Source organism: Phenylobacterium sp., from assembly GCF_036563385.1.
Classification (GTDB): Bacteria; Pseudomonadota; Alphaproteobacteria; order Caulobacterales; family Caulobacteraceae; genus Phenylobacterium.
In genome coordinates, this window is the sequence record NZ_DATCML010000004.1 from 882,105 (window position 1) to 990,632 (window position 108,528).

Annotated in this window: 110 protein-coding genes, 1 other RNA gene, 1 pseudogene and 1 riboswitch (2 of these 113 running past the window's edge); of the genes and pseudogenes, 49 read left to right on the forward strand and 63 right to left on the reverse strand. The window is 70.8% G+C overall.

Annotated features, from left to right (window positions below; translation table 11 throughout):
- Positions 1-553 carry the 5' end (the start) of an acetyl-CoA C-acyltransferase gene (locus VIL67_RS05220; protein ID WP_332047778.1) on the reverse strand. The gene continues 653 nt to the left of window position 1, outside the view, so only the first 553 of its 1,206 coding nucleotides appear in the window; the start codon lies at positions 551-553; its stop codon lies beyond the left edge, outside the window.
- 83 nt (positions 554-636) lie between these two features.
- Positions 637-2,715, reverse strand: coding sequence for a 3-hydroxyacyl-CoA dehydrogenase NAD-binding domain-containing protein (locus VIL67_RS05225; RefSeq protein ID WP_332047779.1), 2,079 nt, complete (start codon positions 2,713-2,715; stop codon positions 637-639).
- A 143-nt stretch (positions 2,716-2,858) separates the two neighbouring features.
- Here VIL67_RS05225 and VIL67_RS05230 point away from each other — a divergent pair, with 143 nt between their 5' ends.
- The 4 genes from VIL67_RS05230 to VIL67_RS05245 all read left to right on the forward strand — a co-directional run bounded on the left by VIL67_RS05230 (position 2,859) and on the right by VIL67_RS05245 (position 7,300).
- Positions 2,859-3,635 (forward strand): SDR family oxidoreductase, encoded by a 777-nt coding sequence (locus VIL67_RS05230; RefSeq protein ID WP_332047780.1) that lies wholly within the window; start codon positions 2,859-2,861, stop codon positions 3,633-3,635.
- A 62-nt stretch (positions 3,636-3,697) separates the two neighbouring features.
- Positions 3,698-6,682 carry an intermembrane phospholipid transport protein YdbH family protein gene (locus VIL67_RS05235; protein ID WP_332047781.1) on the forward strand — a complete coding sequence of 995 codons (2,985 nt, stop codon included), beginning with the start codon at positions 3,698-3,700 and terminating at the stop codon, positions 6,680-6,682.
- Positions 6,683-6,719: 37 nt separating this feature from the next.
- Positions 6,720-6,917, forward strand: a complete 198-nt coding sequence (locus VIL67_RS05240) for a YnbE family lipoprotein (protein ID WP_332047782.1) — start codon at positions 6,720-6,722, stop codon at positions 6,915-6,917.
- Between the two features lie 20 nt (positions 6,918-6,937).
- Complete coding sequence (locus VIL67_RS05245; protein WP_332047783.1) at positions 6,938-7,300, forward strand: YdbL family probable chaperone protein; 363 nt, start codon at positions 6,938-6,940, stop codon at positions 7,298-7,300.
- Positions 7,301-7,330: 30 nt separating this feature from the next.
- Here the strand turns inward: VIL67_RS05245 and VIL67_RS05250 are convergent, their stop codons facing one another.
- From VIL67_RS05250 to VIL67_RS05260, 3 genes are all read right to left on the reverse strand, one after another.
- A complete protein-coding gene (locus VIL67_RS05250) occupies positions 7,331-8,002 on the reverse strand; it encodes a YidB family protein (RefSeq protein ID WP_332047784.1) in 672 nt (223 codons plus the stop codon).
- A 175-nt stretch (positions 8,003-8,177) separates the two neighbouring features.
- On the reverse strand, positions 8,178-9,776 hold the full coding sequence (aceB, locus tag VIL67_RS05255) for a malate synthase A (protein ID WP_332047785.1): 1,599 nt from the start codon (positions 9,774-9,776) through the stop codon (positions 8,178-8,180).
- A gap of 162 nt (positions 9,777-9,938) precedes the next feature.
- Entirely contained in the window at positions 9,939-11,537 is a 1,599-nt protein-coding gene (locus VIL67_RS05260; protein WP_332047786.1) for an isocitrate lyase, read from the reverse strand.
- Positions 11,538-11,735: 198 nt separating this feature from the next.
- On the opposite strand from VIL67_RS05260, the gene VIL67_RS05265 reads away from it, so the two are divergent.
- Positions 11,736-13,130, forward strand: coding sequence for a helix-turn-helix domain-containing protein (locus tag VIL67_RS05265; protein ID WP_332047787.1), 1,395 nt, complete (start codon positions 11,736-11,738; stop codon positions 13,128-13,130).
- Between the two features lie 66 nt (positions 13,131-13,196).
- Positions 13,197-14,426, forward strand: coding sequence for a TetR/AcrR family transcriptional regulator (locus VIL67_RS05270; protein WP_332047788.1), 1,230 nt, complete (start codon positions 13,197-13,199; stop codon positions 14,424-14,426).
- A gap of 32 nt (positions 14,427-14,458) precedes the next feature.
- Here VIL67_RS05270 and VIL67_RS05275 read toward each other — a convergent pair whose 3' ends face one another.
- The 4 genes from VIL67_RS05275 to VIL67_RS05290 form a co-directional block, all read right to left on the reverse strand.
- Positions 14,459-15,931: an MFS transporter gene (locus VIL67_RS05275; RefSeq protein ID WP_332047789.1), complete on the reverse strand. Its 1,473-nt coding sequence runs from the start codon at positions 15,929-15,931 to the stop codon at positions 14,459-14,461.
- An 84-nt stretch (positions 15,932-16,015) separates the two neighbouring features.
- On the reverse strand, positions 16,016-17,527 hold the full coding sequence (locus tag VIL67_RS05280; protein WP_332047790.1) for an MFS transporter: 1,512 nt from the start codon (positions 17,525-17,527) through the stop codon (positions 16,016-16,018).
- Between the two features lie 191 nt (positions 17,528-17,718).
- The gene (locus VIL67_RS05285) at positions 17,719-20,343 is read right to left on the reverse strand and encodes a TonB-dependent receptor (RefSeq protein WP_332047791.1); all 2,625 of its coding nucleotides are present in this window, start codon (positions 20,341-20,343) and stop codon (positions 17,719-17,721) included.
- A 181-nt stretch (positions 20,344-20,524) separates the two neighbouring features.
- A complete protein-coding gene (locus VIL67_RS05290; protein ID WP_332047792.1) occupies positions 20,525-21,514 on the reverse strand; it encodes an NAD(P)H-quinone oxidoreductase in 990 nt (329 codons plus the stop codon).
- An 89-nt stretch (positions 21,515-21,603) separates the two neighbouring features.
- Here VIL67_RS05290 and VIL67_RS05295 point away from each other — a divergent pair, with 89 nt between their 5' ends.
- Both VIL67_RS05295 and rcdA read left to right on the forward strand, forming a co-directional pair.
- Positions 21,604-21,810 (forward strand): DUF1192 domain-containing protein, encoded by a 207-nt coding sequence (locus VIL67_RS05295; RefSeq protein ID WP_332047793.1) that lies wholly within the window; start codon positions 21,604-21,606, stop codon positions 21,808-21,810.
- Between the two features lie 100 nt (positions 21,811-21,910).
- Positions 21,911-22,420 carry a protease adaptor protein RcdA gene (rcdA, locus tag VIL67_RS05300; RefSeq protein WP_332047794.1) on the forward strand — a complete coding sequence of 170 codons (510 nt, stop codon included), beginning with the start codon at positions 21,911-21,913 and terminating at the stop codon, positions 22,418-22,420.
- Between the two features lie 104 nt (positions 22,421-22,524).
- On the opposite strand, the gene rpmE is transcribed toward rcdA, so the two are convergent.
- The gene (gene rpmE / locus VIL67_RS05305; RefSeq protein WP_332047795.1) at positions 22,525-22,749 is read right to left on the reverse strand and encodes a 50S ribosomal protein L31; all 225 of its coding nucleotides are present in this window, start codon (positions 22,747-22,749) and stop codon (positions 22,525-22,527) included.
- 120 nt (positions 22,750-22,869) lie between these two features.
- Between rpmE and VIL67_RS05310 the strand changes: the two genes are divergently transcribed.
- A complete protein-coding gene (locus VIL67_RS05310; protein ID WP_332047796.1) occupies positions 22,870-24,714 on the forward strand; it encodes an ABC transporter transmembrane domain-containing protein in 1,845 nt (614 codons plus the stop codon).
- Here the strand turns inward: VIL67_RS05310 and VIL67_RS05315 are convergent.
- From VIL67_RS05315 to VIL67_RS05340, 6 genes are read right to left on the reverse strand one after another with little or no spacing between them, the layout of a single operon-like run.
- Positions 24,711-25,730: a glycerophosphodiester phosphodiesterase gene (locus tag VIL67_RS05315; RefSeq protein ID WP_332047993.1), complete on the reverse strand. Its 1,020-nt coding sequence runs from the start codon at positions 25,728-25,730 to the stop codon at positions 24,711-24,713. The genes VIL67_RS05310 and VIL67_RS05315 overlap by 4 nt on opposite strands.
- Positions 25,731-25,764: 34 nt before the next feature.
- Complete coding sequence (locus VIL67_RS05320; RefSeq protein WP_332047797.1) at positions 25,765-26,562, reverse strand: inositol monophosphatase family protein; 798 nt, start codon at positions 26,560-26,562, stop codon at positions 25,765-25,767.
- Positions 26,563-26,617: 55 nt separating this feature from the next.
- Positions 26,618-27,274 (reverse strand): thiamine phosphate synthase, encoded by a 657-nt coding sequence (gene thiE, locus VIL67_RS05325; protein ID WP_332047798.1) that lies wholly within the window; start codon positions 27,272-27,274, stop codon positions 26,618-26,620.
- A gap of 13 nt (positions 27,275-27,287) precedes the next feature.
- Positions 27,288-27,434 carry a hypothetical protein gene (locus VIL67_RS05330; protein WP_332047799.1) on the reverse strand — a complete coding sequence of 49 codons (147 nt, stop codon included), beginning with the start codon at positions 27,432-27,434 and terminating at the stop codon, positions 27,288-27,290.
- A complete protein-coding gene (cydB, locus tag VIL67_RS05335) occupies positions 27,418-28,446 on the reverse strand; it encodes a cytochrome d ubiquinol oxidase subunit II (protein WP_332047800.1) in 1,029 nt (342 codons plus the stop codon). Before cydB ends, VIL67_RS05330 begins: the two co-directional genes overlap by 17 nt.
- Positions 28,443-29,849, reverse strand: a complete 1,407-nt coding sequence (locus VIL67_RS05340) for a cytochrome ubiquinol oxidase subunit I (RefSeq protein ID WP_332047801.1) — start codon at positions 29,847-29,849, stop codon at positions 28,443-28,445. Before VIL67_RS05340 ends, cydB begins: the two co-directional genes overlap by 4 nt.
- 212 nt (positions 29,850-30,061) lie before the next feature.
- Between VIL67_RS05340 and VIL67_RS05345 the strand changes: the two genes are divergently transcribed.
- The 3 genes from VIL67_RS05345 to VIL67_RS05355 all read left to right on the forward strand — a co-directional run bounded on the left by VIL67_RS05345 (position 30,062) and on the right by VIL67_RS05355 (position 31,369).
- Positions 30,062-30,247 (forward strand): (2Fe-2S)-binding protein, encoded by a 186-nt coding sequence (locus VIL67_RS05345; protein WP_332047802.1) that lies wholly within the window; start codon positions 30,062-30,064, stop codon positions 30,245-30,247.
- A 110-nt stretch (positions 30,248-30,357) separates the two neighbouring features.
- On the forward strand, positions 30,358-30,840 hold the full coding sequence (bfr, locus tag VIL67_RS05350; protein WP_332047803.1) for a bacterioferritin: 483 nt from the start codon (positions 30,358-30,360) through the stop codon (positions 30,838-30,840).
- A 61-nt stretch (positions 30,841-30,901) separates the two neighbouring features.
- Entirely contained in the window at positions 30,902-31,369 is a 468-nt protein-coding gene (locus tag VIL67_RS05355) for a tryptophan-rich sensory protein (protein WP_332047804.1), read from the forward strand.
- A 4-nt stretch (positions 31,370-31,373) separates the two neighbouring features.
- On the opposite strand, the gene VIL67_RS05360 is transcribed toward VIL67_RS05355, so the two are convergent.
- Entirely contained in the window at positions 31,374-31,784 is a 411-nt protein-coding gene (locus VIL67_RS05360; protein ID WP_332047805.1) for a hypothetical protein, read from the reverse strand.
- A 96-nt stretch (positions 31,785-31,880) separates the two neighbouring features.
- Here VIL67_RS05360 and VIL67_RS05365 point away from each other — a divergent pair, with 96 nt between their 5' ends.
- Positions 31,881-33,548, forward strand: coding sequence for an MFS transporter (locus tag VIL67_RS05365; RefSeq protein ID WP_332047806.1), 1,668 nt, complete (start codon positions 31,881-31,883; stop codon positions 33,546-33,548).
- A gap of 4 nt (positions 33,549-33,552) precedes the next feature.
- On the opposite strand, the gene VIL67_RS05370 is transcribed toward VIL67_RS05365, so the two are convergent.
- From VIL67_RS05370 to tkt, 6 genes are all read right to left on the reverse strand, one after another.
- Positions 33,553-33,825 (reverse strand): hypothetical protein, encoded by a 273-nt coding sequence (locus VIL67_RS05370; RefSeq protein WP_332047807.1) that lies wholly within the window; start codon positions 33,823-33,825, stop codon positions 33,553-33,555.
- A gap of 39 nt (positions 33,826-33,864) precedes the next feature.
- Positions 33,865-34,950, reverse strand: coding sequence for a class II fructose-bisphosphate aldolase (gene fba / locus VIL67_RS05375; RefSeq protein WP_332047808.1), 1,086 nt, complete (start codon positions 34,948-34,950; stop codon positions 33,865-33,867).
- A gap of 19 nt (positions 34,951-34,969) precedes the next feature.
- Entirely contained in the window at positions 34,970-36,169 is a 1,200-nt protein-coding gene (locus tag VIL67_RS05380; protein ID WP_332047809.1) for a phosphoglycerate kinase, read from the reverse strand.
- Between the two features lie 8 nt (positions 36,170-36,177).
- Positions 36,178-37,188: a type I glyceraldehyde-3-phosphate dehydrogenase gene (gene gap, locus VIL67_RS05385; RefSeq protein WP_332047810.1), complete on the reverse strand. Its 1,011-nt coding sequence runs from the start codon at positions 37,186-37,188 to the stop codon at positions 36,178-36,180.
- 175 nt (positions 37,189-37,363) lie between these two features.
- Positions 37,364-38,581, reverse strand: a complete 1,218-nt coding sequence (gene purT / locus VIL67_RS05390; RefSeq protein WP_332047811.1) for a formate-dependent phosphoribosylglycinamide formyltransferase — start codon at positions 38,579-38,581, stop codon at positions 37,364-37,366.
- A 2-nt stretch (positions 38,582-38,583) separates the two neighbouring features.
- Positions 38,584-40,554 (reverse strand): transketolase, encoded by a 1,971-nt coding sequence (tkt, locus tag VIL67_RS05395; protein WP_332047812.1) that lies wholly within the window; start codon positions 40,552-40,554, stop codon positions 38,584-38,586.
- Between the two features lie 174 nt (positions 40,555-40,728).
- Between tkt and VIL67_RS05400 the strand changes: the two genes are divergently transcribed.
- Complete coding sequence (locus VIL67_RS05400; RefSeq protein ID WP_332047813.1) at positions 40,729-41,007, forward strand: DUF4164 family protein; 279 nt, start codon at positions 40,729-40,731, stop codon at positions 41,005-41,007.
- A 1-nt stretch (position 41,008) separates the two neighbouring features.
- Positions 41,009-41,347, forward strand: a complete 339-nt coding sequence (locus VIL67_RS05405) for a cell division protein ZapA (protein WP_332047814.1) — start codon at positions 41,009-41,011, stop codon at positions 41,345-41,347.
- Between the two features lie 13 nt (positions 41,348-41,360).
- On the opposite strand, the gene VIL67_RS05410 is transcribed toward VIL67_RS05405, so the two are convergent.
- A complete protein-coding gene (locus VIL67_RS05410) occupies positions 41,361-42,404 on the reverse strand; it encodes a fatty acid desaturase family protein (protein WP_332047815.1) in 1,044 nt (347 codons plus the stop codon).
- A gap of 130 nt (positions 42,405-42,534) precedes the next feature.
- On the opposite strand from VIL67_RS05410, the gene ssrS reads away from it, so the two are divergent.
- The 4 genes from ssrS to VIL67_RS05430 all read left to right on the forward strand — a co-directional run bounded on the left by ssrS (position 42,535) and on the right by VIL67_RS05430 (position 44,543).
- Positions 42,535-42,697: non-coding RNA, 6S RNA (gene ssrS / locus VIL67_RS05415), on the forward strand.
- 27 nt (positions 42,698-42,724) lie between these two features.
- Positions 42,725-43,294 (forward strand): 5-formyltetrahydrofolate cyclo-ligase, encoded by a 570-nt coding sequence (locus VIL67_RS05420; RefSeq protein ID WP_332047816.1) that lies wholly within the window; start codon positions 42,725-42,727, stop codon positions 43,292-43,294.
- A 9-nt stretch (positions 43,295-43,303) separates the two neighbouring features.
- The gene (locus tag VIL67_RS05425; protein WP_332047817.1) at positions 43,304-44,143 is read left to right on the forward strand and encodes a TIGR00282 family metallophosphoesterase; all 840 of its coding nucleotides are present in this window, start codon (positions 43,304-43,306) and stop codon (positions 44,141-44,143) included.
- A 46-nt stretch (positions 44,144-44,189) separates the two neighbouring features.
- Positions 44,190-44,543 (forward strand): phage holin family protein, encoded by a 354-nt coding sequence (locus VIL67_RS05430; protein WP_332047818.1) that lies wholly within the window; start codon positions 44,190-44,192, stop codon positions 44,541-44,543.
- Positions 44,544-44,665: 122 nt separating this feature from the next.
- On the opposite strand, the gene groL is transcribed toward VIL67_RS05430, so the two are convergent.
- Entirely contained in the window at positions 44,666-46,309 is a 1,644-nt protein-coding gene (groL, locus tag VIL67_RS05435) for a chaperonin GroEL (protein ID WP_332047819.1), read from the reverse strand.
- 39 nt (positions 46,310-46,348) lie between these two features.
- Positions 46,349-46,660, reverse strand: a complete 312-nt coding sequence (gene groES / locus VIL67_RS05440) for a co-chaperone GroES (RefSeq protein WP_332047820.1) — start codon at positions 46,658-46,660, stop codon at positions 46,349-46,351.
- Between the two features lie 242 nt (positions 46,661-46,902).
- On the opposite strand from groES, the gene VIL67_RS05445 reads away from it, so the two are divergent.
- The 4 genes from VIL67_RS05445 (at position 46,903) to VIL67_RS05460 (ending at position 50,755) form a co-directional block, all read left to right on the forward strand.
- A complete protein-coding gene (locus VIL67_RS05445; protein WP_332047821.1) occupies positions 46,903-47,313 on the forward strand; it encodes a hypothetical protein in 411 nt (136 codons plus the stop codon).
- A 399-nt stretch (positions 47,314-47,712) separates the two neighbouring features.
- Positions 47,713-49,035 (forward strand): acyl-CoA dehydrogenase family protein, encoded by a 1,323-nt coding sequence (locus VIL67_RS05450; RefSeq protein ID WP_414696185.1) that lies wholly within the window; start codon positions 47,713-47,715, stop codon positions 49,033-49,035.
- A 247-nt stretch (positions 49,036-49,282) separates the two neighbouring features.
- Positions 49,283-50,035 (forward strand): sulfite exporter TauE/SafE family protein, encoded by a 753-nt coding sequence (locus tag VIL67_RS05455; RefSeq protein ID WP_332047822.1) that lies wholly within the window; start codon positions 49,283-49,285, stop codon positions 50,033-50,035.
- 138 nt (positions 50,036-50,173) lie between these two features.
- The gene (locus tag VIL67_RS05460; protein WP_332047823.1) at positions 50,174-50,755 is read left to right on the forward strand and encodes a GNAT family N-acetyltransferase; all 582 of its coding nucleotides are present in this window, start codon (positions 50,174-50,176) and stop codon (positions 50,753-50,755) included.
- Here the strand turns inward: VIL67_RS05460 and VIL67_RS05465 are convergent.
- The 4 genes from VIL67_RS05465 to tadA form a co-directional block, all read right to left on the reverse strand.
- Complete coding sequence (locus tag VIL67_RS05465; protein ID WP_332047824.1) at positions 50,752-51,636, reverse strand: SDR family NAD(P)-dependent oxidoreductase; 885 nt, start codon at positions 51,634-51,636, stop codon at positions 50,752-50,754. The two genes, VIL67_RS05460 and VIL67_RS05465, sit on opposite strands and share 4 nt — an antisense overlap.
- A 190-nt stretch (positions 51,637-51,826) precedes the next feature.
- Positions 51,827-52,282 (reverse strand): DUF6265 family protein, encoded by a 456-nt coding sequence (locus tag VIL67_RS05470; protein ID WP_332047825.1) that lies wholly within the window; start codon positions 52,280-52,282, stop codon positions 51,827-51,829.
- 65 nt (positions 52,283-52,347) lie between these two features.
- Positions 52,348-53,163, reverse strand: coding sequence for an AraC family transcriptional regulator (locus tag VIL67_RS05475; protein WP_332047826.1), 816 nt, complete (start codon positions 53,161-53,163; stop codon positions 52,348-52,350).
- Positions 53,160-53,606 (reverse strand): tRNA adenosine(34) deaminase TadA, encoded by a 447-nt coding sequence (gene tadA, locus VIL67_RS05480; RefSeq protein ID WP_332047995.1) that lies wholly within the window; start codon positions 53,604-53,606, stop codon positions 53,160-53,162. Before tadA ends, VIL67_RS05475 begins: the two co-directional genes overlap by 4 nt.
- A 12-nt stretch (positions 53,607-53,618) precedes the next feature.
- On the opposite strand from tadA, the gene VIL67_RS05485 reads away from it, so the two are divergent.
- The gene (locus tag VIL67_RS05485) at positions 53,619-54,773 is read left to right on the forward strand and encodes a pseudouridine synthase (RefSeq protein WP_332047827.1); all 1,155 of its coding nucleotides are present in this window, start codon (positions 53,619-53,621) and stop codon (positions 54,771-54,773) included.
- Between the two features lie 7 nt (positions 54,774-54,780).
- Positions 54,781-55,347, forward strand: a complete 567-nt coding sequence (rsmD, locus tag VIL67_RS05490; RefSeq protein ID WP_332047828.1) for a 16S rRNA (guanine(966)-N(2))-methyltransferase RsmD — start codon at positions 54,781-54,783, stop codon at positions 55,345-55,347.
- Positions 55,348-55,501: 154 nt separating this feature from the next.
- Here rsmD and VIL67_RS05495 read toward each other — a convergent pair.
- Together VIL67_RS05495 and mutL are read right to left on the reverse strand one after the other, a co-directional pair.
- Positions 55,502-55,696 (reverse strand): annotated as a pseudogene (locus tag VIL67_RS05495) (VOC family protein); the annotation flags it as partial.
- 250 nt (positions 55,697-55,946) lie between these two features.
- Entirely contained in the window at positions 55,947-57,809 is a 1,863-nt protein-coding gene (mutL, locus tag VIL67_RS05500; protein WP_332047829.1) for a DNA mismatch repair endonuclease MutL, read from the reverse strand.
- A 72-nt stretch (positions 57,810-57,881) separates the two neighbouring features.
- Between mutL and VIL67_RS05505 the strand changes: the two genes are divergently transcribed.
- On the forward strand, positions 57,882-58,835 hold the full coding sequence (locus VIL67_RS05505; RefSeq protein WP_332047830.1) for a TraB/GumN family protein: 954 nt from the start codon (positions 57,882-57,884) through the stop codon (positions 58,833-58,835).
- A gap of 94 nt (positions 58,836-58,929) precedes the next feature.
- Here the strand turns inward: VIL67_RS05505 and VIL67_RS05510 are convergent, their stop codons facing one another.
- From VIL67_RS05510 to tipF, 7 genes are all read right to left on the reverse strand, one after another.
- Entirely contained in the window at positions 58,930-59,484 is a 555-nt protein-coding gene (locus tag VIL67_RS05510) for a DUF3035 domain-containing protein (protein WP_332047831.1), read from the reverse strand.
- Between the two features lie 78 nt (positions 59,485-59,562).
- Positions 59,563-60,078 (reverse strand): signal peptidase II, encoded by a 516-nt coding sequence (lspA, locus tag VIL67_RS05515; protein WP_332047832.1) that lies wholly within the window; start codon positions 60,076-60,078, stop codon positions 59,563-59,565.
- The gene (gene ileS / locus VIL67_RS05520; RefSeq protein ID WP_332047833.1) at positions 60,075-62,999 is read right to left on the reverse strand and encodes an isoleucine--tRNA ligase; all 2,925 of its coding nucleotides are present in this window, start codon (positions 62,997-62,999) and stop codon (positions 60,075-60,077) included. Before ileS ends, lspA begins: the two co-directional genes overlap by 4 nt.
- A gap of 211 nt (positions 63,000-63,210) precedes the next feature.
- Positions 63,211-64,152 (reverse strand): bifunctional riboflavin kinase/FAD synthetase, encoded by a 942-nt coding sequence (locus VIL67_RS05525; protein WP_332047834.1) that lies wholly within the window; start codon positions 64,150-64,152, stop codon positions 63,211-63,213.
- Positions 64,149-64,571, reverse strand: a complete 423-nt coding sequence (locus tag VIL67_RS05530; protein ID WP_332047835.1) for a MaoC family dehydratase — start codon at positions 64,569-64,571, stop codon at positions 64,149-64,151. Before VIL67_RS05530 ends, VIL67_RS05525 begins: the two co-directional genes overlap by 4 nt.
- A 47-nt stretch (positions 64,572-64,618) precedes the next feature.
- Positions 64,619-65,488, reverse strand: a complete 870-nt coding sequence (locus tag VIL67_RS05535) for a TIGR01459 family HAD-type hydrolase (protein WP_332047836.1) — start codon at positions 65,486-65,488, stop codon at positions 64,619-64,621.
- Between the two features lie 207 nt (positions 65,489-65,695).
- Positions 65,696-67,000 (reverse strand): flagella assembly cyclic-di-GMP phosphodiesterase TipF, encoded by a 1,305-nt coding sequence (gene tipF / locus VIL67_RS05540; RefSeq protein ID WP_332047837.1) that lies wholly within the window; start codon positions 66,998-67,000, stop codon positions 65,696-65,698.
- A gap of 161 nt (positions 67,001-67,161) precedes the next feature.
- On the opposite strand from tipF, the gene VIL67_RS05545 reads away from it, so the two are divergent.
- Positions 67,162-68,658: a flavin-containing monooxygenase gene (locus VIL67_RS05545; RefSeq protein ID WP_332047838.1), complete on the forward strand. Its 1,497-nt coding sequence runs from the start codon at positions 67,162-67,164 to the stop codon at positions 68,656-68,658.
- Positions 68,659-68,852: 194 nt separating this feature from the next.
- Here VIL67_RS05545 and VIL67_RS05550 read toward each other — a convergent pair whose 3' ends face one another.
- The 3 genes from VIL67_RS05550 to gcvA all read right to left on the reverse strand — a co-directional run bounded on the left by VIL67_RS05550 (position 68,853) and on the right by gcvA (position 71,242).
- On the reverse strand, positions 68,853-69,266 hold the full coding sequence (locus tag VIL67_RS05550; protein ID WP_332047839.1) for an endonuclease domain-containing protein: 414 nt from the start codon (positions 69,264-69,266) through the stop codon (positions 68,853-68,855).
- 61 nt (positions 69,267-69,327) lie between these two features.
- Positions 69,328-70,206 carry a 3-hydroxybutyryl-CoA dehydrogenase gene (locus VIL67_RS05555; protein WP_332047840.1) on the reverse strand — a complete coding sequence of 293 codons (879 nt, stop codon included), beginning with the start codon at positions 70,204-70,206 and terminating at the stop codon, positions 69,328-69,330.
- A gap of 133 nt (positions 70,207-70,339) precedes the next feature.
- Positions 70,340-71,242, reverse strand: coding sequence for a transcriptional regulator GcvA (gcvA, locus tag VIL67_RS05560; RefSeq protein WP_332047996.1), 903 nt, complete (start codon positions 71,240-71,242; stop codon positions 70,340-70,342).
- Between the two features lie 125 nt (positions 71,243-71,367).
- Between gcvA and VIL67_RS05565 the strand changes: the two genes are divergently transcribed.
- Positions 71,368-71,727 carry a TonB C-terminal domain-containing protein gene (locus VIL67_RS05565; RefSeq protein ID WP_332047841.1) on the forward strand — a complete coding sequence of 120 codons (360 nt, stop codon included), beginning with the start codon at positions 71,368-71,370 and terminating at the stop codon, positions 71,725-71,727.
- Positions 71,728-71,877: 150 nt separating this feature from the next.
- Positions 71,878-72,369, forward strand: a complete 492-nt coding sequence (locus tag VIL67_RS05570; RefSeq protein ID WP_332047842.1) for a flavodoxin family protein — start codon at positions 71,878-71,880, stop codon at positions 72,367-72,369.
- 31 nt (positions 72,370-72,400) lie between these two features.
- Here the strand turns inward: VIL67_RS05570 and VIL67_RS05575 are convergent, their stop codons facing one another.
- The gene (locus VIL67_RS05575; RefSeq protein WP_332047843.1) at positions 72,401-72,625 is read right to left on the reverse strand and encodes a hypothetical protein; all 225 of its coding nucleotides are present in this window, start codon (positions 72,623-72,625) and stop codon (positions 72,401-72,403) included.
- A gap of 105 nt (positions 72,626-72,730) precedes the next feature.
- Between VIL67_RS05575 and VIL67_RS05580 the strand changes: the two genes are divergently transcribed.
- Positions 72,731-74,101: a M28 family peptidase gene (locus VIL67_RS05580; protein ID WP_332047844.1), complete on the forward strand. Its 1,371-nt coding sequence runs from the start codon at positions 72,731-72,733 to the stop codon at positions 74,099-74,101.
- 70 nt (positions 74,102-74,171) lie between these two features.
- On the opposite strand, the gene VIL67_RS05585 is transcribed toward VIL67_RS05580, so the two are convergent.
- Complete coding sequence (locus VIL67_RS05585; RefSeq protein ID WP_332047845.1) at positions 74,172-74,360, reverse strand: hypothetical protein; 189 nt, start codon at positions 74,358-74,360, stop codon at positions 74,172-74,174.
- Positions 74,361-74,599: 239 nt separating this feature from the next.
- On the opposite strand from VIL67_RS05585, the gene VIL67_RS05590 reads away from it, so the two are divergent.
- A complete protein-coding gene (locus VIL67_RS05590; protein WP_332047846.1) occupies positions 74,600-75,808 on the forward strand; it encodes a hypothetical protein in 1,209 nt (402 codons plus the stop codon).
- Between the two features lie 6 nt (positions 75,809-75,814).
- Here VIL67_RS05590 and VIL67_RS05595 read toward each other — a convergent pair whose 3' ends face one another.
- Genes VIL67_RS05595 through VIL67_RS05605 form a run of 3 tightly spaced genes read right to left on the reverse strand, consistent with a single transcriptional unit; the run spans position 75,815 to position 77,441 of the window.
- The gene (locus tag VIL67_RS05595; RefSeq protein WP_332047847.1) at positions 75,815-76,813 is read right to left on the reverse strand and encodes an aspartyl protease family protein; all 999 of its coding nucleotides are present in this window, start codon (positions 76,811-76,813) and stop codon (positions 75,815-75,817) included.
- Positions 76,810-77,160 carry a hypothetical protein gene (locus tag VIL67_RS05600; RefSeq protein ID WP_332047848.1) on the reverse strand — a complete coding sequence of 117 codons (351 nt, stop codon included), beginning with the start codon at positions 77,158-77,160 and terminating at the stop codon, positions 76,810-76,812. Before VIL67_RS05600 ends, VIL67_RS05595 begins: the two co-directional genes overlap by 4 nt.
- A gap of 44 nt (positions 77,161-77,204) precedes the next feature.
- Entirely contained in the window at positions 77,205-77,441 is a 237-nt protein-coding gene (locus tag VIL67_RS05605) for a hypothetical protein (protein WP_332047849.1), read from the reverse strand.
- Between the two features lie 105 nt (positions 77,442-77,546).
- On the opposite strand from VIL67_RS05605, the gene VIL67_RS05610 reads away from it, so the two are divergent.
- Together VIL67_RS05610 and VIL67_RS05615 are read left to right on the forward strand one after the other, a co-directional pair.
- Positions 77,547-77,972: a hypothetical protein gene (locus VIL67_RS05610; protein WP_332047850.1), complete on the forward strand. Its 426-nt coding sequence runs from the start codon at positions 77,547-77,549 to the stop codon at positions 77,970-77,972.
- Between the two features lie 60 nt (positions 77,973-78,032).
- Positions 78,033-78,296 (forward strand): hypothetical protein, encoded by a 264-nt coding sequence (locus tag VIL67_RS05615; RefSeq protein ID WP_332047851.1) that lies wholly within the window; start codon positions 78,033-78,035, stop codon positions 78,294-78,296.
- Between the two features lie 198 nt (positions 78,297-78,494).
- Here VIL67_RS05615 and mtgA read toward each other — a convergent pair whose 3' ends face one another.
- Positions 78,495-79,190 (reverse strand): monofunctional biosynthetic peptidoglycan transglycosylase, encoded by a 696-nt coding sequence (gene mtgA / locus VIL67_RS05620; protein WP_332047852.1) that lies wholly within the window; start codon positions 79,188-79,190, stop codon positions 78,495-78,497.
- Between the two features lie 68 nt (positions 79,191-79,258).
- Here mtgA and VIL67_RS05625 point away from each other — a divergent pair, with 68 nt between their 5' ends.
- Entirely contained in the window at positions 79,259-79,921 is a 663-nt protein-coding gene (locus VIL67_RS05625) for a nitroreductase (RefSeq protein ID WP_332047853.1), read from the forward strand.
- 94 nt (positions 79,922-80,015) lie between these two features.
- Positions 80,016-80,435, forward strand: coding sequence for a globin family protein (locus tag VIL67_RS05630; RefSeq protein WP_332047854.1), 420 nt, complete (start codon positions 80,016-80,018; stop codon positions 80,433-80,435).
- A gap of 178 nt (positions 80,436-80,613) precedes the next feature.
- Here the strand turns inward: VIL67_RS05630 and VIL67_RS05635 are convergent, their stop codons facing one another.
- Positions 80,614-81,582, reverse strand: coding sequence for a WD40 repeat domain-containing protein (locus VIL67_RS05635; RefSeq protein WP_332047855.1), 969 nt, complete (start codon positions 81,580-81,582; stop codon positions 80,614-80,616).
- Between the two features lie 158 nt (positions 81,583-81,740).
- Here VIL67_RS05635 and VIL67_RS05640 point away from each other — a divergent pair, with 158 nt between their 5' ends.
- Both VIL67_RS05640 and VIL67_RS05645 read left to right on the forward strand, forming a co-directional pair.
- Positions 81,741-82,184, forward strand: a complete 444-nt coding sequence (locus VIL67_RS05640) for a biopolymer transporter ExbD (protein ID WP_332047856.1) — start codon at positions 81,741-81,743, stop codon at positions 82,182-82,184.
- A 230-nt stretch (positions 82,185-82,414) separates the two neighbouring features.
- The gene (locus VIL67_RS05645) at positions 82,415-82,840 is read left to right on the forward strand and encodes a biopolymer transporter ExbD (RefSeq protein ID WP_332047857.1); all 426 of its coding nucleotides are present in this window, start codon (positions 82,415-82,417) and stop codon (positions 82,838-82,840) included.
- A 310-nt stretch (positions 82,841-83,150) separates the two neighbouring features.
- On the opposite strand, the gene VIL67_RS05650 is transcribed toward VIL67_RS05645, so the two are convergent.
- The gene (locus VIL67_RS05650; RefSeq protein ID WP_332047858.1) at positions 83,151-84,230 is read right to left on the reverse strand and encodes a CobW family GTP-binding protein; all 1,080 of its coding nucleotides are present in this window, start codon (positions 84,228-84,230) and stop codon (positions 83,151-83,153) included.
- Between the two features lie 75 nt (positions 84,231-84,305).
- On the opposite strand from VIL67_RS05650, the gene dmeF reads away from it, so the two are divergent.
- From dmeF to VIL67_RS05670, 4 genes are all read left to right on the forward strand, one after another.
- On the forward strand, positions 84,306-85,253 hold the full coding sequence (gene dmeF, locus VIL67_RS05655; protein ID WP_332047859.1) for a CDF family Co(II)/Ni(II) efflux transporter DmeF: 948 nt from the start codon (positions 84,306-84,308) through the stop codon (positions 85,251-85,253).
- Between the two features lie 43 nt (positions 85,254-85,296).
- Positions 85,297-86,484 carry a class A beta-lactamase gene (bla, locus tag VIL67_RS05660; protein ID WP_332047860.1) on the forward strand — a complete coding sequence of 396 codons (1,188 nt, stop codon included), beginning with the start codon at positions 85,297-85,299 and terminating at the stop codon, positions 86,482-86,484.
- Between the two features lie 10 nt (positions 86,485-86,494).
- Positions 86,495-87,133 carry a bifunctional nicotinamidase/pyrazinamidase gene (pncA, locus tag VIL67_RS05665; protein ID WP_332047861.1) on the forward strand — a complete coding sequence of 213 codons (639 nt, stop codon included), beginning with the start codon at positions 86,495-86,497 and terminating at the stop codon, positions 87,131-87,133.
- A gap of 78 nt (positions 87,134-87,211) precedes the next feature.
- A complete protein-coding gene (locus tag VIL67_RS05670) occupies positions 87,212-89,203 on the forward strand; it encodes an HWE histidine kinase domain-containing protein (RefSeq protein ID WP_332047862.1) in 1,992 nt (663 codons plus the stop codon).
- On the opposite strand, the gene VIL67_RS05675 is transcribed toward VIL67_RS05670, so the two are convergent.
- A complete protein-coding gene (locus VIL67_RS05675; RefSeq protein ID WP_332047863.1) occupies positions 89,168-89,716 on the reverse strand; it encodes a hypothetical protein in 549 nt (182 codons plus the stop codon). The two genes, VIL67_RS05670 and VIL67_RS05675, sit on opposite strands and share 36 nt — an antisense overlap.
- A 115-nt stretch (positions 89,717-89,831) precedes the next feature.
- Here VIL67_RS05675 and VIL67_RS05680 point away from each other — a divergent pair, with 115 nt between their 5' ends.
- Entirely contained in the window at positions 89,832-90,182 is a 351-nt protein-coding gene (locus tag VIL67_RS05680) for a DUF2200 domain-containing protein (protein ID WP_332047864.1), read from the forward strand.
- A 22-nt stretch (positions 90,183-90,204) separates the two neighbouring features.
- Here the strand turns inward: VIL67_RS05680 and VIL67_RS05685 are convergent, their stop codons facing one another.
- The 7 genes from VIL67_RS05685 to VIL67_RS05715 all read right to left on the reverse strand — a co-directional run bounded on the left by VIL67_RS05685 (position 90,205) and on the right by VIL67_RS05715 (position 96,382).
- Positions 90,205-90,762 carry a DUF2087 domain-containing protein gene (locus VIL67_RS05685; RefSeq protein WP_332047865.1) on the reverse strand — a complete coding sequence of 186 codons (558 nt, stop codon included), beginning with the start codon at positions 90,760-90,762 and terminating at the stop codon, positions 90,205-90,207.
- 245 nt (positions 90,763-91,007) lie between these two features.
- Entirely contained in the window at positions 91,008-91,901 is an 894-nt protein-coding gene (locus VIL67_RS05690) for a terminase small subunit-like protein (RefSeq protein ID WP_332047866.1), read from the reverse strand.
- A gap of 171 nt (positions 91,902-92,072) precedes the next feature.
- Positions 92,073-92,924: an alpha/beta fold hydrolase gene (locus tag VIL67_RS05695; protein ID WP_332047867.1), complete on the reverse strand. Its 852-nt coding sequence runs from the start codon at positions 92,922-92,924 to the stop codon at positions 92,073-92,075.
- A 48-nt stretch (positions 92,925-92,972) separates the two neighbouring features.
- The gene (locus VIL67_RS05700; RefSeq protein ID WP_332047868.1) at positions 92,973-93,185 is read right to left on the reverse strand and encodes a DUF4287 domain-containing protein; all 213 of its coding nucleotides are present in this window, start codon (positions 93,183-93,185) and stop codon (positions 92,973-92,975) included.
- A gap of 316 nt (positions 93,186-93,501) precedes the next feature.
- On the reverse strand, positions 93,502-94,431 hold the full coding sequence (locus VIL67_RS05705) for an oxygenase MpaB family protein (protein WP_332047869.1): 930 nt from the start codon (positions 94,429-94,431) through the stop codon (positions 93,502-93,504).
- A 380-nt stretch (positions 94,432-94,811) separates the two neighbouring features.
- Entirely contained in the window at positions 94,812-95,306 is a 495-nt protein-coding gene (locus VIL67_RS05710) for a GNAT family N-acetyltransferase (RefSeq protein WP_332047870.1), read from the reverse strand.
- 461 nt (positions 95,307-95,767) lie between these two features.
- Complete coding sequence (locus VIL67_RS05715; protein WP_332047871.1) at positions 95,768-96,382, reverse strand: hypothetical protein; 615 nt, start codon at positions 96,380-96,382, stop codon at positions 95,768-95,770.
- 584 nt (positions 96,383-96,966) lie between these two features.
- Here VIL67_RS05715 and VIL67_RS05720 point away from each other — a divergent pair.
- From VIL67_RS05720 to VIL67_RS05740, 5 genes are all read left to right on the forward strand, one after another.
- Positions 96,967-97,467, forward strand: coding sequence for a hypothetical protein (locus tag VIL67_RS05720; RefSeq protein WP_332047872.1), 501 nt, complete (start codon positions 96,967-96,969; stop codon positions 97,465-97,467).
- Between the two features lie 366 nt (positions 97,468-97,833).
- The gene (gene ald, locus VIL67_RS05725) at positions 97,834-98,946 is read left to right on the forward strand and encodes an alanine dehydrogenase (protein ID WP_332047873.1); all 1,113 of its coding nucleotides are present in this window, start codon (positions 97,834-97,836) and stop codon (positions 98,944-98,946) included.
- 318 nt (positions 98,947-99,264) lie between these two features.
- The gene (locus VIL67_RS05730; protein ID WP_332047874.1) at positions 99,265-100,131 is read left to right on the forward strand and encodes a dienelactone hydrolase family protein; all 867 of its coding nucleotides are present in this window, start codon (positions 99,265-99,267) and stop codon (positions 100,129-100,131) included.
- A gap of 22 nt (positions 100,132-100,153) precedes the next feature.
- A riboswitch (cobalamin riboswitch) is annotated at positions 100,154-100,383 on the forward strand.
- 86 nt (positions 100,384-100,469) lie between these two features.
- Positions 100,470-102,272 (forward strand): TonB-dependent receptor plug domain-containing protein, encoded by a 1,803-nt coding sequence (locus tag VIL67_RS05735; RefSeq protein WP_332047875.1) that lies wholly within the window; start codon positions 100,470-100,472, stop codon positions 102,270-102,272.
- 27 nt (positions 102,273-102,299) lie between these two features.
- Positions 102,300-103,499 (forward strand): M24 family metallopeptidase, encoded by a 1,200-nt coding sequence (locus VIL67_RS05740; RefSeq protein WP_332047876.1) that lies wholly within the window; start codon positions 102,300-102,302, stop codon positions 103,497-103,499.
- Positions 103,500-103,502: 3 nt separating this feature from the next.
- Here the strand turns inward: VIL67_RS05740 and VIL67_RS05745 are convergent, their stop codons facing one another.
- Positions 103,503-104,375, reverse strand: a complete 873-nt coding sequence (locus VIL67_RS05745) for a bifunctional regulator KidO (protein ID WP_332047877.1) — start codon at positions 104,373-104,375, stop codon at positions 103,503-103,505.
- Between the two features lie 94 nt (positions 104,376-104,469).
- On the opposite strand from VIL67_RS05745, the gene VIL67_RS05750 reads away from it, so the two are divergent.
- Positions 104,470-105,468 (forward strand): XdhC family protein, encoded by a 999-nt coding sequence (locus VIL67_RS05750; RefSeq protein ID WP_332047878.1) that lies wholly within the window; start codon positions 104,470-104,472, stop codon positions 105,466-105,468.
- Here VIL67_RS05750 and VIL67_RS05755 read toward each other — a convergent pair.
- From VIL67_RS05755 to moaB, 3 genes are read right to left on the reverse strand one after another with little or no spacing between them, the layout of a single operon-like run.
- Entirely contained in the window at positions 105,402-106,592 is a 1,191-nt protein-coding gene (locus VIL67_RS05755; RefSeq protein WP_332047879.1) for a molybdopterin molybdotransferase MoeA, read from the reverse strand. The genes VIL67_RS05750 and VIL67_RS05755 overlap by 67 nt on opposite strands.
- 9 nt (positions 106,593-106,601) lie before the next feature.
- Positions 106,602-107,075, reverse strand: a complete 474-nt coding sequence (gene moaC / locus VIL67_RS05760) for a cyclic pyranopterin monophosphate synthase MoaC (RefSeq protein ID WP_332047880.1) — start codon at positions 107,073-107,075, stop codon at positions 106,602-106,604.
- Positions 107,072-107,623: a molybdenum cofactor biosynthesis protein B gene (gene moaB / locus VIL67_RS05765; protein WP_332047881.1), complete on the reverse strand. Its 552-nt coding sequence runs from the start codon at positions 107,621-107,623 to the stop codon at positions 107,072-107,074. Before moaB ends, moaC begins: the two co-directional genes overlap by 4 nt.
- A 156-nt stretch (positions 107,624-107,779) precedes the next feature.
- On the opposite strand from moaB, the gene VIL67_RS05770 reads away from it, so the two are divergent.
- Positions 107,780-108,250 carry a hypothetical protein gene (locus tag VIL67_RS05770; protein ID WP_332047882.1) on the forward strand — a complete coding sequence of 157 codons (471 nt, stop codon included), beginning with the start codon at positions 107,780-107,782 and terminating at the stop codon, positions 108,248-108,250.
- On the opposite strand, the gene VIL67_RS05775 is transcribed toward VIL67_RS05770, so the two are convergent.
- Positions 108,219-108,528, reverse strand: the 3' portion of a protein-coding gene (locus tag VIL67_RS05775) for a molybdenum cofactor biosynthesis protein MoaE (RefSeq protein ID WP_332047883.1). It continues 167 nt past the right edge of the window; the window shows 310 of its 477 coding nt (coding positions 168-477); the start codon falls outside the window, past its right edge; its stop codon occupies positions 108,219-108,221. The genes VIL67_RS05770 and VIL67_RS05775 overlap by 32 nt on opposite strands.

The window sequence follows — 108,528 nt, forward strand, 5'->3', positions numbered from 1 at the left end:
CTTCCGACTGGGCCTGGGCGGTGCGCTGCTGGGACTGCAGGGCGTACTCGTCCTGCGCCTCGCGGCTGACGTTGTAGCGGTCGGCGACGATCTCGGCGGTCTCGATCATCGAGGTCTGCAGCTCGGGGACGTGGTCGCGCAGCCAGGGGTCGCCCGCCATGAAGCGGTTGATCTTGTCGTTCTGCACCAGGCTGATCGACTCGATGCCCGCGCCGATGGCGATCGGGGCGCCGTCGTTGATGATGTACTTGGCCGCCGTGGCGACGCCCATCAGGCCCGAGCTGCACTGGCGGTCGATGGTCATGCCGGAGACGGTGTTCGGCAGGCCGGCGCGCAGCGCCGCCTGACGGGCGATATTGTTGCCCGTGGTGCCCTGCTGCAGGGCCGAGCCCATGGCGACGTCGTCGATCTCGCCGGGGTCGACGCCCGCCTGCTCGACGGCGGCGCGGATGGCGGCGGCGCCGAGCGTCGCGCCGTAGGTGTTGTTGAACGCGCCGCGGTAGGCCTTGCCGATGGGGGTCCGCTTGGCGGCGACGATGACGGCTTCACGCATGAGTGGGGTCCTGACGTAACGGTAGGTCGGGGTTGTGAAAAACGGCGGCCGCCCAAGGGGCGACCGCCGTCGAGGGGTGGGGATTAGGCCTGCTTGAAGTCCGAGAACTTCTTGCCGTCGGCCACGAGCTTTTCGAGCAGGGCGGACGGCTTGAAGTCGTCGCCCATGGAGCCCTGGAATTCCTTCATCTTGGCCAGCACCTTGTCCGCGCCGACCTGGTCTCCGTAGTACATGGGGCCGCCGCGGTAGACCGGCCAGCCGTAGCCGTTGACCCAGACCACGTCGATGTCGCTGGAGCGGATGGCCTTGCCCTCCTCCAGGATCTTCGCGCCCTCGTTGATCATCGGATAGACGCAGCGCTCGAGGATCTCCTCGTCGCTGACCTTGCGCGGGTTGCGGCCGGACTTGGTGATGAAGTCGTTGATGATCTTCTCGGTGACCGGCGACGGCTTGGCCGTGCGGTTCTCGTCATAGTCGTAGTAGCCGGCGCCGGTCTTCTGGCCGCGGCGGTCCATCTCGCAGAGCACGTCGCGGATGGTCTCGCCCTTGGAGTTCTCCTTCACCCAGCCGATGTCGAGGCCGGCCAGGTCGCTCATGGCGAACGGGCCCATGGGGAAGCCGAAGTCGTAGAGCACGCGGTCGATGTCCCAGGGCATGGCCCCTTCCATCACCAGCTTCTGAGCTTCGCGCTGGCGCTGGCTCAGCATGCGGTTGCCGATGAAGCCCGGGCAGACGCCGGCCAGGACGGCGATCTTACCGATCTGCTTGGACAGCTTCATGGACGTTGCGATCACGTCCTTGGCGGTCTTCTCGCCGCGGATCACCTCCAGCAGCTTCATGACGTTGGCCGGCGAGAAGAAGTGCAGGCCGATCACGTCCTGCGGCCGGCTGGTGGCCGAGGCGATCTCGTCGACGTTCAGGTAGCTGGTGTTGGTAGCTAGGATGGCGCCTGGCTTGGCGATCTTGTCGAGGGAGGCGAAGACCTCCTTCTTGATGTCCATGCGCTCGAAGACGGCCTCGATGATCAGGTCGCAGTCGGCGAGGTCCTCGCGGCTCAGCGAGCCGGTCAGCATCGACATCCGCTTCTCGGTCTGCTCGGGCACGGCGCCGCGCGAGCGCTCGTAGTTCTTGCGGATCGTCGTCAGGCCACGGTCGAGGGCGTCCTGCTTCAGCTCGACGATGGTCACCGGGATGCCGACGTTGGCGAAGTTCATGGCGATGCCGCCGCCCATGGTGCCGGCGCCCAGGACGCCGACCTTCTTGATCGGGCGGGTCGCGGTGTCGTCCGGCACGTCCGGGATCTTTTGGGCCTGGCGCTCGGCGAAGAAGTAGTAGCGCTGGGCGGCCGACTGCGGGCCCATCATCAGTTCGCCGAACAGCTTGCGCTCCTCGGCGATGCCTTCGTCGAAGCTCTTGGCGCTCACCGCGGCCTCGACGGCCTTGATGTTGTTCTCAGGGGCCATGAAGCCGCGGAACTTGCGGGCGTTGGCCTTGCGGAACTCGGCGAAAACCTCGGGCTTGCCGCGGGCTTCCTCGAGCTTGGCGTTGTTCTCGCGGACCTTCACGAGCGGCTTGCCTTCGGAGACGCAGCGCTGGGCGAAGGCGATCGCGCCCTCGCGCAGCTTGCCCTCGTCGACGATCTCGTCGACCAACCCCATCTCCAGGGCCTGCTTGGCCGGCACGTGCTGGCCGGAGGTGACCATCTCCAGCGCCTTTTGCACGCCGACGATACGGGGCAGGCGCTGGGTGCCGCCGGCGCCCGGCAGCAGGCCGATGTTGACCTCGGGCAGGCCCACCTTCGCGGAGGGCACGGCCACGCGGTAGTGGGCGCAGAGCGCCACTTCCAGGCCGCCGCCGAGGGCTGTGCCGTGGATCGCGGCCACGACCGGCTTCGGCGCGTTCTCGATGGTGGCCTGCACGTCCTGCAGGGAGGGGCCCTTCATCTGGCCCCCGAACTCGGTGATGTCGGCGCCGGCGATGAAGGTGCGGCCGTCGCAGATCAGCACGATGGCCTTGGCGTCGCTCTCGATGGCCTGCTTGAAGCCGAGGTCCAGGCCTTCACGGACGTTGGCCGAAAGGGCGTTCACCGGCGGCGAGTTCAGCGTCAGGACGGCGACATCGCCTTCCTGCGTGAGCGTGGTCACCGAATTGATCTCGGTCATACAGCGTCCCCTCGAAATGGCTTGGCTGGCCGCCCCTTGGCGTCGGCGGCCGTGGAATTCAAACGCTTGTTATAGGCCCCGGCCGGCCGTACCAAGTCAACCGGCGCCCTGGGCACAACCCAGGCAATCACGGGAGGGAAACCATGGCCTCGGACCTGTTCTCGCTGGAGGGCCGCGTGGCCCTGGTGACCGGCGGCTCGCGCGGTATCGGCAAGATGATCGCCAAGGGCTTCCTCGAGGCCGGCTGCCGCAAGGTCTACATCACCGCCCGCAAGGCCGCGGCCTGCGACGCCACGGCGGAGGAGCTCGGTCCCAACTGCGTCTCGATCCCGGTGGACATCTCCACGGTGGAAGGCTGCCGCATGCTGGCCGAACGTTACCTCAGCCATGAGGACCGGCTGGACATCCTGCTGAACAACGCCGGCGCGGCCTGGCTGGCGGAGTTCGACCAGTTCCCGGAGAGCGGCTGGGACAAGGTGATGAACCTGAACCTGAAGTCGCCCTTCTTCCTGACCCAGGCCCTGCACGAGACGCTGAAGAAGAGCGCGACCGCCGAGCGGCCGGCGAAGGTGATCAACATCACCTCAATCGACGGCATCCGGCTGAACCCGCAGGAGACCTACTCCTACCACGCCTCCAAGGCCGGCCTGATCTACCTCACCCGCCGGATGGCGGCGCGGCTGATCCAGGACAACATCGTCATGAGCTCCATCGCGCCGGGCGCCTTCGCCTCGGACATGAACATCGTGGCGCGCGACCAGAGCGAGGAAGTGGCCCGGCGCATCCCCTCGGGGCGCATCGGTCGCGACGAGGACATGCAGGGCGTGGCCATCTACCTGGCCAGCCGTGCGGGGGACTATGTGGTCGGCGAGACCATCGCGGTGGATGGCGGCGTCGCTCTGGCCACGCCTGGGCTGTAGCCTCCCTCCTTTCATGGTCCCGTGCGTTATGAGGGGCGGGGACGCCACGAAGACCGCCTGACTTGACCGACGCCGCCGCTCCCAAGCCTCGCCGAACGCTGCGCCTCGCGCTGGCGGCGCTTGTCCTCGTGCTGCTGGCGGCCCTGGTCCTGCTCTACGGCACGCGCCGGATCATCGCGCGCGAGGCGCTGACCGGCTGGCTGCAGGCGCGCGGCATCGCGTCCGAGGCGGAGATCCAGGGCCTCGGCCTGACCGGCGCCACGGCCAGGCTGCGCATTGGCGACCCTCGCAACCCCGAGTTCACGGCCGAGCGGGCCGAGGTCAGGTACGCGCTCCGCGGCTTCTCGCTCGAGGTCTCGTCCGTGCGCCTCGTGCGGCCGGTGCTGCGCGCCAGCCTGCGCGGCGGGAAGTTGAGCGCCGGCAGCCTCGACCCGCTGATCGAGGAGTTCCGCCGCCAGCCGCCGAAGCCGGACGCGCGCAAGCCGCGTATCGAGGTGGACGACGGGGTCCTGCTGCTGGCGACCGACTTCGGTCCGCTCCGGCTGATGGCCGACGCCCTGGTGAACGACGGCCGGCTGGTGCGGCTGGCCGGCGGAGCCGCCCCGGCGCGGCTGGCGGGCCGCGACTTCGCCCTCGAGACCGCGCAGGCGGCGCTGGACGTGAGCAGCCGGCAGGACCGCGCCTTTGTGCGCCTCGACGCCCCGGTGGCGGCGGGGCGGTTCGGCGACGCCGCGATCGCCGGAGCGCGGCTGCGGCTGACCGCGGAGACACCCTACCCTGACCTGGAGAAGAAGCGTGGCGAAGGCGGTGTGGTGCTCCGCCTGGACCTCACGGGGCGTGAGCTGCGGCTGCCGGGACAGAGCCTTTCCGACGCCCACCTGGCCGGGGTGTTCACCGGCGAAACCCGCGGCTGGATCCCGGATCTGGCCGTGCGCGGCGGGGCCACCGCCACCCTGCGGGCCAGCGGGGCGAGCCTGGCGGCGGGACGATCGGGCGCCCTTCGCGCCAGCCTGGCGGCGACCGACGTCGCCTGGACACGCCGCGGCGGGGACGCGGTGGCGGCCCGGTTGCGGCTGAGCGGATCGGCCGACGACCTCGCCGCGTCCGAGCTGAAGATGACCCGGCTTGCCGTCCGCGCCGAGGGGCCGGTCGCCTGGCGCGGCGGGCGGACCAGCCTGCGGCTGGCCGGCGGCGTCGAGGGGCAGGGCGGCTGGAGCGGCCTGGGCGCGCCCGTGGCCGAGGACTCCCGGGAGATCGCGGCGGTGAAGCGCGGCCTGCGCAACTTCCGGGTCTCGGCGCCGGGACTGCAGCTCGCCAGCGAGGGCGGACCGCCGAGCTTGCGCCTGACGCAGGCCGCGCGCCTGGTCCCGGCCACCGGCGGCGAAGTGAGGCTGAGCCCGCAGGGCGGCGGCTGGCGGCTGGCGGTGGCCGGCGGCGGCCTCCCCAAGGTGGACGCCGACGTCGCCCGCGTACGGCTGGCGAACGGCGGCGCGGTGGCCGAGGGTCGGGTGCGGGCCGCCCTGTCCCTGGGGCCGCTGGAGCGCGGGTCCTACGATGCGGCCGGCCGGCTGGAGATGGCCGGCGGGGCCGTGCGGTTCGTCGCCGCCCGCTGCGCGGTCGTCCGCGTCGCCCACGTGGAACTCGGCGAAAACGACGTGAAGGACGTGGCCGGTCGGTTCTGCCCGACCGCGGGCCAGCCCCTGCTCAGCCTGTCCGCCGGCGACTGGCGGATCGCCGGCCACGCCCAGGGCGCCTCGGCCGCCGCGCCGTTCCTGCAGGCCCAGGTCAGCGACGCCTCGGCGAGGGTGGTGATGGGGCTGGCTCGCGGCCGGTTGCACGCCACGGCCGCGATTTCAGGCGCCACCGTCACGGACGCGGCGCCCGCCACCCGCTTCCATCCCCTGCGGATGACGGGCCGCGCCATCCTGGCTCGCGACGTCTGGACCTCGGACCTGGCCTTCGCCACCCCGGCGGGCCAGCCGGTGGCCGCCGCGCGCCTGCGCCACGACGTCCCCGCCGTCCGCGGCGGCGTGGAGATCGACACCGGCGAGCTGGTGTTCGCCGAGGGCGCCCTGCAGCCGGTGCAGCTGTCGCCCTTGGCCGAGGCGGTGGGCTCGCCCGCCACGGGCCGCGCGCGCTTCACCGGCCGGTTCGGCTGGACGGCGGAGGGGGCCACCAGCGCCGGAACGCTGCAGATCCCCAGCCTCGACTTCGTCAGCCCGGCGGGCCGGGTGAGCGGCCTGTCCGGCCATGTGGTGTTCACCAGCCTCGCCCCGCTGATCGCTGCGCCCGGGCAGCAACTGAGCGTGGCGGCGGTGGATGGGCCGTTCCCGCTGGCGGGCGTCACCGCCACCTTCGGCCTCGAGAAGACCGGCCTGGTGATCTCCGGCGGCGAGGCGGCGGTGGGCGGCGGGCGGGTCACCATCGAAGCCGTTCGCGTGCCGCTGACCGCGGACCAGCCCGTGCAGGGCGTGCTGAACCTCGAGGGCGTGCAGCTGCACGACATCGTCGAGGCCTCGCCGTTCGGCGACAAGGTGGAGTTCGACGCCAAGGTCAGCGGGCGGATGCCCTTCGAGGTCAGCGGCCAGCGGGTGCGAATCCTCGGGGGCTCGCTGCGCGCGATCCAGCCGGGCCGCATCTCCATCCAGCGCACGGCGATCACCGGGGTCGCGGCCTCGACCGAGGTCGCTGCGCCGCCCGGCGTCCCGGCCGCGCCGGAGGCCTCCACCGACACCTTCACCGACTTCGCCTACCAGGCCATGGAGAACCTGGCCTTCGACACCCTGGAGGCCACCGTCGCCAGCCGCGAGGACGGGCGCCTCGGCGTCCTCTTCCACATCGTCGGCCGGCACGATCCGCCGCAGCACCAGGAGATCCGGCTGGGGATCGTCGACCTGATCCGCCGCAACTTCATGAACCGCAAGCTGCCGCTGCCGTCCGGCACGGGGGTGAACCTGACGCTGGACACCACCCTGAACCTGGACGATCTCCTGCGAGACTACGGCGAGTACCAGCGGCTGCGCAGTTCACCCCCGGTTCAGCCGTGACCCGTCAGAAGGAGGCCAAGCACTTGGAGACGACCGCATGATCGGAAAGACGCGATCGCTGGCCGCCGCCGCAGGGGCGCTGGCCCTCGCGGGCCTCGGCGCCGCCGCCTGCACGCCCACCGTGAAGGTGCAGGTCGAGCCCATCACCATCTACGCCAAGCTGGACGCCGACGTCCGCTTGCGTCTGGACGAGGAGGTCAAGGCCTTGATCCAGAAGAACCCGAACCTCTTCTGACGAAGGGGGATTGGAGAACCATGCAGGGACGTGAACTCATCGGGATCGGCGCGGCCGTCATGGCCGCCCTGGTCCTCCCCCAGGCCGCGGCGGCGCAGTCCGCCCAGGCGAAGGCGACCGTGGACCGGGCCAAGGCCGCGGGCGTGGTCGGCGAGCAGGCCGACGGCTTCCTCGGCTTCGTGACCGAGCCCGCCGACCCGGCGATCCGCCAGGCGGTCGCCGAGATCAACGCCGGCCGCGCCCAGGTCTACCGCGAGGCCGCCGAGCGCACCGGCACGACGCCGGCCGCCGCCGGCGCCTCGGCCTACACCCAGGTGGTGCAGGGCCGGCTCAAGCCGGGCGAGTACTACAAGCCCGTGGGCGGCGGCTGGACGCGCAAGTAGCGCCCAGCCCGCCTCCTCCGGCGTCGGCGATCAGCCGCTGACGCCGGTCACCCGGTGCAGGTCGTCGTCGGTCTCGGGCAGGCGGCCGTCCGGGGTGATCTGGTTCACCGCATCGGGCAGCTCCCGCGAGAGCTCGGAGAGCAGCTGCTCGCGGGGCAGGCCGGTCTGCTGCTGCAGGTCCTCCAGGGTGTCGTCGCCCAGCGCATCGGCCAGGGCCTGCGGCTGGATCGGCTCGTTATGGCCCGTGCCGACCCACGACTGGGCGTGCTGGCCATAGCCCTTCTGCTGCATCTGGCGGATGAGCCCGCCAAGCGCGCCCGCGCCGCCCAGGCCGCCCAGGATGGCGCCGAGCCCGCCGCCGCCCATGCCGCCGAGCATGCCGCCCAGGCCGCCGCCGGTGGCCTGCGTCTGGGGCATGCCGTGGCCCTGCTGGTTGGGGTCGAAGGTGCGCGGCTCCGCGTTCCGCGCCGCCTGCTGCCTGGCCGCCTTGACCAGCAGCGCCAGGATCACGCCTGCCGCCACGGTCTGGCCCATGCCGGGCCGGCGTCCGCCGCCCCCCATGGCTCCGCCGAGCATGCCGCCGAGGCCGCCGCCGCCGAGGCCACCACCGAAGCCGCCGCCACCGAAGCCGCCGCCGCCGAAGCCGCCGCCCCCCATGCTGCCACGCATCGCGCCGCCGAGGATCTGGTCGAGAAGAGCCATGCCAGTCGCCTTCCTTGTGAAACTGAGGGCGACCAACACCCGAGGGCTCGGGCGGGTTCGACCTTCAGCACAAACCGGCAGCTCAAAACGCAAAACGGGGTGGGGAGCGGCGACGGCTCCCCACCCCTTCTCGCAAGCGATCCGCCCGTCCTCCCCTCGACGACGGGCGGGCCGCTTACAGAGCCCGGTAGGCCGGCAGGGTCAGGAACTCCTCGAAGGAGTCCGACAGGCTCATGTCGGTGAAGATCTTCACGGCCTCGGCGAAGCGGCCGCCGTCGAAGGCGCCGGCCGGCAGGGTCTGGCGCAGCGCCGCCATCTCCTCGTCCAGCAGCTGGCGGAACAGCTCGGGGGTGACCTCGCGGCCGTCGCCGAGCGTCGCCTTGTGGCGGATCCACTGCCAGATCTGGGCGCGGCTGATCTCGGCGGTCGCGGCGTCTTCCATCAGGTTGTAGAGCGGCACCGCGCCCTTACCGCGCAGCCAGGCCTCGATGTACTGCACGCCGACGCGGATGTTCTCGCGCAGGCCGTGTTCCGTGCGCTCGCCGGCGTGGACCTGCAGCAGGTCCTCGCGGGTGACGGTGACGTCCTCGCGCAGCTTGCCGAGCTGGTTCGCCGTCGGCATCACCCGGTCGAACACCTCCATGGCCACCGGCACGAGGTCCGGGTGGGCGACCCAGGTGCCGTCGTGGCCGTTGCCCGCCTCGCGCTCCTTGTCAGCGCGGACCTTGGCGAAGGCGGCCTCGTTGGCGGCCGGGTCGCCCTTCACCGGGATCTGCGCCGCCATGCCGCCCATGGCGAAGGCGCCCCGGCGGTGGCAGGTCTGGATGAGCTTCAGCGAGTAGGCGTTGAGGAAGGCGCTGCCCATGGTCATGACCGACCGGTCGGGGGTAAGGGCGTCGGGCTGGGCCTTCAGGCGCTTGATGAACGAGAAGATGTAGTCCCAGCGGCCGCAGTTCAGGCCGGCCATGTGGTCGCGCAGTTCGTAGAGGATCTCGTCCATCTCAAAGGCGGCCGGCAGGGTCTCGATCAGGACCGTGGCCTTGATGGTCCCGTTGGGCACGCCCACGGCCTTCTGGGCGTAGACGAACACCTCGTTCCAGAGCCGGGCCTCGAGGTGGCTCTCCATCTTCGGCAGGTAGAAGTAGGGGCCGGTCCCCTGGGCCAGCGTGGCCTGGGCGTTGTGGAAGAAGTAGAGGCCGAAGTCGAAGAGCGAGCCGCTCATCTCCTCGCCGTCCACCAGGGCGTGGGCCTCGGGCAGGTGCCAGCCGCGCGGGCGAACGATCAGGGTGGCGACCTGCTCCTTGAGGGCGTAGCTCTTGCCTGTGGCGGCGTCGGTGAAGCCGAGCTTGCCGGCCCAGCGGTCCTTCAGGTTCACCTGGCCGTCCAGCATGTTCTGCCAGGTGGGCGAGGAGGCGTCCTCGAAGTCGGCCATGAACACGCGCGCGCCGGAGTTCAGCGCGTTGATGATCATCTTGCGGTCGACCGGGCCGGTGATCTCCACGCGCCGGTCCTGCAGGTCGGCGGGGATCGGAGCGACCTTCCAGTCGCCGTCGCGGACCGCCTTGGTCTCGGGCAGGAAGTCGGGCTTCAGGCCGCTGTCGAAGCGGGTCTGACGCTCTTCGCGGAGCGCCAGCAGTTCGAGGCGGCGGTCGTTGAAGCGGCGGTGCAGCTCGGCCAGGAACGCCAGGGCCTCGGGGGTCAGCACCTCGGCGGCGCGGCCTTCAACAGGGCCCGTCAACTGGACGGCGGGGCGGGCGGCGACATCGACGGACATGGGGGGCTCCAGAGAGGGGGCTGGGGGCCGGAAATCAGGCGCTCGGCCCCGGCGGGGCCTTCGCGAAAAACAACCCCCCGCCAAGGGTCACGGAGAGAAACGCGGCGGGGGGCTTTCAGAGGTCGAGGGGCGGCGGCCGGAGCCCGGCCGCCGCGATCTCGCTTAGACGTTGGCGAACTGGTTCATCGTGTTGTGGACGCCGCCGGCCTTCAGGGCCGCTTCGCCCGCGAAGTATTCCTTGTGGTCGTCGCCGATGTCCGAGCCGGACATGTTCTGGTGCTTCACCGCCGGCAGGCCCTTGCGGATCTCCTGCCGCTGGACGCCCAGGACGTAGCCCAGCATGCCCGCCTCGCCGAAGTACTCCTTGGCCAGGTTGTCCGTGGACAGGGCTGCGGTGTGGTAGGTCGGCAGGGTGATCAGGTGGTGGAAGATGCCGGCCCGCTTGGCGCCGTCCGCCTGGAAGCTGCGGATCCGCTGATCCGCCTCGATCCCGAGCGGGCTCTCGTCGTAATCGGCGCTCATGAGCTTGGCCTTGTCGTAGGCCGACACGTCCTTGCCTTCCTTCTCCCAGGCCTCGAAGACCTGCTCGCGGAACTTCAGGGTCCAGTTGAAGGACGGGCTGTTGTTGTAGGCGAGCTTGGCGTTCGGGAAGACCTCGCGGATGCGGTCGACCATGCCGGCGATCTGCTCCACGTGCGGCTTCTCGGTCTCGATCCACAGCAGGTCAGCGCCGTTCTGCAGCGAGGTGATGCAGTCGAGGACGCAGCGGTCCTCGCCGGTGCCGGCGCGGAACTGGAACAGGTTGGACGGCAGGCGCTTCGGGCGCAGCAGCTTGCCGTTGCGGGTGATCACCACGTCGCCATTGCCGACCTGGCTGACGTCGATCTCCTCGCAGTCGAGGAAGCTGTTGTACTGGTCGCCGAGGTCGCCCGGCTCCTTGGAGAAGGCGATCTGCTTGGTCAGGCCCGCGCCCAGGCTGTCGGTGCGGGCGACGATGACGCCGTTGTCGACGCCCATTTCCAGGAAGGCGTAGCGGACGGCGCGCAGCTTCTGAATGAAGTCCTCGTGCGGAACGGTGACCTTGCCGTCCTGGTGGCCGCACTGCTTCTCGTCGGAGACCTGGTTCTCGATCTGGATGGCGCAGGCGCCCGCCTCGATCATCTTCTTGGCCAGCAGGTAGGTGGCCTCCGCGTTGCCGAAGCCCGCGTCGATGTCGGCGATGATCGGGACCACGTGGGTCTCGAAGTTGTCGATCTTGTCCTGGATCTGCTGCTCCTTCGCCGCGTCGCCCGCCTTGCGGGCGGCGTCGAGGTCGCGGAACAGGCCGCCGAGCTCACGGGCGTCGGCCTGCTTCAGGAAGGTGTAGATCTCTTCGATCAGCGCCGGCACCGAGGTCTTCTCGTGCATCGACTGATCCGGCAGCGGGCCGAACTCCGAGCGCAGGGCGGCGATCATCCAGCCCGACAGGTAGATGTAGCGGCGCTTGGTGGAGCCGAAGTGGCGCTTCACCGCGATCATCTTCTGCTGGGCGACGAAGCCGTGCCAGCAGCCCAGCGACTGGGTGTACTGCGAAGGATCGGCGTCGTAGGCCGCCATGTCCTTGCGCATGATGTCGGCCGTGTACTTGGCGATCTCCAGACCGGTCTTGAACCGGTTCTGCAGGCGCATGCGGGCCACGGCCTCAGGATCGATCCCGTCCCACGCGCCGTTCTTCGACTGGACGAGCTGGCTCATCTCGATGATGTGGTCCTGGTACGCCATGTGCCTCTTCCGATTGACAGTGCCTGCTGTGACAAGCGTTCACGCCACTTAACGCTTGAAATCTAAGGGGCGAAGCGGAGCCGTTGGGTCAGAAGGCGTGCTTGTCACAGCCGATCCTTGTCGATCTTGTAAATCTGTGACAAACACACAGGCATGGCGCTGCCCTCCACCGACCGAAAGCTATTCCTGGGCGCGCGCATGAAGCGCCTTCGGCGGGAGCTTGGGCTGACCCAGACCCGGATGGCCGAGGACCTGGGCGTCTCGCCGAGCTACCTGAACCTCCTGGAGCGCAACCAGCGGCCGGTGACCGCCCAGGTGCTGCTGCGCCTGGCGGAGGCTTATGACCTCGACCTGAAGACCCTGTCGTCGGATCCCGAGAGCGCCAGCGCCACCGGCCTGAGCGAAGTCTTCTCGGACCAGATGTTCCGCGACCTCTCGGTCGCCCGGCACGAGATCGCCGAGGTGGCCGACAGCGCGCCCGGCGTGTCTGAAGCCATCGTGCGCCTCTACCGGGCCTACCTGGACCAGCGGCGCATGGCCGACCTGGGCGGCGTCGGCCGGCCCGAGGACGGCACTCTCGTTCAGCCGGTGGTCACCCCGTCCGACTGGGTGCGCGACTACATCCAGGCCCAGAAGAACTATTTCGCCGACCTGGAGGACGCCGCCGACGCCCTCTCAGGCGAGCTGAAGGCCGAAGCCCAGGACTTCCCCGGCGCGGCCCGCGAGCGGCTCTTCAAGCGCTTCGGCGTGCAGGTCCGCGTGGTGCCCGTGGAGGTGCTGCCGGAGAGCGTCCGGCGCTTCGACCACCACAGGAAGCGGCTGTTCCTCTCGGAGGTGCTGACCGGCGCCGGCCGCAACTTCAGCCTCGCCTACCAGCTCGCCCTGCTGGAGCACCGGGACCTGCTGGAGAGCCTCGCCGACCGCGCGGGCCCGCCGGACCGGCCGACCCGCAACCTGCTGAAGGTCAGCCTGGCCAACTATCTCGCCGCGGCGGTCCTGATGCCTTACGGCGCCTTCTCCGAGGCCGCCGAGCGCACCGGCTACGACATCGAGCTGGTGCGCGCCCGCTTCGGCGTCTCGTTCGAGCAGGCCTGCCACCGGCTGACCACGCTGGCGCGGCCCGGTCAGCGCGGCGTCCCCTTCTTCATGGTGCGGGTGGACAGCGCCGGGAACATTTCCAAGCGGTTCGCCGGCTCCGCCTTCCCCTTTTCGCGCTTCGGCGGCGCCTGCCCGCGCTGGAACATTCACTCCAGCTTCCGGACGCCCGGGCGGATCATCACCCAGATCATCGAGACGCCGGACGGCCAGCGCTACTTCACCATCGCCCGCACCGTGGCGCGCGTGGCCCGGCCCTTCGCCTCCGACGAGTCCGACCTCGCCATCGGCATGGGCTGCGAGCTCAAATATGCGGAACGGCTGGTCTATTCCCGCGGCCTGGACCTGCGCGATCCGGTCGCCACGGGCATCGGGCCGGCCTGCCGGATCTGCGAGCGGCCCGCCTGCCCGCAGCGCGCCGCCGAGCCGATCAGCCGGACGCTGACGGTCGACGACTTCACCAAGTCGATCACGCCCTACCCGTTCGCCTCGACCTGACGCTGCGTACCCCCTGGCGCGCCCGTGTTTCACGTGCGCAAAATAGCGGCCTAGCAGGGAGAGCCCATGGTTCAGCGTAGCGCGGCCCGCGCGACCGACCGTTTCGAACGCAAGCGCGAGGCGATCCTCGACGCGGCCACGGAGATCTTGAACCGCAAGGGTGTGAAGGGGCTGACGCTGGGCGTCGCGGCCGCAGCGGTCGACCTGTCGACCACCAGCGTCACCTACTACTTCAAGCGCAAGGACGACCTCGCCGCCGCCTGCCTGATGCGGGGCATCGAGGCCCTGCAGTGGATGATCGAGCAGGCGCTCACCGAGCCCACCCGCGAGGCGCGGCTCAAGAAGCTGCTGACCCTGCACCTGGACCGCCTGCACATGACGGCCGTGGGCGAGGCGCCGCCCCTGCCGGTCCTGTCGGACGTCCGCGCCCTGAACGAGCCCCGCCGCAGCGAGGTCCGCAAGGCCTATGGCCGGATGTGGCGCAAGCTGCGCGAGATCTTCGAGACCCCCGACCTCGAGTGGCTGACCCGCGGCCGGCGCTCGGCCCGCGCCCACATGCTGCTCGAGCAGCTGCTCTGGGCCCCCGGCTGGATCGGCAAGTACGACGCGGAGGACTACGGCCGCGTCCGCGACCGGATGTACGACATCCTGGTGAACGGCCTGGCGGGAGGAACCTCGGGCTGGGGCCCGACGCCGATCCCGGTTTCGGAGCTCGCCCCGCGCGACCGGCAGGAGATGAGCCGTGAGACCTTCCTGCTGGCGGCCACCCGGCTGATCAACTCGCGGGGCTACAAGGGCGCTTCGGTCGACAAGATCTCGGCCGAGCTCAACGTCACCAAGGGCAGCTTCTACCATCACAACGACGCCAAGGACGACCTGGTGGTCGCCTGCTTCGAGCGCACCTTCGAAGTGATGACCCGGGTCCAGCGGTTGGCCATGGCGCTGCCAGGCGACCAGTGGACGCGGCTCTCCAGCGCGGCGGCGGCGCTCGCCGAGTTCCAGCTCTCCGAGCACGGGCCGCTGCTGCGCATCGCCGCGCTCACCGCCCTTCCAGAACCCATCCGGCGCGAGATGGTGCAGCACTCGAACCGGGTTTCGGACCGCTTCGCCTCGATGATCTCGGACGGGATCGCCGAGGGCTCGGTCCGGCCGGTGGACCCGTTCATCGCCGCCCAGATGCTGAACGCCACCCTGAACGCCGGCGCGGAGCTGGGCTACTGGGTGCCGGGCGTCAGCCAGAAGGCGGCGCCGGCCGTGTTCGCCCGGCCCCTGCTGATGGGGATCTTCGGCAAATAGGGTCCGCCGTCGCGCCGGCGCGCCTGCTGTGCCTAGGTGAGTTTGGCGCTGGAGGCGGCCGGCTCCCCCACCTCTGCGAGCTCGGTGGCGGCGGCAAGTTTCGCCAGGGATTCCTCGTGGCTGCGCCGGCTGATCCGATACCCGGCCAGGAAGGTCAGGGCGATCACGTACAGCGCCGCCATGACCGGCACGTAGATCGTCCCGAGTCTGTGCAGGATCTCCTGCGGGACGGCGCCGGGCTGGGCCCCCTGCGGGAACTTGGCCAGCCCGAGCAGCAGGCCGGCGGCGAAGATGCCGATGCCGCTCACCGCCTTCTGCACGAAGGCTGCGGCCGCGAAGAACAGGCCCTCCTGGCGGCGCCCGGTGCGCAGCTCGGAATCCTCCACCACGTCGGCAATCATCGAGTTCATCAGGATGGCGCCGGCCGTTCCCAGGGCGGTGGAGAGGATGTTCTGCACGAAGATCAGCGGGTAGAGGGCCGGCCAGTCGTTGCCCGGCAGCACCCCCAGCAGCCGCAGGGTGATCGGCGTGCCGCCGACCAGCAGGGAGGCGATGATCAGGGCGATGGCCGAGGGCCGCTTGTTGAAGCGCCGCGACACGGCGGGCGCCAGGATCGCCGCCAGGACGGCCGCGATCAGGCTCGAGAATGCGAAGAAGCCGATCTGCCTGGCGGAGAACTCCCAGAAGTAGGTCGACATGTAGGTGGCGATCGAGAAGATCAGCCCCACCGCCATGGAGAAGAACAGGTAGGCGCCGAGCAGGGCCAGGAACGAACGGTTGGCCAGGGTGCCGAACATCTCGCGGACCAGCTGGCCGAGGGTGAGCTCCCGGTGGGGCGCGCTGTGCAGGCGCGGGATCTCGCGGTGCGTGCCCAGGGAGGAGACCAGGATGGCCGCCGCCATGATGGCGGCCGCGACCATGCCATAGGTGTGGTAGCCGTCCGGATTGAGCTGGCCCACCGGGTGCTCAGGGGTCGGGCGCAGGAAGACGGTCCAGGCCGCGAAATAGATGACGAGGCCGCCGATCCAGGAGAACAGCATCCGCCAGCTGAGCAGGCGCGTGCGTTCGTCGTAGTCGGCGGTCAGCTCCGCGGCCAGCGCCTGGGACGGGATCTCGTAGCAGGTGATGAAGCTGCGGATGAGGATCGCCGTGACGATCAGATAGAGGAAGAGCGCGTCGTGGCCCCAGCCCGCCGGCGGGTTCCAGATCAGCAGGTAGCTCACCGCCACCGGAAGCGCCGCGGCGTACATGAACGGGTGCCGCCGCCCCCAGCGTGAGCGCCAGTTGTCGGAGACCTGGCCGACGATCGGGTCGATGAAGGCGTCGACCACCAGCGCGATCATGATCGCCAGCCCGACGGTCTGGGCCGGCAGCCCCATGACCTGGTTGTAGAAGATCAGCAGGAAGTAGTTGAAGCCGTTGTCCTTCACGCCGAAGGCCACGGTCCCCGAGCCGTAGAACAGCTGCGTCGGCAGGCTCAGGCGCCGTGCGATCGGCTTCGTCACCCTACGCCCCTCCTCCGCCGAGCCGTTCGGCTTCCTGCGGCTCACGGTGGGCGCGGCGGGCGGGACCGTCAATTTGCCGTGGGGTCAAGGCTTCACCGGCAAGGGGGCGTCCGGCGTCGCGGCGGGCGAGTCCGGCGCGTCGGCCGGCAGCGCCTCGGCGGCGCGCATGGCGTCCAGCTTGCGCAGGTTCTCCTCGTGGCGATGCCGGCCGATGTTGTAGGCCAGGAGGCACAGGATCGCCGTGCCGTAGAGCACGAGGAGCGTCGGGATATAGGCGAGCCCCAGGCTGCGCAGAGTCTCCGGCGCCACCTGCGTGCGTTCCGCCTTCTCCGGGAAATCGATGAAGGTCAGGACGCCCGTGGCGATGAACACGCCCAGGCCGGAGATCGCCTTGCGGAACAGGTTCTGCGCCGACATCAGCAGGCCTTCGGAGCGGCGGCCGGTCTTCACCTCCGCGTCCTCCACCACGTCGGCCAGGATGGCGAACAGCAGCACCCCGGTGGCGGCCGCCAGTGTCGCATTGATGATCTCCTCGCCGTAGAGCAGGGCCAGCAGCTCGGGCGTGCCGTTGGCCGGGGCGAGGCCGAGCAGGCGCAGCGACACCGGCGTGACGTGCACCAGCACGGCGGAGCCGAACACCGCGATGACACCCCACTTCTTGCCCATGGTGCGGCCGACCACCGGGGCCAGGAAGACGCCGAGGAAGCCGCCGATCACGCTGGTGGTGGCCAGCGTGGCGAGCTGGCCTTGGGTCAGCTGCCAGAAGTAGAGGCCGAAGTAGATCTCGAGGCCGTTGCGGGCGCCGACCGCCACCGCGATCAGCAGGGCGGCCACCGTCGAGACGATGAAGGCCCGGTTGTTGAGGGTGGCGCCCATCTCCCGGAGCATGGCGCCGATGGTGATCCGCCGTACCGGCGCCTGGTGGAGGTGCGGCACGCAGCGCAGGGTGCCAAGGGTCGAGATCAGGATGGTCGCCAGGATGATCAGGGCGCCGGTCGCCGAGTAGGCCAGGTATCCGTCGCGGGCCAGCACGCCGCCGGTGCCGTCCGGCCGCTCCCTGAGGAACACCTGGTAGGCCAGCACGGTCATGCCGAGGCCTCCGGCCACCATGAAGAAGTGGCGCATGGAGAGCAGGTTGGTGCGCTCGTCGTAGCCGCGGGCCAGCTCGGGCGCGAGCGCCTGGTGCGGCAGTTCGAAGAAGGTGTCGAACACCCGCACGGCGATCACGCAGACCGCCAGGTAGACCGCCAGCGCCCCTTCGTCCCAGCCGGAGGGCGGGTTCCAAAGGGCGAAGAAGGCCACCGCATAGGGCAGGGCCGAGGCCAGCATGAACGGGTGCCGTCGGCCCCAGCGTGAGCGGAAGTTGTCGGAGATCTGGCCGACGATCGGGTCCAGCACCGCGTCCACCACCAGGGCGATCATCAGGATGGCGCCGACGGTCTTCGGCGAGAGCCCGACCACCTGGTTGTAGAAGATCACCAGGAAGGTCGAGAGCGCGCGGACCTTCAGGTTGGTGGCGGCTGCGCCGACGGCGTAGGTGAGCTTGGTCCCCAGGCCAAGCCGCCGCCCTTCCGCGGCGCTCGCGGTTGCGGTCATCGGTTTCCTCCCGCCGCGGATGGCGCGGCAAATTCCCAGTGGGCGGCTCTGTTGGCGGCCCTGCAATGGCTCCACGGTGGGGTCGGCTTGCCGGAGCGTCAACGGCTAAGGGCTTTCAGCCCTGACATACGCGGAAAAGAAAAGGGCGCGCCCAGAGGCGCGCCCGAAGGAGAGGGTATCCGTCCCAGTCTCTAGAAGCGGTACTGCATCTCCACGCCGTAGGTCCGCGGCGCGATGAACGACAGGTTCTTGTTCACGCGGCCGAAGTTCGGGCCCGGATTGGTGAGGCGGGTGCCGCCCACCACGACCTGGCCCTTCACGTCGGTCAGGTTGCGGACGAAGCCGATCACCGTGAAGCGATCGTCCGCGTCGTTGAACAGCAGGCGGGCGTCGATCTGCTCGTAGGCCTTGCCCTTGTTGTAGTCGCGGTTGAACACCGAGAAGTAGGTGTCGTCGCGCCAGCTGTAATTCAGCGAGCCGGTGAGGCTGCCCAGGTCGCCGATGTCGTAGGTGTAGTTGACGTTCACCGCCACGCGATGCGGGGTGGAGCCGCTCAGCTTCTGACCCTTGAGGTCCTGGCCGACCGTGGTTGCGGTCCGCGTGGACGCGACCGGCGTGGCGCCGGGGGCGCCGCCCATCGGATCCTCGGGATCCACGAAGCAGCAGCCTTCCTTCACCTCGCCGTCGAGGTAGCTGTAGTTGGCGTTGATCTGAAGGTTGTTGATCGGCTGCCAGATGGTTTCCAGCTCGAAGCCCTTGATCGTGGCCTTCGGCAGGTTCGTGTATTCCGACACGTTGGCGCGCAGGAACTCGTCGTAGCGTTGGATGACCGCCTGGATGTCCTGGTAGTCATAGAGGAACGCCGAGGCGTTGACCTGCAGGTTGCCCATGAAGGTCTTCTTGGCGCCGATCTCGAAAGCGTCGATCACTTCCTTCTTGGTGGTCACCGAGGCCGACAGGGTCGTGGTGGCGGAGTTGAAGCCCCCAGCCTTATAGCCGCGGGTGTACTTGCCGTAGACCAGGGTGTCGGCGTCCGGCTTCCAGTCCAGGCCGAGGGTGGCGCCTTCGCCTTCCCACTTGTTCTGCAGGGTGCGGTAGCGGAAGCCGTTCGGGTCAAGGACGACCGGGGTGATCTGCGAACGGTCCGTATACTGGCCGGTGGCGGGGTTCACCGAGCCCACCCCGACGGCGGTGCCGACCGACGAGCTGGTGATGTCGATCACCGGGAAGTTGCGGAGCACCGCCGGCACCGAGCAGGTGGCGCTGAAGTAGCAGATCAGGCGCGCGCCCTCGACCGCCGTCTTCTTGTCCCAGGTGTAGCGGGCGCCGACGTGCAGGATGAACTGCTCGGCGAAGCTCCAGTCCACCTGGCCGAACATGGCGTAGGACTCGCTGCGGGTCTTCGACGTCGCCGTGGCGTAGAGGCGGGTCGGGTTGGCCGCCGCCCGGGCGCCGGCGGTGGTCGCCGGGGTTTCGAGGCGCGGGTCATCGGCGACGCGCGCGTCGGTCGGGGTGTAGTTGGCCTCCTCCCGGAACTGGTAGAGGCCGGCGAGCCACTGCACCGGACCGTCGTGGGTCGAGGCGAAGTTGATCTCGTTCGAGAACCAGAGGGGCTCTTCGTCGTAGAGGTTGTAGAGCCTCGGGTAGATGGTGGCGCCGGCGGTCGGGATGACCTGGGTGGCCGTTCCGGCCGGGCCGCCGGGCGCGCCCGGGGTGCAGCCCGTGGTCTGGCCGGCCGCGCACGGCGGGAAGAAGCGCAGCGGGGTGCTGTTGGCGGTGCCGTCCACGTCGGTCTGGAGCCGGTAGTGGTACCAGGTGCGGCCGCCGATGTAGCGGACATCAAAGTTGTCCGCATGGAAGCTCACCTGGGCGGTGATGTTCTGGCTGTCGATCTTGATGGTGTTCGGCGTATCGGACTCGAAGCAGTCGTCGCAGTCCGCCGAGGCCAGAGGCCGGGTGCGGTTGAAGTTGGCGATGGTCGAGCCGGGCGTGGTGCCGGGCTGCAGCGCCGTCGAGATGTTCGGGACGCCCACCGTGATGCCCTGGCGGCCGCCGGCGCCGCGGCCGAGCGCGGCGGTGCGCGACATCTCGTGCTTCACCCACCAGTCGAGCCGGTCAGTGATCTGGCCGTCCAGCTGGACTTCCGCGAACCAAACCTCGCCCCGGTTTCCTTCCGAGGGGCCGCCCGCGACGTTGGTGTAGTAGCCCTTGTGCTGGTTGTCGTACGAGCCGGCCACGCGGAAGCGCAGGTTGTCGCCGAAGATCGGCCCGGAGGTGGCGGCCTCAAGCGTCTGCCGGTCGTAGTTGGCGACGGTGCCGCGCACCTCGGCGTAGAAGTCGTTGGTCGGCCGCTTGGAAATGACGTTCATCGCCCCGCCGATAGCGTTGCGGCCGTAGAGCGTGCCCTGCGGGCCGCGCAGGATCTCGGTGCGGTCCACGAACAGCGACGACTTGGCGAAGGAGTAAACCGACGAGGTGTAGAGGCTGTCGTTGTAGAGCGCCACGCCCCCTTCCGAGGAGCGGTTGTTGGTCAGGCGGCCGATGCCGCGCATGGTCATCCGGTCGTTGCCGGTGTTGTAGTTCAGGCCCGGCGTGAAGTTGGTCAGGTCCTGGGCGGTGGACAGGCCGAGCACTTCGCGGCGTTCGTCGGTGAAGGCGGTGACGGCGACCGGCACGTCCTGCAGCGACTGCTCGCGCTTTTCGGCCGTGACGACCAGTTCCTCGATGACGTTGGTGTCCTGGGCGTAAGCCGCGGTGGCCAGGAACGACGCGCTCGCAAGCGCGCTCGCCGCCAGCAGGTGGCGTTTCAGTCGCATGGAAATCCTCCCCCGGAGAGACTGTGAACAGGCGCTATTGACTGCGCTCGGACATGACGTTGCTGCAGTGCAACGCCAGCGTCAACACGTTCTCGCCTTTTTTTCGTACCCGCTCTTCGAATGATTTCGCGGGCGGAGCGTCTCGGGAGGTGGATTCAGGAGGACGGTATGTCCGCGGGCGCTAGGGGACGGTCAGGACGATCTTGCCGACGTGGGCGCCGCCTTCGAGATAAGCGTGCGCCGCGGCCGCTTCCGTGAGCGGAAACGTGCGGTCGACGGGCGGGCGAACGTCGCCAGCCGCGATCCATGGCCAGACCACCCGCTCAACCTCGGCGGCGAGCCGCGCCTTTTCGTCCGGGTCGCGGGGCCGCAGGGTGGAGCCGGTGACCACCGCGCGCTTCTGCATCAGCCGGAAGATCGGCAGGCTCACCTCGCCGCCGCCCTGGCTGGCGATGAAGACGATGCGGCCGCCGGTGCGCAGGGCGTCCAGATCCTTCGCGAAATAGTCGCCGCCCACCATGTCGAGGATCACGTCGGCGCCGCCCTCACGCTTGGCGACCGCGGCGAAGTCCTCCGCGGTGGCGTCGACGGCGACGTCTGCGCCGAGTTCCAGCGCCCGCGCCGCCTTCTCGGCGCCGCGGGCGGTGGCGATCACCTTGGCGCCGGCCGCCTTGCCCATCTGGATGGCGGTGACGCCGATCCCGGACGTCGCGCCGTGCACCATCAGGGTCTCGCCCGGCTTCAGGCCCCCGTGTTCAAAAACATTGGCGTAGACGGTGAACACCGTCTCCGGCAGGCCCGCCGCCTGAACGTCGTCCACGCTGCCCGGGATAGGCAAGGCATGCCGGGCGTCGACGACCGCGTACTCGGCATATCCGCCCCCGCCCAGCAGGGCGCAGACCCGGTCTCCCGCCTTCCAGCGTCCGGATGGGGCGACCACTTCCCCCGCAACCTCCAGCCCGAGCGTATCGGGCGCGCCGGGCGGCGGCGGATAGGCGCCCAGGCGCTGAATGATGTCGGGCCGGTTCACGCCGGCGGCGCGCACGCGGATCAGGACCTGGCCCGGGCCGGGCGAGGGGCGGGGGATCTCGACCGGCCGAAGCGCCGCGGCTGGACCCTTGCCGCCCTCCACCGCGATGGCGGTCATGGTCTCGCCGTTCGATTGTGACATGGGTTTGTCTCCGCCGGTCTTGCGCGCGTACGCTACGCACGTTTGGATAGCGCCCGAGCGGGGGCCGGCAAAGGAGGCTCGCGAAAGACATGGAAGAACCGGCGGAAGTGCGGATCGGCCGCGGCCAGCGGCTCGCCGAGGCGGTCCGGGAAGACCTCGACCTGTACGGAACGGCGGAACTCGAGGAACGCATCGAGATCCTCCAGGCCGAGATCGCCCGCACGCGGGCCTTCATCGACCGCAAGCGGGCGGGCCGCGAGGCGGCGGATGCGCTCTTTTCGTCGCGTCCCGCTTGAGGCGCTTCTGCGGTAGGACGTCTGGCATAGCGGTTGCACGTCAGCCGCGGCGCTGCGGGAGGAGTCCTGCGGCAGGAAAGCTGAGGGCGATAAGAGACTGATGAACGCGACCACCGCCCCCTGGCGCGCAGACGTCATCCAGGACTTTGCGCGCTCCGAGCTGTTCGAGCGCACCTTCCAGGAAGGCATGGACCTGGTCGAGGAGACCGCCACCTATCTGGACGGTCCGGGGCGGCAGGAATCCAAGCTGCTGTCGCGTAACGCAGCCCTGGCCTACGCGTCGGAAAGCATGCGGCTGACCACCCGCCTCATGCAGGTGGCCTCGTGGCTGCTGGTCCAGCGCGCCGTGCGCGAGGGCGACATGGCGGCGGATGCAGCCTGCGAGGACCGCTATCGCCTGGCGGCCGAGGACGTCTGCCGGGGCGGCGAGGACGTGGCCAGCGACGACCTTCCGGCTGGCCTGCTGGTGCTGCTCGACCGCTCGGAACGCCTCTACGAGCGGGTCCGCCACCTGGACCGGCGGATGTACGTGGAGGCGCCCAGCGACCCCGCGCCGCACCCTGTGCTCTCGCAGCTTGACCGGCTGAAGACCGCCCTCGGCGCCTTCTAGGCGCCGGCGCTGTCCCAAAACAAAACGCCGCGGAGGGGGACCTCCGCGGCGTTCCTGTTTCTGCAACCTGGATCCCGGCCTGTGCTGGGACGGTCCGCCGTCGGCTACTTGCGGGTGAAGGCGCCGAACTTGGCGTTGAAGCGCGACACGCGGCCGCCGCGGTCGAGCATCTGGTGACCGCCGCCGGTCCACGCCGGGTGGGTCTTCGGGTCGATGTCGAGGTTCAGCGTCGCGCCTTCCTTCCCGTAGGTCGAACGGGTCTGGTAGGTCGTGCCGTCCGTCATCACCACGGTGACGAAGTGGTAGTCGGGGTGGATGTCTTGTTTCATCGCGCGGGCGCCTGACGTAAAGGAGCGGCCAAAGTGAACAGGCCGCCCGCGAAGGCGGCCTCGAAAACGAAGCCGGGCGTATACCCGAAAGCCCGGGCCGATTGCAAGGTGTGAGCGCGTATGAGCGGTGAGACGTCCGAGGCCCCGGTCGAGGGCCGGCCCAGCGTCGGCGCCGAACTGGTCCAGAGCCTCGCGACGGAGAGCGACAAGCGGCCGAAGAGCCGCGACGTTCGAGCGCTCAGGCGGCTGCTGCCCTTCGTCCAGGCGCACCTGCCCGACGCCCTCCTGGCCGGCGTCTTTCTCGTGTTCACCGCGGCGACGACCCTGGGCATTTCCGGCGCCCTGCGGCTGCTGATCGATCACCTGACGGCTCGGACGCCGACCCCGGCGTCGGTGACCCCCTGGTTCCTGCTGCTGGGCGCGGTCGCCGTCGCCTTGGCGCTCGGGAGCGCGCTTCGCTACTTCTTCGTCACCAAGCTCGGGGAGCGGGTGGTCGCCGACCTGCGCAAGGCGGTCTACGGCCACATCCTCACCCTCGATCCCGCCTTCTTCCTCCAGACCCGCACCGGCGAGGTGCTGTCGCGGCTGACCACGGACATCCAGATCGTGGAGAGCCTGCTCGGCACGTCGATCTCCTTCGCCCTGCGCAACCTGCTGACGCTCGTGGGGGCGCTGGTCCTCCTGGTGGTGGTTAGCCCGCAACTGACCGGCCTGGTGCTGCTGGTCTTCCCGGTGGTCCTGGCGCCGCTGTTCCTGTTCGGCCGTCGGGTGCGCAAGCTGACCACCTCGACCCAGGACAAGTTCGCCGCCGCCATCGGCTTCGCCGGCGAAAGCCTGGACGCGCTGGAGACGGTGCAGGCCTTCGGCCGCGAGCGGACCGCCGCCGAGCGGTTCGGGGCTGCGGTGGAGGACAGCTTCGCCACCTCCCTCGTGCGGATGCGGGCCAGAGCGCTGATGACGGCCCTGGTGATCGGCCTGATCTTCGGCGGCATCGTCTTCATCTTCTGGCTCGCGGTGCGGGCGGGCCTCCGCGGCGAGATGAGCTGGGGCCAGCTCTTCCAGTTCGCCTTCCTGGCGGTGACCGCAGGCAGCTCGGTGGGCGCCTTGGGCGAGGTCTGGGGCGAGGTGCAGAAGGCGGCGGGCGCCATGGAGCGGATCGCAGGCCTGCTGGACGCCCGACCGGGCATCGCGGCCCCGGCGCGGCCGGTCCCGCTGCCCCGGCCGCGTGGGGAGGTGGCCTTCGAGTCCGTGACCTTCGCCTATCCCGGCCGCCCTGACCTGCCAGCCTTGAAGGGCTTCTCGCTGCAGGTCCGCGCCGGCGAGCGGGTGGCCCTGGTGGGGCCTTCGGGCTCCGGCAAGAGCACGGTCTTCCGCCTGCTGTTGAGGTTCTACGATCCGCAGCAGGGCCGGGTGGTGCTGGACGGCGTGGACCTGCGGGACGCGGAGCCCGCCGCCGTCCGCGCGCGCCTGGCCCTGGTGGCGCAGGACTCGGCCCTGTTCTCCGGCTCGGCCGCCGACAACGTCCGCTACGGCCGCGAGGATGCGTCTCCGGAGGCGGTCCTGGCTGCCGTTCGCGCCGCCCAGGCGGAGAGCTTCCTCGAGGCGCTGCCGCAGGGCCTGGACACCCCCGTGGGCGAGCGCGCCCGCAGCCTGTCCGGCGGCCAGCGCCAGCGGCTGGCCATCGCCCGCGCCCTGGTCCGCGAAGCGCCCGTGCTGCTGCTCGACGAGGCCACCAGCGCCCTCGACGCCGAGAACGAGCGCCTGGTGCAGGAGGCGCTCGACCGCGCCATGGAGGGTCGCACGACCGTGGTGATCGCCCATCGCCTGGCCACGGTGCTCAAGGCCGACCGGATCGTGGTGATGGACGAAGGGCGGGTGGTCGAGGAGGGCAGCCATGCCGAGCTCGTGGCGCGCGGCGGCCTCTACGCCCGTCTGGCGGCCCTGCAGTTCGGCGACGCGGCCTAGCGGGCCTGGACGGCGAGCCCCGGGAAGTCGCTGAACACCCCATCCACCCCGGCGGCGTACAGCGCCTTCACGAGGGCCGTGGCGTCGCCGTGATCCGCGGGGCTGGCGCCCCGTTGCAGCGCCTTGGGCAGGAAGCGGTTCTCGGCCCGGACCGTCCAGGGGTGCACGGCGAGGCCCGCCGCGTGGGCGGCGCGGACCAGGCCGGTGGCGGGGCCGAGGGCGCCGTCCGCGACGGGCAGGACCAGCGGCCACTCCGGCCCGAGGCCGTCCGCAAAGGCGGCGATGGCTTTGAGGCCCGCTGCGCTCTTCACGTCCACCGGGGCCGGGCCGTTGCTGACCAGCATCACCCGGCGCGCCTTGGAGAGGGTACGGAAGCGCTTCAGCGGTTCGACTTCGAAGCACTGGACGAACACGGGCGCGGTGCGGCTGTCGAGGCCGTTCGACTTCAGGGCGCGCGCGAGGCGCTCCTCCAGCGGCAGGCCGAGCGTCCGGAAGTAGGTCGGGTGCTTCATCTCCGGATAGACACCGACTGTGCGGCCGGTCCGGCGGCTCTCGGCCTTGGCGAGGTCGACCACCTCCTGGAAGGTGGGAATCGCCTCCTGGCCGTCGAACTTCGCGCTCGCAGGCCGGAGCGCCGGCAGCCGTTCGCGGGCCCGCAGCGTCTTCAGCTCGGCCAGGGTGAAGTCCTCGGTGAACCAGCCGGTGACCGCCTGGCCGTCGATCGTCTTGGTCGCCTTGCGGGCGACGAACTCGGGCCGGCTCGCCACGTCCGTGGTGCCGGAGATCTCGTTCTCGTGGCGCGCGACGAGATGGCCGTCCTTGGTGGGAACCAGGTCCGGCTCGATGAAGTCAGCGCCTTGCGCCACGGCCAGGCGGTAGGCGGCGAGGGTGTGCTCCGGCCGTTCGCCGCTGGCGCCGCGATGGGCGATCACGATCGGCCGCGGCCTGGCCGTCGAGAGCGCGGGCGAGGCGACGAGGGCGGCGGAAGCGGCGAAGGCGCGGCGGGTCAGGCTCATGCCCGCCAGCTTACCCATTCGTGTGACGGTTTTCCTACTTGGCCGCGGCGGCCAGGCGGTCGAGCAGCAGCGGATGGATGTCGAGGTTGCCGCAGCAGATGGAGCCCGTCTGCAGCATCTCCTCCCCGCCGTCGGCGTCGGTCACCTTGCCGCCCGCCTCCGTGACCATGAGGATCCCCGCCGCGATATCCCACGGCTTCAGGTCGCGCTCCCAGTAGCCGTCGTAGCGCCCGGCCGCGACCCAGGCGAGGTCCAGGGCCGCGGAGCCGAAGCGGCGGACGCCCGCCACCCGCTGGCTGACCTGGTGCAGCTCCTTGAGGAACCTGGCGTGTTGTCCGTGACCGAGGAAGGGGATGCCCGTGGCCAGGACAGACTCGTCCAGCCGCTGGCGGGCCGCCACGCGCAGGCGCTTGTCGTTGACGAAGCAGCCCTTGCCCTTCTCGGCCCAGAACAGCTCGTTGGTCGCCGGATTGTAGGTCACGGCCGCAACCACCACGCCCTCGCGCTCCAGGGCGATGTTGATGGCGAAGTGCGGAATGGCGTGCAGGAAGTTGGTGGTGCCGTCGAGCGGGTCGACGATCCAGGTGTGGGTCTTGTCCGTGCCCTCGATCATCCCGCGCTCCTCGCCCAGGAAGCTGTAACCGGGACGGGCCTTGGTCAGAGCCTCGAACAGCGTCTGCTCGGCCCGCAGATCCGCCGCCGACACGAAGTCGGCCTGGGACTTCTTGGCCACCTGCAGCTCGGAGAGCTCGCCGAAGTCGCGGTTCAGGCCGCGGGCCGCCTTGCGCGCGGCGTCGCTCATGACCTTCAGGAGGGCCGATTGGGAAATCACGGTGTGAAAGATCTCGGAGGGATTAGAGGGCGCGGAACCTAGTGGCCCCACCCTCCTAAGGCAAGGCGCGCTCGGCCAGCCCAGCGGCGATCTCCGCGTTCAGGGCCTTCACCGCCGCGGCGGGGCCTTCCGCGTGGCCCCAGACACCCGCAGAGACCGCCAGGAAGTCGGCGCCGGCGGCGGCCAGCACGCGGGCGTTCTCCGGCTTGACCCCGCCGATGGCGACGCAGGGAGTCTCCATGGTTTCCTGCCAGATGGTCAGGATCTCCGGTTCCGGGCGGGCGGTCGTCTCCTTCGTCGTGGTCGGGAAGAAGGCGCCGAAGGCCACGTAGTCGGCGCCGGCCTCGGCCGCCTCCATGGCGAGGTGCCGGCTGTCGTGGCAGGTCACGCCCACCATGCGGTCCCGCCCCACCAGCCGCCGGGCCTCGCCGTAGGACGCATCTTCCTGGCCCACATGCACCCCGTCGCAGCCGAAGCGGGCAGCGAGATCCGGCCGGTCGTTGAGGATCACCGCCACGTCGCGGGCGTGCGCGATGGGCATCAGAACGTCGCAGGCGGCGCCGACCACGTCGTCGGGCGCATCCTTCAGGCGGATCTGCAGGGCGGCCACGTCGCCGCCGTCCAGGGCCTGGGCCAGCACGTGGCCGAAGGCGGCCAGGTCGTCCAGCCGGGGCGGGGTGATCAGGTAGAGGCGGCAAAGGGGCGGGGCCATGCGCCCTAAGACCCTATTTCAGCAGCGCCCTCAAGGCGTAGGCCGCCGCCAGCGTGGCCAGGGAGGCGGCCACGGCAAGGCCGAAGAACCAGGCCAGCCGCTTCCACAGCGGCGCCAGCGGCGCGCCAGGTTCCGGCGGCGGCTCAATGATAGCCGGCATCGGCCGAGACCTTGCCGCGGAACACCCAGTAGACCCAGGCGGTGTAGCCCAGGATCGCGGGCAGCAGGATAGCCACCCCCACCAGCATGAAGGCGAGCGCATTGTCGGCCGAAGCCGCCTGCTGGTAGCTCATGTCGTAGGGCACGATGTTGGGGAAGAAGCCGACGGCGAGGCCCAGGTAGCCCGACAGGAAGACCAGGAAGGCGCCGAGGAAGGGTGCGCCGTGGCGGCCCCGGGCCAGACCGAGCCCAAGCACCGCCAGGCCGGCGAGCCCCAGCAACGGGATGGGCGATAGCAGAAGGAGTCGTTCGAGATCGAATGACCCGCCTTCGAACCCCCATCGCAGCGCCACCCGCGGGTGGACCACCAGGGTCGCCACGCTGACGACCGCGAGCAGCGCGCCGGTGGCGACCGCCGCGATCCAGGCCCACCGCCGGGCGCGGCCGTGCAACTCGTCCTCGGTTTTCCAGATGAGCCAGCAGGCGCCCAGCAGGGCGTAGCCGGCCAGCAGGCCCGCCGTGACCAGCAAGGTGTAGGGCGTCAGCCAGTCGAACCGGCCGCCGGCGAAGCGCCCGTCCTTCAGGGTGATCCCCTGGATGAAGCCGCCGAGCACGAACCCCTGCGCCACCGTCGCCGTGATCGAGCCTGCGGCGAAGGCGCCGGTCCAGAACCGCTTGCCTCTGCGCCGGGCCCGCAGGCGGAACTCGAAAGCCACGCCGCGCAGGATCAGCGCCAGCAGCATCAGGAGGATGGGGATGTAGAGGGCCGGCATCAGGGCGGCGTAGGCGAAGGGGAAGGCGGCCAGCAGCCCGCCGCCGCCCAGCACCAGCCAGGTCTCGTTGCCGTCCCAGATGGGCGCAACCGAATCCATCATGATGTCCCGTTCCTGCGGTGAGCCCGCGAACGGGAAGAGGATCCCCACGCCCAGGTCGAAACCGTCGAGCAGCACGTACATCAGGACGGCCAGGGCGATGATCCCGGCCCAGATCAGCGGCAGGTCGAGGTTGCTCATGGCCGCTCCTTGGGATCGTCCGGCGCGGCGCCCAGGGCGTAGCCAGGCGGGCGCGGCTTCAGCGGCGGCTGGGTGTCCTGCTCGGGGACCGGCTTCGGGCCCTCGGCGATCAGCCGCAGGATGTAGAGGACGCCGACGCTGAACACGACGGCGTAGACGGCCATGAAGGCCAGCAGCGAGGCCGAGACCTCGCCCGCGCCCACCGGCGAGACGGCGTCGCGGGTGCGGAGCACGCCGTAGACCACCCACGGCTGGCGCCCCACCTCGGCGACGATCCAGCCGGCGATCACCGCCACGAAGCCGGCGGGGGACATCAGGACGGCTGCGCGGAGGAAGAGGGGATGGCGCTCGGGCCCGCCGCCCTTCCAGATCAGCCAGGCGCCCCACAGGCCCAGGCCGATCATGGCGAGGCCAAGACCGACCATGACCCGGAACGCCCAGAAGACGATGGCCACCGGCGGCCGGTCCTCGGGCGGGAACGACTTCAGGCCCTTGATCTCGGCGTCGGCGCGGCCGGCGACGATCCAGCTGCCCACCTTGGGGATGGAGATCTCGAAGTGGTTCTTCTCCGCCGCCCGGTCCGGCCAGGCGGCGATGTGGAAGGCCTGCTCGGTGCGGGTCTCCCAGAACGCCTCGATGGCGGCCAGCTTCGCGGGCTGCACCTCCAGCACCTCCTTGCCGGAGAGGTCGCCCACGACCACCTGCAGCGGGGCGACGATGGCGAACATGCCGATCGCCATCCGCAGCGCGATGCGGGATTCCCGGTCGTCCCCCTTCTTCAGCAGCCGCCAGGCGGAGGCGCCGCCGACCACCAGGGCCGTGGTCAGGAAGGCCGCCAGCAGCATGTGCGCCAGCCGCTCGGGGAAGGTGTCGGTGAAGACCACGTCCCAGTAGTTCAGCGCCCGCAGCGTGCCGTCGGGCAGCCGCGTGAAGCCCTCCGGATGCTGCATCCAGCTGTTGGCCGCGATGATCCAGAAGGCCGAGACCATCGTCCCGAAGGCGACCAGGGTGGTGGCGGCGAAGTGCAGGCGGGGGCCGACCTTCTTCCAGCCGAACAGCATCACGCCCAGGAAGCTCGCCTCCAGGAAGAAGGCGGTCAGCACCTCGAAGGCCAGCAGCGGCCCGATCACCGGCGAGGCGATCTCGGTGAACCGGCTCCAGTTGGTGCCGAACTGGTAGCTCATCACCACGCCGGACACGACGCCCATGCCGAAGCTGAGCGCGAAGATCTTGATCCAGAACAGGTAGAGCGTCTTGAACGCCGCGTCCTTCGTCGCAAGCCACAGCCCCTCGAGCACAGCGAGGTAGCTCGCCAGCCCGATGGTGAAGCTCGGAAAGATGATGTGGAACGCGATGGTGAACGCGAACTGCAGGCGCGACAGCAACAGGGCGTCGAAGTCCATGCCGACCTCATCCGGGCCGGCTCATGCCGGAGGCGACCCCGCTCACTATAGCAAATCACCAGGCGGTGAAAAATCGCCTTTGACGCGGCGCGGCGCTTTCGTCCGCCCAGCTTGGCCGGAACTAACTCCGTAGCACTACGTAGATGCGAATGACTTGCAAACGCGTTCGCAGTGGGCTTAATTCGCAAGCGTAGGGAGGAGCCGCCGGCCCCATGTACGTGTGCAACTGCAACGGCATCCGTGAGCGCGAGGTCCGCGCGGCGATTGACGCCGGCGCCACCCGGCCCGCCGACATCTTCAAGGCCTGCGACAGCCGACCCCAATGTGCGCGCTGCGTCTGCGAGATGCGCGACATGATCGACGAGAGCCGAGAGACCCTGCGCTTCGCGGCGGAGTAGCCCTGCCGGCGCTTGCGAATACGAGCGCAAATCACTTGCAAACATAGGCTTTGACTTCGCCGCGGCCGGCGACGAGGTTCCGCCCGTTCACGACATTCGCGGAGGCTATCGTGCAGGGCGACAAGGCGATCATCCGGCTGCTCAACCAGGTGCTCACCAACGAGCTGACCGCGGTCAACCAGTACTTCCTGCACGCCCGGATCTACGAGAACTGGGGCCTGAAGCGGCTCGGGAAAGTGACGTACGACGAGTCGATCGGCGAGATGAAGCACGCCGACAAGCTCATCAAGCGCATCCTCTTCCTCGACGGCCTGCCCAACCTGCAGGATCTGCACAAGCTCAAGATCGGCGAGACGATCGGCGAGACCCTGGCGGCGGACCTCGCCGTCGAGGTGGGCGGCCGGACGCTGCTGGTCGATGGCGTGAAGCAGTGCGAGCTGGCGCAGGACTACGTCTCCCGCGAACTCCTGGTGGAGATCCTCGCCGACACTGAGGAGCACATCGACTTCCTCGAAACCCAGCTTGGCCTCTTGAAGGCCCTGGGTGAGCAGAACTACCTGCAGAGCGCCATGGGCGAGTTCGGGGAAAGCTGAGCCGGAACCAAGCCGCGGGGCTGCGGTTTGGACGCTCGGAACGTCAGGGAGGCCATCCAGCATGAGTCACGACGCCAGGGCCGAGCCCCGCCGGCCGTTCACGCACGACGTGCTGACCGGGCTGGCGATGACGGCCGGCGTGGTGGCGGTTTCTGCGGTCCTGGCGAAGGCCTTCGAGCCGCGGGAAGACGTGCCGGAGACGCATTCCGACTACGAAGATCCCAACGCCCTAGAGGCCGCGCCGCCGCCGCCCAAGCGCCTGTTCGCCATGCTGTGGCCGCCGCTGTTCCTGGCGCTGACCTTCTCCGGCCTGCGCATCTGGAACGGCCCGCGCGGCCGGGCCCGCACCCAGGCGCTGGCGCTCTGGGGCCTGGCCCAGGCGCTGAACACCGTCTGGATGGCCTTCGGACCCCAGCGGCTGGGCGGCCGCGTAGCCACCACCGTGGCCTCCGTCGGCACCGCGGGCGCCTACGCCTGGCGGGCGCGCCGCGCCCAGATCGCCAAGGTGATCCAGAACACTCTCCACTGAGCGCTCAGGCGCGGCCGGCGGCTGGCGGCTCCACCGGAAAGACGTCGCGCCTGACGACGTAGACGATGCAGTTGCGTGAGCACGCCCGGCCGGTCTGCACGGCATGCCGGCCTGAGCGCAGCCAGATCGCGCCCTTCTTCGGCCGCGGAAGGGCGAACCGGCCGTAGGCGCGGCGGATCTTGTAGCGTGGGTCGAGGCAGGCGTCCGGCAAGCGGCCGCGGAGCGCCGCCGCTTCACAGCCGGCAGGGCCGAGGTACTGGGCGGCGTAGAGGTACGGCGTGCTGACCTTGTCCGCCTCCGAGATCCGCCAGCCGATCGCGCCGACCCAGAGGGCGAAGCCGAACGGCCACAGCAGCACGAAGGCGACGAGCGCCTTGCTCGGCCTAGGCGGCGGACGAACGATCACGGGCCACATGCCGCTCAGCCTATCCGAGGTGCGTTAACCCGGGTTGTCAGACCTTTGCCGCCAAGCCTACCGTCGACCTAACAAGCAGGGGGCGGGAGGCGGTGCATGACGGCGAGCGTTGAGGCCGGGTCGGGCCAGGCGGACGTGTCCTCAGGCAGCCATCGGATGGTGATCGCCGGCGCCTCGGCCGGCACCGTCTTCGAGTGGTACGACTTCTACCTCTACGGTTCGCTGGCGGGCTTTATCACCCAGCACTTCTTCTCAGGGGTCAACGAGACCACCGGCTACATTCTGGCGCTCGCCGCCTTCGCGGCCGGCTTCGCGGTGCGGCCCTTCGGGGCGATCGTCTTCGGACGCCTGGGCGACCTCTGGGGCCGCAAGAACACCTTCCTGGTCACCATGGTGCTGATGGGGCTGTCCACCTTCGTGGTCGGCCTCCTGCCGGGGTACGCCCAGATAGGCGTCGCCGCGCCGATCCTGCTGGTCGCCATGCGGCTGATCCAGGGTTTGGCGCTGGGCGGCGAGTACGGCGGGGCGGCCACCTACGTCGCCGAGCATGCGCCCCCGGGCAAGCGCGGCCTCTACACCAGCTGGATCCAGACCACGGCGACGCTGGGCCTGTTCCTCAGCCTGATCGTCATCCTGGCGGTGCGCAGCGCCCAGGGCGAGGAGGTGTTCAAGGAATGGGGCTGGCGCATCCCGTTCCTGGCCTCGGCCCTGCTGCTGATGGTCTCGCTGTGGATCCGACTGCGCCTGGGCGAGAGCCCGGTGTTCCAGAAGATGGTGGCGGAGGGGAAGGGGACCACCCAGCCGCTGAAGGAGAGCTTCGGCCGCTGGCCCAACCTGAAGCTGGTGCTGCTGGCGCTGGTGGGCCTGACCGCCGGCCAGGCGGTGGTCTGGTACACCGGCCAGTTCTACGCCCTGTTCTACCTCGAGAAGATGCTGAAGGTGGATGGGCCGACCACGAACAGCCTGGTGGCCATCGCCCTCCTGCTCGGCACGCCCTTCTTCATCGTCTTCGGCTGGCTGTCGGACAAGGTCGGTCGCAAGCCGATCATCCTGGCCGGCTGCCTGCTGGCGGTGCTCACCTACTTCCCGATCTTCAAGGCCCTGACCGCCGCCGCCAACCCGCAGCTCGCCGCCGCCACTGCTCGCGCGCCGGTGACGGTGATCGCCGATCCGGCCGACTGCGCCCTGCAGTTCGACCCGGTGGGGAAGACCGCCTTCACCTCCTCCTGCGACGTGGCCAAGTCGGCGCTCGCCAACGCCGGGGTCTCGTACCGGAACGAGGCGGCGCCGGCTGGGAGCGTGGCGCGGGTCCGCGTGGGCGACACGGAGCTCGCCAGCTTCAACGGCGCCGGCCTGCCCAAGGCGGCGTTCGACGCCGGCAAGGCCTCCTGGACGAAGGAGCTGGGCGCGGCGCTTTCGGCGCATGGCTATCCAGCCAAGGCCGACCCTGCCCGGGTGAACAAGCCCCTGGTCGTCGCCCTGCTCTGGCTGCTGGTGCTGTACGTCACCATGGTCTACGGGCCGATCGCCGCGGCCCTGGTCGAGATGTTCCCGGCGCGGATCCGCTACACCTCGATGAGCCTGCCCTACCACGTGGGCAACGGCTGGTTCGGGGGCTTCCTGCCGACGACCGCCTTCGCCATGGTCGCGGCCACGGGGGATGTCTTCTACGGCCTCTGGTACCCGGTGGTCGTGGCGGCCGTGACCTTCGTGGTCGGCCTGCTGTTCATCAAGGAGATGCGCGGGGCGCCGATCGAAGCCTAGGCGGCTAGTAGTAGCCGTCGCTCCGATCGATCCTTTCGTCGTAGCCGTTGTTGGCGGAGTAGAAGGCCAGCCACATCAGGAAGCCGGCGAGGCCGCCAACGACGATCACCCCGCCCACCACATAGGGCCAGATGGGGCCGAGGCTGGCCCAGCCGCCGCCGACCTGCGCGCCTTCGTAGAACGCCCAGCCCGCGAACAGGGCGAAGGCGGCAAGGCCCAGGAAGGCCATTCCAAGGACGACGGCGTGCTTGCGCATGCCGAACCAATCGGCGGGCACCCGCGGTTGTTCCGCACAGGCGCCCGCGGCGAGCCCAGGCTACTCCGCGGCGACGCGGGTGAGGCCGATCTGCGGGGCGAGCTCGCCCGCGGCGTAGCGCTTGGCCATGGCCGACAGCGGCAGCGGCTTGATCTTCGAGGCGTGGCCGGCGGTGCCGAACTCCTCGAAGCGCTGGATGCAGACCTGACGCATCGCCTCCTTGGCGGGCTTCAGGTAGCTGCGCGGGTCGAACTCGCCCGGCTTCTCGGCGAACACCTTCCGGATCGCGCCGGTGATGGCCATGCGGTTGTCGGTGTCGATGTTGATCTTGCGCACGCCGTGCTTGATGCCGCGCTGGATCTCTTCGATCGGCACGCCCCAGGTCTGGGGCATCTCGCCGCCGTACTTGTTGATGATCTCCTGGAGTTCCTGCGGCACCGAGGAGGAGCCGTGCATCACCAAGTGGGTGTTGGGCAGGCGGCGGTGGATCTCTTCGATCACGTGCATCGCCAGCACGTCGCCGTCCGGCTTGCGGGTGAACTTGTAGGCGCCGTGGCTGGTGCCCATGGCGATGGCCAGGGCGTCGACCTCCGTGGCCTTCACGAACTCGACCGCCTGGTCCGGGTCGGTGAGCAGCTGATCGTGGCCGAGCTTGCCCTCGAAGCCGTGCCCGTCCTCCTTCTCGCCCATGCCGGTTTCCAGCGAACCGAGAACGCCGAGCTCGCCTTCCACCGAGGCGCCGACCCAGTGGGCCATGTCCACCACGGCGCGGGTGACCCGGACGTTGTAGTCGTAGTCAGCGGGCGTCTTGCCGTCGGCCTTCAGCGACCCGTCCATCATCACCGAGGTGAAGCCGTACTGGATCGCGGTGGCGCAGGTGGCTTCGTTGTTCCCGTGGTCCTGGTGCATGCAGATCGGGATGTCCGGGTACATCTCGGCCATCGCGTCGATCAGGTGCTTCAGCACGATGTCGTTCGCATAGGACCGGGCGCCGCGGGACGCCTGCATGATCACCGGCGAGTTGGTGGCCTCGGCGGCCTCCATGATCGCCAGCGCCTGTTCCATGTTGTTGATGTTGAAGGCAGGCACCCCGTAGCCGTGCTCGGCGGCGTGATCGAGGAGCTGTCGAAGGGTAATCCGGGCCATTCCAAATACGCCTTTGTTCCTATCGGGCCAGCGCCGCCACCCCGGGCAGCTCCTTGCCTTCCATCCATTCCAAGAACGCCCCACCGGCCGTGGAGACGAAGGTGAAATCGTCCGCCACGCCCGCGGCGTTGAGGGCTGCTACCGTATCACCCCCGCCGGCCACCGCCACCAGCTGGCCTGACATAGCCAGCCTGGCAGCTTCCAGCGCAGCTTGAACGGTCGACTTGTCAAAGGGTTGCACCTCGAACACGCCGAGCGGCCCGTTCCAGATCAGGGTCTTGGCCGCGGCCATCGCCTGCAGGATCAGGGCCAAGGTCTCCGGGCCGGCGTCGAAGATCTTCTTCGTGTCGCCGAGCGCGCGGCCCTTCTCCAGCTTCAGGGTTTCGGTGGCGACCCCCGGCTTCAGGTCCTCGGCCACGACCACGTCGACCGGCAGGATGATCCTGCAGCCCGACTGCTCGGCCTTCCCCAGGATCTCGCGGGCGGTGTCGGCCATGTCCTTCTCGCACAGCGAGCCGCCCACGTCGTAGCCCTGGGCGTACTGGAAGGTGTTGGCCATGCCGCCGCCGATGGCCAGGTAGTCCAGCTTGCCCACGAGGTTGTTCAGCAGGTCGAGCTTGGTGGAGACCTTGGCGCCCCCGACGATGCCCATCACAGGCCGGGTCGGAGTCCCGAGCGCCTTGTCCAGCGCCTCCAGCTCACGCCGCATCTGCTCGCCCGCATAGGCGGGCAGGAGCCGCGCCAGGCCTTCGGTGGACGCGTGCGCCCGGTGGGCGGCCGAGAAGGCGTCGTTCACGTAGAGGTCGCCGTTGGCGGCGAGCGCCTTGGCGAACTCCGGATCGTTCTTCTCCTCGCCGGCCTCGTAGCGGACGTTCTCGAGCAGGATCACGCCGCCCGGCTGCAGGGCGTCGATGGCCGCCCTGGCCGCCTCGCCCGAGCAGTCGTCGGCGAAGGCCACGGGGGCGCCGAGCAGCTTCGACAGCGGCTCGACCACCGGCTTCAGGCTCATCTCGGGGACGCGCTTGCCCTTGGGCCGGTCGAAGTGGGCCAGGAGGACGACCTTGGCGCCGCCCGTCCTGAGCTTCTCGATGGTCGGCAGGGCGGCGCGCAGGCGGGTGTCGTCGCTCACCCGCCCGTCGGCCATGGGCACGTTGAAGTCCACGCGGACCAGGGCGCGCCGGCCCTGGAGTTCGGCGTCGTCGAGGGTCCGAAAGGTCATATCTGGGCTCAGGCGATCAGCTTGCCCATGGCGACGGCGGTGTCGCTCATCCGGGTCGAGAAGCCCCACTCGTTGTCGTACCAGGAGAGCACGCGGCCGAGCTGGCCTTCGATCACCTGGGTCTGCGGCAGGGCCGCGCAGGACGAATAGGCCACGTGGTTGAAGTCCGAGGAGACCAGCGGCTCGTCCGTGACGCCCAAGACGCCCTTCAGCGGGCCGGCGGCGGCGGCGCGCAGCGCCTCGTTGATCTCGTCCTTCTTCACCTCGCGGGTGGGGACGAACTTCAGGTCGACCACCGACACGTTCGGGGTCGGCACCCGCACCGAGGAGCCGTCCAGCTTGCCGGTCAGCGCCGGGATCACCAGGCCGAGCGCCTTGGCCGCGCCGGTGGAGGTCGGGATCATCGACATGGCCGCGGCGCGGGCGCGGTAGAGGTCCTTGTGCATGGTGTCCAGGGTCGGCTGGTCACCGGTGTAGGAGTGGATCGTGGTCATGTAGCCGCGCTCGATGCCGCACAGCTCCATCAGGACCTTGGCCACCGGGGCCAGGCAGTTGGTGGTGCACGAGCCGTTGGAGACCACCAGGTCGTCCGCGGTCAGGGTGTCGTGGTTCACGCCGTAGACGATGGTCTTGTCGGCGTTGTCGGCCGGGGCGGAGACCAGCACGCGCTTGGCGCCGGCTTCCAGGTGGGCGGAGGCCTTGTCCTTGGCGGTGAAGAGGCCGGTGCACTCGAGCGCGATGTCGACGCCCAGTTCCTTGTGCGGCAGCTCCGCGGGGTTCCGGATGGCCGTGACCTTGATCTTGCCGCGGCCCACATCGATGGAGTCGCCGTCCACGGTCACCTGTTGCGGGAACCGGCCGTGCACGCTGTCGTAGCGCAGCAGGTGGGCGTTGGTCTCCACGGGACCCAGGTCGTTGATGGCCACGACCTCAATGTCCGTGCGCGCATGCTCGACGATCGAACGCAGGACCAGCCGGCCGATGCGACCGAAACCGTTGATGGCGACGCGAACGGGCATTCTGGAGATCTCCTTGTGACGACCTGACGCAGCTTTGCGGGGCGTTCTTCAGGGCGGGACCCCGCAAGTCAACCCCTGCAAAGCTCAAGTCTGGCAATGGATTGTGACGGGAAGGCTTGGCCTTGCCCGCCGCTCAGAGCCTCAATTCACGAGGTCGGGAGAAGTGCCCTGGCGCTCAGCCGCGGACCGGCCGGACCTTGCCGGCCGCCTCGCGGGCCCGTTCGCGGGCCTGCTCGACGTTCGCCCCGGCGGCCACGGCGACCCCCATGCGGCGGCGCTCGTAGCTCTCGGGCTTGCCGAACAGGCGAAGGTCCGCGCCGGGCGTGCTGAGCGCCTCCGCCACGCCCTCGAAGGCTATCCCCTTCGCCTCCAGGCCGCCGTAGATCACCGCGCTTGCGCCTGGCTCCTTCAGGCGCGGGTCCACCGGCAGGCCGAGGATCGCGCGGGCGTGCAGCTTGAACTCGCTCATGTGCTGGCTGACCAGGGTGACGAGGCCGGTGTCGTGCGGCCGGGGCGAGACCTCGCTGAACCACACGTCGTTGCCCTTCACGAACAGCTCCACGCCAAAGACGCCGAGGCCGCCCAGCGCGTCGGTGACCGCGCGCGAAATCTCGCGGGCCTTCTTCAGCGCTGGCGGGCTCATGCCCTGCGGCTGCCAGCTCTCGACGTAGTCGCCCTTCACCTGCCGGTGGCCGATGGGGTCGCAGAAGCTGGTGACCACCTCGCCGCGCACCAGGCTGCGGACGGTGAGCTGGGTGATCTCGAAGTCGAAGTCCACCCGACCCTCGACGATGACGCGGGGCTGCTCCACCCGTCCGCCCTCCAGGGCGTAGCGCCAGGCGGCGGCGATCTGGTCGGGGCTCTCCACATAGGACTGCCCCTTGCCCGAGGAGCTCATCACCGGCTTCACGAAGCAGGGGAAGTCGGTCACCTCCGCCGCCGCCCGGGTGAGCTCGTCCTCAGTGGAGGCGAAGGCGTAGGCGCTGGTCGGCAGGCCGAGCTCCTCCGCCGCGAGGCGGCGGATGCCCTCCCGGTTCATGGTCAGCTGGGCGGCGCGGGCCGTGGGGATCACCGTCGCCAGCCCTTCGGCCTCGATGCGGACCAGCTCGTCGGTGGCGATCGCCTCGATCTCGGGAACGATCAGGTGCGGACGCTCCTGCTCCACCAGGGCGCGGAGGGCCGCGCCGTCGGTCATGGCGATCACATGGCTGCGGGTCGCCACCTGCTGGGCGGGCGCGTTGGCGTAGCGGTCGACGGCGATCACCTCGCAGCCCAGCCGCTGCAGCTCGATGGCCACCTCCTTGCCGAGCTCGCCCGAGCCCAGCAGCATGACGCGCACCGCCGTGTCCGACATCGGCGTGCCCAGGCGGGCGGGAGCCTTCGGGCGGGTCATGTTCAGTCCAGCTTCGCCTTGGCCGCCTCCGCCACCGCCTCGGCGGTGATGCCGAAGTGCTGATAGAGCTTCTCGTACGGCCCGCTGGCGCCGAAGCCGTCGAGGCCCACGAAGATGCCGTCCGAGCCGATGAACCGGTCCCAGCCCATGCGAACGCCGGCTTCCACGGCCAGCCGGACCGGCGTCTCGCCAATCAGAGCCTCCTGGTAAACGCGCGGCTGGGCGGCGAAGAGCTCGAAGCAGGGGACGGACACCACGCGGGCGCCGACGCCTTGGGCCTCCAGCAGCTCGCGCGCCTTCAGCGCCACCGGGACCTCGGTGCCGGAGGCGAAGATCGTCACCTGGGCCGGGTGGCCGGCCGCCGCCAGCTGGTAGGCGCCGCGCGCCGAGAGGTTCTCGCCGGCCTGGTCGCGGACCGCCGCCGTCTTCTGCCGCGACAGGGCCATGACGGAGGGCGTGCGCCGGGCGTCCAGCGCCAGCTTCCAGCACTCCGCCGTCTCGATCAGGTCGGCGGGCCGGAAGACGTTGAGGTTGGGCATGGCCCGGAGCGCAGCCAGGTGCTCCACCGGCTGGTGGGTCGGGCCGTCTTCGCCCAGGCCGATGGAGTCGTGGGTGCCCACATGGATCACCCGCACCCCCATCAGCGCCGCCAGGCGGATCGCCGGTCGGCTGTAGTCGGTGAACACCAGGAAGGTGCCGCCGTAGGGGATCACCCCGCCGTGCAGCGCCATCCCGTTCATCGCCGCGGCCATGCCATGCTCGCGCACGCCGTAGTTCACGTAGCGGCCGGCGTAGTCGGGCGCATCGAGGATCGGGGTGTTCTTGACGAAGGTGTTGTTGGAGCCGGTGAGATCGGCCGAGCCGCCCACCAGCTCCGGGATCTCGCCGAAGATCGTCTCGAGCACAGCGCCCGAGTGCTGACGCGTGGCCGAAGCCGGCTTCGACGCGGCGGCCTCGGCCATCAGCTCGTCCAGGCGCGCAAAGGCGTGGGCCGGCAGCTCGCCGGCGACGGCGCGCTCGAATTCGGCGCGGTGCGGCGAGGCGGCCAGGCGGGCGTCCCAGGCCTTGGCGTCCTTGCGCCCGCGGCGGCCCGCGGCGCGCCAGGGCTTCAGCGCCTCGTCGGGGATCACGAACGGCTCGTGCGGCCAGCCGAGGTGGTCGCGGGTCTTCACCACCTCGTCCTTGCCCAGGGCCTTGCCGTGCACGTCGTGTGTGCCCTGGAAGGTGGGGGAGCCCTTGCCGATCACCGTCTTGCACGCGATCAGGGTGGGGCGGTCCTGCTTCGTCGCCCAGGCGAGCGCGCGGCGGATCTGGCCCGCGTCGTGGCCGTCGATCCGCTTCACCGCCCAGCCGGCGGCCTTGAACCGCGCCAGCTGGTCGGTGGCGTCGGAGAGGCCCACGTGACCGTCGATGGTGATGTCGTTGTCGTCCCAGAGCACCGTCAGCTTGGCGAGCTTCAGCCGGCCGGCGAGCGAGATAGCCTCGTGGCTGACGCCTTCCATCAGGCAGCCGTCGCCGGCCACCACCCAGGTGCGGTGGTCGACCAGGTCGTCGCCGAAGCGGGCGGCGAGCTTGCGCTCGGCCAGCGCCATGCCGACCGCGGTGGCGAGCCCCTGGCCGAGCGGCCCGGTGGTGGTCTCGACGCCCGGCGTGTGGCCCCACTCCGGGTGGCCAGGGGTATTGGAGCCGATCTGCCGGAAGTTCCTGATCTGGTCGAGGGTGACCGCCTTGACCCCCGTCAGGTGCAGCAGGCTGTAGAGCAGCATCGAGCCGTGGCCCGCCGACAGCACGAAGCGGTCCCGGTCCGGCCAGTCGGGGCGCGCGGCGTCGTACTTCAGGAACCGCGTCCACAGCACCGTGGCCACGTCGGCCATGCCCATGGGCATGCCGGGGTGACCGGAGTTGGCCTGCTCGACGGCGTCCATCGACAGGACGCGGATGGCGTCGGCCATGAGCTTGGTGGGCGCGGGCATCGGGATCCGGATTCGTTAACGGCGGGCGGGAATGGCGGGCGGGGTCGCACGCGCGGCGGCGAGGGTCAAGGCAGGGCCGCGTCCCGCCACGTTCCCGCCCGAAATCCTGTGGATTCACAAGGAACCCGACGCAGGTCTATAGATTGGACCGCCACACCTTCCCGGGAGACGTGGATGAACCCAGGCGAGAGCGCGCTCGACCTTGCCGCCCGGCGACTCGAGCGTGCGGTGGAGACGCTGGAGCAGCGCTTGGCCGGACGCGGCGAGGCCGACGGCGGCGGCGACCTGTTCGGCGACGATGAACGTGCGCGGCTGGCCGCCGAGCTCGAGCGCGCCCGTGCGCGCGAGCGCGAGCTGGAAGCGGCGGGGGCCGAGGCGTCCGCCGCCCTGGGCCGCGCTATCCGTGAGATCCGCACCGCGCTTGGGCGCGAAAGCCTCCCTCAGGAGCACTGACATGGCGCAGACCCAGATCGAGGTGAACGGCCGCCCCTACGCGGTCGGATGTGAAGACGGGCAGGAGGCGCACCTGCAGGAGCTGGCCAAGATGTTCGACCGTCAGGTCCGCCACGTCAGCGCCGACATGGGCCAGCTGGGCGACACCCGCCTGTTCCTGATGGGCGCCCTGCTGCTGGCCGACGAGCTGGCCGATGCGCGCGCGCGGCTGAATGGGCTGCAGGCCGAAGTCGCCCGACTGCAGGCGGAGCGGGCCCGCTTCGAGAGCCGCGCCGTCGCCGCCCTGGAAACCGCCGCCAAGAAGATCGAGAAGCTCGCCGAGAACGACCTGGCGGCCTAGGCGCAGGACCTGGCTAGCGCCCGCGCACCGGGCTGCGGATCAGGCGCGCCAGGGCGTCGGCCAGGTGCTTGCGGTCGACCGCGCGATAGTCGGCGCGGCCGGCCGCAACGAGCCGCCGGTGGGCCTCGGCCATGTTGTGGTACGGCAGCCTCGGCAAGAGGTGGTGCAGGGCGTGGTAGCGCAGGCCCACGGGAGCCCAGATGGCCGGAAGAAGCGCCGGCGGCGGCACGTTCACCGTGTCCAGGAACTGGCCCTCGAAGCTCATCTTCGACCCGTCGTTCTCCCAGGCGTGCGCCACCGCCGTGCGCAGCTGGTTCACGAAGGTCATCACTGCGAAGATCGCCGCCGCGATCAGCACGGCGCGCAGCGGGAAGACGCCGGCGGCGGTGAGGCCGATCAGCGTCCAGCTCCACAGCCAGCAGCCGATCTCCTGCGCCAGCCAGGCCGAGCTGTTCGCCCGCTCGAGGTCCTCGCGCGCGAACTTCGGGTTGATGGTCATGGCCGAGGTCTTCGCCACCGCGAAGCGCCGGACGGCCGGGACGAGGAAGCCCAGCGGCGCGAGCACGGCGAACCGGATGAGCGTGCCCACGGGCGCAAGGAGGGCGATCCCCAGGAAGCCCAGCAGGCTTCCGGCGGGCAGGCGCGCCAGCGGCAGGTATTCCGGGTCGCGCTCCGTCCCGTAGCGGTCCTTGGCGTGGTGGAGCATGTGCACGCCCTCATAGAGCAGCGAGGGCGTGAGGAATGGCACGCCGATCAGCAGGTTCCAGCCGGTGTGGAAGCCGGGGACCTCGCCAGGCCGCAGGTGGGTCAGCTCGTGGATGAAGCTGATCGCTCGGTAGAGCGCCAGCACGCACACCGCCGCCGCGGCCACGGCCGGCCAGCCTCGAAGGGCCAAGGCGGCGCCCAGGCTCACCCAGGTCAGGGCGGCGGTCAGCAGAAGGTCGGTCCAGTAGATTCGTGCATCCGCGCGCAGCAGGTCGCGGGCCAGGTCGTTGGCCTGGCGCGACAGGCTGACCTCGGCGCGGGTCTCAGGACGCAGGGCGGCGATATTGTTCACGACAGCAGACTTAGGCGCTCGGAGCCCCGGGCTGAACTCCGTTTGTCGCCGCAGGTCGTAAAAAGCCCCCGCCCGCAGGCTCGGCGCCGCTTGAGGCGGCAGGTCCGGGGCACTACCTTGGTGGCCGGCGGGTCTGCTGCGGCTCGCGTCGAAGGCGACATATCCCAGCGACCTTAATTCTCTCTAAGGGAGCTGTCCCTGCCCGGGATCGTGGTCTCGGGCACTACGGCGCCCACCTGGTGTATCCAGGTCGAGGGGATGAAACAGTCCTTCACGGCTCTCGCGGCGCCGCCACCCCATTCCCTGCTATAGGCGGGCGGGTGACCCAATCCCTCGACAAGACGGAGCTCCGCCGCGCCCTGCGGGCCACGCGCCGGCGGCTGGCCGAGGCGGCCCCGGACGCCGCCGCGCGTGCGGCCGCCCGCCTCCCGCTCAACCGGCTGCCGCCGTTCCGCGCCTTCAGCGGCTACCATCCCATGGGCTCGGAGATCGACCCCGGTCCGCTGATGCGCCGGCTCGCGGAGACCGGGGCGACACTCGCCCTGCCCGTGGCGGAGCATCGGGACGCGCCGCTGAGCTTCCGGGCGTGGACCCAGGACCAAGCGCTTGAGCCCGACGCCTTCGGCATCATGGCCCCGCCGTCCTCCGCCTCCGTAGTGACTCCTGACCTGGTGATCGCCCCGCTGCTGGCCTTCGACCGGCGAGGAAACCGGCTGGGGCAGGGCGCCGGCCATTACGACCGCACGCTGGCGAACCTTCGGGCCGCCAAGCCGGTTTTCGTCCTTGGCCTCGCCTACGCGGGCCAGGAAGTGGAGGAACTGCCCGCCGAACCCCACGACGAGCGGCTCGACGCGATCCTGACCGAGACGGACTACATCGAGGTCGGCTAAGGACGCGCCATGAAATTCGCCTTCTTCGGAGATGTGGTGGGACGTTCGGGCCGCGAAGGGCTCGCCGAGCACCTGCCGGCCCTGCGCCGCCGTCTCGACCTCGAGTTCGTCATCGTCAACGCCGAGAACGCCGCCGCCGGCTTCGGCGTCACCGAGGCCACCGCCCGCGAGCTGTTCGACGCCGGGGCCGACTGCCTGACGCTGGGCAACCACTCCTGGGACCAGAAGGAGGCGCTCACCTACATCGTGCGCGAGCCCCGCCTGATCCGGCCGCTGAACTACCCGCCCTTTGCGGAAGCGCCCGGCCGCGGCGCCCAGATGTTCGAGACCCACACCGGCCGACGCATCCTGGTGGTGAACCTGCTCGGGCGGGTGTTCATGGACGCCCTCGACGACCCCTTCGCCGCCGTCGATCGGGAGCTCGAAGCCTCGCCGCTGGGCGCGGTGGCCGACGCGGTGGTGGTGGACATGCACGCCGAGGCCACCTCCGAGAAGATGGCCATGGGCCACTTCTGCGACGGCCGCGCCACCCTGGTGGTGGGCACCCACAGCCACGTGCCCACCGCCGACGCCCAGATTCTGCCCGGCGGCACCGCCTATCAGACGGACGCGGGCGCCTGCGCCGACTACGACAGCGTGATCGGCAACCAGAAGGAAGAGCCGCTGCGGCGGTTCACCACCCGCATCTCCGGCGGCCGCTACAAGCCCGCCGAAGGCCCGGCGACGGTGTGCGGGGTCTATGTGGAGACGGATCCCGCCACCGGTCTCGCCACGCGGGTCGAGCCGATCCGCATCGGCGGTCGCCTGAAGGAGACGGTGCCGAGCGTCGAGCGCGTGACGGCCGGCTGAAACTCAGGCTAGCCTCACGGCCAAGCTGTTCGGAGGACGAACCGTCATGGCCAGGTTCATCGTGCGCGCCATCTTCGCGGCGCTCGGCCTGTGGCTCGCCTCGCGCGTCGTGCCGGGCGTGCGGGTGGACGACACCGGCAGCCTGATCCTCGCCGCCGTGCTGCTGGGGCTCGTCAACGCCGTCGTACGGCCGGTGGTCTTCCTGCTGACCTTCCCTGTGACCCTGCTGACGCTCGGCCTGTTCCTGCTGGTGGTGAACGCCGCGATGATCGGGCTTGTCGCCCTGCTGCTGTCGGGCTTCCACGTGGACGGCCTGCTGGCGGGGATCGTCGCGGCCATCATCACCGGCTTCACCAGCTGGGTCGCCGGCATGGTCATCGGCGACGCCAAGCGCGACTGAAACGCATCTCCAGCCCCAAAAGAAAAAGGGCGGGGCCTTGCGGCCCCGCCCTCGTTCTTGTCCCGGCTCGGCCTTCGCGGCTGCGCCGCTCCGTTGGCCGGGATGACAGCTTCTAAGGCGACTTAGAAGTCCATGTCGCCCATGCCGCCGGGCATGCCGCCCGGGGCGCCGCCGGCGCCGCCCTTCTTCGGGGCTTCGACAATCGCGGCTTCCGTGGTGATCAGCAGGCCGGCCACCGAGGCGGCGTCCTGCAGGGCCGTACGGACGACCTTCGCGGGGTCGATCACGCCGGCCTGCACCAGGTCGACGTACTCTTCCGTCTGGGCGTTGAAGCCGAAGGTGGCCGAGGCGTTCTCCAGCACCTTGCCGACCACGATCGAGCCTTCGACCCCGGCGTTTTCCGAGATCTGACGGATCGGGGCCTGCAGGGCGCGGCGCACGATGGCGATGCCGGCTTCCTGGTCGTCGTTGTCACCCTTGAAGCCGTCCAGGACCTTGGAGGCCTTCAGCAGGGCGACGCCGCCGCCGGGGACGATGCCTTCTTCCACGGCCGCGCGGGTCGCGTTCAGGGCATCGTCGACGCGGTCCTTCTTTTCCTTCACTTCCACTTCGGTGGCGCCGCCGACGCGGATCACCGCAACGCCGCCGGCGAGCTTCGCCAGACGTTCTTGCAGCTTTTCCTTGTCGTAGTCCGAGGTGGTGTCCTCGATCTGCTTCTTGATCTGGGCGACGCGGCCTTCGATGCCCGCCTTGTCACCCGAGCCGTCCACGATCGTGGTGTCGTCCTTGGTGATCGACACCTTCTTGGCGCGGCCGAGCATGTCGAGGCTGACGTTCTCGAGCTTGATGCCCAGGTCTTCGCTGATCAGCTGGCCGCCGGTCAGGATGGCGATGTCTTCCAGCATGGCCTTGCGGCGGTCGCCGAAGCCCGGAGCCTTCACCGCCGCGACGCGCAGGCCGCCGCGCAGCTTGTTGACCACCAGGGTGGCCAGCGCCTCGCCTTCCACGTCTTCCGCGATGATCAGCAGCGGACGGCCCGACTGGACCACGGCTTCCAGCACCGGCAGCAGGGGCTGCAGCGAGGAGAGCTTCTTTTCGAAGAGCAGGATCAGCGGCTCTTCGAGTTCGGCCTCCATCTTCTCCGCGTTCGTGATGAAGTACGGGGAGAGGTAGCCGCGGTCGAACTGCATGCCTTCGACCACGTCGAGCTCGGTCTCGGCGGTCTTGGCCTCTTCGACGGTGATGACGCCTTCGTTGCCGACCTTTTCCATGGCGCGGGCGATCATCTCGCCCACTTCGGTGTCGCCGTTGGCGGAGATGGTGCCGACCTGGGCGATCTCGCTGTTGGCCGAGACCTTCTTGGCGTTGGCCTTGATCTCTTCGATGACCTTGGCGACGGCCTTGTCGACGCCGCGCTTCAGGTCCATCGGGTTCATGCCGGCGGCGACCGACTTCAGGCCTTCCACGACGATGGCTTGCGCCAGCACGGTCGCGGTGGTGGTGCCGTCACCGGCCTTGTCGTTGGTCTTCGAGGCGACTTCGCGGATCAGCTGGGCGCCCAGGTTCTCGAACTTGTCGGACAGCTCGATTTCCTTGGCCACCGACACACCGTCCTTGGTCGAGCGCGGGGCGCCGAAGGACTTCTCGATGACGACGTTGCGGCCCTTGGGGCCGAGGGTCACCTTCACCGCGTTGGCGAGGGTGTTGACGCCGCGCAGCATGCGGTCGCGGGCGTCGGAGGCGAAATAGACGTCTTTGGCAGCCATTGTGCTGTCCCTTCTCTGATGACTGGAGTGCGAGCTGGCTTAGGCCGCGGCGCGCGCGGCTTCGGGCTCGAGCACGCCCAGGATGTCGCTTTCCTTCATGATCAGCAGGTCTTGGCCTTCGAGCTTCACCTCGGTGCCCGACCACTTGCCGAACAGGATGCGGTCGCCGGCCTTCACGTCGAGGGCCTGGACCTTGCCGTTCTCATCACGCGCGCCGGGGCCGACGGCGATCACTTCGCCTTCCTGCGGCTTCTCCTTCGCGGTGTCGGGGATGATGATCCCGCCCCGGGTCTTCTCTTCTTCCTCGACACGCCGGACGAGGACCCGGTCACCCAGAGGACGAAACGCCATGTGATTTTTCTCCGTTCGAGACGGTTGGAATTGCAGATGCCGAAAGCGCTGAAAGGTCGCTGTTAGCAGTCGCGACCCTTGAGTGCTAACGCAGCCGGGGAGGTAAGAAAATGGCCGTCCGGAGTCAAGACGGCGCCTAAAAATCCGACGCCTCGGCTGCCGCCTCGCCGAAAGCTGGATGACAAACAAGGGCGGGCGGTTAGGCTTCCGGCAGGGAAAGAAACGCCTGCCGGAGAGTACCCATGCGCCGCGTCCTCGCGCTCGCCGCCGTCATCGCCGTCGCCGCCACCAGCGCCGCGGCCGAGAAGTGGACCAAGTTCGCCGACGGGCCGAACGGCACCCAGTGGTCCTATGACTCCGACTACACCTACAAGGACAAGGCCTCGGGCCGGGTCGTGGTCATGCAGGCGGTCTCCAAGCCGGCCAGCAACCTGGGGCCGTCCGGGCCCGGCAAGCCCGACGGCGTGGGCTATGTCTACGCCATCGACTGCGCCAAGAAGAACCTGATCACCGTGGCGGCCTACAAGCCGTCGGTGGCCCTGGAGATCCCCGCCGCCTGGCGGGACACCGCGCCGAAGAAGGCCGGCGGGCCGGAGAACGAGGCCCTGCTGGCCGCGGTCTGCCCGCACGCGGAGCACGTGCCAGTCCGCTGAGACGCCCACGGACGGACCTGTCCAAAGCGTAACTGGAAAGCTTGGCCGTGCGTCCCTACCTGAGGGGCATGGGATGGTGGCTCAAGCTTCTTCCGGCCCTGCTGGCGCTCGGGTTGGCCGTGGCCCTCGTGGCGACCGCCAAGGCGCCGCCGCTCTACTCCTGACCTGAGCGCGGCGCCGGGGCGCCGGACGCGGCGGCTCGCCGGCCGTGGGGTTTCCGGGCCGGCGGCGCCGCCAGGCGTGAGGACCCACCGAGGCCGCTGTCTCAGCTGATCCGCGACCGGGGAACGGACCGCCTCGGCTTAAAACGCTTGTTTGATTTCCGCGCGAAGAGCCCGCATGGTGGGGGAAAGACAAGCTGTCTCCAAAACCCCTCAAAGACCGCTGGGAGCGACCAGGATGACCATGACCGCCGAACGGCCGCAGTCGAGCTTCAAGCTCAGCCCGCAGGACGAGCTGAACGACCTGCGCATGTCCGACAAGGCGCTGCCGCTGTACAACCGGGTGAAGGAGTTCATCCGCGAGGTGGTGGAGCCGGCGGCCGCTGAATTCCATCGCCTTGGCGAAGGCCGCCCCAACGTGTGGGACTATGCGCCCGGCCAGCTCGAGGTGCTCGAAGCCGCCAAGGACAAGGCCAAGTCCGCGGGTCTCTGGAACTTCTTCCTGCCCGACGCCCACACCGGCGAGGGTCTGTCGAACCTCGACTACGCCTATATCGCCGTCGAGCTGGGCAAGAACCGGCTGGCCTCGGAGATCATGAACTGCGCGGCCCCCGACACCGGCAACATGGAGGTGCTGGAGCGCGTCGGCACGCCGGAGCAGAAGGAGCAGTGGCTGAAGCCGCTGCTCGAGGGGAAGATCCGCTCGGCCTTCTGCATGACCGAGCTGAACACCGCCTCGTCGGACGCCAAGAACATCGACACCCGCGCCACGCGGGTGGGCGACGAGTACATCATCAACGGCGAGAAGCACTACATCTCCGGCGCCGGCGACCCGCGCTGCAAGGTGATGATCACCATGGTGCGCACGGGCGGCGAGAACGACCCGCCGCACCTGCAGCAGTCGCAGATCCTGGTGCCGCTGCCCACCGAGGGCGTTGAGATCGTCGGGGGCCAGCAGGTGTTCGGCGATTACGATGCGCCGCACGGCCACATGCACATCCGCTTCAACAACGCCCGCGTGCCGGCCTCCAACATCCTGCTGGGCGAGGGCCGTGGCTTCGAGATCAGCCAGCTGCGCCTCGGCCCCGGCCGGATCCACCACTGCATGCGCGCCATCGGCTCGGCCGAGAAGGCCCTGGACCTGATGGTCACCCGGGGCATGACCCGCGTCGCCTTCGGCAAGCCGATCATCCAGCTGGGCGGCAACATCGAGAAGGTCAGCCGCGCCCGCATTGAGATCGAGGCCATGCGCCTGATGGTGCTCAAGGCGGCCCGCGCCATGGACGTGCTCGGCAACCGCGAGGCCCGCGTGTGGATCCACATGGTCAAGGCCATGGTGCCCGAGCGGGTCTGCGAGATCATCGACCAGGCGATCCAGATGCACGGCGCGCTCGGCGTCTCGCAGCACACGCCGCTCGCCCGCATGTACGCCAACACCCGCACCCTGCGGATCGCCGACGGCCCCGATGAGGTGCACCACATGGTGGTGGGCCGCAACGAGCTGCAGCAGTTCCGCGAAGGCCCGCACGACAGCTCCATGTCGGCGGTGTTCCGCAACTAGGGTCCGCGTAAGCCGGATCGAGACGGCCCTCTCCCGGCGACGGGGGAGGGCTTTTTCGTGCCCGGCGGCCTGGCTTGGCCGTGGCGCCGATCGGGTGTAAGCCGACGCCGAACATCGTTTCTCAAGGGCGCTCGCCGGACGGCTTGCAGCGCCTGGCATAGCTCCGCGCACGGTGCGCCGGAGGTCCGTCGCCCGGAGGAGCCTGTGCCTCCGCCGGGGGCGGGCTCCCTGTCCGGAGGACACGAACATGACCCTGCCCCTCGCCGCCTTCGTGGCGGCCGCGGCCTTTCTCACAGCCACACTTTCCGGCGTCTTCGGCATGGCCGGCGGCCTCGTGCTCATGGGCGCCCTGGCGCTCGTCCTGCCGGTCGGCGCCGCCTTCGTCACCCACGGCGTCCTGCAGCTGGTGGCCAACGGCTGGCGCGCGGTGCTGCACCGCCGCCATGTTCGCTGGGACATCGTCGGCTGGTACGCGCTCGCCTCGCTGATCGCCGGCGTGGCTGTGTCCCTGCTGTCGCTGACGCCCTCGAAGCCGGTGCTGTTCCTGCTCCTGGGCCTGGTGCCGGCGCTGACCTGGCTGCCGCAGAGGTGGATCAACCTCGACGCCGGGCGGCCGGCGCAGGCCTTCCTGTCGGGCCTCAGCGTCACCGGGCTCAACCTCACGGCCGGGGTGGCGGGCCCCCTGCTGGACATCTTCTTCGTCCGGACGGAGCTCACCCGGCACGCGATCGTGGCCACGAAGGCGGCGACCCAGGTGTTCGCCCACCTGGCCAAGATCGTGGTCTATGGCGCCCCGCTGCTGGGTGCGGGCGGCCACGGCGTGCCGCCCCTGTGGGTGTTCGCGCTCGCGATCCCGCTCTCGATGCTGGGCACGGTGGTCGGCGGGAAGATCCTCGACCGCATGAGCGATGTGAACTTCAAGCGCTGGACCCGCTGGATCGTCACTGCCGTGGGCGGGCTCTATCTGGTCCAGGCTGCACAGCTTCTCCTCGCCCGCTGAGCCGCAAAAAAACACCCGGGACCGCGAGGTCCCGGGTGGGGAAGTCATAGGGAGGAAACGCCCAGGATGGGCGACCCCTCATCTATGTTCGGGTTTCCGACATACAAGGGTGGCCGGCGAAAAATTTCGGAGGTGCGGATGGAAGTGGAATCGACGGTCCTTGAGGATGGTTTCGTGCGGCTGGAGCCGATGTCGGACGATCACCGCGAGGGGCTGCGCGCCGCCTGCGACGCCGATGCCGAGACCTGGGATCGGCTCTACCCCTTCAGCATGGCCGGCGAGCACTTCGATGGCGCATGGAGCCGCATGTTCGCCAAGCCCGCGCCGGGATGCCTGAACTTCGCCGTGGTGGTCGGCGGACGTTGCATGGGCATGTCCTGCTACCTCGGGATCGATCCACCCAACCAGGCGCTCGAGATTGGCGCCACCTTCTACCACCCGGAGGTCCGCGGCGGGCCTGTGAACCCGGCGGCCAAGCGGCTGCTGCTGGCGCACGCCTTCGACAGCGGCGCCCGGCGGGTGCAGTTCAAGGTGGACGCGATCAACGCCCGCTCGCGCGCCGCGGTGCTCAAGCTCGGCGCCGTGCAAGAGGGCATCCTCCGCCAGGACCGGGTCACCTGGACCGGCCGCATCCGCGACACGGTGGTGTTCTCGGTCTTGGCGGACGAGTGGCCCGCGGTGCGCGAGCGCCTGGACGCCCGCCTCGCGGCGTTCGCCTAGGCGGGCGCCAGCGCCTTCAGCCGGTGCACGTTCTCCGGCTCGGCGAAGAACACCTTGTCGGCCGCGGCCGCCACGTCCTGGGCGGTGTAGGGCCGCCCGGGCGAGAAGCCCTCGGTCTCCACCATCTTGATCTCGCGCACGCCGCGGGCCGAGACGCCCAGGATCTTGCCCGAATGCTCGGCGGCCAGGTCGCTGACCATGTAGAGCACCCCCGGCGCAACGTTCTCCGGCAGGCTCAGCGGGTCGGGCTCGCGGCCCTGCCGCCCGGGAAGGTCGGCGGTCATGCGGGTGTAGGCGCCGGGCGCCAGGCCCATGACCCGGATGTTGTACTTGCGGCCCTCGATGCTCATCACCCGCACCATGCCGTAGATGCCGGCCTTGGCGGCGCCGTAGTTGGTCTGGCCGAAGTTGCCGTAGAGGCCGGAGGTGGACGAGGTCAGCACCATCGTGCCGCCGCCATTCTCCTTCATCCACTTCCACACGGGCAGGGCGGTGCAGTAGGTCCCCTTGAGGTGGACCTTGATCACCGCGTCCCAGTCGTCTTCCGAGGTGTTGGCGAAGCTGCGGTCGCGCAGGATGCCGGTGTTGCACACCAGGATGTCCACCCGGCCGAAGGCGTCCAGCGCGGCGGCCAGGATGTTCTCGCCGCCCTCGACGGTGGAGACGTCGTCGCCGTTCGCCGCCGCCCGTCCGCCTTCGGCCTCGATGGCGTCCACCACCTTCTGCGCGGCGGATCGGTCGGCGCCCGTGCCGTCCCGCGCTCCGCCGAGGTCGTTGACCAGCACGCTTGCGCCTTCGCGTGCGAACAGCTTGGCGTAGGCCTCGCCCAGTCCGCCGCCCGCGCCCGTGACGATCGCCACCTTGCCGTCCAGCAATCCCATCACCGTTCCTCCCTGTGGTTTTGTTGGGAGGATGATTGGCCGTCCGGCGGCGGTTCGCAACCAACCCCCCTCCGCTCGTCCCGGCGAAAGCCGCGATCCACGCTGAGTCAGCCACGGAAGCGCGGCCGTGCGATCATCGGGATCAGCTTGGGCCCCGGCCCTCGCCGGGGTGAGCGGGCGGGAGGGCGGCTCAACGCTCCCGCTTGTAGCGCCAGTCCTGCGCTTGCAGCCGCCCGTTCACGGTCCCCTCGATCCGGGCGCAGAGGTCGTCGCCGCAGCGGCGGTAGATGATCCGCTGCGGAAAGTCGTGGGCCAGGTTCTCGAACACCGCCTCGCTATCGCTCGCCCGCTTCAGGACGAACGGGGTTGGCGGCTGTCCGTCGACCGCAGCGGTATAGGTCGCGGTGGTCGGCCCGGCGACGATCCGCACATGCTCGATGCTGGGCGCCCGCCCGGGACGGTTGGTCTGCGACGCGCCGGCCATGCCGCCGTCCAGCGGGGCCAGCCAAGTCTCCCGAGTGGTCACGGCGCCCCGGGTTTCCGTCCAGCTGCCGGCTATCCAGGCGAGCTTCGCGACCTCGTCCGCCGGCGTCGCGGCGGCGGAAGTCGCGACGCTGAGCGCCGCCGCAACGAAGATCCCACGCATTTCGTCCTCCTGTGCGCAGCGACATTGCCGCGCCCACCGCACGCCGGTCTTGTAGGATTGCGACGTCAGCTGCCGGCCGGCTCGACCAGGCTCGTGGCCAGCCCCTTCGCGCCGCGCAGGAAAGCGCTGGGCGTGCACCCGACGAAGCGCCGGAAGTCGCGCGCCATCTGGGGGTGGTCGAAGTAGCCAGCCGCTTGCGCCGCCGCCGACCAGGTTCTTGCGTCCCCCGCCTGCAGCGCGTCGAACAGCCGGCGCACCCGGATCACCGCGCGCAGCGTGCGAGGCGGGATCCCAACCTCGGCGGCGAAGGCCCGCTGCAGGGCCCTCGGCGCGCGCCCGGACGCTTCTGCGAGCGCGTCCAGCCCCGCACGGCCCTCACTCGCCCGCAGCAGCGCCACCGCGCGCACGACACCCGGGTCGGGCGGCCGCCCGCGAACCTCACGCCACACGTGCGCGGCGGCCGCCGCCAGCCGGGACGCCTCGTCCGGAGCCGCGGCGATGCCCGCCGCCAGCTCGGCGGCCCCGGGCTTCAGCTCGCAAAGGTCGACACGCTGGTCGGTCAGTCTCGAAAGCGGCGCCCCCGCGTAGGCGGCCGCGCCGGCCGTCCGGAACCGAACCCCCACCAGACCAGCCTGGGCGGCGGCTCGGATATGCAGCGGCCGCGTCAACTGGCCGGCGAAGAGCGCTGCGGGCTGCGAGCGGAGCCGTCCGTCCGCCGCGCGCTCGAGGTAGGGCGCCTTGTAGTGCACGATCAGCTCGCATCGGCCGTCGGGCACGATCCGCTGGTCCTCGGCCGCGTCGTCGCCCTCGAACGTCCAGAGGCAGGCGACGTGTTCGGCCAGTTCCGGAGGCGGGGCGTGCTCCGCGTAGCGGGCGCTCACCGCGCCGCCTTCCTGCGCGCCCGGAAGAAGGCCTTCAGCATGGCCGAGCTTTCGTCGGCCAGCACGCCGCCTTCGACCGCCGGTCGCCAGTGGCAGGTGGGCTGGTCGAAGAACCGCGGACCGTGCAGGACCGCGCCGCCCTTGGGGTCCTCCGCCCCGAACACCACCCGGCCGATGCGGGCGTGGCTGATGGCGCCGGCGCACATGGCGCAGGGCTCCAGGGTCACGACCATGGTGAGGCCGGTCAGGCGGTAGTTGCCCCGCCTGCGGGCCGCCTCGCGCAGGGCCACCACCTCGGCGTGGGCCGTCGGATCGTGGCCGCCGATAGGCTGGTTGGCGCCTGTGGCCACCACCTCGCCCGTGGCTGGGTCGACAACCACGGCGCCCACCGGGGTCTCGCCGGCGGCGGCGGCGGCTTGCGCGGCCTCGAGGGCGATGCGCATGTAGGGCAGGTCATGATCCACGATCCGCACCGAACCGGCGGCCGCCCTGCCGGTCAAGCCCGCACGTCCGCGCCCGGCGGCGAGCGCATCGCCAAGGCGCTGGCCCGCGCCGGCGTCGGCTCGCGCCGCGACGTGGAGCGCTACATCGCCGAGGGTCGCATCGCCCTGAACGGCCAGGTGCTGACCACGCCCGCCGTCAAGGTGGAGCCGGGCGACATCCTGACGGTGGACGGCCAGGTGGTGAGCGAGGCCGAGCCCACCCGCCTGTTCCGCTACCACAAGCCCGTGGGCCTGCTGACCAGCCACAAGGACCCGCAGGGCCGGCCGACGGTGTTCGGCGCCCTGCCGGAGGGCCTCCCGCGGCTGATCTCCGTCGGCCGCCTCGACATCAACTCCGAGGGGCTGCTGCTGCTGACCAACGACGGCGAGCTGGCCCGGGCGCTCGAGCTGCCGCAGGCCGGCGTGGTCCGCCGCTACCGGGCCCGCGCCCACGGCCGGATCACCCAGGACCGGCTGGACAAGCTGAAGGATGGCATCACCGTCGAGGGCGTCCGCTACGGCTCCATCGACGCCCGGCTCGACAAGGCCAAGGAGGGGCCGCAGGGCTCCAACCTGTGGATCACCGTCACCCTCTCTGAAGGCAAGAACCGTGAGGTCCGCCGGGTGCTGGAGGCGCTCGGGCTGAAGGTGAACCGGCTGATCCGCCTGGCCTATGGCCCGTTCGCCCTCGGGACCCTGGAGCTGGGAGAGATTGAGGAGGTGGGCCCGCGGGTGATCCGCGAGCAGCTTGCCGAGCACATCGCCCCCGAGAACATGCCCAAGGGCGACCGCCCGCAGTTCCAGAAGAGCGCCACGGCCACCCCGTCCCGCCGCCGCCAGGCGCCGCCGGAGGGCGCGACCCTGATCGAGCGCGGCCCGCGCCGCCGCGAGGCGCCGCGCCCGGCGCAGCCGGAGGCCCGCCGCGGCCGCGCCGGCCGCCCGCCTGGCAAGGCGGAGCGCCCGGCGGAGGCCAAGCGGCCAGCGCCCGCCCGGCCAGCTCGGGCCGGCCGGCCCGCCGCCGAAGGCGAGGGGCCGAAGAAGACCGCCTACAAGCCGGGCTGGGCCAAGCCGAAGCCCAAGGGCGGCCATCCGCCGAAGAAGCCCGGCGGGCCGAAGCGGCGCGGCTAGACCTCCCATGCGCATCGTTTCCGGCGACTTCCGCGGCAAGGCGCTGGCCACGCCGCCCGGCCAGGCCACGCGGCCCACCTCCGACCGCGCCCGGCAGGCCATCTTCAACATCCTGGAGCACGCGCCCTGGTCCAGCGGCCTGCGCGACCTGCGGGTCATCGACCTGTTCGCCGGCTCCGGGGCGCTGGGCTTCGAAGCCCTGTCCCGCGGGGCCGCCTTCTGCCTGTTCGTGGAGACCGGCGAGGAGGCGCGCGGCGCGATCCGCGAGAACGTCGACGCCATGCACCTGTTCGGACGGACCCGCGTCCATCGCCGCGACGCCACCCAGCTGGGGACCCGGCCAGGCGCGGACGGCCCGGCCTTCGACCTCGCCTTCCTGGACCCGCCCTACGCCAAGGGGCTGGGCGAGACGGCGCTCGCCAGGCTCGCCGAGGGCGGCTGGCTGGCCCCGGAGGCGACCGTCGTGTTCGAACGCGGCGTCGCCGAGCCGGACTTCACCGTCCCCGGCTTCGAGCCGCTCGACGCCCGCGACTACGGCGCGGCCCGGGTGCACTTCCTGCGGTACGGCGGGTGACGCTTCTCCCCTCTCCCGCTTGCGGGAGAGGGGAGGGTGAGGGCGGCGCCGGGCGCGCCGCCGTCGCTCCGGTTGGATCCGGGGTATCGGGTCCAACACCCTGCGAGGTCTTGGGCGGCGCCGCCCTCACCCAACCCTCCCCGGAGGGGGAGGGCTAAAGCGCCCTGATCACCACGCTGCTGGCTGAGCGTTCCGCCGGCCCGTGGAACACGGCCTCGATGTTGTTGCCGTGGGGGTCGAGAACGAAGGCGCCGTAGTAGCCCGGGTGGTAGTCCCGCTCGCCCGGCGCCCCATTGTCCTTGCCTCCGGCCGCCAGCGCCGCGGCGTAGGCGCGGTCGACGGTCTCCCGAAGCTCCGATTGCAGCTCTGACCCTAACGTGGCGTGAGCGCCGGCGGCTCCCGCTCGCCTCCCCTGCGAAGCGGGGGAGGGGGACCGTCCGCCGAGCGCAGCGAAGAGCGGATGGTGGAGGGGGCGAGCCCCACGCACTGCCGGCCGTTCGCCCCCTCCACCATCGGCTCTACGGCCTACGGCCTCCGCCGACGGTCCCCCTCCCCCGTTCGCTGCCGCTCACAGGGGAGGCAGAGAGGGAGCTATGCGCCTAGCGCCGGCCGAACAGCCGCTCGATGTCGGCGAGCTTCAGCTCCACGTAGGTGGGGCGGCCGTGGTTGCACTGGCCGGAGTGGGGGGTGGCCTCCATCTGGCGCAGCAGGGCGTTCATCTCCGGCGCGTTGAGCCGGCGGCCCGAGCGCACCGAGCCGTGGCAGGCCATGGTCCCGCAGACCTCCTCCAGCCGCTCCTTCAGCGCCAGCGCCTGGCCGTTCTCGGCCAGATCGTCGGCAATGTCGCGCACCAGGCCCTGGACGTCGGTCTGGCCGAGCAGGGCAGGGACCTCGCGGACCAGGACGGCGCCGGGGCCAAAGGCCTCCAGCACCAGGCCCATCTCGGCGAGCTCCTCCGTGCGCGCCGCGACGCGCTCGGCCTCGGCCGGATCCAGCTCTACGACCTCGGGCAGCAGCAGGGCCTGGCGGGCGACGCCGCCCTCAGCCATCTCCGCCTTCATGCGCTCGTAGACCAGCCGCTCATGGGCGGCGTGCTGGTCGACGATGACGATCCCGTCGCGGGTCTGGGCCACGATGTAGGTCTCGTGCACCTGGGCGCGAGCGGCGCCCAGCGGGTAGTCCACCGGATCGAACACCGGCGAGGGCTGCGGCGCCCCGGCCTCCTCGGCGACGGTGGGGTAGCTCGGCGCGGGCTCCCACATCGGCTCCGCGCGGGCCGAGACCTCGCTCAGCCCGGGGATCGCCTGCACCGCCGCCGCCAGGGGCGAGGCCGGCGTCCAGCCGCCCTGCCGCCAGGCCGAGAAGCCGCCGGCCGGCTGCGGCGGCGTCTCCTGTGGGCGGAAGCCGCCCAGCGCCGCCATGGAGACCGTGGTCGAGGCCCGGTGCCCGGCCGCGGCGAGCGCGTGGCGCAGGCCGCCGACGATCAGGCCGCGCACCAGGCCGGGGTCGCGGAACCTGACCTCGGCCTTGGCCGGGTGGACGTTGACGTCTACCTGGGTGGGGTCGAGTTCGACGTAGAGCGCCGCCAGCGGGTGCCGGTCCCGGGCCAGGAAGTCGGCGTAGGCGGCCCGCAGCGCGCCCTGCAGCAGCCGGTCGCGGACCGGCCGGCCGTTGACGAACAGGTACTGGTGGGCGGCGTTGCCGCGGTTGTAGGTCGGCAGGCCGGCATAGCCCGACAGCCGCACTCCCTCGCGGGCGTGGTCGATCAGCAGGGCGTTGTCCGAGAATTCCCGGCCCATGATGGCCGCGAGCCGTGTGAGCCGCCCCTCGTCCCCGGCAGCCTCCGCCGGCAGCCGCAGGGTGCGGCGGCCGTCCAGGTCCAGCGAGAACCCCACCGCCTCGTGGGCCATGGCCTGGCGCTTCAGCTCCTCGGTGATCGCCAGCGCCTCGGCGCGCTCCGACTTCATGAACTTCAGCCGCGCCGGGGTGGCGTAGAACAGGTCGCGCACCTCCACCCGGGCGCCGTGCGGTCCGGGGAAGGCGGCCGGCGAGACCGCGCCCACGGCGCCGGCCTCCACCTGGATGGCGTGGGCGTCGGCCGCCCCCTTCGCCCGGGAGCTGATCGACAGGCGGGCCACCGAGCCGATCGAGGGCAGGGCCTCGCCGCGGAACCCGAGGGTGAAGATCCGCAGCAGGTCGTAGTCGCCGTCCTCGCCCGGCGACAGCTTCGAGGTGGCGTGACGCTCCACCGCCAGCGGCAGCTCGTCCCGCGGGATGCCCTTGCCGTCGTCGGCGATCAGGATGCGGGTCAGGCCTCCGCCGTCGGCCTGCACCTCCACCCGGGTGGCGCCGGCGTCCAGCGCGTTCTCCACCAGCTCCTTGACCGCGCTGGCGGGGCGCTCCACCACCTCGCCGGCGGCGATGCGGTTGATGAGCTCGGGCGGAAGGCGGCGGATCGGCATGGCAGGGCTTTCGCGGACCTCCCAATATAGGGCGATTCCGGGCGAGGGGGGCCGCGTCCAAGGGTGTCAGCCATGCGCCTGAAGCCGATCCTCGCCGCCGCCTGCGCCCTGCTGCTGGCGACCGCCGCCGCCGCGCAAGCGCCGCCGCCGCTGACCGACCCCGACGCCGCCCTGGTGGAGGAGCTGGTGGTCACCGGCCGCCTGCCGGGGCCCGCCTGGTGGACCGTCTCGGACGCCGACACCACGGTCTATGTGCTCGGCGTGCCGAGCCTGGCGCCGAAGCGGATGCAGTGGGACCGGGCGATCTTCGAGAAGCGCCTTGCCGGGGCCAAAGCCGTGGTCCTGCCCTTCACCAACATCCGCGCCAAGGGCGTCGGCGCCCTGGGCGCCGGGCTGAACCTGTTGCGGCTCCGTTCCGGAGGGCCCTTCGAGGAGCGGCTGGAGCCGGCCGCCCGGGCCCGCTTCGTGGCGGTCCGCACCCGGCTGGGCCAGCCGGCCAAGCGTTACCCCACCGGCAACGCCCTGGCCGCCGGCGTGCAACTCGCCGCCGACTACCGCGAGCGCGCCGAGCTCACCACCACCGATCCCGCCAAGCTTGTGGAGCTGCTGGCCCGCCGCGCCGGCGTGCCGGTGGTGGAGAAGACCTACGACATCGGCCCGCTGCTGGGGGCCATCGTCCGCACGCCGCCGCAGACCGGCCGGCTGTGCTTCGACGAGGTGCTGGCGCAGGCCGAGGCCGGGCCCGGGATCACCCTGGCGGCGGCCCGCGCCTGGGCCGCGGGCGACGTGGCCGGCGCCCTGGAGAACGAGCGCACCTACGAACGCTGCCTCGCCGCCGTGCCCGGCGGCCGGGCCTTCGACGAGCGGATGAAGGCCGACACGGCGGCGGCCATCCGCGCGCAACTCGCCCGCCCAGGCCACGCCATCGCCCTCGTACCCCTGCGCCCCCTGCTCGCCGAACGCGGCGTGCTCGACCGCCTGCGCGCCGAGGGGCTCAGGGTGACCACCCCGGGCGAGGTCGACTGACCCTCTCCCGCAAGCGGGAGAGGCGCGCGCCGACAACGAAAAAGGGCCGCCCGTCGCCGGCCGGCCCTCCGATCGATCCCGGTTGCGTCCGGCCCTACAGCCCGGGCAGCTTGATCCGCCGCGCCTGGCCGCGCTCGATGACAATCGTCTTGCCGCCGGTCAGCGACTTCACGCGCTCCTCTTCCGACTGGGCGTCGACGGGGGCGGGGGTGTTGTCCTGGGCGGCGCCGGCCGGCGCCTTGGCCTTGTCGCTGCGCCAGAACATGACGCGGTCGGCGAAGCTCTTGTCCTTGTGGGCCACGTCGCCGAACTCGTCGTCGACCACGTAGCGGATCAGCGGGTCAGCCTTCTCGGCGCCGGCCTTGGCCACCAGCAGCTTCTCGCCGTCCGAGCGGACCTGGGCCTCGCGCTGGCCGAGCAGGGCCGTGCGGGCCGCGCTCTCGGGCTGCAGCTCCTGCGGCCGCGGCTCGCCGGGGGCCGGCGGGCGAAGAGCGTAGTCCGGCGGCACCACCAGCGGTGCCTTGGTGACCACGCGGAACTCGTCGGGGGTCACCTTGGCCATGCCCAGGGCCCGGGAGGTCGACTGGCAGCCGGCCAGGCCGGTCGCCGCGAGCAGGGCCGTCGCCACGATCACTCGGTTGACGCGCATCAGATCAGAAGCTCCTCGAGGCCGCCCCCGGCCGGTGGGGTTGGATAGCGCAAGACGCCGTTCGGCGCCAACGCGCTTTCAGGCCGCATCCTCGGTCGGTTTGGCGGACGTTTCCCGCTTTTCGCCCCGGATCATGTCGAGAAGAAGGAGGGCGATGCCGATGTTGATCGCCGCGTCCGCCACGTTGAACACCCAGGGGAAGAAGCCGATGGCCGAGACGTCGATGAAGTCCGCCACCGCGCCCCAGCGGATGCGGTCGATCACATTGCCGACCGCCCCGCCCATGATGAAGCCCAGCGCCCAGGCCAGCACCGGCCGGCCCGCCTTGCGCACCCAGACCGCCAGGACCACGGAGACGCCGATGGCGAACAGGGCGAGCGCCCACCGCATCAGGTCCTGGTCGGCGCGCAGCAGGCCGAAGCTGACCCCCTGGTTCCAGACCATGGTGAAGTTCAGCGGCCCGGCGACGGGGACCGAGCCGCGCGCGGGCAGCTCCAGGCCGTAGAGGATCCACGCCTTGGAGAGCTGGTCCAGGGCGACGGTGACGGCGGCGACGGCGTAGGCCAGCCAGCCGAGCCGGGTCACGCCCTTCATGCGTCCACCTTGCCGCGGGCGGCGTCCCACGCCGCCACGGCGTCGGCGTCGCGCAGCGTCAGGTCGGGATAGCGCGGATCGGTCCCCACCTCGGGCAGGATCTTCCAGGACCTGGCGCACTTGCGGCCGTCGGCGCGGATCGGCTCGACCGCGACGCCGGCCACATCCGGCAGGCGGAAGGCGCCCTCGGGGCCGTCACCGGCGACGAGCGTCGCCTGGCTGGTGCGGAACACCTCGGCAGGGTCCAGACCCTCGAAGGCGGACAACAGCCCGGCGTCGGCCACGTGCACGCGCGGCGCGGCCTCCAGCGCGGCGCCGAGCCGCTTTTCCCGGCGCTCCACTTCCAAGGCGCCGGTGACCACGGACGTCACCTGCTGGACCTTCGCCCAGCGGGCGGCCTCCGCGTCGTTGCGCCATTCGGCCGGGGTCTGCGGGATCACCCGGAAACTGTTGGCGTGGGCCTCCGGATAGCGGGTCGCCCAGGCCTCCTCCATGGTGAAGGGGATCAGCGGGGAGAGCCAGGCGGTCAGCCGCTCGAAAGCGGCGTCCATCACCGTGCGGGCCGCGCGGCGGCGGAGCGCGTCGGGGCGGTCGCAGTAGAGGCTGTCGCGGCGGATGTCGAAGAACAGGGCCGACAGCTCGTTCTGGCAGAAGTCGAGCACCGGCCGGATCACGTCCTGGAAGACGTAGGCCTCGTAGGCGGCGCGGACCTGGCCGTCGAGCTCCCACAGGCGGTGCAGGATGAAGCGCTCCAGCGGCGGCATCTGCTCGAGCTCCACCGCCTCGTCCGGGCCGTAGTCGGCCAGGGCGCCCAGCAGGTAGCGCACGGTGTTGCGCAGCTTGCGGTAGGCGTCGGAGGTGGTCTGCAGGATGGTCTTACCGATCCGGCTGTCGTCGGCGTAGTCGATCATCGCCGCCCACAGGCGGATGATCTCGGCCCCGTTCTGCTGGATCACCTGCTCGGGATCGACGGTGTTGCCCTTGGACTTGGACATCTTCTCGCCGTTCTCGTCCATGGTGAAGCCATGGGTCAGGATGGCGTCGTAGGGCGCCCGGCCGCGCGTCCCCGAACTCTCCAGCAAGGACGACTGGAACCAGCCGCGGTGCTGGTCCGAGCCTTCCAGGTAGAGGTCCGCCGGCCACTTGGTGTGCCCCCGGCCCTCGAGGGTGAAGGCGTGGGTCGAGCCGGAGTCGAACCAGACGTCGAGGATGTCCTCCACCTTCTCGTACCGGTCGGGATCGTGGCGGCCGAGGAAGTCGGAGACCGGGCGGTTGAACCAGGCGTCGGCGCCCTCGGCCTTGATGGCTTCGATGATCCGGGCGTCGACCTCGGGGTCGTGCAGCGGCTGGCCGGTCTCCTTGTCCACGAACATGGCGAGCGGCGAGCCCCAGGCGCGCTGGCGGCTGATCAGCCAGTCGGGCCGGCTTTCCACCATCGAGCGGATGCGGTTCTTGCCCTGCGCGGGGAAGAAGGCGGTGGCCTCGATGGCCTCCAGGGCGGCTTCCCGCAGGCTCCGCCCGCCGAGCGCCTCGGTCTGGATCGGCTCGTCCATGCGGATGAACCACTGCGGCGTGTTGCGGAAGATCACCGGCGCCTTGGAGCGCCAGGAGTGCGGATAGCTGTGCTCCACCCGGCCCCGGGCCAGCAGGCGGCCGGCCTCGATGAGCTTGGCGATCACCGCGTCGTTGGCCGGGCCGAACTTCCCGGCCTTCTTGCCTTCGGTCTCCAGCACCTTCAGCCCCGCGAACAGGGCCACGTGCGGATAGTAGGCGCCGTCCGGGTCGACGGTGTCGGGGATCTCGCGGTGCCCGTGGGCCAGCCAGACCAGGTAGTCGTCGACGCCATGGCCGGGCGCGGTGTGCACGAAGCCGGTGCCCGCGTCGTCGGTGACGTGGTCGCCGGCCAGCATCGGCACCTGGTAGCCATAGTGGCTGTCCAGCGCCGCCAGCGGGTGCGCCAGCACCATGCCCTGGCAGTCCACGGTCTCCACCCGGCGGAAGCTCGCGACCTTGGCCGCCTTCATGACCTCCTCGGCCAGGCGCTCGGCCAGGATCAGCCGGTCGCCGGCCTTGGCCCAGGGCTCGAAGGCCAGGCCCTCCTCCATCGCCTCCACCTCGTAGACGGCGTAGGCGATGTCCGGGTTGTAGCTCACCGCCCGGTTGGCTGGGATGGTCCAGGGCGTGGTGGTCCAGATCACCACATGGGCGTGCCGGGCGGCGTCCGAGCCCTCCAGCACCGGGAACTTCACCCAGATCGTCGGGCTGACGTGGTCGTGGTACTCCACCTCGGCGTCGGCCAGGGCGGTGCGCTCCACCGGGCTCCACATCACCGGCTTGGAGCCGCGATAGAGCTGGCCGGAAGCCACGAACTTGTGGAACTCGGCCACGATGGCGGCCTCGCTCGCATAGTCCATGGTGGCGTAGCGGTTCTCCCAGTCGCCCAGGACGCCGAGACGCTTGAAGCCCTGCTTCTGCACCTCGATCCAGTGGGCGGCGTACTCACGGCAGCGCTGGCGGAACTCGGCCTTGGAGACCTCGTCCTTGCGGCGGCCCTTGGCGCGCAGCTCCTCCTCGATCTTCCACTCGATCGGCAGGCCGTGGCAGTCCCAGCCCGGCACGAAATCCACGTCGTAGCCGAGCAGGAAACGCGAGCGGACCACGAAGTCCTTCAGGGTCTTCTGCAGGGCGTGGCCGATGTGGATCGCGCCGTTGGCGTAGGGCGGCCCGTCGTGCAGGACGAACAGCGGCGCGCCGGCGCGCTGCCGCTCCGCCCGGATCGCGTGGTAGAGGCCCTGCTCGTCCCACTTGGCCAGGATCTGCGGCTCCTTCTGCGGGAGCCCGGCGCGCATGGGGAAGGGCGTCTCGGGAAGGAAGACGGTCTCGCGGTAGTCGCGAGCAGGCTTTTCGGCGTCGTCGGCCATGGAACTCTTAAATCCAGCGGGTCCGGAGGTTGGAGGTGCGGGGTGAGGAACCCGGCGCGCGCTGGAGCTCGTCCGGCGGCGTCACGCCGGGCGGTTAATTCGCAGGCTCTTCCGGACCAAGGTCATCGGGCAGGGCTCTAACAGAGGTGGGCCGCGGATAGAAGCGGCTGATCCTCCTCTCCTGCGCCGAAGGCGTGGGAGAGGAGGAGGCTCATGCCCCCAGCAGCGCCCGGGCGTCGCGGGCGTCCTGCATCACCTGGGCGGTCATGACCTCGAGGCTCTCGAACTTCTCCTCGGGTCGCAGGAAGGCGATCAGGTCGGTCTCGATGACCTGGTCGTAGAGGTCCTCGTCGAAGTCGAACAGCCAGACCTCCAGCAGGGGCGCGGTCACGCCCTCCACCGTCGGGTTCACGCCGATGTTGGCCACGCCGGGCAGCCGACGGCCGTCCTGCAGCCGGGTGCGCGTGGCGTAGACGCCGAACCGCGGCACCACGTAGTCCTTCAGCGCCACATTGGCGGTGGGGAAGCCGAGCTTGCGGCCGAGCTGGCGGCCGCGCTGGACCACGCCCTCGATGGCGAACGGCCGGCCGAGGATCTCGGCGGCGACCTCCGGGCGGCCGTCCCGCAGGGCCTCGCGGATCGCCGTGGAGGAGAACTTCACGCCGCCGTGGTCGCCCACCGGCTCGGCCACCGAGACGCCGAAGCCGAGCGCCTCGCCATAGGCCCGCATGGTCTGCGGCGTGCCGGTGCGGCCCTTGCCGAAGGAGTTGTCGAAGCCGACGGCCACGTGCCGGGCGCCCAGGCCGTCGTGCAGCACGCGCTCGGCGAACTCGCGGTCGGTCATGTTGGCCAGTTCGCCGTCCCACGGCAGGACGTAGACCGTGTCCACGCCCAGCGCCTCCAGCGCCCGGGCCTGCTGGTCGAACCGCATCAGCCGGAAGGCGGGCTCCTCGGGGCGGAAGTAGGCGCGCGGGTGCGGGTCAAAGGTGATCACGCCGGTGGGGCAGCCCAGTTCGCCGGCCGCCTTGGCGGCGAGCGCGATGACCTCCTGGTGGCCCCGGTGCACGCCGTCGAAGCTGCCCATCGCCACCGCCGCGCCCTTGTCGCCCGGCGGCAGGTCCTTCCAGCCGCGGATCACCCGGACGCGGGTCATGCGCCGCGGCGGGCCACCATGACCACGGCCTCGCCGTCGATCACGGTCTTGCCGTCCACCTGGCAGACGGTCTCCAGGGTGACGTGGGCCCGCTTCTCGTCGATCGCCTTGACGCTCACCCGCGCGGTGACCGGATCGCCGATCTTCACCGGCCGGCGGAAGCGCAGCTGCTGCGACAGGTAGATGGCCCCCGGCCCCGGCAGCTTGGTGCCGAGCACCGCGGAAATGTAGGCCGCGCCCAGCATGCCGTGGGCGATGCGGCCGCCGAAGGTGGTGGTCTTCGCGTAGGCCTCGTCCAGGTGCACCGGATTGGTGTCGTGGCTGACCTCGGCGAAGGCCTCGATGTCGCCCGCGCCCACCACATGGGTCAGCTCGGCGCTCTGCCCCACGCTCAGCTCGTCCAGATAGAGACCCTGCACGCCCGCGCTCCCGTTCACCGCCAACCCTTAGCCGGGAAGGCCGCGCCTCACCAGACCAGGTCGGCCATGGCCCAGCGGGCGGAGAGGCCCTCCACCGCCAGCAGGTGCTCGACCACCTTCGGCTGGAGCCGGCCGTTCTGCACGCTCTCCTCGCCGTGGATGCCGTTGGCGATGAACAGGACGTCCAGCTTCTGGGCGTTGGCGCCGCGGATGTCGGTGCCCAGGCCGTCGCCGATGCAAAGCACCCGGCTGCGGTCCACCGGCCGCCCCAGCCGCTCGGCGGCGCGGGCCAGCGCCAGGTCGTAGATCGCCGGGTGCGGCTTGCCGGCCATCAGCACCCGGCCGTCTAGCGCCTCGTAGAGCTGGGCCAGCGCGCCGCCGCAGTAGATCAGCTTGTCGCCGCGCTGCACCACGATGTCCGGGTTGGCGCAGACCATTTCCAGGCCGCGCGCGATCGCCTTGCGGAAGTCGTCCCGGTAGTCCTCGGGCGTGTCGGCCTCGTCGTCGAACGGTCCGGTGCAGGAGATGAACTTCGCCGCGTCGAGCGGCGCCTCCTCCAGCCCCAGGCCCTCGTACAGCGGCCAGTCGCGGTCCGGGCCGATCTTCCAGGCGGGCCCCGGCGCGCGCTCCGCCAGCAGCACGCGGGTGGCGTCGCCCGAGGTGACCACCTCGGCGAAGGTTCCCTGGGGCACGGCGAACTGCTCGCCCAGCTGCTCGACCACCGGCCCGTTCGGGCGCGGCGCATTGGAGATCAGGATCACCGGCCCCCGCTCGCCGTTGAACCGGCCGAGGGCGTCCACGGCCCCCGGGAAAGCCTCGCGCCCGTTGTGGATCACCCCCCAGATATCGCTGAGGATCACGTCGTAGCGGTCGGCGATCTCGGAAAGCCCGGAGGCATAGGTCGGGGGAGCGGTCATGGCCGCCGGGCTAACCCATGGAGGATGCCGCGGGAAGCCCAATCTCCTCTCCCGCGCCGGAGGCGTGGGAGAGGGTAGGGTGAGGGCCGGTGCGTGCGGCGGTCTCGCGCCGGATGGGAGCTCAAGGGCCCTTGGTCCCAGATCCGGAGCTGGCCCAGCCGGCCCTCACCCTACCCTCTCCCGCAAGCGGGAGAGGAGGCTCAGCCTCTAGTACCGCCCGCCGATCACCCGCCGGGCCAGCGGGTGGCTCAGCTGCGGGCGGAGCGCCGGGGCGGGCGGCGTGGCCTCCGCCAGGACCGCGTCGCGGATGGCGCGCGGCTCGCCGAACAGGTGGCCCTGGCCATAGCGGATGTCGAGCTCCAGGATGTCCACCACCTGGCGCTCGCCCTCGACTTTCTCGGCGATGATCTCGACGCCGTAGCGGCGGTTCAGCGCCGCGTAGTCCTCGGCGGCGAGGTCGGGCAGGCTGCGCAGAACGAGCCGGCCGTCCACCTCGGTGAGTTCGTCCAGCAGCATCTGGGCGCCCACCTTGATGAACTTCACGTCCGAGCGGGCGAGGTCCTGCAGGTCCAGGTCGAGGTCGACCACCTTGTCCAGGCTGAAGCGGAAGCCCAGCTCGGCCAGCTTGGCCATGTTGCGCGCCTGTATGGCGCCGCGGCTGTCGAACGCCGCCTGGCCGATCTCGAAGATCAGGGCGTCGGCCAGGTCGCGGTTCTCCTTCAGCAGGTCGATGAACTGCGGGAAGAACACCTCGTCGCCCAGGCTGGCCATGGAGATGTTGCAGAAGATGCCCACGCGCCGGTCCTTCGCCGCCAGGCGCCGGACGATCTGCACGCAGCGGAACAGCAGCAGGTTGTCGATGGCGGTGACCAGGCCGCCGGGCTCGGCCACCGACAGGTATTCGGCCGGCATCAGCACCCGGCCGGTCTCGTCGCGCAGGCGCGAGAAGCTCTCGTAGAACACCGTCTTGCGCTGCGGCAGGCCGACGATCGGCTGCAGGTAGAGGTCGACGCGGTTCTCGGTCAGCGCCTCGCGCACCGTGTCCATCAGGAGCCCCGTGCTGCGGTGCGCCGAGTTGTGGCCAAGCCGCGCGGCGAGGCTCGAGGAACCGCCGGCGGGCGAGGCGGCGGCGGCCGCCGGCCGCTCCTCCAGCCGCTGCTGCAGGCGCTCCACCAGGCCCTCCAGCATGTGGACCTCGTCGGCGATCTCCTCGGACTTGTCATGGTCCTGGGCGGCGACAGCGGCGACCTCGGTCACCTTGGCGTCCAGCCGCTCCACCTGGTCGATGAGGATCTTGTGGGCCTCGCGCACCTGGTCGATCTCGGCGCGGATGGCGGCGTTCTCGATCAGCCGGGCGATGATCCCGTGCAGGGCCATGCACAGGCCGATGCTGGCGACGAAGGCCGACACGCCTGCGCCCCAGCCGCCGCCGTTGCGCCACAGCGACAGCCCGACGGTCAGCGAGATGCACAGGTAGCTGGCGCCGAGGAGGGCTGGGGTGAGCCGCCGCATGGTCCCTGTCCGAATCACACGGAAGTATCCGCTGCGTTCTCCGCAGGTGTCGAATGGATTAACCGTCGCAGTAGGATCGGGCGGCTGGCTGTCCCGGCCGAGATAAGTTATCGCTGTTCAGGTAAACCGCCGCGGCAGATGGCGGTCTGGGTGAGGATCACATGGCGACCGAGCATTTCGACGTGGTTGTGGTGGGTGCGGGCCTCTCCGGCGTCGGCGCCGGCTGGCACCTGCAGAACGAGGCGCCGGACCGCTCCTACGTGATCCTCGAGGGCCGCGACGCCATCGGCGGCACCTGGGACCTGTTCCGCTACCCGGGCATCCGCTCCGACAGCGACATGTACACCCTGGGCTACGCCTTCAAGCCGTGGAAGGAGGCCAAGGCGATCGCCGACGGCCCCTCCATCCTCAACTACGTGCGCGAGACCGCCCGTGAGCACGGCGTCGACCGCCACATCCGCTTCCGCCACAAGGTGACGAGCGCCAGCTGGTCCACCGAGGACGCGCTCTGGACCGTGCAGGCGCAGACCGAGGGGCGGACCGTCCGCTTCACCTGCAACTTCCTGTTCCTCTGCGGCGGCTACTATTCGTACGAGGGCGGCTACATGCCGGAGTTCCCCGGCGCGGAGCGCTTCGGCGGCCGCATCGTCCATCCGCAGCAGTGGCCGGAAGACCTCGACTACGCCGGCAAGAGGGTGGTGGTGATCGGCTCGGGCGCGACCGCTGTCACCCTGGTGCCGGAGATGGCCAAGACCGCCGCCCACGTGACCATGCTGCAGCGCTCGCCCACCTACGTCGTCAGCCGGCCGGCCGAGGACAAGGCGGCCAACTGGCTCCGTTCCAAACTGCCGGGGAAGCTCGCCTACGACATCATCCGTTGGCGCAACGTGCTGTTCGGCATGTACTTCTACCGGATCGCGCGCAACAAGCCCGAGGCGGTGAAGGCCCGCATCGTCGGCATGGTCCGCCAGCAGCTGGGCCCCGACTACGACGTCGAGACGCACTTCACGCCGCGCTACAATCCCTGGGACCAGCGGGTCTGCCTGGTGCCCGACGCCGACCTCTTTCAGGCGATCAAGGCCGGGACCGCCTCGGTCGTGACCGACCACATCGAGACCTTCGACGAAACCGGCATCCGGCTGAAGTCCGGCGAGCGCCTGGACGCCGACGTGATCGTCACGGCCACCGGCCTGAACCTGCAGGTGATGAACGGGCTCGAGCTCACCGTCGACGGCCGCAAGGTCGAGCCCGGAAAGACGCTGTCCTACAAGGGGATGATGTACGAGGGCGTGCCGAACCTGGCGTCGGCCTTCGGCTACACCAACGCGTCCTGGACGCTGAAGTGCGACCTGACGTGCGAGTACGTCACCCGCCTGCTGAACCACATGAAGAAGACCGGCATGCGCCAGGCGACGCCGCGCAACACGGAGGGCGAGATGGAGCTCCTGCCTTGGCTCGACTTCAATTCGGGCTACGTGCTCCGCGCCATGGACAAGTTCCCCAAGCAGGGCGCCCGCGCCCCCTGGAAACTGCACCAGAACTACGCCCGCGACCTGATGCTGCTCCGCTACGCCAAGCTCGAAGACGGCGCCATGCAGTTCTCCAATCCCGCGCCCGCCCGCACCGCCGCCGCCCCCGCCAAGCTCGCAGCGGAATGACCGCCCCCCTCTCCCGCGCCGGAGGCGTGGGAGAGGGCAGGGTGAGGGCCGGCTCGTACGCTCGGGCTCGCACCGGATGCGAACCCGAGGGCCCTTGGACTATCGGAGCTCGGTCCTCCGTGTCTCGTGCGGCAAGCTCGAGGGGCCTCGGGCTCGCATCCGGTGCGGCCGCTCTGCACGAGCCGGCCCTCACCCTACCCTCTCCCCTGCGGGGAGAGGCGAGCGGTGGCCTCGGCGATGGGGTCCCAGCCCGGGCGGTCTCCGCCAAGCGCGTCCAAAATCGTCGCGCAGACGCCATCCGTATTGGTGAGGGCTTCACTGTTCCAGAACCGCAGCACGCGAAGTCCCCGCCGCTCCAGGTAGACGGTCCGGCGCTGGTCGTAGTCCAGCTGCTCTGCGTGCTGTGCGCCGTCGAGTTCCACAACCAGGCGGCCTTCCGGGCAGAGGAAGTCCGCGATGTAGCGGCCGACAGGAACTTGCCGCCGCCACTTCCAGCCGCCGAGCTTGCGGTCGCGGAGCGATCTCCAGAGCCGGGCTTCGGCGTCGGTGTCTTCAAGCCTCAGGCGCTGCGCACGTCGGCGCGCGAGCCGCGCGCGCTGGTTTCGCACAATGCCCATTCTCAGAACATTGCGCGAACGACCTTCTCGATCAACTGCCCGGAGGCGGACGTCAGCGCGTCGGGACGGGCGTCTCGCCGCGGTAGTCGTAGAAGCCGCGGCCGGCCTTGCGGCCCAGCCAGCCGGCCTCGACGTACTTCACCAGCAGCGGGCAGGGCCGGTACTTGGAGTCGGCCAGGCCTTCGTGCAGGACGTTCATGATCGACAGCACCGTGTCGAGGCCGATGAAGTCGCCGAGCTCCAGCGGCCCCATGGGGTGGTTCGCGCCCAGCTTCATGGCCGTGTCGATGGCGTCCACCGTGCCCACGCCCTCGTAGAGGGTGTAGATCGCCTCGTTGATCATCGGCACCAGGATGCGGTTGACGATGAAGGCCGGGAAATCCTCGGCGTTGGAGGTGGTCTTGCCCAGCGACTTGGCGAAGTTCACCGCTGTCTCGTAGGTGTCCGGGCCCGTGGCGATGCCGCGGATGATCTCCACCAGCTTCATCAGCGGCACCGGGTTCATGAAGTGCAGGCCGATGAACCGCTCGGGCCGGTCGGTGGCCGAGGCCAGCCGGGTGATCGAGATCGAGGAGGTGTTGGAGGCCAGGATGGTGTCCTTGGCCAGGTGCGGCGACAGCGCCTTGAAGATGGTCTTCTTGACCTCTTCGTCCTCGGTGGCCGCCTCGATCGCGAGGTCCGTGCCGCCGATGGTCTGCAGCTCGTCGGCCGGCTTGATGCGCTTCAGCGCGTCTTCCATGGCCTCGGGGGTGATGATGCCCCGCGCCACCTGCCGGGTCATGTTCTTCTCGATGGCGCTGACGCCCGCCTTGATGCGGTCGCCGCTGACGTCGTGCAGCATGACGTCGTAGCCGCCGAGCGCGCAGACGTGGGCGATGCCGGAGCCCATCTGGCCGGCGCCGATCACGCCGACCGTCTTGATCTGAACCATAGAGTCTTGAGCCTCGAGTGGCGGGCGCAATCGTTCGCACCCGCGGTATGGGGCGGCTATTAACATCGGCTATTGCGGCGCAGACAAGGCCTTTGCTGCGGCGCAGCGTGAGCTTGGCCGTGCACTGTGGCGCCTAAGCCCGCTCCAGCTCCTGCTGGGGTTGCGCGCCCTGCGCCTCGGCTAGCAGCCAATCGCGCAGGGCGTGTATGCGGGGGAGCTTGCGGCTGTCCGCCCGCCAGACGACGAAAAAGCCGAGCTCTGAGGGCACGCTGACCTCGAAGGGCCGCACCAGCCGGCCGGTGGCGAGGTCCTGCTCGATCAGGCCGCTGCGGGCTAGCGCGACGCCCAGCCCCTGTGCGGCGGCCTCCAGCAGCATGGCCGAATCCTCGAACAGCAGGCCCTGCTGCGGCGGGGTCTCCAGGCCGAACTGGCCGAACCACAGGCTCCACGGCCGGTGGCCATGGTGCAGCAGCGGGGCCTCCAGCAGGTCCTCGGGACAGCACCAGCGGCGCTGCGCGGCGACCGCCGGGCTGCAGACCGGGAACAGGGTCTCGGAGAACAGCCGCGCCGCTTCCACGCCGTCCCACTGGCCGCTTCCGTAGCGGACGCCCACGTCCACGCCGTCGGTGACGAAGTTCGCCCGCCGCTCCTCCACCCGCAGTTCGACGTTCTTGCCGGCCGGCGCCTCCAGCAGGCGCGAGAGCCGGCTCGGCAGCCAGCGGTTGGCGAACTGCGGGTCGAGGCTGACCACCAGGGGATCGCGCTCGGCGGCGGCGGCGAAGGCGGCCACGGCGTTCTGCAGCACGCCGATCCCGCGGCCCACCTCCGCGGCCAGCCGCTCGGCCTCCGGCGTCGGGATCATGGCGTTGCCGCGGCGCTCGAACAGGCGCGCGCCGAGCTCCTCCTCCAGCTTGCGGATCTGCTGGCTCACCGCGCCGTGCGTCACCGACAGCTCGTCGGCGGCGCGGCTGTAGCTGCGGTGCCGGGCGGCGGCTTCGAGGGCGCGCAGGGCGAAGAAGGGCGGCAGGCGGGTCACGCCCAAGGTTGTTAGCTCAGGTAACAACCAAGCGCAAAATCTATCGTTCGCGGAAGGACCGGCCGCGGCCTAAATCATTCTCGACGGCGCCGAGACAAACCGAACCAAATCAAGGAACTGGAACGATGAAGACCAAGCTTCTCGTCTTGGGCGTCGGCGCCCTGCTGCTCGGGGTGGAAGGCGTCCGCGCCGCCCCGGCGGCCTATGCCCAGGCCTATGTGGCCAGCGTCTCGGCCCAGGCCGACGCCCGCCTCGCCAACGCCGGAGTCACCCCTCCCGCGCTGGTCAAGGTCCGCGGCGTGCTGAGCGGCGACCGGCTGCAGAACGCCCGGGTGGTGGAGACCAGCGGCGACCTCGCCGCCGACCGCGCCGTCGAGCAGGCGCTGCGCCGGCTGAAGGTGGCCCCCACGCCGCCCGAGCTTTCCGGGCGGGAGGTGGTGCTGACCGTGGGCGCCCCGCCCATCGTCCAGGCGCGCACGCCCTGACCCCCCGACCCGAACACCACGTCCGGGGCGGGCCCGGCGCGACCCCACCGCGCACGGTCCGCTCGAGGGCGAGGGGGCGGCTGTCCTGGAGCCGCCCCCTTTTTTCATGCCCGGCCGTATTCCGCAGCGAACCGCTGTAGGCTCCCGCCGATGAAGTCCCTGCTGATCGTCTGGCATTCCCGCACCGGCGGCGCGCAGCAGATGGCCGAGGCCGCCGCCAAGGGCGCGGGCGGCGAGCCCGGCGTCACCACCCGACTGCTGCCCGCCGAGGCGACCCAGGCGGCCGACGTGCTGGCCGCCGACGGCTACCTGTTCGCAGCCCCGGAGAACCTCGCCAGCCTCTCGGGCGAGATGAAGGCCTTCTTCGATCGCACCTACTACGACGTGCTCGACCAGATCGCGGGGCGGCCCTACGCCCTCCTGGTCTGCGCCGGCTCGGACGGCCAGGGCGTGGTGCGCCAGGTCGCCCGCATCGCGACCGGCTGGCGGCTGAAGCCGGCGGCCGAGCCGCTGGTGGTGATCACCGGCGCTCAGGACGGTCCGGCGATCTGGGCCCCGAAAACGATCGACGAGGCGGACCTCGCCCGTTGCGCGGAACTGGGCCAGGCGCTCGCCGCGGGCCTCGCCCTCGGGATCTTCTAGGGTGGCAGGCGGCGCGCGGCCGCGCTTCGTCTCAGGTCCCGATGGAGAACGGCGGCGACGCCGGCCGGGTGAGGGTGAGCACGGGGCGCGCGCCCGACCACACGGCGATCTGGTGCACGTCCGGGGTGCGCTGCATCAGGGCGCCGGCCGTTTGTAGGGCGAGGTCGTCCGAGGACAGCTGGTGCGCCTGGAAACCCACCGGCTCGCCGTCCTCCCCCGAGCAGTAGAAGGCGTAGAGCACGGTGGCGTGGAGCATGGCGGCGTCCTCTCGACCTCTGCAGGAATGCCGGCGGGGCGGCCCAGGTTGCAGCGGCCGTCGCGCAGCTCTGGCGGCCGTCGGAATTCGCGCTAGTTTGCCGGCATGCGCATTCTCCTGCTCGTCGCCGCCCTGACCGTCGCCACTGGCGCCGCCGCCCAGCCGCTACCGGCCGAGCCGCCGCTGCTGCGCGAGCTTCCGGCCCAGGTCTCGCCCGAGCGCCTGCGGGCCGACATCGCGCGGATGGTCTCCTTCGGCACCCGCCACACTCTGTCGGAGACCAGGTCCGACAAGCGGGGCATCGGCGCCGCCCGCCGCTGGGTCGCCGCCGAGTTCGCGAGCATCGGGAAGGACTGCGGAGGCTGCCTCACCGTCGCCACGCCCTCGGCCGTGGTGACCGCGCCGCCGCGGGTGCCCACGCCCACCGAGATCGTGGACGTGCTGGCCATCCAGCGCGGGACCACCGATCCGGACCGGGTGGTGATCATCTCCGGCCACCTGGATTCCCGCGTCACCGACGTCATGGACTTCAAGTCGGACGCGCCTGGCGCGAACGACGACGCCTCGGGCGTGGCCGCCGTGCTCGAAGCCGCCCGCGTGCTGTCGAAGCACAGGTTCGCGGCCACCATCGTCTACGCCGCGCTGTCGGGCGAGGAGCAGGGGCTGCACGGCGGCAAGATCCTGGCCGACTACGCCGCCCAGCAGGGCTGGCGCGTGGTGGCCAACCTCAACAACGACATCGTCGGCAACACCGAGGGCGTCGGCGGGGTGCGCGACAACACCCACGTGCGGGTCTTCTCGGAGGGCACCCGCGCCATCGAGACGCCGGAGGAGGCGAACCGCCGGCGCTACAACGGCGGCGAGGTGGACAGCCCCTCGCGTCAGGTCGCCCGCTACCTGGACGGCCTTGCCGACCGCTACCTGACCAACTTCGACGTTGTGATGGTCTACCGCACCGACCGCTTCGGCCGCGGCGGCGACCAGGTCCGCATGCTGGAGGCGGGCTATCCCGCGGTCCGCGTGACCGAGGCGACCGAGAACTACAACCGCCAGCACCAGGACCTGCGCACGGAGAAGGAGATCCGCTACGGCGACACCCTGGACGGGGTGGACTTCCCCTACCTCGCGCAGGTGACCCGGCTGAACATCCTGGGCCTGGCGGCGCTGGCCGCCGCCCCTGCGCCGCCCACCGGCGTCGACATCTCGGGCGCGGTCACCGCCGACACCACGGTGAAGTGGACGCCCGCGCCCGACGCGGCCGCCTATCGCGTCTGGTGGCGCGGCACGACCGACCCGACGTGGCGCTACAGCCGCGTCGTGCCGCCCACTGGCGAGGCGAAGCTGACCGGGGTCAATATCGACGACTGGTTCTTCGGCGTCAGCGCCGTGGGCCGCGACGGGCACGAAAGCCCGGTGGTGTTCCCGGGCGCCCCCGGCCGGTGGGCCCGCGAGGCGCCGGCGCCAGCGGCGCGATAGAAAAAATCCGCTCACCCCGGCGAAAGCCGGGGCCCAAGCTGGCTTAGGGTCGTTGCTCGCGCGGGAGCCGCTACTCGCGCGCGCCCACCTCCGTCTCGACCCAGGCGTCCTCGTGCTCCCAGAGGTGCTCGGTCTTGCAGGCTGGGCAGTGGTAGCGCTGGCGGGACAGCCGGATCAGCCGGAAGGTGCCGGCGTCCATGCTCAGGCGGGTGGGGACGACCTGGCCGGTCTCCGGGCATCGGGTGAGGACTCGGGGCACGCGCAACTCCGCAGGTGACGGGCGGGAGCGCGACTTGTCTCTCGGGCCGCCACAGGCCAGGTGAAGAGCGGCGGCTCCGGGAGCCTGCGCACAGACCGGCGGCGAACACAACGGCGGGCAGCGTCGCGGCTCGCGCAACCCGATCCGGGCTTCGCGGGTTCTGGTCCGCGGCGTCCGACGGCGCCGGGGGACCCAGAGGGACATGGCCGCGCCGCGAGGCGCGCAGACTGGACTGGACCATGCCTGCTGCTTCCCGAGATCTCCGCCGCCCCGCCCTGCTGATCGCCGCCAGCGCGCTCGCGCTCGGCCTGGCCGGCTGTCGCGTCGACAACCGCCCGCTCCTGGCCCGCGGCGAGCCGGACCCCGGTCCCGCTTACGCCGCCCAGCCCCTGGGCGGCGGCTACCCCTATGACCTTGGGCCGCTGGACCCGGCCGAGCCGGTCCGCGTCGTCCCCGTCAGCGAGGCCTACGACGGCTATGCTCTGGCGGAGCGGGCCTACGCCTATGACCGCGTCGCCTGGCAGGCGCCGCCGGACTACGGCTTCCGCTACGGGGACGAGGAGCCCTGGGCCTGGGAGACGGCCGGGGATGAGCTGATGTTCGCCGAGCCGCTCGATGACGGCTACCGCTTCTACTACTACGAGCCCGGCGAGGCTTACCCCTACTTCGTGCGCGACCCGCACTATGGCTACGCTTACGGCGACGATGGCGTGCTGTCGGCGGTGTTCAACGCCGCCGGCGCGCTCCTGGGGGCCGATCAGCTCTACGGTATGGCCGGTATCGCCGGCAGCTACCTGACCCGCGGGTATGACCTGCACCGCGTCTATTACGCCGAGCCCCGCTACGCGCTGGCGTCCGACCCGGTCTGGTACGACCGCTGGGAGGACCGCTACCCGGTGCTGCGGTCGTCCTGGGAGCCGTGGATGGCGGCGGCCGACCGGGTCGAGCCCTGGCGCGCGTACCGGATCTCCACCGGCGGGCGCGAGCTGCGCGCCTTCGAGCCCGAGCTCCATCGCCGGGAAAAGGCGCTCGCCAAGCTCGACCGCAAGCTCGCCAAGGCTGACGAGAAGGCCTTCCGCCGGGCGGTGGGCGAGGAGCGGCGCGAGCTTCGTGTGGCGCACGGGCCGCCAGCCCCCGCCCCGCGCTTCGAGGATCGCCACGGGCGCGACGACCACCGTGGCCGCGGGCGCGGTCACGACGCCGAGCGCCAGCCCGGGCGCGAGGCGCGGCCCATGGCCGTGGCGGAGAACCGGGCGTTCGCCCCCGATCGCGGCCCCGACGGCCGCGGGCGCGGCGGCGGCTGGAAGGCGGAGGACCGCGGCGGCGGCGGCCCCGGCGGTCATGGCGGTCACGGCGGCGGCCCCGGCAAGGGCCACGGCGGCGGCGGCCACGGCGGTGGCGACAAGGGTGGCGACCACGGCGGCGGCAAGGGCAAGGGGCGCGACTAGCCCCGGCTAGTCCTGCGCCGCGCCCGGCTGCGGCGTGATCCGAACGCGCCGCGGCCGCCGGCCCGTCACCGCGTGCGGGCCGTCCAGGAACATCCGCCCCCGCGCGTGGTCCAGGGCGACGCGGAAGCGCCGCAGAAGCCCCAGGCCCAGCAGGCCGTCGGGGATCGGTCCGCTGGCGGCCGGGGCGAAGACCTGCACCTCCACCTCATCGAAGGCGTGGCCGGCGAACCGCACGCGGCTGGCCTGCACCATGCGATCCTGGCTGACGCCGCCCAGGGTCACCGAACGCCCGCTCTGCACCTTGCGTCCGCTCAGCAGCCCGGCGGTGGTCGCCGCCTTCTCGGACAGCGCCAGCGCCCCGGTGGCGCCGGTGTCGACCATCACGTCCAGCGGCGGGGCGTCCTCCACCTGCACCTCGGCCATGATCGCGTGCGCCGGGCCGCGGCGCACGGTGGCGGCGCGCCACTGGCCGCCCGGCGCCCAGGTCTCGGACCGGCGGAAGGCCACACGTCCGCCGGGGAAGTCGATCTCGGCGACCACCGCGCGCAGCACGTCACGCCCCAGCAGCATGGAGAAGGGCCGCCGCGTCAGCCGCGACAGCGGATGCAGGTCGAGGGTGGCGGCCCGGAGACCCCGGAACGCCACCGCGCCGAGGTCGAGGTCCAGGGCCACGGCGCGGGTCAGGCTGGGCTGGCCGCTCACTCCGAAGGCCAGCATCGGGATCGGGCTCGCCAGCGGCAGCGCCAGGGCCCCGGCGAGGCTCGTGTCGATGGCCGAGTATTGGGCGCCCGAGTCCAGCACCACGCGGATGTGCCGGCCGCCCACGACGGCCGGCAGCTCGACGAGGCCGCCGGGCTCCGGCAGGGGGAGCCAGCCGGTGGTCTCCGACCCGCCGCGGAACGCCGCCTCCGGCACCGGCCAGGCCAGCCGCTCGCGAAGCAGCCAGACGCCGGCTCCGCCGGCTGCGAGCAGCCCCAGTTGGGAAAGGACCGCCCGTCGGTTCAAAGCGCCGCGACGAGGGCGACGGCGAGCGCCGCCGCCGCGCCGACGCCGGCCAGCGCCCAGAGCGCCAGGCTCTTCTGTCCGTCCAGCTTGGCGTTGGGCTGCAGGTCGGGCGTAGCCGCGTTGGGCGTAGCGTTCTGCGGCCGGCCGGCCTGTTCCTGCTCCCGGGCATGCGCCACCGTCTCGGGAGACGGCGGCGTGCCGGCCGCCTCGTCGTCGGTGCCGAGCGGGGAGGCGGCAAGGTCCAGCCCGCCCACCTTGTCGCCGGTGCGGCCGCTCTGGATGTCGTTCCGCAGCTGGGCGGTGGTGGCGCCGCGCCGTTCGGGGGCGCCGGGATCGATGTGGGTCATGGGGTCCGTCTCCTGCTTCCCCCGATGAACACCCGAGCGCCCGCCTAGCTCCTCAGCGACCGGGCGAGGATCTCCAGGGTCAGCCGCGCGGCCTGCTTGGTCTCGTCCTGCTCGCCCCGCTCGAAGGTGATCAGGCCGGCCTCGAACAGCTGGTCGATCTCCTCGGCGGTCAGCAGCCCCTTGCGCTTCAGCGTGGACAGCGTGCCGACGATGATCGCGTGCAGCGCCGCCAGCATGCCCGCCCGTTCGGCGTCGGCGGAAAGGGGGGTCTCGTCGCTCATGGGGCGTGCTCCGTGCGGGTTGCTCATCCCCTGTTCACCCGCGGGCGTCCACGAGTCCAGCCGCACTGTTGGAACCCGAGGGTGGTCCCGTTGTTGAACGCGGTCATGCGAGTCCGGAGCAAGGGCGAGAGAGCCCGCCTACTGATCAGGGTCGCCCTCGGAGGATGGGTCGCCTTTTCCGCCCTGAACGCCCAGGCGGGCAGCGTCGAGAACGTCGCCGCAGCGTTCGGCAACACCGTCCTGGCCACCTATCCCGACGGCCGCCACCAGCGCATCTGGCTGCATGAGGACGGCCGCTACGAGGCGATCGGGCGGCGCGGCAAGCCGTCCACCGGCAAGTGGAGCCTGAAGGGCGAGAAGGTCTGCCTGAAGCAGGCCAAGCCGTTCCCCGCGCCGATGTCCTACTGCACCCACTTCCCGCAGGCCGGCGACGTCGGGGCCACCTGGACCGGCAAGGACTTGGCCGGCGTGCCCATCCAGCTGAAGCTCGTGAAGGGCGTCCAGCGCCCGATGAACGGGCCGGGCAGCTAAGCCGCCGCTGCACCCCGCCGCCGAATCCGCCCACCCTGGCCGCTCCGGCCGGAGACGCGCTTGCCCATCTTCGTTGTGACCCTTGAAGGCCGCGAGCCTGGCGATCCGACGCCGCTCACCGTGCTCGCCTTCGTCCAGGCGGCCGACCAGCCGCGCGCCGACCAGACGGCGCTCGCCGCCCTGGCCGAGCGGAGCTGGAACGGCGTCGCCCACGTGCGCACCGGCGAGGTCACCGACGAGGCCGCCGTGCCGCCCGACTTCGCTCGGGCCATGGACAGCGCCCGGCGCTTCGGGCTCGGCCTGATCATCTACGAACAGCCGTAGAATCCGGCGGGCGCCCCGGGGGCTCGTCGGCCGGGACGCCCGCCTTCACGCGAGTTCAGGAACCGGAGAGGTCCGTCGCGCCGCAGACGGGGCCGTTTCGACCTCCATCGGCAGGCTTGCGCCTGCCGCCGACGCGCATCGCGCAGCGTCGGCCGCAATCGTGGCCGCCAAGTGGCGAATGGCGCCGCTTGCCGGTCGTCAGAGGACGCAGTCCGTGAGGCCCTCGCGGCGCACCGCCCGGGCGTTGCGGTTGATCGCGCCCGACCGTCGCTTGACGTAGGGCCCAGGCTTGGCCGCCTGCCAGGACAGAGGCTTGGGCACAATGGCCGCCAGCCGCGCCGCCTGGGCCGGCGTCAGCCGCTTGGCCGAGACGCCGAAGTTCTTCCGCGCCGCCGCCTCGGCGCCGTAGACGCCGGGACCCCATTCGATGGAGTTCAGATAGACCTCCATGATCCGGCGCTTGCCCCAGCCCACCTCGATCAGGACTGTGAAGTAGGCCTCCAGGCCTTTGCGCACCCAGTCGCGCCGCGGCCACAGGAAGACGTTCTTGGCGGTCTGCTGGCTGATGGTCGAGCCGCCGCGCACCTTCTTCCCCCGGGCGTTGTATTCCAGCGCCTTCTCGATGGCCTCCACGTCGAAGCCGCGGTGGCGGCAGAAGCGGGCGTCCTCGGCGGCGATCACCGCCCGCACCAGGGTCGGCGAGATGTCCTCCAGCGGGACCCAGGTGCGCCGGAAGCCCTGGCCCTCGAACACCCGCTGCACCATCAGGAAGGTCAGCGGCGGCGGCACGAACCGATAGAGCGCCACCGCGGCCACCGGGCCGATGAAGCCCAGCACGAGGACGACGATCAGCAGACCGCTCAGGAAACGCCGCACGGTTGAGGTCCTTGCCATGACGCTGGGTAGCCTGTGCTAGGAGGGAGGCTTCTGGGGCATGCTCGTCAAGCACGGTTAAGGAAGCCATGAACGTCTCCGAGGCGGTGGAAAAGCGCGTGTCGGTCCGGGCCTTCCGGCCAGATCCCGTGCCAGGGGCGCTGGTGCGCGAGATCCTCGAGCGCGCGGCCAAGGCGCCGTCGGGCGGCAACCTGCAGCCCTGGCGGGTCTATGCGCTCGCCGGCCAGCCCCTCGCCGAACTTAAGGCCAAGGTCGCCGCCAACCCGTTCGGCGAGCCGCCCGAATACGACGTCTATCCGCCGAACCTCTGGGACCCGTTCCGCACGCGCCGCTTCCAGAACGGCGAGGACCTCTACGCCACGATCGGCATTCCCCGCGAGGACAAGCCCGCCCGCCTGCGCCAGCTGGCCAAGAACGGCGAATTCTTCGGCGCCCCGGTGGGGATCTTCTTCTGCCTGGACCGCAAGCTCGGCCCGCCGCAATGGGCGGACCTCGGCATGTACATGCAGACGGTGATGCTGCTCGCCCTGGAGCGCGGCCTCGACACCTGCGCCCAGGAGTACTGGGCCCGCTACCCCCAGACGGTCGGCGAGGCGGTGGGCCTGCCCGCCGACCACATGCTCTTCTCCGGCATGGCGCTCGGCTACCGGGACGAGGCCCATCCGATCAACACCCTGAAGGCGGCGCGCGACCCGTTCGAGGCCTGGGGCGAACTGAGGGGCTTCGACTAGGGCGAGGCCCCGTCCGCGGGCCGGTGACACCGGTCACAGCCGGCCTTGGCGGCGGGCCCTAGGTTCCGCACAGACGGAAACGCCGAGGGCCAAGATGACCCCTGACCAGATCCAGCTCGTCCGCGCGACCTTCGCCGAGGTGGCGCCGATCCGCGCGCAGGCGGCGCGGCTGTTCTACGCCCGCCTGTTCGAGGTTGCGCCGGACGTCCGGCCGATGTTCAAGGCCGACCTGGCCGCCCAGGGTGCCAAGCTGATGGCCGCCATCGCCTTCGTCGTCGGCGCCCTCGACCAGCCCGAGGTGGTCGGACCGCAGGTGGAGGCGCTGGGCCGCCGGCACGGCGGCTATGGCGTGCAGGCGATCCACTACAAGGCGGTGGGCGACACCCTGATCTGGATGCTCGAGACCAGCCTCGGCGAGATTCTCACGCCGCCGGCCAAGCGCGCCTGGCTCGCCGCCTACGACCTGCTCTCCAGCGCCATGATCGCCGCCGCCTCCGAACCCGAGCCGGCCTGAGCGGACACCCTCTCCCGAGCGGAGCTTGGGAGAGGGCAGGGTGAGGGCCGGCTGGGACGCCTCCGCCGCTCCGGATGCGAGCCCGAGGGCCCTCGATCTCTCATCCGGCGCGAGCCTGCCGCACGAGCCGGCCCTCACCCTACCCTCTCCCGCTGCGCGGGAGAGGACGGGGGTAAGCCTACATCTCCCCCACGCCCGCCCCGCCGTCCTCGTCGCCCCAGGCGACCCGCTTGGCGTCGGCGCTGAGCGCCACGGCGGTGGCCGGCGGGCCCTTCTCGGCCTTGAGGTTGATCACCTTCTGCCCGACCAGGTCGCAGGCGCGCACCCGGCCGTCGTCCAGGCCCCAGGCCACCCAGTTGCCGTTCGGCTGGCCGGCCACCACGGTGGAGAGCGCGCTCTCCTCGTAGCCGATTTCCGCGGCCTGCTTGCCCATCGGCCCGGTGGAGCCGCTGAACGGCCAGACCACCACGCCGTTGGCGCCCGAGGTGGCCATCAGGTTTCCCTTGGCCATGAACGACAGGCTCTTCACCTTGGCGGGGTAGCCGCCCATCCGCATGTTCTTCTCGTCGGCCACGCGCCAGCCGTGCAGCTGGTTGTCCTGCATCGACGAGATCAGGAACTTGCCGTCCGGGCTCCAGGCGCAGGCCACGTGGCTGCCGGCCCACTTCAGGATCGACGGCTTCTGGTCGGCGATCCGCGCATACCACAGCCAGGCGCCGCCGTAGGTCGCCGCCGCGATCCGCCGCCCCTTGGGGTCGAAGGCGATCGCCGCGACGGTCTTCTCGTGGGCGAAGCTGCGGGCGAAGGCCGGGTCGGCCACGTCGCGCACATGCAGCTCGCGCCCGGCGGCGAAGGCGATCAGCTTGGACTCCGCGCTCGCCGCCACATGGTCGATCCACTTGCCCTTGAGGCTGGCCAGCTCGACGGCGCCGTCCGGCTTCGACCAGACCACCCGCCCGTCGTCGCCGCCCGTGACCACGCCCTCGCCGGACGGGTGCAGGCAGGCCGACAGCACCGCCCCGTCGTGGGCCTCTACGGTCTCGCCCGACTCGAACCGCACCGTGCCGTCGCCGAGGGCGAAGACGGCGTGGCCGGCCTTGTCGAACAGCGCGGCGGTCACATAGGCGTCGAAGGCGTAGGTCGTCATGCGCCCGCATTAGAGCGCCCGGCGCGCGCGGGGAAGGCGCCTCCCGCGCCGGAACCCCGTTCTCCCGCTTCGGGCTTTACAACTTCGTAAGGCCTTGCCAAAGGTCGGCGGACTCTAAGACGGGCGCGACCATGCGCCCCAGGGAAGGATAGAAACGCATGGGCGCAAAGCTCGGCGGCGGGGGCGGCAGCAGGTTCGACCTCGGCCAGAACGCCGACATCAACGTCACGCCGTTCGTGGACGTGATGCTGGTGCTCCTCATCATCTTCATGGTGTCGATCCCGGCCGCGACCGTGTCGATCAAGCTCGACCTGCCGCCTGCCATCCCGCCGCCGCCCGGCACGGTGGTGAAGGAGCCGGTGCTGGTGAACATCCAGCAGGGCGGCGCCCTCTACATCGGCGAGCGCGCCACCAGCCTCGACGGCCTGCCGTCGGACCTGTCGGCGATCCTCCGCGTCGAGGACCCCTCCACGGCCCCCACCGAACAGCGCGTCTACATCCGCGCCGACCGGACGGTCCGCTACGGCGACTTCATGGCGGTGATGAACACCCTGCAGGGCAACGGCTTCTACCAAGTCGCCCTGATCAACGAAGAAATCTAAGCCTCTTCGCCGAGGTTCAGCGAAAGCCCCGCCCGGGAAACCCGGCGGGGCTTTTTGCTGTCTGGGCCTCTCGCCGTGGGCCGATCAGCGACGGCGTAGTTTGTTGCGGGATGTGAGTTGCGTCCTCGCAACTTTCTTTCAGCACTGCAACATTTCCTCTTTACAGCCGTACGCGGCGGGTGTCCGCTCCGTATGCGGACACCAGATCCGCAAGGATGAGGAGACGTGCGATGGCTATGCGACTGGCCGCCTCGGGCGGCGCGTCCTACGGAGTCACCCAGAACAGCGATATTAACGTCACGCCGTTCGTGGACATCATGCTGGTGCTGCTGATCATCTTCATGGTCGCGATCCCGCCGGCCACGACGGCGATCAAGGTCGACCTTCCCCCGGCGGTGGCCTCCGAACAGCCTGCGGCGCCGCCGACCTATGTCAGCGTGCAGTCCGACGGCCGGCTGTTCGTCGGCGATCGCGAGAGCAGCCTGGCGGCGCTGCCGCAGGACCTCGCCGCCGCCATCGGCGGACCCGATCCGCGCAAGGAACGCGTCCACATCCGGGCCGACATGACCGTGCGCTACTCGGCCTTCATGGACGTCATCAACCAGCTCAAGGCCAACGGCTACGAGCGCGTCGGCCTGGTCGGCGAGGAGCTCTGAAGTCGGGCCCCGCTCCGCGTCACGGAGCGGCGGAGCCGAGCCCTCTCCCGCTCCGCGGGAGAGGGTTGGGTGAGGGCGGCTCGGCGTCGCGTCGGGCAGGGTGTTGGACCCCGGTCCAACGGGAGCGGCGGCGGCGCAGCCTGCGCCGCCCTCACCCGCCCTCTCCCGCAAGCGGGAGAGGCAGTTGAGCCCAAAACTACTTGCGTAAATCGCGCGGCGGAGGTCTCATCCCCACATCCCAGAGATCTCCGACCCCCGGAGAATGCGGGGCCGCCGGTCGTTGACCCGTACGGCGGCCCCGGCCTTTTCGTCAGGCGACGGTGCTCTCGAATCCCGCCCGCAGCGCCGCCTCGTCGAGATTGCGGCCGATGAACACCAGGCGCGAGTAGCGCGCCTCGCCGTCCCGCCACTCCCGCTGGAAGTCGCCCTCCAGGATCATGTGCACGGCCTGGAACACCAGGCGCCGGTTGTCGCCGGCCACGTCCAGGATCCCCTTGGCCCGCAGGATGTCCGGCCCCTGCGTCTGCAGGACGTTGTTCAGCCAGGCCGTGACCTTGGCTCCGTTCAGCGGACGGTCGCTGGTCAGCGAAATCCCCCGGATGCCGCTCTCGGCCACGTGGTCGTGGATGTGCTCGTGGCCGTGGCCGTGATCATGGTCGTGATGGTCATGGCCATGATGGTGATGGTCATGGCCGTGGTCGTGGTCGCAGTGCTCGTCGTGCACATGGCCCGGCTCGCCGTGCGCCGGATTGAGGAAGTCCGGCTCCAGTTCGGTGATCCGTTCGAGATCGAACGATCCCCGGCCCAGCACCTGCTCCAGCGGCACGTTCGAGCGCTGCGCCCGGTGGATCGGCGCCAGCGGGTTCAGCGTGCGGATCGCCTTCTCCACCTCGGCCAGCTCGCCCTCGGTCACCAGGTCGGTCTTGTTGAGGATGATCTGGTCGGCGAAGGCGATCTGCTCGGCCGCCTCCTTGCTGTCCTTCAGGCGCAGCGGCAGGTGCTTGGCGTCGACGACGGTGGTCACGCTGTCCAGCTGGGTCTTGGCGCGCACGTCCTCGTCCACGAAGAAGGTCTGGGCCACCGGGCCGGGATCGGCCAGGCCGGTGGTCTCGACGATGATCGCGTCGAAGCCGCCCTTCCGCTTCATCAGGCCCGAGACCACCCGGATCAGGTCGCCACGCACCGTGCAGCAGACGCAGCCGTTGTTCATCTCGAACACTTCCTCGTCGGCGCCGACGATGAGGTCGTTGTCGATGCCCACCTCGCCGAACTCGTTGACGATCACGGCGTACTTCTTGCCGTGCTCCTCGGAGAGGATGCGGTTCAGGAGCGTGGTCTTGCCGGCGCCGAGATAGCCGGTCAGCACGGTGACGGGGGTCTTGTCGGTCATGCCTGAGCATGTAGTCCGCCGGCGCTGCGATATGAAGTGGCGTTCTCCGATCCTGCTGTTATATCATAACACCAGATGACCGCCGCCGACCCCTCGCGCGCCCCCGCGGCGCTGGACGCCTTCCGGGAGGACCGCACCTACCTGGGCGCGGACCACGCGCGCAACGAGCGCCGAACCTGGCTGGTCACCGTGATCTGCGCCGTGACCTTGGCGGCCCAGCTGGCAGGCGGGATCGTCTTCCGCTCCATGGCCCTGACCGCCAGCGGCCTGCACATGGCCGCCCACGTGGCCGCCCTGCTGGTCGCGGCGGGCGCCTATGCGCTTGCCCGCCGGCATGCGGAGGATCCGCGCTTCGCCTTCGGCACGGGCAAGCTCGGCTACCTGGCCGGTTTCGCCAACGCCGTGGTGCTGGCCATCACCGCCGTGCTGATCGCGGTGGAGAGCGTCCACCGGCTGCTGAACCCCGAGGCGGTGCACTACGAGGGCGCCTTGCCCCTGGCCGCCGCCGGCCTGGCGGTCACCGTGCTCTGCATGCTGCTGCTGAAGCCGGGCCGGGCGCACGTGGCGCGCCACGATCCGGACGGCGACCTGAACATCGCCGCCGCCCACCTGCACCTGGTGGCGGACGCCGCGGTCTCCGTGGTCGCCCTGCTGGCCATGCTGCTCGGGCGCCAGCTCGGCTGGGACTTCGCCGACCCCCTGGCCGGCCTCGTCGGCGCGGGCCTCGTGGCCCACTTCGCCTGGCGGCTGCTGAACCGGGCCGGCGCGGCCCTGCTCGACGTCAATCCCAGCGCCGACCTCACCGCCGAGGTGCGGACCCGGCTCCAGGCCGGCGGCGCACGTGTCCTCGACCTGCACCTCTGGCGGCTGGGACCCGGGCACCACGCCGTGATCGCCGTGGTCGCCGGCCATGAGGACGCGCAGGCGCTGCGCGCTCGGCTGGCCGGCCTGCCGGGGGTCAGCCATGTGACCATCGAGACCCACGCCGACGCCGACCACGCCCATCACGGGCACGTGCACTGAGCGCTTACGGCCACGTTTGACGCCGGCGCGCGTTGGGACTCTGATGGCGCAGATGTTTCGTGAGCTTGCCGCCCGGCTTCGGGCCAAACCCCGGACCGGCGCGGTGCTGGGCCTGCTGATCCTGGCCGGCGCGGTGGCCGGCGGCTGGGCCGCCAGCGAGCGGGGTCACGGCCCCGACGCGGCGCTTGCCTCGGGCAAGGTGGCCTTCAACGTGCCGGCCCCGCCGCCGCCGCCGCCCCCTGCCGACCTGCAGGCCGACCTCGAGACCCTGGCCAGGGGCTTCAAGGAAGACGTCGGCATCGCCGTCACCGACGTGGCCACCGGCTGGACCGCCCAGGTGAACGGGGAGACCCCGTACCCGCAGCAGAGCGTGTCCAAGCTGTGGGTGGCGCTCGCCACCCTCGAGGCCGTGGACCGCGGCCAGTCGAACCTCGACCGGGTCGTCCAGCTCGGCCCCGACGACCGCTCGGTCTTCTATCAGCCGCTGGGCCGGCGGATTCGCAACTCCGGCGGGCCCGAGGTCTCCATCCGCGAGCTGCTGCGCTGGGCGATCACCGAAAGCGACAACTCGGCCAACGACAAGCTGATGCGAGAACTCGGCGGGGCCGAGGCGGTGAAGGCCATTCTCACCGAGAAGGGGCTGCAGGACCTGCGGGTGGGCGCCTACGAGCGCGACCTGCAGGCCAGCGTCGCCGGCATGACCTGGCGGCCGGAGTACGGGGTCGACTGGGCGTTCCAGCACGCCCGCGCCCAGCTGCCCGACTATGTCCGCGACAACGCCATGAACGCCTACCTGGCCGATCCCATGGACGGCGCCGCGCCGGCCGACATCACCCGCACGCTCGCCGCCCTGCACAAGGGCGAGCTGCTGTCGCCGGCGTCCACCCAGGTGTTCGTCGACCTGCTGCACCAGACACGCACGGGCCCCATGCGCCTGAAGTACGGCCTGCCGCCGGGCTGGCAGTGGGGCCACAAGACCGGCACCGGCCAGGACCTGCGCGGCTACAGCGTCGGCATCAACGACGTCGGCCTGGCCACCGCCCCCGACGGCCGCGTCTACGCCGTGGCGGTGATGATGCGGAAGACCGCCAAGCCGATCCCCGCCCGACAGGCCTTCTTCCACCAGGTCAGCAAGGCCGTCGCCCGCCATTGGCAGGCCAGCCGCACCCCGGGGGACCCGGCCCCGACGTTCGCCGCCGCCCCGCAGCCGGCCGGGGCCGGAGGGCAGTAGGGCAGGGGCCATGATCCGCGACCTGAACCCTGCGCCGGGCCACGTCCTGGTGATCATCGATCCGCAGGTGGACTTCTGCCCGGGCGGCGCCCTGGCGGTGCCCGGCGGCGACGAGGTCATGCCGCTGGTCAACGCCATCGCCCGGCGCTTCGACCATGTGGTGATCACCCAGGACTGGCACCCGCCGACCCAGGTCTCCTTCGCCACCAACCATCCTGGCGCCGAGCCCTACGGCCTGGCCAAGCTGGCCTATGGCGACCAGGTGCTGTGGCCCGACCACTGCGTACAGGGCACGCCGGGCGCCGCCTTCCACCCGGACCTCGACGTGCCCCACGCCGAGCTCGTCCTGCGCAAGGGCTACAATCCGCACGTCGACAGCTATTCGGCCTTCTACGAGAACGACAGGACCACGCCCACCGGCCTGGCCGGCTACCTGCGCGAGCGCGGCTTCCGCCGCTGCTGGTTCGTCGGCCTCGCCCTCGACTTCTGCGTCCGCTACTCGGCCGAGGACGCGGTGCGCGAGGGCTTCGCCGCCGTGGTGATCCCCGACGCCTGCCGCGCCATCGACCTGAACGGCTCCCTGGCCGACACCTGGCGCGCTTTCGAACGGCTCGGCGTCGTCGTGGTCGAGCCGCCCCTCGCCGCCTGATCCGGCCAAGCTGCCCTCGCCACGGCGGCCGACCCCTGCTAACCGGCTGAGGTCCAAAGCCCAGTGAGGCGCCGTCAGTTGCAGTCCCTGCGTCTCTACCTGGTCAGCATGGCGACCCTGCTGGTGCTCCTGCTCGGGCTCGCCACGGCCCTGGCGGTGCGCCAGGTCTACGACTTCGGCCGGGCGCAAACCGAGCGCCAGCTGCTGGACACCACCCGCGCCCTTTCGCTGGTCGTGGACGCCCAGCTGCGCAGCTACGAGGCCATGCTGCAGGGTCTGCGCACCGGCGGGGCGGTGCAGGACGAGGACTGGGCGGCTGTCGATCTCCAGGCCCGCCGTCTGCTCGCCGGCCGCGACGCCTGGATCGTGCTCTACGAGCGCCAGGGCCGGCAGCTGGTGAACACCCGCTTGCCGCCGGGCGCGCCCCTGCCTGCGGGGCAGCTCCCAGCGGAGGCCTGGGCGGTGCTCGACCAGGGCCGCAGCCGGGTCTGCAACCTCGCCAACGGGCTTGTGGAGCGGAACATCCTGTGCGTCGACGTGCCCGTCATGCGCGACGGGCGAGCGGCCTTCGGCGCCTCGGTCATCTTCAAGCCCCAGCTGCTCGACCGCGTGCTCACCGGCCCCATGCTCCGGGAAGGGCGCTTCGCCACCGTGGTCGACCGCCAGGGCGCCGTCATCTGGCGCAACGTCGACCCCGACCGCTTCATAGGCCGCCCCGCCACCGCCGACGTGCGCGCCGCCATGCGCACAGGGGCGGAGGGGGTGATGGAGAGCGTCTCTCTGGAAGGCGTGCCGACGCTTGTCGCCTACAGCCGCTCCTCCGTGTCCGGCTGGACCTTCATGGTGGCCGTGCCGCGCAGCCAGATCGCCGCCCCGCGCGAGGATGCGCTCAAGTACGGCTTCGCCCTGGCCGCGGGCTTTCTCCTGCTGGGCGCGGGTGTGGGGCTGGCGGCCGGCGGGCGCCTCACCCGGGCCGTGGGGCACCTCAGCGCCGCCGCCGGACGGATCCGCGCCGGCGAGCGCGCCGCCTACCGCGACAGCGGTTTGCGCGAGATCGACGAGGCCGGCCGCGCCCTGGAAGCCGCCGTGGCCGAACGCGACGCCAGCCAGGAGCGCTTCCGCCTTGCCCAGGAGGTCGGCGGCATCGGCGCCTGGGAGTGGGGCGTCGACGGCCTTGGCCATGTCTCCGACAGCTACAAGGAGATGCACGGGCTGCCCAACAAGGCGGGTCCGATCCGGCTGTCGCAGGTCTACGGCGCCATCCACCCCGAGGACCTGCCCGGCTACCGGGCCAGGCTCGCCGAAGCCACCCGCCGCCGCGAGGCCTCCACCAATGAGTACCGTGTGGTCCGCCCGGACGGCTCGGTGCGGTGGATCTACGCCAAGGGACGGCCGGTCTTCGATGAGTCCGGCGCCATGACCGGCGCGATCGGCGTGGTCATCGACCTTACCGAGCGCAAGGCGACCGAGGAGCAGCTGCGCCTGCTGATGCGCGAGGTCGACCACCGGGCCAACAACCTCATGGCCGTGGTGCAGGGGGCCGTCAGCCTCAGCCGCGCCGGCGACGCCGAGTCGCTGCGCGAGATCATCCTCGGACGGGTCGCGGCCCTGGCCCGGGCGCACCAGCTGCTGGCCGAGTCGCGCTGGCGGGGCGCCGACCTGCGCCGGCTGGTGGAGGAGGAGCTGCGGCCCTACACCCTGGGCGACCGCGAGCGGGTCCGGATCAGCGGCGAGCCCCTGCCGCTCTCGCCGGCGGCCGCCCAAGGGGTGGCCATGGCGGTCCACGAGCTCGCCACCAACGCCGCCAAGCACGGGGCGCTCGGCGCGCCCGACGGGCGGGTCGACGTGGCCTGGGAGGTCCGCGGCGAGCGCGTGCACGTGGTCTGGCAGGAGACCGGCGGCCCCGCCGTCACGGCGCCGTCCCGCCGCGGGTTCGGGACCACCGTGCTGGAGCGCGCCCTGGGCGGCGCGGTCGGCGGAGAGACCCGGCTCGACTGGCGCGCCGTCGGCCTTCGCTGCGAGCTCGAGCTGCCGCTACTCTCCCCCAGCGAGGCTGCGGTGGAGATCTGAGGCGATCTCCGAAAGCACCGCGCCGGGCAGCAGCCGCCGCCTGAGCCCCGGCCCCCAGAGCTCGCCCGCCAGCCGCACGTCGTCCAGCCCCATGCCCGCCAGCAGGGTCGCGTAATAGGAATTGCTGTTGGCGCCCGCGAAGGCCGGCCAGGGGTAGCGCACCGCCCGGGCGTTCACCGCCGCCCGAACCGCCTCGGCGGCCTCGAGCCTGGCGGCGGCCTCGGCTTCGTCGCCCGCCCAGAGCACCCCTTGCGGAAAGCTCTCGTCGTAGAAGCCGCTGCGCCCGGACCAGCTCTCGCCCCACAGCACCTCGCGCCGGAACGGGACCACGCCGCCGAGGCTCGCCAGCTGCGTCCCGCCCGGCCCGCGCGCGATGCCATGCAGCTCGCGCAGCACCTGGCCGGCGCCGTCCGTCACCGCCAGGAAGGTGTGCGCGCCGAACCGCCGCTCGCGCCCGCCGCGCCGCCATCGCAGCGCCGGGGTCTGGACCTTCAGGAACCTCAGCTGCGCCATCCGCGCCTAGACCCGCGAGCCCGCCCGCGCGTTCCGAGAGGCGCAGCCCGTGCCCCGGCTTGCCTCCCGACCCCGCGACCGACAACCTGCATCGCCCACAGCGGAGCCCGAGCGGATGAGCAGCCACCGCATCTTCAAGACCAGCGTCGCCAGCGTCTACCCGCACTACGTCGCCAAGGCGGAGAAGAAGGGCCGCACCCGCGCCGAGGTCGACGAGATCATCCGCTGGCTCACCGGCTTCGGCCCGGACGAGCTCGCCGCCCACCTGGCCGCCGGGACCGACTTCGAGACGTTCTTCGCCCAGGGTCCGCGCCTCAATCCCGCCCGCGCCGAGATCAAGGGCGTGGTCTGCGGCGTGCGGGTCGAGGACGTCCCCGACCCGCTGATGCGCGAGATCCGCTACCTCGACAAGCTCGTGGACGAGCTCGCCCGCGGCAAGGCCATGGACAAGATCCTCCGCCGGTGACCAGGCGCGCCCGGGCCGACGATCAGCCCGCCTGCGCCTTCACGCGCGCGATCAGCGCCGCCGCCTCGGCGGTCGGGGGCCGCTCCACCCGCCGGTACTCCCGACCGTCGGGCGTGCGGGCCAGCAGGCCGGCGTTGCACAGGCTGCGGCGCAGGATGGCGTGGTCGCCGAACAGGTGGCCGGCGTTGATCGCCGCGTTGACCTCGCCTTCGCTCAGGGTCCGCCGCGCCGGCAGCCGCGCCCACAGCACCCACAGCCCGAGCTCCTGGTGGCGCGTCTTCCCCGGCCAGCGCACCATCCGCCCGGCGGAGTCGAAATGGCCCGCCACCCGGCTCACGGTGGCGAGGTCCATCGGCTCGGCCGGTGGGGCCGGCTCGCGAGTGGCCGGGGTCGGGGCGGCCGCTGCCGCCCCGCCCTGGGCGCGCAGGTGCTGGAAGTTGCGATGACCCGTCGCGCGGGCCAGCATGTTGAGCATCTCCACGTGGCTCGGGAGAGCCTTGCGGGTCATGAGCTGGCCGCGCAGCGAGCGGGCCAGCGCCGAGATGTCCGCCGCGGCGAACGGAATGGCTTCTCTGGACAAACCTCAGGTCTCCGAAGGCGCCTGTCCTCAGGATGTTGCCGGTCACCGTCTTGCAACCGGCGCCGGAGCGGGGTTGTCGGAAGACATCGTCGGGCAGGTTTAGCTCCCCTCGCGGGGCGGTGACGCCTGGGTGAACTGCAGACCCGTGGCGGCCAGCTTAGGGCTCCCGCGCCACGGCATCAACCGGTCCCCGCCCGCGCGCCCAACCCTCGTCGGACCAGGCCCTGCAGGCCGAGCCCCGCCGGCTAGCCGGCCCCGTGGCCGGGCTCCGGCGGGCAGGTGACCACCGCCCGCGGGTCGTCCACCCGCAGCCGCTCCTCGCCCTCCGCCCGCTTCTCGTAGGCGCGCGCCTGCTCCGGCGTCACCGGCAGCGACCAGGGGCCGCGGGTCGACCACACGGGCAGGCCGCTCACCGGGTCCGGCTCGGTGGCCACCACCCGCTGGGCGCCGTCCTCGCGCACCTGCAGCATGAAGGTGCGGATCACGAAGGTCTCGGTCTTCGGCCGCGCCTCCGCCTCCGCCGGCTTGGTGCGGAAGCGGTGCGGGTTCAGCACCCCGGCCGTCCAGCGCAGCTGCTCCAGCTTCACCCGGGTGGCGAACGCCGTCTCCGGCGTCACCCCCGAGGCGATGGCCCAGCCCAGGTCGCAGAACCGCTCCGCCTGCACCTCGCGGGCCTCGCGCATCATCTCCGCGAACTCCCCGTCCGTCCGCCGCCAGCGGTAGACGCTGGACAGCGTCGGCATGGCGGGGTGCCGGCAGATCTCGGCCAGGCTCTCGCCCTCCGCCAGCCGCTCGCAGATCTCGAACGCCACCGCCGGATCATAGCTCGACCGCTGGGCCGAGCGGCCGCTCCGGGCGCCCGCCGTCCGCGCCCTGGCCAGCATCTCGGCGAACCGCGGCTGCGCCTTCGCCCACCGGGCCAGGGTGGCCCGGTGCGGCATGTCCGCCTCGGCGCAGATCGCCGTCAGGCTCTCCCCGGCCGCCAGGCGGGCGCAGACCCGCCGCGCCAGCCGCGCGGAATAGACCTTCGGCCCCGGCCGCGGCGCCCGCCCGTCCGGGCGCAGGACCGGGCGCTCAGAGCGGCGCACAGGCGTGCGCGCCGCCTCCGCCCCCGCGGGCGGATCCGTCTCGTCGTCCATCTCGATGTCCCTGGAAAGGTCGCTGCGCCCAATGGGCCTTGCGCGCCGGGGCGAGCCCGCACGCACAACCTTGCTCGGCCGCCGGGCGCAGCTCTCAAGCCTGCCCGATCGTGCCGAAAAACCCGCGCGCTGTCAAGAACAAAAAGAGAACAAACCGCCGCCGCCTTGCGCTCACCCCACCGTCTGCTGCAGCCACGCCAGCAGGTCGGCGACCACCTCGGCCCGGTTGGTCTCGTTCAGCATCTCATGGCGTCCGCCCCGATAGACCTTCAGCGTCACGTCCAGCCCCGCCGCCCGGTAGGCGTCCACCAGCGGCGTCAGCCGAACCAGCTTCTCGTTGATCGGGTCCTCGTCGCCCACGAACACATAGACCGGCAGCCCGCGCCGCACCCCGGCCAGCGCCTGCGGCGTCAGCTCCCGCTCCCGCAGGCTCGCAAAGGAAGCCGCCGAGGCCTCGCTGAACCGGATGCCGCAGAACGGGTCGGCGATGTAGCGGTCCACCTCCGCCGGGTCCCGGCTCAGCCAGTCGTAGGGCGTCCGCGGATTGGCGTAGACGCTGTTCGGCCCGCCCTTCATCCGCGGCCCGGGCCCGGCCGTGCCCGACAGCACCAGGGCGTCGATCAGGCCCGAATGCTCCAGCAGGTAGGCCTGGGCGAACATCGCCCCCATGGAATGGCCCATCAGCACCAGCGGCAGGCCGGGGTTCTCGTCCCGGGCCAGCCGCGACAGCACCGCCATGTCGTCCACCGCCGCCGGCGCCCCGCCCGGGCCGAAGTCGCCCAGGTGGCTCATCCCCGACGTCAGGCCGTGGCCCCGATGGTCGGCCGCATAGATCCGGAACCCGGCCGCCGCCAGCGGCCCCAGCGGCTCGCGATATCGCCCGGAATGCTCGCCCGCCCCATGCGCCAGCTGCAGCACCGCCCGCGGCGCGGGCCGGTCCTCGCCGGCGGCGTCCCACCGGAACCCGGCCAGCGCCGTCCCGTCGGCCCCATGATAGCGGAAAGTGGTGCTGCGGATCGTCATGGCCGCGAGCTTACCCCACCCCCGGCCCGCCGCCAGCCCATCAGCCTGTCAGCCTTTGTCCTCCGCCAGAACGTGGGCGACGATGGCGTTGGCGTGCCCGTGGCCCATGCCGTGCTCGTCCTTCAGCATGGCCACCAGCTCCATGTGCTTGGCCGGCTGCCTGGCCCGCACCAGCGCCTTCCACTCGGCGATCGGCCGCCCGTAGGTCTTCTCGATCGTTGGAAAGTACGACGCCGGCCCCTTCACCTTCTCCTCAGCCACGAAAGCTCCTCCTCTGATCTCGTCATCGCGGCCTAGCGCCAGCTCCCCAAGGACGCGCCGCGCTGGGCCAGGCCGACACGCCGTCCGCCGCAGGAGCATTCCCCCCGGGAATGCCTCCGTCCCTTAAGGTCCACGGCAGATGCGAGCCTGCCCCTGAAGCTTGGTCAAGGACCGGCCTGCGGCCGGCCGCGCGGCGGCGCGCGCTGCGCGCGCGTCCTTGAGCAAGCATCAGGGGCAGGCAAACTGGCCGCCATGGCCTTAAGCGCCAGCCTGCGCCCAGCGCAGCCCGGCTAAAGCGTCTAGATGACCCCGCCGCTCAGCCCGCCGCTGCGGCCTCGCCGGCGCTGCCCGCCTCCGCCGCCAGCTCCGCCGCCCGCCGCCGCGCCCGCGCCTCGGCGCTGTTGGTCAGCGCCCACCGCATCCCCTGGCCCAGCGCCCGGATCCCGGCCCGCGCCGTCGCCCGCCGCGCGCCCGACAGCCGGAAACCGTGCATCTCCGCCGCCCAGGCCGGCAGCAGGTCCTTGGCCGCATCGAAGGTCAGCTTCATGGCCGGGGCCGCCGCCGGGCTCGGCGCCGGCTGGGCCAGCAGGGCGCTGGCCACCGCCTGCGACCGCACGTCGGACCGAAGCTTCGGCCGCACCGCCTCCAGGTAGGCCGCCACCTCGGCCCGGTTGCGCGGCACGTCGGGGGCGCCCAGCCGCCGGGCGATCTCGGCCACCTCGCCGTAGTAGCGGTCCTGCTCCGCCGCCGGGAAGCCGGGGTCCACATAGCGCAGGTAGGCCGCCAGGAACGAGCTCACCTCGGCCACATGCACATAGGTCAGGAGCTCGGGGTCGTCGGCGGCATAGGGCGTCCCGTCCGGCAGGGACCCGCGCACATGGCCGTGGATCGCCTTCACCCGCTCGATCAGCCCCTGCGCCTCGGCCCGGTCGCCATAGGTGGTCGCCGCGATGAACCGCGCCGTGCGCTGCAGCCGCCCCAGCATGTCGCGCCGGAAGTTGGAATGGTCCCACACCCCGGCCAGCGCGCCTGGGTGCAGCATCTGCAGGAACAGCGCCGCCGTCCCGCCGACCATCATGCTGGTGAAGTCGCCATGCACCTTCCAGCAGGCGCTCTCCGGCCCGAACAGCCCCACGTCCGCCCGGTTCCGCTCCACCGTATCGTCCCCCGTGCCCCCCACCAGCCGCCGCACCTGGCCGATCACGGCCTGGCGAAGCGGGGCGGCAGGGGAGGGGCGAGGCGGCATGGCGATTGAAGATAGGACGGCCGGCCCGCAGGGGAAGAGCGAAGGCGCCGCCCGCCGCCGCTCCCGCCACGTCTCCTCGCCATGGCCTTAAGCGCCAGCCCGCGCTCCGCGCCGACGCCCACCGCCGCGCCCCTCTCCCGGGCGCGTAGCGCCTGGGAGAGGCCGGGTGAGGGCGGCGCCGGCGCCACGACCCGCTCCACCGTTGGACCCGAACGGCGCCTGCGCCCACCCCCACCGCTCATCCCGGCGAAAGCCGGGACCCAAGCCGAGCTTCAGCCGCCCGCGACCGTCCGGAGAGGCAGATGGAGAGACCGAACGAAGCGTTTCGCCCGCAGGCCCGAGCCGCCCGCCCCAGGAGGCGCATTCCCACCCCCAACCGATCAGTCCCCGAACGCGGGATGAAACGAGACGTCGCCGCTCGCCGGCGGGCCGCCCAGGACGATCCGCTGGAAGTAGCGCGACCTGGCGCGCCGGTAGGTCAGCGCCGCGTCGCTCACAAAGCCGAACCGCCCATAGTAGGCCGGATCGCCGAGCAGCACGCACCCCGCCGCGCCCCTGAGCCGCAGGTCCTCGAGCGCGGCCCGCACCAGGGCCTGCCCGATGCCCCTGCGCTGACGCTCCGGCCGCACCGAGACCGGTCCAAGGCCATACCAGCCGGGCTGTTCGGGCTCGATGGTCACGGGCGAGCAGGCCACATGGCCGACGACCTCATGATCGGCGACAGCGACCAGCGAGGTCGTAAGGGCGCCCGCCTCCCTCAGCCGCTCGACGATCAGCGCCTCCGTGCCGCTGCCGTGCGCCGTCGTCTCGAAAGCCCGGGTCGTAAGATGGCTGATCGCGCCCGCGTCGGCGGGTCGCTCTGGTCTGATGTCCAATGTCTGAGTCCTCTGGAAGCCCAACAGGCGCGGCCCGCTCCGCGCGTGCGCGGAGGCCGCAGCATCCGCCTCAGGCGGAGACGATCAGAGGGCGATCACAGCCTCGAACATCCGGCGAAGCTAGGCCCCGTTGAGGCCCCGCGCAACCGGGGAGGAAGGCCGTCGCGGGGCGGGCTTCGCCGCTGAGACGACCGCCCGCGCCTAGTCGACCTCCCGGAGCATTCCCACCCGAGAATGCCTCCCCCCTTAAGGTCCACGGCAGATGCGAGCCTGCGGGCTCCGGTCAGTCAAGGACGCGCCCTCCGACCGCTCCTTGAGGTGAGGCGCGGTCGCGCGCCAGCGCGAGCGATCAGTCCAGTGGACTGATCGCAGCAACGAACGATCCCGCAGGCAAACTGCCCGCCATGGCCTTAAGCGCCAGCCTGCGTCTTGTAGCGCTTGCCTTTAGCCTCGTGCTCGACTCAGCGCAGGGTAAGGAGTTCGGCCTGAGCCTTGGCGATGTTCTCAGTAAGGCACTGCCTCATGTGCAGGCTCTTCTCCGTGAGCAGGCGCTTCTGATACTCGCCGAGATTTCGACCGAGTTCGGCCGCGCGCGACTGGCGCCGCTGCTCCGCCCGCTCAGCCCGGCGCTGTTCTTCCCGGCGGTCATCGCGAGCTCCGTCCAGATGCCGCTTCAGGACCTCGGCCTCGGAAGGCTCTCGCGGAGCAGCGGGGGCAGCGGCTTCCACGCTCATCAGGCCAGAACGGAACAGAATCCGAGCGATCTCTAAGAGGAGAGCGCGCTGCTGAGTAGGACTCAGAACCTTTTCGGAGCTGCCCATCCCTTCCAGGCTAACGTCGTACTGGCGCTTCAGAAAAGCCAGCGCGCTGTTCAGAGTGGGCGGGCTGCCCGTCAGGCCCCGGTGATAGGCCCAGTCGCGCGCAAGCTTGTTTTGGCCGGCCCAGAGGTGCACCTCCCCTCGTGCGGGTTCGCTTCCAAAAGCTGCCCGCGCCGCGCAGCACAGCTTGTTGAGGAACGGGTATTGGGGTGCATAAGCAACGCAAGCTACCGCAATGGCTGCCAGCCCGGCGAGCATCAGCCAGCCCTCCAGGGCGTCGCTTGGGAGGCCGACCAGGGCCGCTAGGAAGCCGATCGCTCGGACCGCTAGAGACGTGGCGAAAAGCCCCCCTAACACCAACCCGCTAAGAGCCACTTCTCAACTGCCGTCAAGGACTGACCTAGATAAGCGAACACGCCTTCCCCCCTGTCCGAGCGAGTAGGTTTAGGGAAGAGAGGTTTACACAGGCCTACAGTACCGGTTCACCACCCTGGTAGACGACGGGCCGGCGTCCGCAGGGCTGAGCGGAAGCGGAGGTGGAACTGCCACTCTCCACCCGAGCGTCGAGCCCGCCGATGCTTCACGATCGACGAAGCTGAGCGCCCGTTGATGATCGCCATCGCGCGGTAGCGACGTAGTCATCCCGCAGGCATCCTCCAGCCATAACGATCAACACGAGCCTGCGCTCTCGCGCAGCCACTCGCCCCGCGCCCCTCTCGCAGGCGCGCAGCGCGCTGGGACGAGGCAGGAAGGTCCGCTCGCGAGCAATCGCTTACGAGCCGCGATGGGAGCGGTTCGGGCGTTAGATGGACGGCCCTGCACGAGCCGTGCGAGGCTGAGCCATGACGGCGCACACGATCACTAGTGAGAACTACGGTGAGGCGCAGGATGCGATCAGAGACATCCTACTGCTCTACGTGGACATGGCAGAGTCGTACTCGGGCTTCGGGCACGCCACAGACGTGAACGTACGGTTCGACCCTCTCAAGTTCGTAGACGCGGAGCTGATAACTCCGACTGGCTACGCACCACTCGTGGACATCACCCTCCTGCGAACCGGGTCTGCGATCGCAATTCTCTGCGCGCTCTACGATGAGTGGTGCGAGTTCGAAGCGGTTGTCGGTCGTCGCTTTAAGGAGGCGATCCAGTCCGGACGATTGGGCTTGGTTCCAGACGTTGATCTCGTGGCGCGAGAGGCGCTCCAGCGCGGCGAGATGCGCCTGGAAGACATGTGGTTCGATGAGGCTGTGGAGCCGATCTACCAGCGCCACGTGGTTGGCTACTTCGAGAGGCTCTCCAAGATGCACCGACAGAAGGGTGGCGACGGATTCATCGCCAAGTAGGCCGTATCCACAGCTGAGTTCCGAACGTCAGCTTCCCGACCCGCAGCGAAGTTCCGCTTCCCACCCATAGCGGACGTTGAGAATGTCCGCTCCGCGGCCACAAGCCCGAAGGTCCGGTTTTCGGACGCGGGCCAACGTCGGCTAACGACCCACCTCAGACCTTGTGAGCGCCCACGCCTCCCACCCATAGCTGACGTTTCCCTGGCCAAGCTTTGCGTCTGCCCCGAAAGCGGACGTTCCCATGGCCAGCTAAGAGTCAGTAGCCGACCTCCCGCGCCCCCACCCCACCTCACCTCCCTTGACTCCGCACGCTCCTCCCCCCAAACCGCGCCGAAGCTGCAAAAACACGCCCCGAGGGAGGCTCTTATGCGCGTCGGTGTGCCCCGCGAGATCAAGCCTGACGAATACCGTGTCGGGCTGACGCCCACCGCGGTCCGCGAATACGTCTCCCACGGCCACGAGGTGGTGGTGGAGCTGGGGGCCGGGGCCGGCGCCGGCTACGCGGACGAGGCCTATGTGCGGGCCGGCGCCCGCCTGCTGCCGAACGCCGACGAGGTGTTCGCGCAGGCCCAGATGATCGTGAAGGTGAAGGAGCCGCAGCCTGTCGAGTGGGCGCGCCTGACCGACAAGCACATCCTCTTCACCTACCTGCACCTGGCGCCCGACCCCGCCCAGGCCGAGGGCCTGCTCAATTCGGGCTGCGCCGGCATCGCCTACGAGACGGTGACCGATCCGCAGGGCGGGCTGCCGCTGCTGGCGCCCATGTCCGAGGTGGCCGGCCGCATCGCCGTCTTCTCGGCTGGCGAGACCCTGCTGAAGCACAACGGCGGCATGGGCCTGCTGATCGGCGGGGTGCCCGGCGTGCCGCCGGCCCGGGTGGCGGTGCTGGGCGGCGGCGTGGTCGGCATGAACGCCGCGCGCATGGCCGCGGGCCTGGGGGCCGAGGTGGTGGTGCTGGAGCGCTCGATCCCGCGCATGCGCCAGCTGGACGACATGTTCCAGGGCCGGGTGCTGACCCGCTACTCCACCCAGGACGCGGTGGAGGAAGAGGTGCTGAAGGCCGACGTGGTGATCGGCGCGGTGCTGAGCGCCGGGGCCAGCGCGCCCAAGCTGGTGCGCCGCGAGCACCTGTCCCGCATGAAGCCGGGCTCGGTGCTGGTGGACGTCTCCATCGACCAGGGCGGCTGCTTCGAGACCAGCCGGCCGACCACCCACAACAATCCCACCTACACCGTCGACGGGGTGGTCCACTACTGCGTGGCCAACATGCCGGGGGCTGCGCCGCGCACCTCGTCCGAGGCTCTGGTGCACGCGACCCTGCCGTTCGGCCTGCAGCTGGCCGACCAGGGGCTGGACGCCCTGAAGAAGAACGTCCACCTGGCCAAGGGCCTGAACGTGCTCGCCGGCCACGTCGCCCACCCGGCGGTGGCCGAGGCGCTGGGCAAGGGCTTCAAGGACGCCTACGGCGCCTGGAAATAGCAGCGGCCTGAGGTGCGAAGATGCGGGGCGGCGGAGCGATCCGCCGCCCTTTGTTTGACCACGAACCACACGAACCACACGAACGGTCGGTGCGGCGGAGATCGAGCGCCCGATGGAGTCTCGCGCGCCGCAGGCGCGCAACCCGCCGCCTGGCCCGGCGCCTGCTCGCCCATGTTCGTGTGGTTCGTGTGGTTCGTGTGGTTCGTGGACAATCTTTGCGGCGCCGCCGCCCGCGCCGCCGCCGATGGTCTTGGCGCTCGACATACCCCAGCAACATTGGTCACGGTCTCTTCCGACAAACTCTTGGGAGGAGCCGCCATGTGTGACGACGACATTCACCCCGGCCTGGTGCAGGACCCCACCGTGTCGCGCCGCGGCCTGGGGCTGTGGACCGTGGCCGCCGCCGGCGTGGCCGCCGCGACCGCGGCCGGGGCGCAGGCCAAGGTGGTGGAGAAGGACGTCCAGGTGAAGACGCCGGACGGCGTCTCGGACTCGGTCCTGTTCTATCCGGAGGGCAAGGGGACCTGGCCCGGCGTGCTGCTGTGGCCCGACATCATGGGCCTGCGGCCCGTGAAGCGGGAGATGGGCCGCCGGCTGGCGTCGGCGGGCTATGTGGTGCTGGTGGTGAACCCCTTCTACCGGTCGGCCAAGGCGCCGGTGCTGCCGGGGAACATCAACTTCTCGGACCCGGCCACGCGGGCGACCCTGATGGGCTATCGCCAGGCGATGACCAACGAGGGGATCGACAAGGACGCGGTGGCCTATGTGGCCTTCCTGGACGCCCAGCCGCAGACCAAGAAAAAGGCCCGCGTGGGCGTGCAGGGCTACTGCATGGGCGGGCCGCTGTCGTTCCGCACCGCTGGGGCGGTTCCGGGCCGGATCGGCGCGGTGGGCTCGTTCCACGGCGGCGGCCTGGTGACCAAGGAGGCGTCGAGCCCGCACCTGCTGATCCCCAAGACCAAGGCCGAGTACCTGGTAGCCGTGGCGCGCAACGACGACGCCCGGGCGCCGGACGATAAGGAGGTGCTGAAGAAGGCCTTCGCCGACGCCGGCAAGCGGGCGGTGGTGGAGGTCTATACGGCCGACCACGGCTGGTGCGTGCCGGGCAGCCAGGTCTACGACCAGGCCCAGGCCGAGCGCGCCTGGTCCGAGCTCCTGGCCATGTACAAGCGCGCCCTGGTTTGACGCGCTGGCCCGACCTGGGCCATTACCCGCATTGTGAGGCGGTCCCCCGTGATCCGGGGGCCAAGAGGGAACAGGGGTGCAGCGGCCTGATCTGAGGCCGCCAATCCCCGGCTGTGCCCGCAACTGTGAGCGGCGAGGGCCGCGTCCGATGTCCTCCGTATGCGGAGGAACGCCACTGGGAAACCGGGAAGGCGAGGGCGCGACACCCGGTGACCCGCAAGCCAGGAGACCTGCCGCCTCCGTCGCTCGTCCGTGGCCCGGGTCCAGGCCATCGGCGCGGGACGGCGCATGGTGCGCCCTCCGTCGCAGCGACGCCGCTGAAACGACGGAGGCGCGACATGCGCAAGACGACCCTGTTCCTCACCGCCGCGGCCCTGGCCGCTGCGTCCACCCCCGCCCTGGCCGCCGAAGCCGCCGACGCCGCCGCCCTGGACGAGGTGGTGGTCACCGCCACCCGCCTGCCGAGCGACCCTGACCTGGTGACCGGCGCGCGGGTGATCGGCCGGGCTGAGCTGGAGGCCCGCCAGACCCCCTTCGCCACCGACGTCCTCTCCACCCTGCCCGGCGTGGCCGTGGCCCGCACCGGCGCCTATGGCGGCGTGGGCGCGATCCGCATCCGCGGCGCGGGGCCCGACAAGACCCTGGTGCTGATCGACGGCGTGCCGGCCGGCGACCCGGCCGATCCCGGCGGCGCCTTCGACCCCGCCTCGCTGCAGACGATGGACCTGGAACGCATCGAGCTGCTGTCCGGGCCGCAGAGCTCGCTGTGGGGTTCCGAGGCGATCGGCGGCGTCGTGGCCCTGACCACCCGCGAGCTGGACGGCTGGCGCCTGGACCTGGAGGGCGGCCAACGCGACACCGCCCGTGGCTTCCTCGGCGTCGGACGCGCCTCGGACAGCGGCGCGCTGTCGGCCACCATCACGGGGTTCCGCACCGACGGGATATCCAAGGCCGCAGGCGGCGCCGAGGCCGACGGCTTCGAGACCGTGACCGCCAACCTCTCCGGCCGCCTCTCCCTCTCGGCTACTGCGAGCCTGGAGGCGAAGCTCCGCTACACAGACAGCGAGGTGGAGATCGACGGCTTTCCGGCGCCGGCCTTTGAGCTGGCTGACACCGAGGACCGCAACACCTCCCGTGCTTGGTCCGGCTTGATCCGGGGCCGGTTCGAGGCCCTTGGCTTCAGCCAAGCGGTGAGCCTGTCAGCGTACGACCTGGATCGAAAGAACATCTCCGACTTCCCGTCCCGCTTCTCCGCCGACCGGCAGGTTCTGCGCTGGACCGCCGAGCGTGACGGCCTGGTGCTGGGCGCCGAGCGGCAGGAAACCGAGGCCAACCTGTCCGGGCGGGTGGAGCAGGACCTCTCCGTGACCTCGGCGTTCGGCGTCGTGCGCCGCGAAGTGGACGTGCTCACCGTCACCGCGAGCCTGCGGTATGACGACCCCGACCAGTTTAAGGGGCGCGCGACGGGCCGGGTTTCGGCCGCGGCGCGCCTGCCGGCGGGCTTCACGCTCACCGGATCCGCCGGCACGGGCTTCAAGATCCCCACCATCAGCCAGTTCGCCTGCGATTTCTGCTTCGCGCCGCCCTTGGCTCTCAAACCGGAGAAGGCGGAGGGCTACGACCTGCGCTTGGGCTGGCGCGGCGAGCGGGTGCGAGCAGCTTTCACCGCCTATCGGCTCGATGTGAAGGACCAGATCACCTACCAGGGCCTCCGCTACATCAACATCGCCCGTACCCGCTCGGAAGGCCTGGAGGCCGAGGCGGACGCCGACATGACCGATAACCTCACCCTGCGGCTGGCCTACGCCCGCACGGATGCGGTGGACCGTTCGACCGACGCCAGCCTCATCCGGGTTCCGGATCACATGGGCGCCGCCACCTTCACTTGGACCGGCAAGCGTCTGACAGGCGCGCTCACGGTGCGAGCCGAATCCAGCCAGACGGACACCGCGCGCGACGGGTTCACCCGCGTCACCCGCAAGGGCTTCGTAACGGCCGACCTCGCCGCCGCCTTCGCCCTCAACGACCGGGTCAGCCTTACCGGCCGCGTCGAGAACCTGACCGACGAGGGCTACTCGGAGAGCTTCGGCTACGCCGAGCCTGGCCGGACAGTCTTCCTTGGCGTCCGCCTGCGGAACTAGACTGCCGGCGAAGCAGGAGGGCGGGCGATGGGCGGTGTCGGGGGATCGAGCGCAGAGCGGGAACTTGCCGAGCTTGCGCCCTGGCCGAGCCCGGCCCCGCCCATTGGCCGCCAGGAGCGGGAGGCCCGGCTTGCGAAGGCGCAGGGCCTGACGGCGGGCGTCGGTGCGGACGCACTGGTCGTCGGCGCGGGCGCCTCGTTGCGCTACTTCGCCGGCGTCGGCTGGAACGCCACCGAACGGCTGGTGGCCATGGTCCTGCCCCGCTCGGGCGAGCCGGTGATGATCTGCCCCGCGTTCGAGGAGGGCTCCTTGCGCGCGGCCTTGGGTATCGAGGCGGGCCTGCGGCTGTGGGAGGAGCACGAGAGCCCCTACGACCTCGCGGCCGCGGTTCTGGCCGAGCTCGGGGTCCGGAGCCTGGCCGTCGACCCGGCCTTAGCCTTCTTCATGTACGACGGCCTGCGCACAGCGGCGCCCCACCTGGAGACCACCAACGGCGCCGGAGTGATCGACGGCTGCCGCATGATCAAGTCGCCGGCCGAGCTGGCGCTGATGGCCCAGGCGAAGGCTATGACGCTGGAGGTCCACCGGCGGACGGCGCGCATCTTGCGCGAGGGGATCACCACGACTGAGGTGCGCCGGTTCATCGACCAGGCGCACCGAACGCTGGGGGCGGACGATGGCTCCTCGTTCTGTGCGGTGCAGTTCGGCGAGGCCACGGCCTACCCGCATGGCCTGCCTGGCGAGCAGCAGCTGAAGCGTGGCGACGTGGTGCTGATCGATACGGGCTGCCGGGTGCAGGGCTACAACTCGGACATCACCCGCACCTACGTCTTCGGCGAGCCTAGTCCCGAGCTGGTTCGGATCTGGGAGATCGAGAAGCGCGCCCAGGCGGCGGCGTTCGCCGCCGTTCGTCCCGGCGTGCCGTGCGAGGAGATCGACGCGGTCGCGCGCCGGGTGCTCGAGGCCGAAGGCCTTGGCCCGGACTACCGGCTGCCTGGCCTGCCGCACCGCACGGGCCATGGCATCGGTCTGTCCATCCACGAGGCGCCTTACCTGGTGAAGGGCGATCGCACGCCCCTGCACCCGGGAATGTGCTTCTCAAACGAACCGATGATCGTCCTGCCGGGCGCCTTCGGGGTGCGCCTGGAGGACCATTTCCACGTGACGGAAGACGGCGCCGCCTGGTTCACCGAGCCGCAACCGAGCCTGGAGCAACCGTTCGGCTGACGCCTAGGCGGCGGCCCAGGCTCGCTCGTCCAGCGCCATGGGGTCGTCGATCGCCATTTCGTCCCAGTCGAGATCCGGCGGGGGGCTCATGGCGGCAGCGACGACGGCGCTCATCTCGGCCGCCGAGGCGACACCCACCAGCACCGTTGAGGCTTCCGGCCGCGACAGGGCGAAGCCGAGGGCCGCCTGCAGCGGGTCGGAGCGACCTTCGGCGATCAGGCGGCGCGCCCGGCTGATGCGGCCGGCGGCGGCTTTCAGGTGGCTGGGGGCGCGGTCGGGCGGCAGGAACAGCAGGCCGTTCAGGAAAATGGAGCGCAACTGCACCTCGACACCCATCTCGGCGAGTGCGGCCAGGGTTCCGTCCACCAGCAGCCGCTGGTCGAGCAGCGATGCCGGCGCCTGGACCACGTCTGGCTTGAACCGGCGGGTCAGGCCGATCGGGTCGTCCGACGCGTAGACCGAAACCCCGATCTTGCGACACAGGCCGCTGTCGCGCAGCGCCCTCAGGCGGTCCCACACGATTGGCCCGTTCGTGGAGAACAGGTCCGTGGCCGAGGGGGCGAGGATGGTGTCCACACGGTCCACGCTCAGGCGCTGCAATTGCGCGCGCACCTCGGCCTCCACCAGGTCGGGCCCACGATCCGGGCGCACGGTGGTGATGGTCATGCGGAACGGGTTCGGCTTCGGCGTGATCTGGCCGAGCGTCGTCTCGACGGTGGCAGGGCAGCGGCTGACCTCCAGCGCTCCGATGCCGGAGCGGGCGGCGATCGCCAGGATGTCACGGGCTTCCGCGTCACGCGGGCGTCCGCGGAATGCCGGCTGGTCGAGGCCGAACTGGCCCGAGCCGAGGCCGAGCTTGGTGATCGGAGACGTCATGGAGGCGTAAGGTCTGGTAAGGTCCCTATGAGCCGCCACATTCCCTTAAGATGCTTACGAACCCGTCTACACAACCTTGCCTGAGGGTTAAGGCTTGATCGTCCACCCCCTGCCCGAGTGGCCCACCTTTGGGCTGACCGATGATGTCCGTCCGGCTCTCCGGGCAGCGCGCGACGCCGGCCTGCCCATGGTGCTGGCCACTCTGGTGCGGGTGGACGGCGGCGGACCGCGACCGCCGGGGACCCAGATGGCCTTCGCCGATGGGATCGTTGCGGGCTACTTCTCCGGCGGATGCGTCGAGGGCGACGTGGCGGGCCATGCGGCGGATACGCTGGCGGACGGGCGCCCGCGCAGCCTGGTGTATGGCGAGGGCAGCCCCTGGCCGGACATCCGCCTGTTGTGCGGAGCCCGGATCGAGATCGTGCTGGAGCGTGTGGCCGCCGACGATGCAGCGCTTGCGGAACTGCTGTCGGCCGAACGCGAGCGACGGGCGGTCGTCTGGGTCAGCGACGGCGAGGCGCGGGCCTGCGCGCCTGACCTGGAGCCGCGACCCGACGCCACCGTCGTACGGATCTACGACCCCGTGCCGCGGCTGGTCGTGGTGGGCGGCGATCCCACCGCCCTGGCGATCGCCGAGCTCGGCGTCCGGTCCGGCTTCGAGACGACTCTGGTCCGGCCGAAGGGCCCAGCCGCGCCGCCGCCCATCTACGGGCTCGCCTATCGGCGCGAGGAGCCGGCGGAGGCGCTGGCGGCGCTCGGGCTCGACCCTTGGACGGCGGTCGCCGTCGCTACGCACGACCTGGAAACGGACCAGGACGCACTGCGCGCCGCCCTGACGTCGCGGGCCGGGTATGTCGGCCTGCTCGGTGCGCGCGCCCGCCTGCCGGAGCGCCTGGCCCGGCTGCGCGCCACCGGGGTGTCGGAGAGCGCCATCGCCCGGCTGCACGCCCCTATCGGCCTCGATATCGGGGGCAAGGCGCCCTTTGAAGTGGCCGTTTCGGTGGTCGGCGAGATCATGGCGCTCCGCTACGCGCGTTCCAACGGCAACGCCTCCACCACGTCGCCCGCCGCCACCGCCGGCGCCCCCGCCTGACGGCGTAACAGGGCGTCCGAGACGGCGAACACGCTGACCAGAGAAGAGTCCTGTTCCCGGTAGGGACGGACGCCGACCATGCCATCCGCATAGCTTAGCTTGGCGCGCATCCAGTGCTCACGGGCGCCGTTGGCGGGGAGGTCCTGCTCCAGCCGTGCGGTGATCGTCGAAGGCGCGGTGGCTGCGCCCTGAAAGGCCATGATGATCGGCCGCAGGAACATCTCCGCGCAAACGAAGGCCGAGGCGGGATTGCCGGGCAGGCCCAGCATCCGGCGCCCGTCGCCCAGCACCCCGAAGAAGGTGGGCTTGCCGGGCCGTACCGCCACGCTCTCCACGCGGAAAGAAAGGCCGAGCGCCAGCCCCGCGTCGCGCACTAGGTCGTGGTCGCCCACGGACGCGCCGCCAAGCGTGACCACCAGGTCCGCGTCCGCATCGCGCAGGGCAGCGATCACCGCGTAGAGCTCGTCGGCCAAGGGCTTGGCGCGCACGACCTCGGCGCCCCAGCCGGTCATCATCGCCGCGAGAGCGGGCGCGCCGGAATCGTAGATCTGGAAAGGGCCGGGCTCGGCCGGCGCCTCGACGATCTCCTCGCCCGTGGAGAGCAGGGCGACCCGCGGCCGTCGCACAACCGACAGCTCCGCCCGGCCCGCCGAGGCCGCCAGCGACAGCCGCCACGGATCGATGCGCACCCCGCGCTGGAGCAACACCTGACCCTGCCGGAAGTCGCCGCCCGCTGGCCGCACGTGGTGGCCGTGAGACGCGGCCGGTGCATGAACCACGTCGCCCTCTCGCCGGCAGTCCTCTTGGATCACCACGGCGTCGCAGCCGACGGGAACCGCGGCGCCGGTGAAGATGCGCACGGCCTCGCCCGCCCCGACCGCGCCTTCGTACCCGTGCCCCGCGGCGCTCTCGCCCACGATCCGCAGAGCGCCGGGACAGTCCGCGGCGCGCACGGCGTACCCGTCCATGGCCGAGGCGGGGAAGGGCGGCTGGTCACGGCGCGCTTCGACGTCCTCCGCCAGCACCCGGCCGGTGGCGCGCGCTAAGGGCGCGGTCTCGGCCGGCAGCGCGGCGACCTCGGCCAACATCCGTGCGCGCGCGTCATCAACCGGAAGCAGCTTCATGGCTCGCCCTCAGCCGTCCGCGCGCCAGCCGCCGGACTTCCCGCCGGTCTTCTCCACCAGCCGCACCGCCTCGATGACCATGCCCTTCTCCGCCGCTTTCAGCATGTCGTAGAGGGTGAGCAGGGCGACCGAGGCGGCGGTCAGGGCCTCCATCTCGACGCCGGTCTGACCGGTCGTCTTCACCCGCGCGCTGACGGCAAGCCCGCCGTCGGCCGGCTCCACCCGAACCTCGACCTTGGACAGCGCCAGCGGGTGGCACATGGGGATCAGGTCCGCGGTGCGCTTGGCGGCCATCACCCCTGCGATTTCGGCGACCGCGCGGACGTCCCCCTTCTTCCCGGAGCCCGAAAGCGCCAGCTCGAGCGTGGCCTGCCGCATACGCAGGAAACCTTCGGCCAGCGCCTCCCGAGGGGTGACCGCCTTCTCGGAGACGTCGACCATCCGCGCCCGGCCAGTCTCATCGATGTGGGTGAGCTTGCTCACTGCTCGAGCAGCCGCGGCATCAGCTCCACCATGTTGCAGGGCCCGTGCCGGCTGTCGAGCTGGGCCGCGATCACCTTGTCCCAGCCGTCCTTCACCGCGCCATTAGACCCCGGCAGGCAGAACACGAAGCAGCCCTTCACGATGCCGGCGAGCGCCCGCGACTGCAGGGTGGAGAGCCCGACCGACTGATAGCTGATCAGGTGGAAGATCACCGAGAAGCCGTCGATCTCCTTGTCGAACAGCGGGCGGATGGCCTCCGGCGTCACGTCTCTCCCGGTGATGCCGGTTCCACCGGTGGTGACGATAGCTTCCACCCCCTGTTCGACCCAGGCGAGGACCTGCGCGCGGATGGCCTCCACTTCGTCCGGGACGATGCCCTTCGCGACCAGTTCGTGGCCGGCTGCCCTCACCCGTTCGGCCAGCAGGTGGCCGGAGGTGTCGCTCTCCTCGTCCCGGGTGTCGGAAACGGTCAGGACCGCAACCCGCACCGCCTTGATCGGCTTGGAGGTGTCGATGCGGCCGCCGGGGGTTAGCACAGGCGCGTTCATGGGCATGGCTCCTCTGTCACGCCGTTCTATCCCGCCGCAGGCCGCTCTGGGTAGGGCGCCGCGGGAGATCAGGCGCAACCTCCCGCTCCGCCGCCCGTTGATCTAACAGCGTTACGTCGGGGCGCGCTGAAACAGACCCCTCTCAGGGAGATCTTGATGTCCGCCACGCCGCGGGAGCATCTGCTGGCGCGCATCCGGGAAGGCTATCCGGCGATCGCCTCCGACCTGCTCCAGCCCCTGCTGCGGTTCATGACCGTCGGACGGGGGAACCTGGGCGGGGACACCGATAAGATCCTGGTCATGCTGGTCATTGCGGTGCGCACCACCCAGCACCCCGAGTTCCGTGACTACACGGTCGACGAACTCATGGATGGGGAGGTGGCGGTGTTGCCCTCCCTGGGCATCAACATCCGCTCGATCGCGGACTCGACCGGCATGCCCAAGGAGACCGTCCGGCGAAAGGTGGGCGAGCTGGTGGACGCAGGCTGGCTGATCCGAGACGCCCACAACCTGCGCTACACGGCCGAGGGTTTTGCCGCGGTGAGCCCTGCCCGGGAGGCCATCGAGGACATGGCCGCCCGATACTTCGAGGTGGTCAGGCGCCTTCCCGACGGGCAGCCGGACTGAGGCTCGGATCCCAACGGGCCACGTCGGCGTGATCCTCGGGCCGGGGCTCGATCCACCGCGCGCCGTCCGGCCCATGCTCCTTCTTCCAGAACGGGGCCTTGGATTTCAGGTAGTCCATCAGGAAGTCGCAGGCCTCGAACGCCGCGCGACGGTGCCTCGCCGCAGTGGCGACGAAGACGATGGGCTCGCCCGGCGCGATGCGTCCGACGCGGTGCAGGATTCTCAGGTCGGCGATCCCGAACCGCCTCTGGGCCTCGTCGGCGATCCGGCCGATCTCG

What these genes read in the sequence shown, in the direction of transcription:
- VIL67_RS05225 (WP_332047779.1), bottom strand. Translation starts at nt 2,715, where the DNA reads ATGACCGAGATCAATTCGGTGACCACGCTCACGCAGGAAGGCGATGTC.
- VIL67_RS05230 (WP_332047780.1), top strand. Translation starts at nt 2,859, where the DNA reads ATGGCCTCGGACCTGTTCTCGCTGGAGGGCCGCGTGGCCCTGGTGACC.
- VIL67_RS05240 (WP_332047782.1), top strand. Translation starts at nt 6,720, where the DNA reads ATGATCGGAAAGACGCGATCGCTGGCCGCCGCCGCAGGGGCGCTGGCC.
- VIL67_RS05245 (WP_332047783.1), top strand. Translation starts at nt 6,938, where the DNA reads ATGCAGGGACGTGAACTCATCGGGATCGGCGCGGCCGTCATGGCCGCC.
- VIL67_RS05250 (WP_332047784.1), bottom strand. Translation starts at nt 8,002, where the DNA reads ATGGCTCTTCTCGACCAGATCCTCGGCGGCGCGATGCGTGGCAGCATG.
- aceB (WP_332047785.1), bottom strand. Translation starts at nt 9,776, where the DNA reads ATGTCCGTCGATGTCGCCGCCCGCCCCGCCGTCCAGTTGACGGGCCCT.
- VIL67_RS05260 (WP_332047786.1), bottom strand. Translation starts at nt 11,537, where the DNA reads ATGGCGTACCAGGACCACATCATCGAGATGAGCCAGCTCGTCCAGTCG.
- VIL67_RS05265 (WP_332047787.1), top strand. Translation starts at nt 11,736, where the DNA reads ATGAAGCGCCTTCGGCGGGAGCTTGGGCTGACCCAGACCCGGATGGCC.
- VIL67_RS05270 (WP_332047788.1), top strand. Translation starts at nt 13,197, where the DNA reads ATGGTTCAGCGTAGCGCGGCCCGCGCGACCGACCGTTTCGAACGCAAG.
- VIL67_RS05280 (WP_332047790.1), bottom strand. Translation starts at nt 17,527, where the DNA reads ATGACCGCAACCGCGAGCGCCGCGGAAGGGCGGCGGCTTGGCCTGGGG.
- VIL67_RS05285 (WP_332047791.1), bottom strand. Translation starts at nt 20,343, where the DNA reads ATGCGACTGAAACGCCACCTGCTGGCGGCGAGCGCGCTTGCGAGCGCG.
- VIL67_RS05290 (WP_332047792.1), bottom strand. Translation starts at nt 21,514, where the DNA reads ATGTCACAATCGAACGGCGAGACCATGACCGCCATCGCGGTGGAGGGC.
- VIL67_RS05295 (WP_332047793.1), top strand. Translation starts at nt 21,604, where the DNA reads ATGGAAGAACCGGCGGAAGTGCGGATCGGCCGCGGCCAGCGGCTCGCC.
- rcdA (WP_332047794.1), top strand. Translation starts at nt 21,911, where the DNA reads ATGAACGCGACCACCGCCCCCTGGCGCGCAGACGTCATCCAGGACTTT.
- rpmE (WP_332047795.1), bottom strand. Translation starts at nt 22,749, where the DNA reads ATGAAACAAGACATCCACCCCGACTACCACTTCGTCACCGTGGTGATG.
- VIL67_RS05310 (WP_332047796.1), top strand. Translation starts at nt 22,870, where the DNA reads ATGAGCGGTGAGACGTCCGAGGCCCCGGTCGAGGGCCGGCCCAGCGTC.
- VIL67_RS05315 (WP_332047993.1), bottom strand. Translation starts at nt 25,730, where the DNA reads ATGAGCCTGACCCGCCGCGCCTTCGCCGCTTCCGCCGCCCTCGTCGCC.
- thiE (WP_332047798.1), bottom strand. Translation starts at nt 27,274, where the DNA reads ATGGCCCCGCCCCTTTGCCGCCTCTACCTGATCACCCCGCCCCGGCTG.
- VIL67_RS05330 (WP_332047799.1), bottom strand. Translation starts at nt 27,434, where the DNA reads ATGCCGGCTATCATTGAGCCGCCGCCGGAACCTGGCGCGCCGCTGGCG.
- cydB (WP_332047800.1), bottom strand. Translation starts at nt 28,446, where the DNA reads ATGAGCAACCTCGACCTGCCGCTGATCTGGGCCGGGATCATCGCCCTG.
- VIL67_RS05340 (WP_332047801.1), bottom strand. Translation starts at nt 29,849, where the DNA reads ATGGACTTCGACGCCCTGTTGCTGTCGCGCCTGCAGTTCGCGTTCACC.
- VIL67_RS05345 (WP_332047802.1), top strand. Translation starts at nt 30,062, where the DNA reads ATGTACGTGTGCAACTGCAACGGCATCCGTGAGCGCGAGGTCCGCGCG.
- VIL67_RS05355 (WP_332047804.1), top strand. Translation starts at nt 30,902, where the DNA reads ATGAGTCACGACGCCAGGGCCGAGCCCCGCCGGCCGTTCACGCACGAC.
- VIL67_RS05360 (WP_332047805.1), bottom strand. Translation starts at nt 31,784, where the DNA reads ATGTGGCCCGTGATCGTTCGTCCGCCGCCTAGGCCGAGCAAGGCGCTC.
- VIL67_RS05365 (WP_332047806.1), top strand. Translation starts at nt 31,881, where the DNA reads ATGACGGCGAGCGTTGAGGCCGGGTCGGGCCAGGCGGACGTGTCCTCA.
- fba (WP_332047808.1), bottom strand. Translation starts at nt 34,950, where the DNA reads ATGGCCCGGATTACCCTTCGACAGCTCCTCGATCACGCCGCCGAGCAC.
- VIL67_RS05380 (WP_332047809.1), bottom strand. Translation starts at nt 36,169, where the DNA reads ATGACCTTTCGGACCCTCGACGACGCCGAACTCCAGGGCCGGCGCGCC.
- gap (WP_332047810.1), bottom strand. Translation starts at nt 37,188, where the DNA reads ATGCCCGTTCGCGTCGCCATCAACGGTTTCGGTCGCATCGGCCGGCTG.
- purT (WP_332047811.1), bottom strand. Translation starts at nt 38,581, where the DNA reads ATGACCCGCCCGAAGGCTCCCGCCCGCCTGGGCACGCCGATGTCGGAC.
- tkt (WP_332047812.1), bottom strand. Translation starts at nt 40,554, where the DNA reads ATGCCCGCGCCCACCAAGCTCATGGCCGACGCCATCCGCGTCCTGTCG.
- VIL67_RS05400 (WP_332047813.1), top strand. Translation starts at nt 40,729, where the DNA reads ATGAACCCAGGCGAGAGCGCGCTCGACCTTGCCGCCCGGCGACTCGAG.
- VIL67_RS05405 (WP_332047814.1), top strand. Translation starts at nt 41,009, where the DNA reads ATGGCGCAGACCCAGATCGAGGTGAACGGCCGCCCCTACGCGGTCGGA.
- VIL67_RS05425 (WP_332047817.1), top strand. Translation starts at nt 43,304, where the DNA reads ATGAAATTCGCCTTCTTCGGAGATGTGGTGGGACGTTCGGGCCGCGAA.
- VIL67_RS05430 (WP_332047818.1), top strand. Translation starts at nt 44,190, where the DNA reads ATGGCCAGGTTCATCGTGCGCGCCATCTTCGCGGCGCTCGGCCTGTGG.
- groL (WP_332047819.1), bottom strand. Translation starts at nt 46,309, where the DNA reads ATGGCTGCCAAAGACGTCTATTTCGCCTCCGACGCCCGCGACCGCATG.
- groES (WP_332047820.1), bottom strand. Translation starts at nt 46,660, where the DNA reads ATGGCGTTTCGTCCTCTGGGTGACCGGGTCCTCGTCCGGCGTGTCGAG.
- VIL67_RS05445 (WP_332047821.1), top strand. Translation starts at nt 46,903, where the DNA reads ATGCGCCGCGTCCTCGCGCTCGCCGCCGTCATCGCCGTCGCCGCCACC.
- VIL67_RS05450 (WP_414696185.1), top strand. Translation starts at nt 47,713, where the DNA reads ATGACCATGACCGCCGAACGGCCGCAGTCGAGCTTCAAGCTCAGCCCG.
- VIL67_RS05455 (WP_332047822.1), top strand. Translation starts at nt 49,283, where the DNA reads ATGACCCTGCCCCTCGCCGCCTTCGTGGCGGCCGCGGCCTTTCTCACA.
- VIL67_RS05460 (WP_332047823.1), top strand. Translation starts at nt 50,174, where the DNA reads ATGGAAGTGGAATCGACGGTCCTTGAGGATGGTTTCGTGCGGCTGGAG.
- VIL67_RS05465 (WP_332047824.1), bottom strand. Translation starts at nt 51,636, where the DNA reads ATGGGATTGCTGGACGGCAAGGTGGCGATCGTCACGGGCGCGGGCGGC.
- VIL67_RS05470 (WP_332047825.1), bottom strand. Translation starts at nt 52,282, where the DNA reads ATGCGTGGGATCTTCGTTGCGGCGGCGCTCAGCGTCGCGACTTCCGCC.
- tadA (WP_332047995.1), bottom strand. Translation starts at nt 53,606, where the DNA reads ATGCGCATCGCCCTCGAGGCCGCGCAAGCCGCCGCCGCCGCCGGCGAG.
- VIL67_RS05485 (WP_332047827.1), top strand. Translation starts at nt 53,619, where the DNA reads ATGATCCACGATCCGCACCGAACCGGCGGCCGCCCTGCCGGTCAAGCC.
- rsmD (WP_332047828.1), top strand. Translation starts at nt 54,781, where the DNA reads ATGCGCATCGTTTCCGGCGACTTCCGCGGCAAGGCGCTGGCCACGCCG.
- mutL (WP_332047829.1), bottom strand. Translation starts at nt 57,809, where the DNA reads ATGCCGATCCGCCGCCTTCCGCCCGAGCTCATCAACCGCATCGCCGCC.
- VIL67_RS05505 (WP_332047830.1), top strand. Translation starts at nt 57,882, where the DNA reads ATGCGCCTGAAGCCGATCCTCGCCGCCGCCTGCGCCCTGCTGCTGGCG.
- VIL67_RS05510 (WP_332047831.1), bottom strand. Translation starts at nt 59,484, where the DNA reads ATGCGCGTCAACCGAGTGATCGTGGCGACGGCCCTGCTCGCGGCGACC.
- lspA (WP_332047832.1), bottom strand. Translation starts at nt 60,078, where the DNA reads ATGAAGGGCGTGACCCGGCTCGGCTGGCTGGCCTACGCCGTCGCCGCC.
- ileS (WP_332047833.1), bottom strand. Translation starts at nt 62,999, where the DNA reads ATGGCCGACGACGCCGAAAAGCCTGCTCGCGACTACCGCGAGACCGTC.
- VIL67_RS05525 (WP_332047834.1), bottom strand. Translation starts at nt 64,152, where the DNA reads ATGACCCGCGTCCGGGTGATCCGCGGCTGGAAGGACCTGCCGCCGGGC.
- VIL67_RS05535 (WP_332047836.1), bottom strand. Translation starts at nt 65,488, where the DNA reads ATGACCGCTCCCCCGACCTATGCCTCCGGGCTTTCCGAGATCGCCGAC.
- tipF (WP_332047837.1), bottom strand. Translation starts at nt 67,000, where the DNA reads ATGCGGCGGCTCACCCCAGCCCTCCTCGGCGCCAGCTACCTGTGCATC.
- VIL67_RS05545 (WP_332047838.1), top strand. Translation starts at nt 67,162, where the DNA reads ATGGCGACCGAGCATTTCGACGTGGTTGTGGTGGGTGCGGGCCTCTCC.
- VIL67_RS05555 (WP_332047840.1), bottom strand. Translation starts at nt 70,206, where the DNA reads ATGGTTCAGATCAAGACGGTCGGCGTGATCGGCGCCGGCCAGATGGGC.
- VIL67_RS05565 (WP_332047841.1), top strand. Translation starts at nt 71,368, where the DNA reads ATGAAGACCAAGCTTCTCGTCTTGGGCGTCGGCGCCCTGCTGCTCGGG.
- VIL67_RS05570 (WP_332047842.1), top strand. Translation starts at nt 71,878, where the DNA reads ATGAAGTCCCTGCTGATCGTCTGGCATTCCCGCACCGGCGGCGCGCAG.
- VIL67_RS05575 (WP_332047843.1), bottom strand. Translation starts at nt 72,625, where the DNA reads ATGCTCCACGCCACCGTGCTCTACGCCTTCTACTGCTCGGGGGAGGAC.
- VIL67_RS05580 (WP_332047844.1), top strand. Translation starts at nt 72,731, where the DNA reads ATGCGCATTCTCCTGCTCGTCGCCGCCCTGACCGTCGCCACTGGCGCC.
- VIL67_RS05590 (WP_332047846.1), top strand. Translation starts at nt 74,600, where the DNA reads ATGCCTGCTGCTTCCCGAGATCTCCGCCGCCCCGCCCTGCTGATCGCC.
- VIL67_RS05600 (WP_332047848.1), bottom strand. Translation starts at nt 77,160, where the DNA reads ATGACCCACATCGATCCCGGCGCCCCCGAACGGCGCGGCGCCACCACC.
- VIL67_RS05605 (WP_332047849.1), bottom strand. Translation starts at nt 77,441, where the DNA reads ATGAGCGACGAGACCCCCCTTTCCGCCGACGCCGAACGGGCGGGCATG.
- VIL67_RS05610 (WP_332047850.1), top strand. Translation starts at nt 77,547, where the DNA reads ATGCGAGTCCGGAGCAAGGGCGAGAGAGCCCGCCTACTGATCAGGGTC.
- mtgA (WP_332047852.1), bottom strand. Translation starts at nt 79,190, where the DNA reads ATGGCAAGGACCTCAACCGTGCGGCGTTTCCTGAGCGGTCTGCTGATC.
- VIL67_RS05625 (WP_332047853.1), top strand. Translation starts at nt 79,259, where the DNA reads ATGAACGTCTCCGAGGCGGTGGAAAAGCGCGTGTCGGTCCGGGCCTTC.
- VIL67_RS05630 (WP_332047854.1), top strand. Translation starts at nt 80,016, where the DNA reads ATGACCCCTGACCAGATCCAGCTCGTCCGCGCGACCTTCGCCGAGGTG.
- VIL67_RS05635 (WP_332047855.1), bottom strand. Translation starts at nt 81,582, where the DNA reads ATGACGACCTACGCCTTCGACGCCTATGTGACCGCCGCGCTGTTCGAC.
- VIL67_RS05640 (WP_332047856.1), top strand. Translation starts at nt 81,741, where the DNA reads ATGGGCGCAAAGCTCGGCGGCGGGGGCGGCAGCAGGTTCGACCTCGGC.
- VIL67_RS05645 (WP_332047857.1), top strand. Translation starts at nt 82,415, where the DNA reads ATGGCTATGCGACTGGCCGCCTCGGGCGGCGCGTCCTACGGAGTCACC.
- VIL67_RS05650 (WP_332047858.1), bottom strand. Translation starts at nt 84,230, where the DNA reads ATGACCGACAAGACCCCCGTCACCGTGCTGACCGGCTATCTCGGCGCC.
- dmeF (WP_332047859.1), top strand. Translation starts at nt 84,306, where the DNA reads ATGACCGCCGCCGACCCCTCGCGCGCCCCCGCGGCGCTGGACGCCTTC.
- bla (WP_332047860.1), top strand. Translation starts at nt 85,297, where the DNA reads ATGGCGCAGATGTTTCGTGAGCTTGCCGCCCGGCTTCGGGCCAAACCC.
- pncA (WP_332047861.1), top strand. Translation starts at nt 86,495, where the DNA reads ATGATCCGCGACCTGAACCCTGCGCCGGGCCACGTCCTGGTGATCATC.
- VIL67_RS05675 (WP_332047863.1), bottom strand. Translation starts at nt 89,716, where the DNA reads ATGGCGCAGCTGAGGTTCCTGAAGGTCCAGACCCCGGCGCTGCGATGG.
- VIL67_RS05680 (WP_332047864.1), top strand. Translation starts at nt 89,832, where the DNA reads ATGAGCAGCCACCGCATCTTCAAGACCAGCGTCGCCAGCGTCTACCCG.
- VIL67_RS05690 (WP_332047866.1), bottom strand. Translation starts at nt 91,901, where the DNA reads ATGGACGACGAGACGGATCCGCCCGCGGGGGCGGAGGCGGCGCGCACG.
- VIL67_RS05695 (WP_332047867.1), bottom strand. Translation starts at nt 92,924, where the DNA reads ATGACGATCCGCAGCACCACTTTCCGCTATCATGGGGCCGACGGGACG.
- VIL67_RS05705 (WP_332047869.1), bottom strand. Translation starts at nt 94,431, where the DNA reads ATGCCGCCTCGCCCCTCCCCTGCCGCCCCGCTTCGCCAGGCCGTGATC.
- VIL67_RS05715 (WP_332047871.1), bottom strand. Translation starts at nt 96,382, where the DNA reads ATGCTCGCCGGGCTGGCAGCCATTGCGGTAGCTTGCGTTGCTTATGCA.
- VIL67_RS05720 (WP_332047872.1), top strand. Translation starts at nt 96,967, where the DNA reads ATGACGGCGCACACGATCACTAGTGAGAACTACGGTGAGGCGCAGGAT.
- ald (WP_332047873.1), top strand. Translation starts at nt 97,834, where the DNA reads ATGCGCGTCGGTGTGCCCCGCGAGATCAAGCCTGACGAATACCGTGTC.
- VIL67_RS05730 (WP_332047874.1), top strand. Translation starts at nt 99,265, where the DNA reads ATGTGTGACGACGACATTCACCCCGGCCTGGTGCAGGACCCCACCGTG.
- VIL67_RS05735 (WP_332047875.1), top strand. Translation starts at nt 100,470, where the DNA reads ATGCGCAAGACGACCCTGTTCCTCACCGCCGCGGCCCTGGCCGCTGCG.
- VIL67_RS05740 (WP_332047876.1), top strand. Translation starts at nt 102,300, where the DNA reads ATGGGCGGTGTCGGGGGATCGAGCGCAGAGCGGGAACTTGCCGAGCTT.
- VIL67_RS05745 (WP_332047877.1), bottom strand. Translation starts at nt 104,375, where the DNA reads ATGACGTCTCCGATCACCAAGCTCGGCCTCGGCTCGGGCCAGTTCGGC.
- VIL67_RS05755 (WP_332047879.1), bottom strand. Translation starts at nt 106,592, where the DNA reads ATGAAGCTGCTTCCGGTTGATGACGCGCGCGCACGGATGTTGGCCGAG.
- moaB (WP_332047881.1), bottom strand. Translation starts at nt 107,623, where the DNA reads ATGAACGCGCCTGTGCTAACCCCCGGCGGCCGCATCGACACCTCCAAG.
- VIL67_RS05770 (WP_332047882.1), top strand. Translation starts at nt 107,780, where the DNA reads ATGTCCGCCACGCCGCGGGAGCATCTGCTGGCGCGCATCCGGGAAGGC.